The organism is Streptomyces sp. NRRL F-5122 (assembly GCF_001507435.1).
In the GTDB taxonomy this organism is placed as follows: domain Bacteria; phylum Actinomycetota; class Actinomycetes; order Streptomycetales; family Streptomycetaceae; genus Streptomyces; species Streptomyces lannensis.
The window spans coordinates 165,074-258,181 of sequence record NZ_LMWH01000048.1; the positions used below are offsets into that span (position 1 = coordinate 165,074).

General features: G+C 72.1%; 72 protein-coding genes and 8 pseudogenes (1 of these 80 running past the window's edge). 44 read left to right on the forward strand and 36 right to left on the reverse strand.

Annotation, left to right across the window (positions count from 1 at the left end):
• Together ADL25_RS08535 and ADL25_RS08540 are read right to left on the reverse strand one after the other, a co-directional pair.
• Positions 1-815, reverse strand: partial view of a DNA repair helicase XPB gene (locus tag ADL25_RS08535; protein WP_059127038.1) — the 5' end (the start) only. Its footprint begins 829 nt before the window's first position; only the first 815 of its 1,644 coding nucleotides appear in the window; its start codon is at positions 813-815; its stop codon lies off the left edge, out of view.
• Positions 816-882: 67 nt separating this feature from the next.
• A complete protein-coding gene (locus tag ADL25_RS08540) occupies positions 883-3,504 on the reverse strand; it encodes a helicase-associated domain-containing protein (RefSeq protein ID WP_059127039.1) in 2,622 nt (873 codons plus the stop codon).
• A 227-nt stretch (positions 3,505-3,731) separates the two neighbouring features.
• Between ADL25_RS08540 and ADL25_RS08545 the strand changes: the two genes are divergently transcribed.
• Complete coding sequence (locus ADL25_RS08545) at positions 3,732-4,718, forward strand: hypothetical protein (protein ID WP_059127040.1); 987 nt, start codon at positions 3,732-3,734, stop codon at positions 4,716-4,718.
• A gap of 74 nt (positions 4,719-4,792) precedes the next feature.
• Positions 4,793-5,428 carry an HAD family hydrolase gene (locus tag ADL25_RS08550; RefSeq protein ID WP_059127041.1) on the forward strand — a complete coding sequence of 212 codons (636 nt, stop codon included), beginning with the start codon at positions 4,793-4,795 and terminating at the stop codon, positions 5,426-5,428.
• Between the two features lie 3 nt (positions 5,429-5,431).
• On the opposite strand, the gene ADL25_RS08555 is transcribed toward ADL25_RS08550, so the two are convergent.
• Positions 5,432-5,683 carry a hypothetical protein gene (locus tag ADL25_RS08555; RefSeq protein ID WP_059127042.1) on the reverse strand — a complete coding sequence of 84 codons (252 nt, stop codon included), beginning with the start codon at positions 5,681-5,683 and terminating at the stop codon, positions 5,432-5,434.
• 175 nt (positions 5,684-5,858) lie between these two features.
• On the opposite strand from ADL25_RS08555, the gene ADL25_RS51815 reads away from it, so the two are divergent.
• Positions 5,859-6,242: a cold-shock protein gene (locus ADL25_RS51815; RefSeq protein ID WP_059127043.1), complete on the forward strand. Its 384-nt coding sequence runs from the start codon at positions 5,859-5,861 to the stop codon at positions 6,240-6,242.
• A 6-nt stretch (positions 6,243-6,248) separates the two neighbouring features.
• Here ADL25_RS51815 and ADL25_RS08565 read toward each other — a convergent pair whose 3' ends face one another.
• The 4 genes from ADL25_RS08565 to ADL25_RS08580 all read right to left on the reverse strand — a co-directional run bounded on the left by ADL25_RS08565 (position 6,249) and on the right by ADL25_RS08580 (position 9,798).
• The gene (locus ADL25_RS08565) at positions 6,249-7,103 is read right to left on the reverse strand and encodes a 1,4-dihydroxy-6-naphthoate synthase (protein WP_059127044.1); all 855 of its coding nucleotides are present in this window, start codon (positions 7,101-7,103) and stop codon (positions 6,249-6,251) included.
• Complete coding sequence (locus ADL25_RS08570; RefSeq protein ID WP_079050247.1) at positions 7,087-7,839, reverse strand: futalosine hydrolase; 753 nt, start codon at positions 7,837-7,839, stop codon at positions 7,087-7,089. The genes ADL25_RS08565 and ADL25_RS08570 overlap by 17 nt, the downstream gene beginning before the upstream one ends.
• On the reverse strand, positions 7,809-8,276 hold the full coding sequence (locus ADL25_RS08575) for a hypothetical protein (protein WP_059127045.1): 468 nt from the start codon (positions 8,274-8,276) through the stop codon (positions 7,809-7,811). The genes ADL25_RS08570 and ADL25_RS08575 overlap by 31 nt, the downstream gene beginning before the upstream one ends.
• A 94-nt stretch (positions 8,277-8,370) precedes the next feature.
• The gene (locus ADL25_RS08580; protein WP_059127046.1) at positions 8,371-9,798 is read right to left on the reverse strand and encodes an MFS transporter; all 1,428 of its coding nucleotides are present in this window, start codon (positions 9,796-9,798) and stop codon (positions 8,371-8,373) included.
• 451 nt (positions 9,799-10,249) lie between these two features.
• On the opposite strand from ADL25_RS08580, the gene ADL25_RS08585 reads away from it, so the two are divergent.
• The 4 genes from ADL25_RS08585 (at position 10,250) to ADL25_RS08600 (ending at position 16,560) form a co-directional block, all read left to right on the forward strand.
• Positions 10,250-11,176 carry a DUF3027 domain-containing protein gene (locus ADL25_RS08585; RefSeq protein ID WP_059127047.1) on the forward strand — a complete coding sequence of 309 codons (927 nt, stop codon included), beginning with the start codon at positions 10,250-10,252 and terminating at the stop codon, positions 11,174-11,176.
• Between the two features lie 121 nt (positions 11,177-11,297).
• Positions 11,298-14,417: a sacsin N-terminal ATP-binding-like domain-containing protein gene (locus ADL25_RS08590; protein ID WP_059127048.1), complete on the forward strand. Its 3,120-nt coding sequence runs from the start codon at positions 11,298-11,300 to the stop codon at positions 14,415-14,417.
• 232 nt (positions 14,418-14,649) lie between these two features.
• On the forward strand, positions 14,650-15,438 hold the full coding sequence (locus tag ADL25_RS08595) for a hypothetical protein (RefSeq protein WP_059127049.1): 789 nt from the start codon (positions 14,650-14,652) through the stop codon (positions 15,436-15,438).
• Positions 15,439-15,642: 204 nt separating this feature from the next.
• Positions 15,643-16,560, forward strand: a complete 918-nt coding sequence (locus ADL25_RS08600) for a hypothetical protein (RefSeq protein WP_059127050.1) — start codon at positions 15,643-15,645, stop codon at positions 16,558-16,560.
• A 42-nt stretch (positions 16,561-16,602) separates the two neighbouring features.
• Here ADL25_RS08600 and ADL25_RS08605 read toward each other — a convergent pair whose 3' ends face one another.
• Together ADL25_RS08605 and ADL25_RS08610 are read right to left on the reverse strand one after the other, a co-directional pair.
• Positions 16,603-18,996, reverse strand: a complete 2,394-nt coding sequence (locus tag ADL25_RS08605) for an HAD-IC family P-type ATPase (protein ID WP_059127051.1) — start codon at positions 18,994-18,996, stop codon at positions 16,603-16,605.
• A gap of 106 nt (positions 18,997-19,102) precedes the next feature.
• Positions 19,103-19,354, reverse strand: a complete 252-nt coding sequence (locus ADL25_RS08610; protein ID WP_059127052.1) for a DUF2530 domain-containing protein — start codon at positions 19,352-19,354, stop codon at positions 19,103-19,105.
• Positions 19,355-19,607: 253 nt separating this feature from the next.
• On the opposite strand from ADL25_RS08610, the gene ADL25_RS08615 reads away from it, so the two are divergent.
• Positions 19,608-21,059: an NCS2 family permease gene (locus ADL25_RS08615; RefSeq protein WP_059127053.1), complete on the forward strand. Its 1,452-nt coding sequence runs from the start codon at positions 19,608-19,610 to the stop codon at positions 21,057-21,059.
• A 42-nt stretch (positions 21,060-21,101) separates the two neighbouring features.
• Here ADL25_RS08615 and ADL25_RS08620 read toward each other — a convergent pair whose 3' ends face one another.
• Positions 21,102-21,284 carry a ribbon-helix-helix protein, CopG family gene (locus tag ADL25_RS08620; protein WP_059127054.1) on the reverse strand — a complete coding sequence of 61 codons (183 nt, stop codon included), beginning with the start codon at positions 21,282-21,284 and terminating at the stop codon, positions 21,102-21,104.
• Between the two features lie 193 nt (positions 21,285-21,477).
• Here ADL25_RS08620 and ADL25_RS08625 point away from each other — a divergent pair, with 193 nt between their 5' ends.
• Both ADL25_RS08625 and ADL25_RS08630 read left to right on the forward strand, forming a co-directional pair.
• Positions 21,478-21,915 (forward strand): MarR family winged helix-turn-helix transcriptional regulator, encoded by a 438-nt coding sequence (locus ADL25_RS08625; RefSeq protein WP_059127055.1) that lies wholly within the window; start codon positions 21,478-21,480, stop codon positions 21,913-21,915.
• Between the two features lie 56 nt (positions 21,916-21,971).
• A complete protein-coding gene (locus tag ADL25_RS08630) occupies positions 21,972-23,408 on the forward strand; it encodes an MFS transporter (protein WP_181923084.1) in 1,437 nt (478 codons plus the stop codon).
• A gap of 36 nt (positions 23,409-23,444) precedes the next feature.
• Here the strand turns inward: ADL25_RS08630 and ADL25_RS08635 are convergent, their stop codons facing one another.
• The gene (locus ADL25_RS08635; protein WP_059127057.1) at positions 23,445-23,951 is read right to left on the reverse strand and encodes a GNAT family N-acetyltransferase; all 507 of its coding nucleotides are present in this window, start codon (positions 23,949-23,951) and stop codon (positions 23,445-23,447) included.
• A 50-nt stretch (positions 23,952-24,001) separates the two neighbouring features.
• Between ADL25_RS08635 and thpR the strand changes: the two genes are divergently transcribed.
• Entirely contained in the window at positions 24,002-24,574 is a 573-nt protein-coding gene (thpR, locus tag ADL25_RS08640; protein WP_059127058.1) for an RNA 2',3'-cyclic phosphodiesterase, read from the forward strand.
• A 225-nt stretch (positions 24,575-24,799) separates the two neighbouring features.
• On the opposite strand, the gene ADL25_RS08645 is transcribed toward thpR, so the two are convergent.
• Both ADL25_RS08645 and ADL25_RS08650 read right to left on the reverse strand, forming a co-directional pair.
• Positions 24,800-25,792, reverse strand: coding sequence for an aldo/keto reductase (locus tag ADL25_RS08645; RefSeq protein WP_059127059.1), 993 nt, complete (start codon positions 25,790-25,792; stop codon positions 24,800-24,802).
• A 145-nt stretch (positions 25,793-25,937) separates the two neighbouring features.
• Positions 25,938-26,621: a GDSL-type esterase/lipase family protein gene (locus tag ADL25_RS08650; protein WP_059127060.1), complete on the reverse strand. Its 684-nt coding sequence runs from the start codon at positions 26,619-26,621 to the stop codon at positions 25,938-25,940.
• 140 nt (positions 26,622-26,761) lie between these two features.
• Here ADL25_RS08650 and ADL25_RS08655 point away from each other — a divergent pair, with 140 nt between their 5' ends.
• Entirely contained in the window at positions 26,762-27,745 is a 984-nt protein-coding gene (locus tag ADL25_RS08655) for a hypothetical protein (protein ID WP_059127061.1), read from the forward strand.
• A 72-nt stretch (positions 27,746-27,817) separates the two neighbouring features.
• On the opposite strand, the gene serC is transcribed toward ADL25_RS08655, so the two are convergent.
• Together serC and ADL25_RS08665 are read right to left on the reverse strand one after the other, a co-directional pair.
• Positions 27,818-28,936, reverse strand: coding sequence for a phosphoserine transaminase (gene serC, locus ADL25_RS08660; protein WP_059127062.1), 1,119 nt, complete (start codon positions 28,934-28,936; stop codon positions 27,818-27,820).
• 129 nt (positions 28,937-29,065) lie between these two features.
• Positions 29,066-30,289: a cytochrome P450 family protein gene (locus ADL25_RS08665; RefSeq protein WP_059127063.1), complete on the reverse strand. Its 1,224-nt coding sequence runs from the start codon at positions 30,287-30,289 to the stop codon at positions 29,066-29,068.
• Between the two features lie 109 nt (positions 30,290-30,398).
• On the opposite strand from ADL25_RS08665, the gene ADL25_RS08670 reads away from it, so the two are divergent.
• Positions 30,399-33,326, forward strand: a complete 2,928-nt coding sequence (locus tag ADL25_RS08670) for an FAD-binding and (Fe-S)-binding domain-containing protein (protein WP_059127064.1) — start codon at positions 30,399-30,401, stop codon at positions 33,324-33,326.
• A gap of 186 nt (positions 33,327-33,512) precedes the next feature.
• Positions 33,513-34,640: a lipid II:glycine glycyltransferase FemX gene (locus tag ADL25_RS08675; RefSeq protein WP_059127065.1), complete on the forward strand. Its 1,128-nt coding sequence runs from the start codon at positions 33,513-33,515 to the stop codon at positions 34,638-34,640.
• Between the two features lie 3 nt (positions 34,641-34,643).
• Here ADL25_RS08675 and ADL25_RS08680 read toward each other — a convergent pair whose 3' ends face one another.
• Together ADL25_RS08680 and ADL25_RS08685 are read right to left on the reverse strand one after the other, a co-directional pair.
• The gene (locus tag ADL25_RS08680; protein ID WP_059127066.1) at positions 34,644-35,597 is read right to left on the reverse strand and encodes an EamA family transporter; all 954 of its coding nucleotides are present in this window, start codon (positions 35,595-35,597) and stop codon (positions 34,644-34,646) included.
• Between the two features lie 306 nt (positions 35,598-35,903).
• Positions 35,904-36,710 (reverse strand): annotated as a pseudogene (locus ADL25_RS08685) (ATP-binding cassette domain-containing protein); the annotation flags it as partial.
• 191 nt (positions 36,711-36,901) lie between these two features.
• Here ADL25_RS08685 and ADL25_RS08690 point away from each other — a divergent pair.
• The 9 genes from ADL25_RS08690 to ADL25_RS08730 all read left to right on the forward strand — a co-directional run bounded on the left by ADL25_RS08690 (position 36,902) and on the right by ADL25_RS08730 (position 48,323).
• Positions 36,902-37,699 carry a TIGR03084 family metal-binding protein gene (locus tag ADL25_RS08690; protein ID WP_059127124.1) on the forward strand — a complete coding sequence of 266 codons (798 nt, stop codon included), beginning with the start codon at positions 36,902-36,904 and terminating at the stop codon, positions 37,697-37,699.
• The gene (locus ADL25_RS08695) at positions 37,696-39,432 is read left to right on the forward strand and encodes an acyclic terpene utilization AtuA family protein (protein WP_059127067.1); all 1,737 of its coding nucleotides are present in this window, start codon (positions 37,696-37,698) and stop codon (positions 39,430-39,432) included. The genes ADL25_RS08690 and ADL25_RS08695 overlap by 4 nt, the downstream gene beginning before the upstream one ends.
• Before the next feature lie 37 nt (positions 39,433-39,469).
• Positions 39,470-41,068 (forward strand): acyl-CoA carboxylase subunit beta, encoded by a 1,599-nt coding sequence (locus ADL25_RS08700; RefSeq protein ID WP_059127068.1) that lies wholly within the window; start codon positions 39,470-39,472, stop codon positions 41,066-41,068.
• A 5-nt stretch (positions 41,069-41,073) separates the two neighbouring features.
• Positions 41,074-42,915 (forward strand): acetyl/propionyl/methylcrotonyl-CoA carboxylase subunit alpha, encoded by a 1,842-nt coding sequence (locus ADL25_RS08705; RefSeq protein WP_059127069.1) that lies wholly within the window; start codon positions 41,074-41,076, stop codon positions 42,913-42,915.
• Positions 42,916-42,970: 55 nt separating this feature from the next.
• Positions 42,971-44,131, forward strand: coding sequence for an acyl-CoA dehydrogenase family protein (locus tag ADL25_RS08710; protein WP_059127070.1), 1,161 nt, complete (start codon positions 42,971-42,973; stop codon positions 44,129-44,131).
• A 57-nt stretch (positions 44,132-44,188) separates the two neighbouring features.
• Positions 44,189-45,754: a 4-coumarate--CoA ligase family protein gene (locus ADL25_RS08715; protein ID WP_059127071.1), complete on the forward strand. Its 1,566-nt coding sequence runs from the start codon at positions 44,189-44,191 to the stop codon at positions 45,752-45,754.
• Positions 45,751-46,488, forward strand: a complete 738-nt coding sequence (locus ADL25_RS08720) for an enoyl-CoA hydratase family protein (RefSeq protein WP_059127072.1) — start codon at positions 45,751-45,753, stop codon at positions 46,486-46,488. The genes ADL25_RS08715 and ADL25_RS08720 overlap by 4 nt, the downstream gene beginning before the upstream one ends.
• Positions 46,476-47,075, forward strand: a complete 600-nt coding sequence (locus tag ADL25_RS08725; protein WP_059127073.1) for a TetR/AcrR family transcriptional regulator — start codon at positions 46,476-46,478, stop codon at positions 47,073-47,075. The genes ADL25_RS08720 and ADL25_RS08725 overlap by 13 nt, the downstream gene beginning before the upstream one ends.
• Positions 47,076-47,306: 231 nt before the next feature.
• Entirely contained in the window at positions 47,307-48,323 is a 1,017-nt protein-coding gene (locus ADL25_RS08730) for an isopenicillin N synthase family dioxygenase (protein WP_059127074.1), read from the forward strand.
• A gap of 85 nt (positions 48,324-48,408) precedes the next feature.
• Here ADL25_RS08730 and ADL25_RS08735 read toward each other — a convergent pair whose 3' ends face one another.
• Positions 48,409-49,509 carry a citrate synthase 2 gene (locus ADL25_RS08735; RefSeq protein WP_059127075.1) on the reverse strand — a complete coding sequence of 367 codons (1,101 nt, stop codon included), beginning with the start codon at positions 49,507-49,509 and terminating at the stop codon, positions 48,409-48,411.
• 458 nt (positions 49,510-49,967) lie between these two features.
• On the opposite strand from ADL25_RS08735, the gene pdxH reads away from it, so the two are divergent.
• Entirely contained in the window at positions 49,968-50,606 is a 639-nt protein-coding gene (gene pdxH, locus ADL25_RS08740; RefSeq protein WP_059127125.1) for a pyridoxamine 5'-phosphate oxidase, read from the forward strand.
• 368 nt (positions 50,607-50,974) lie between these two features.
• On the opposite strand, the gene ADL25_RS08745 is transcribed toward pdxH, so the two are convergent.
• Positions 50,975-51,835 carry an alpha/beta fold hydrolase gene (locus ADL25_RS08745; RefSeq protein WP_059127076.1) on the reverse strand — a complete coding sequence of 287 codons (861 nt, stop codon included), beginning with the start codon at positions 51,833-51,835 and terminating at the stop codon, positions 50,975-50,977.
• Positions 51,836-52,538: 703 nt separating this feature from the next.
• A complete protein-coding gene (locus tag ADL25_RS08750) occupies positions 52,539-53,231 on the reverse strand; it encodes a metal-dependent transcriptional regulator (protein WP_059127077.1) in 693 nt (230 codons plus the stop codon).
• A gap of 283 nt (positions 53,232-53,514) precedes the next feature.
• Here ADL25_RS08750 and ADL25_RS08755 point away from each other — a divergent pair, with 283 nt between their 5' ends.
• A complete protein-coding gene (locus tag ADL25_RS08755; protein ID WP_059127078.1) occupies positions 53,515-54,303 on the forward strand; it encodes an SIS domain-containing protein in 789 nt (262 codons plus the stop codon).
• Between the two features lie 33 nt (positions 54,304-54,336).
• On the opposite strand, the gene ADL25_RS08760 is transcribed toward ADL25_RS08755, so the two are convergent.
• The 4 genes from ADL25_RS08760 to ADL25_RS08775 form a co-directional block, all read right to left on the reverse strand.
• Positions 54,337-55,728 (reverse strand): PAS domain-containing protein, encoded by a 1,392-nt coding sequence (locus ADL25_RS08760; protein ID WP_059127079.1) that lies wholly within the window; start codon positions 55,726-55,728, stop codon positions 54,337-54,339.
• Between the two features lie 171 nt (positions 55,729-55,899).
• Positions 55,900-57,492 carry a hypothetical protein gene (locus ADL25_RS08765; RefSeq protein WP_059127080.1) on the reverse strand — a complete coding sequence of 531 codons (1,593 nt, stop codon included), beginning with the start codon at positions 57,490-57,492 and terminating at the stop codon, positions 55,900-55,902.
• Positions 57,489-58,280 (reverse strand): ABC transporter ATP-binding protein, encoded by a 792-nt coding sequence (locus ADL25_RS08770; RefSeq protein ID WP_059127081.1) that lies wholly within the window; start codon positions 58,278-58,280, stop codon positions 57,489-57,491. The genes ADL25_RS08765 and ADL25_RS08770 overlap by 4 nt, the downstream gene beginning before the upstream one ends.
• A gap of 118 nt (positions 58,281-58,398) precedes the next feature.
• Positions 58,399-59,061, reverse strand: a complete 663-nt coding sequence (locus tag ADL25_RS08775) for a bifunctional DNA primase/polymerase (protein WP_107116552.1) — start codon at positions 59,059-59,061, stop codon at positions 58,399-58,401.
• A gap of 378 nt (positions 59,062-59,439) precedes the next feature.
• On the opposite strand from ADL25_RS08775, the gene ADL25_RS08780 reads away from it, so the two are divergent.
• Together ADL25_RS08780 and ADL25_RS08785 are read left to right on the forward strand one after the other, a co-directional pair.
• Positions 59,440-60,825 carry a hypothetical protein gene (locus tag ADL25_RS08780; RefSeq protein WP_059127082.1) on the forward strand — a complete coding sequence of 462 codons (1,386 nt, stop codon included), beginning with the start codon at positions 59,440-59,442 and terminating at the stop codon, positions 60,823-60,825.
• A 262-nt stretch (positions 60,826-61,087) separates the two neighbouring features.
• A complete protein-coding gene (locus tag ADL25_RS08785) occupies positions 61,088-62,716 on the forward strand; it encodes a hypothetical protein (protein WP_059127083.1) in 1,629 nt (542 codons plus the stop codon).
• An 81-nt stretch (positions 62,717-62,797) separates the two neighbouring features.
• Here ADL25_RS08785 and ADL25_RS08790 read toward each other — a convergent pair whose 3' ends face one another.
• The gene (locus tag ADL25_RS08790; RefSeq protein WP_059127084.1) at positions 62,798-64,129 is read right to left on the reverse strand and encodes an ABC transporter substrate-binding protein; all 1,332 of its coding nucleotides are present in this window, start codon (positions 64,127-64,129) and stop codon (positions 62,798-62,800) included.
• A 117-nt stretch (positions 64,130-64,246) separates the two neighbouring features.
• Here ADL25_RS08790 and ADL25_RS08795 point away from each other — a divergent pair, with 117 nt between their 5' ends.
• Both ADL25_RS08795 and purU read left to right on the forward strand, forming a co-directional pair.
• Positions 64,247-64,747 carry an SCO4402 family protein gene (locus tag ADL25_RS08795; protein ID WP_079050248.1) on the forward strand — a complete coding sequence of 167 codons (501 nt, stop codon included), beginning with the start codon at positions 64,247-64,249 and terminating at the stop codon, positions 64,745-64,747.
• 72 nt (positions 64,748-64,819) lie between these two features.
• Positions 64,820-65,701: a formyltetrahydrofolate deformylase gene (gene purU / locus ADL25_RS08800; RefSeq protein WP_059127086.1), complete on the forward strand. Its 882-nt coding sequence runs from the start codon at positions 64,820-64,822 to the stop codon at positions 65,699-65,701.
• A gap of 9 nt (positions 65,702-65,710) precedes the next feature.
• Here purU and ADL25_RS08805 read toward each other — a convergent pair whose 3' ends face one another.
• Both ADL25_RS08805 and ADL25_RS08810 read right to left on the reverse strand, forming a co-directional pair.
• The gene (locus ADL25_RS08805; protein ID WP_059127127.1) at positions 65,711-67,087 is read right to left on the reverse strand and encodes a maleylpyruvate isomerase N-terminal domain-containing protein; all 1,377 of its coding nucleotides are present in this window, start codon (positions 67,085-67,087) and stop codon (positions 65,711-65,713) included.
• A 209-nt stretch (positions 67,088-67,296) separates the two neighbouring features.
• Positions 67,297-67,878, reverse strand: a complete 582-nt coding sequence (locus ADL25_RS08810; protein WP_059127087.1) for a sigma-70 family RNA polymerase sigma factor — start codon at positions 67,876-67,878, stop codon at positions 67,297-67,299.
• Positions 67,879-68,237: 359 nt separating this feature from the next.
• Between ADL25_RS08810 and ADL25_RS08815 the strand changes: the two genes are divergently transcribed.
• The gene (locus ADL25_RS08815) at positions 68,238-68,618 is read left to right on the forward strand and encodes an STAS domain-containing protein (protein WP_059127088.1); all 381 of its coding nucleotides are present in this window, start codon (positions 68,238-68,240) and stop codon (positions 68,616-68,618) included.
• Positions 68,619-68,838: 220 nt separating this feature from the next.
• Complete coding sequence (locus ADL25_RS08820; protein WP_059127089.1) at positions 68,839-69,351, forward strand: EF-hand domain-containing protein; 513 nt, start codon at positions 68,839-68,841, stop codon at positions 69,349-69,351.
• On the opposite strand, the gene ADL25_RS08825 is transcribed toward ADL25_RS08820, so the two are convergent.
• The gene (locus tag ADL25_RS08825; RefSeq protein WP_059127090.1) at positions 69,330-70,844 is read right to left on the reverse strand and encodes a class I adenylate-forming enzyme family protein; all 1,515 of its coding nucleotides are present in this window, start codon (positions 70,842-70,844) and stop codon (positions 69,330-69,332) included. The two genes, ADL25_RS08820 and ADL25_RS08825, sit on opposite strands and share 22 nt — an antisense overlap.
• Before the next feature lie 144 nt (positions 70,845-70,988).
• On the opposite strand from ADL25_RS08825, the gene ADL25_RS08830 reads away from it, so the two are divergent.
• The 4 genes and pseudogenes from ADL25_RS08830 to ADL25_RS08845 all read left to right on the forward strand — a co-directional run bounded on the left by ADL25_RS08830 (position 70,989) and on the right by ADL25_RS08845 (position 75,205).
• The gene (locus tag ADL25_RS08830) at positions 70,989-72,182 is read left to right on the forward strand and encodes an amidohydrolase family protein (RefSeq protein WP_059127091.1); all 1,194 of its coding nucleotides are present in this window, start codon (positions 70,989-70,991) and stop codon (positions 72,180-72,182) included.
• Positions 72,182-73,332 (forward strand): annotated as a pseudogene (locus ADL25_RS45855) (acyl-CoA dehydrogenase family protein). The gene ADL25_RS08830 and the pseudogene ADL25_RS45855 overlap by 1 nt, the downstream one beginning before the upstream one ends.
• Positions 73,333-73,340: 8 nt before the next feature.
• Positions 73,341-74,231, forward strand: coding sequence for an acyl-CoA dehydrogenase family protein (locus ADL25_RS08840; protein ID WP_059127128.1), 891 nt, complete (start codon positions 73,341-73,343; stop codon positions 74,229-74,231).
• A 479-nt stretch (positions 74,232-74,710) separates the two neighbouring features.
• On the forward strand, positions 74,711-75,205 hold the full coding sequence (locus ADL25_RS08845) for an ATP-binding protein (RefSeq protein ID WP_079050249.1): 495 nt from the start codon (positions 74,711-74,713) through the stop codon (positions 75,203-75,205).
• A gap of 429 nt (positions 75,206-75,634) precedes the next feature.
• On the opposite strand, the pseudogene ADL25_RS08850 reads toward ADL25_RS08845, so the two are convergent.
• Positions 75,635-76,536: pseudogene (locus tag ADL25_RS08850) on the reverse strand (cyclase family protein).
• Positions 76,537-76,620: 84 nt separating this feature from the next.
• Here ADL25_RS08850 and ADL25_RS08855 point away from each other — a divergent pair.
• From ADL25_RS08855 to ADL25_RS45865, 4 genes and pseudogenes are all read left to right on the forward strand, one after another.
• Entirely contained in the window at positions 76,621-77,538 is a 918-nt protein-coding gene (locus ADL25_RS08855) for an SDR family NAD(P)-dependent oxidoreductase (RefSeq protein ID WP_059127094.1), read from the forward strand.
• 27 nt (positions 77,539-77,565) lie between these two features.
• Positions 77,566-78,748: pseudogene (locus ADL25_RS08860) on the forward strand (acyl-CoA dehydrogenase family protein).
• A gap of 21 nt (positions 78,749-78,769) precedes the next feature.
• The gene (locus tag ADL25_RS08865) at positions 78,770-79,819 is read left to right on the forward strand and encodes a Zn-dependent alcohol dehydrogenase (RefSeq protein WP_059127129.1); all 1,050 of its coding nucleotides are present in this window, start codon (positions 78,770-78,772) and stop codon (positions 79,817-79,819) included.
• Between the two features lie 90 nt (positions 79,820-79,909).
• Positions 79,910-81,130 (forward strand): annotated as a pseudogene (locus ADL25_RS45865) (MFS transporter); the annotation flags it as partial.
• Here ADL25_RS45865 and ADL25_RS08875 read toward each other — a convergent pair.
• A complete protein-coding gene (locus ADL25_RS08875; protein ID WP_234380736.1) occupies positions 81,074-82,135 on the reverse strand; it encodes a GlxA family transcriptional regulator in 1,062 nt (353 codons plus the stop codon). The pseudogene ADL25_RS45865 and the gene ADL25_RS08875 sit on opposite strands and share 57 nt — an antisense overlap.
• Positions 82,136-82,206: 71 nt before the next feature.
• On the opposite strand from ADL25_RS08875, the gene ADL25_RS08880 reads away from it, so the two are divergent.
• Positions 82,207-83,511 carry an MFS transporter gene (locus tag ADL25_RS08880; protein WP_059127095.1) on the forward strand — a complete coding sequence of 435 codons (1,305 nt, stop codon included), beginning with the start codon at positions 82,207-82,209 and terminating at the stop codon, positions 83,509-83,511.
• A gap of 37 nt (positions 83,512-83,548) precedes the next feature.
• On the opposite strand, the pseudogene ADL25_RS45870 reads toward ADL25_RS08880, so the two are convergent.
• The 4 genes and pseudogenes from ADL25_RS45870 to ADL25_RS08900 form a co-directional block, all read right to left on the reverse strand.
• Positions 83,549-84,158, reverse strand: a pseudogene (locus tag ADL25_RS45870) (flavin reductase family protein).
• Between the two features lie 108 nt (positions 84,159-84,266).
• Complete coding sequence (locus ADL25_RS08890) at positions 84,267-85,079, reverse strand: enoyl-CoA hydratase/isomerase family protein (RefSeq protein WP_059127097.1); 813 nt, start codon at positions 85,077-85,079, stop codon at positions 84,267-84,269.
• Positions 85,080-85,113: 34 nt separating this feature from the next.
• A pseudogene (locus tag ADL25_RS08895) lies at positions 85,114-87,325 on the reverse strand (acetate--CoA ligase family protein).
• A 168-nt stretch (positions 87,326-87,493) separates the two neighbouring features.
• Entirely contained in the window at positions 87,494-88,693 is a 1,200-nt protein-coding gene (locus ADL25_RS08900) for a flavin-containing monooxygenase (RefSeq protein WP_059127130.1), read from the reverse strand.
• Positions 88,694-88,951: 258 nt separating this feature from the next.
• Here ADL25_RS08900 and ADL25_RS08905 point away from each other — a divergent pair, with 258 nt between their 5' ends.
• The 3 genes from ADL25_RS08905 (at position 88,952) to ADL25_RS08915 (ending at position 90,505) form a co-directional block, all read left to right on the forward strand.
• Complete coding sequence (locus tag ADL25_RS08905) at positions 88,952-89,404, forward strand: hypothetical protein (protein WP_059127098.1); 453 nt, start codon at positions 88,952-88,954, stop codon at positions 89,402-89,404.
• On the forward strand, positions 89,401-89,829 hold the full coding sequence (locus ADL25_RS08910; RefSeq protein WP_059127099.1) for a Zn-ribbon domain-containing OB-fold protein: 429 nt from the start codon (positions 89,401-89,403) through the stop codon (positions 89,827-89,829). Before ADL25_RS08905 ends, ADL25_RS08910 begins: the two co-directional genes overlap by 4 nt.
• Positions 89,830-89,896: 67 nt before the next feature.
• Positions 89,897-90,505, forward strand: a complete 609-nt coding sequence (locus ADL25_RS08915) for a GNAT family N-acetyltransferase (RefSeq protein WP_059127100.1) — start codon at positions 89,897-89,899, stop codon at positions 90,503-90,505.
• A gap of 37 nt (positions 90,506-90,542) precedes the next feature.
• Here the strand turns inward: ADL25_RS08915 and ADL25_RS08920 are convergent, their stop codons facing one another.
• Entirely contained in the window at positions 90,543-91,208 is a 666-nt protein-coding gene (locus ADL25_RS08920) for a pyridoxine/pyridoxamine 5'-phosphate oxidase (RefSeq protein WP_059127101.1), read from the reverse strand.
• A gap of 106 nt (positions 91,209-91,314) precedes the next feature.
• A complete protein-coding gene (locus tag ADL25_RS08925) occupies positions 91,315-92,478 on the reverse strand; it encodes a thiolase C-terminal domain-containing protein (RefSeq protein WP_420711340.1) in 1,164 nt (387 codons plus the stop codon).
• A 107-nt stretch (positions 92,479-92,585) separates the two neighbouring features.
• Here ADL25_RS08925 and ADL25_RS08930 point away from each other — a divergent pair.
• Positions 92,586-93,003 (forward strand): annotated as a pseudogene (locus tag ADL25_RS08930) (acyl-CoA dehydrogenase family protein); the annotation flags it as partial.
• Positions 93,004-93,108: the final 105 nt, after the last annotated feature.

The window sequence follows — 93,108 nt, forward strand, 5'->3', positions numbered from 1 at the left end:
AGTACCTGGTAGGTGGCGATGGTGACCGGGCGGATCTCCTTGCGTGTGCCGGAGTACTCGCCGATCTCGTCCTCGGTGAGGGTGGTCCGCTTCACCAGCTCGTGCTTCCACTGCCGGGCGGAGACGGTGTTGGTGACCAGGATGAGGGTGGTGGACTTGGCCTCCGCCATCGAACCGGCGCCGACGAGCGTCTTGCCGGCGCCGCAGGGCAGCACGACGACACCGCTGCCGCCGTGCCAGAAGTTCTCCACGGCCTGCTTCTGGTAGGGCCGCAGGGCCCAGCCGTCCTCGCGCAGTTCGATCGGGTGCGCCTCGCCGTCCACGTAGCCCGCGAGGTCCTCGGCCGGCCAGCCCAGCTTGAGCAGCACCTGCTTGATCTGCCCGCGTTCGGAGGGATGGACGGCGACGGTGTCCGGGTCGATCCGCGCACCGACCAGCGGGGCGATCCGCTTGGACCGGAGCACCTCCTCGAGCACCGGCCGGTCGGTGCTCGTCAGGACCAGGCCGTGCGCGGGGTGCTTGCTGAGGGTCAGCCGCCCGTAGCGGTCCATGGTCTCGGCGATGTCGACGAGCAGCGCGTGCGGCACCGGATACCGGCTGTACTGCACGAGGGCGTCGACGACCTGCTCGGCGTCGTGCCCGGCGGCCCGCGCGTTCCACAGTCCGAGCGGGGTCACCCGGTAGGTGTGGATGTGCTCGGGAGCGCGCTCCAGTTCGGCGAACGGAGCGATGGCCCGACGGCAGTCGTCGGCCTGCTCGTGATCGACTTCGAGAAGCAGGGTCTTGTCGGACTGAACGATGAGCGGACCATTCACGCGCGGCACCCTTTCCATGTGGCCTGATCGTGCGGCCAAACGTCCAGTGTGCCTCATACGGGGGTGATCACAGCTGGTCGTCCGCCAGCTCGGCCACCCCGGTGACCCTGTGCAACGGATAGGTGCGCACTTCGTCGGCCGTGTGGTCGTAGGCCGTGACGAAGCCGCCCTCCACGCGGATGGGAGCGATGACCCGCTGGCTGGCGCTGCCCTCGGCGTTGACGTAGCCGATCCACAGGGACTCGCCGGTGAGGACGGCGGCCTGCATGGTGGCCAGGGTCTCGGCCGAGGTCGTGCGGGGCAGATCGCCGCCCGTGGCGGGGGCTCCCGTCGGCTTGCGCGGCGCCGTGGACGCCAGGTCGCCCGCGCGTACCGCGCGGAGGGCCGCCGTCAGCAGTGTGGTGTCGGGGGTCGGGGGGCCGTCCGGGACCGGCTCGGGCGGGGTACGGGGCGGGGTGCGGTGGGCATGGGCGCGGGTGATCAGGACGTCGCCCTCGGCGGACTCGGCCGCAGGGGCGAAGCCCATCGTGCGCAGGCCCTCCAGGAGCACCGCCGGATCGGACTGGGCGGCCAGGACCGTCGGGGCCAGCCTGCGCAGGCGCAGGCCGGCCGAGCGCCTGTCGGCGAGGATCTCGCTCAGCAGGGCGTCGTCGTCGCAGCGCAGATACGCGGAGGCGGCGCCGACCCGCAGGTGCCCGTGCCGGCGGGCCACGTCGTCGATCAGGTACGCGAGCGGCTGCGGGACCGGGGTGCGCGCGTGCGCGGCGAGAAAGGCGTGCAGATCGGAGGCCGTACGGCCCGCGTCGAGCGCGCGGCGCACGGAGGCCGGTGTGAAGCGGTAGACCGTCGCGCCGCCCTTGGACTCGACGTCCGCGAGCACGTTCAGCATGTCGGCGAGCGGTCGCTCCAGCGGGCCGGGCGCCACCGCCGTCAGGTCCGCCTGGAGCAGGACGTGGTCCAGGGGTTCGGGGAGCAGGGGCGCGAGCAGACGAGCGGCGCGGGCGGCGGCCGCCGTCTGTTCGGCGGCCGTGAGGGGCTCGTACGGGGCGGGGCGGTGGTGCTGCCGGTGGACGGGCAGCTTGTCGCCCGGACCGGTCGGCTCGGCGGGCGGGGTGTGGTCCGGGCGCTCACCGAGCAGGGCACGGCCGTGCCCGGACAGGGCGCCGCGGCCCGTGACGCCCAGCAGCTCCGCCTCGGACAGCGTCCACTGGGCGAGCCGGCTGCGCAGGTCGTCGGCCGCGGGCCGGTCGCCGCGCAACGGGCGCTCCCAGCGGAGCCGCGCGAGGACGGATTCCCGCGCGGCGGAGGCGCCCTCGGGGAGTCCGGCCAGCAGCGTCAGGACGCGGTGGCGGACCTCAGGGGCGGCCGAGCGGTCCAGGCCGGGGCCGAGCGCGGAGAGCGCACGGTCCTTCGCGTCCCGGCCGCCGACGAGGCCCGCGGTGCGGGTCGCGGTCAGCCAGGCCGTGGCCAGCCGGGTCCAGCGCCCGGCGGGGGGCAGCTCCGTCCACTCGTCGTACGCGGGGGTCGCCGCGTAGCGCTCGTCCGCCTCGCCGTCGGACGCCAACAGGCCCGCCGCATAGCAGAGTTCGACCCAGAAGGCGGCCACGGGCTCGGACACGTCGAGTGCCACGGCGGTCCGCTTCAGGTCCCGTACGCTCAGGCCCCCCGCGCGCAGTACCGAAGGGCCGCCCTCGTCCCAGTCCTTCAGGAGCTCCTCGACGGTCGCGAGCGCGGTGTAGGCCTGACCGGCCGCGGTCGCGTCCACCATGTGCGCGGAGTGGGTGGCGGCGGCCTCCACGACGGGCGGCAGCGGCTCCGTGTGGTGGTGCGCTCGGCCGGACCGCAGATGCAGGGCCGCTTCACGGGGCAGGACGACCGTGCCGGGGGCGGGGGGCCTGCCCTGTTCGAGTCCGGCCGACAGCCTGGGGGAGGGCAGCAGCAGGCCGCGGTCCAGCAACCAGCGCAGGCGCGGCGCGGGGTTGGGGGTGACCTGGCCGTAGGGCGGGCCCCACACCAGCCGGGACAGCACCTCGAGGGACTCGGCCGGAGCCTTCTCGAGGAGCGCGGCCATACGGGCGCGGTCGCCGAACAGCTCGGAGAGGGAGGTCATGGCGGACACGGCGTCGTGCGTGGCGGGCAGTCCGGCCGCGGTCAGGATCTCCTGGATCCGCCCCGGGGACATGCCGCCCGCGGCCTCGGCGACCGTGGGCCCGAGGCCGGTGGGCGAGGGGTGCTGCGGGGACGGGGCGAGCAGTTCCCGGGCCGTGCGGACGAGCCGCAGCCGGTCGTCCGCGCCCCAGACGAGGGCCTGGTCGCGCAGCGTGGTGAGGGCGCGGGGCAGGGCCTCGGCGACCAGGGGATCGGCCTGCGGTCCGTCGTCACCGGCCATCAGGCCGAGGAGTTCCTCGTACGTGGCGGGGTCGCCGGCGACGGCCAGGGCCTCCGCGGTCTGCAGGGCGAACCGGTCGAGGCGCTCGAGCGCACGGACGACGCTCGCCCGGGTGGCTGCCCGGGTGGCGAGCTGGGTGAGGTCGGTGGGGACCGGGGTGATGAGGTCCGGGCGGGCGCGGAGGAGGGCGGACAGGGAGACGTCGTCCCGCGCGCGCAGGGACTCGGCCAGTGAGCGCGGTGCGGCGGCGCCGCTTCCCGTGCCCGGCGATTCCTTGCGTGAGCGCTCCTCGGGGGTCATCCGGTCCACGGTAGCGGGTGTTGTCGCGGTGGGGCGGAGGTGCACACCGTTCAGCCCGGTCGGGACGCGACCGGGACGTCGCGGGGATCCCTCCGCCCGGGCGAAGCCGGGCGGAGGGCTCCAGGGCGGGGCCGGCCGGACCGATACAAGGTCCGGGGGCGGATCCCCCGGGGACGGTTCGCGGGGGATACGGTACGTCTCAAAGCGGCCCACCGCGGAGGGGATTCGTGGGGATCGAGAGCGACCAGCTGGTCTTCGACTATCTGAGCCGGGTCGGGGACCTGGCCCAGCAGCGTCAGCTGCCGTCGGTCGCACGTATGCGGCTCGTCTCCGAGCTGCGCAACGAGATCGACCGCCGGCGGGCGAAGTCCCCGGTGGACAGCCCGGCCGCGGTCCGCCGCATCCTCGACCGCCTCGGTACACCCGACGAGGTGGTCGCCGCCGCGTCGGGGGGCCCCGCGGACGCCGGCTCCGAGAGCCGTCCGGCCGCCGTCCCCGTGCAGCGGGCGAGCGACTTCGAGGAGCGCCCCAAGGGTCTGCGGCGGGTGGTGCCACGCCCCCGCCCCGCCGAGCCCCGTCCCGAGGACTCCTCCGGCAATGCCGCGTCCCCGCCCCACCTGGCCGGCGCGCACGAACTCGGTGACAGCGCCACCCGGCCCGACTGGTGGCGGGTGGAGGGCGGGGCCGGCGCCGGGTTCGGGCTCGGCGACAGCGTGCCCGGGTTCGTCGGCGGCGTGGAGATCCCCGAGCTGCTGAAACCGCCGCCGGGCACCCCGCCGAAGCCGGAGGCCCCGAAGGACCCCGGGCCCGTGGCGGAGGCCGCTCCCGCCGCCGAGGAGGCGACGGTCGCCCCGCCCCGCCGGCTGTTCCGGCCGACCGGGCGACGCAATCCTCTGCTGCTTCTGGCCGCCGTGCTCCTGATCGCAGGTGCCGTGCTCGGCAACTGGATCGCCCTCGGCCTCGGCTGGCTCATCGCCTGGGCGTCCCGCAGGCTGAGCCCCGCCGAGTCCAAGTGGGCGGTCATGGGCATGCCCGGCCTGGCGGCGGTCGCCGGCATCGTCTGGCTGTGGGGCCGCACGAGCGGCCGCTGGGGCGAACCCGTCGCTGCGGGCCATATGAACGACGCGGTCGCCCAGACCTGGCCCTGGGTGGCCAGGGGTGCGGCCGTCGCCTCCGCCCTGTACCTGTTCTGGCGGGCGCAGCGAGCCCGGTGAGCGAACCGGCGGTGCCGCGCGGCCCAGGGTGGCCCCCTGTCTCCCGGCCGACGCCGCCTGGGACAATCGCCCATATGACCTCTCGCGCCCTGACCGTCGGCTTCGACCTCGACATGACGCTGATCGACTCCCGGCCCGGTATCCGCGCCTGTTACCAGGCGCTCTCCGCGCGCACCGGGACGTACATCGACGCCGATCTGGCCATCACCCGGCTCGGTCCGCCGCTGGAGGACGAACTGGTCAACTGGTTCCCCGCGGAACGCATCGCCGCCACCGCCGACCTCTACCGCGGGATGTACCCCGATGTCGCGATCGCCGCGACGCCCGCCATGGCCGGGGCCCGCTCGGCGATCGAGGCCGTGCGGGCGGCCGGCGGGCGCGCGATCGTGGTGACCGCCAAGTACGAGCCCAACGCCAAGCTGCACCTGGAGCACCTGGGCATCGAGCCCGACGCGGTCATCGGCGACCTGTGGGCGGAGGGCAAGTCTCAGGCGCTGATCGAACACGGCGCCGCCGTCTACGTCGGCGACCACATCGGGGACGTCCGGGGTGCCCGCGGCGCCGACGCGTTCTCCGTCGCCGTGGCGACCGGCCCCTGCACCGCCGACGAACTGCGGGCGGCGGGCGCCGACGTGGTCCTCACCGATCTCACCGAGTTCCCCGCCTGGCTGAGCTCCTACTCCGGTGCGGGCGACGGTCTGCCGAGGTAGGTCCTAGGACCGGATCTCGCGCGCCCGCCTACGGCCCGCCGCGATCGACCGGAACACTCCCGCCCCGGCCATCAGGAAGCCCACGGCCATGAGCATGCTCATGCCGAACATGTACGTCGGGAAAGGTTTCGTCCCGAGCAGCAGCGGGGCGACGGTGACCAGTGTGGCCACAGCGCCGACGAAGAAGACGATGGCACCGGCACGGATCAGCCCGTCCCCGGCAGCGGCGGAATTCGCTTGGGTTTTGTCACGCACCGGACCAGGGTAGTTCCCAGCGCGAGGAACAACTCGGCGACGTCTTGTCACCGGCCCCCGGACCATTAGCCTTGGTCCCGGCGGGTCCACACGGCCCGCTGTAGTGCTATCCAGAGCAGTTTCCCGAAACACTTTGCAGACGCAGTTTCCGACGAGTACGAGGACGAGGACAGACGTGCCTACCGGCAAGGTCAAGTGGTTCAACAGCGAGAAGGGCTTCGGCTTTCTCTCCCGCGACGACGGCGGCGACGTCTTCGTCCATTCCTCGGTACTTCCCGCCGGAGTCGATTCCCTGAAGCCGGGACAGCGCGTGGAGTTCGGTGTCGTCGCGGGCCAGCGCGGCGACCAGGCGCTGTCGGTCAGCCTCCTGGAGCCGGCTCCGTCGGTCGCCGCCGCGCAGCGCAAGAAGCCGGACGAACTGGCCTCCATCGTCCAGGACCTGACGACCCTCCTGGAGAACATCACACCGATGCTCGAGAAGGGTCGCTACCCCGAGAAGGCCTCCGGAAAGAAGATCGCGGGTCTGCTGCGCGCGGTCGCCGACCAACTGGACGTCTGACCCCGGTCAGGGGAAGACGAGCGCGTCCGGGCCGAGGGGCGGTACGAGCCCCTCGGCCGCCGCACGTGTGAGCAGTCCGCGGACCGCCGCGTAACCGTCCTCGCCCAGGTCGGCCGTGAACTCGTTGACGTACAGGCCGATGTGCTGGTCCGCCACCGCGGGGTCCATCTCCTGCGCGTGTTCCATGACATACGCGCGCGACGCCTCGGGGTCGTCCCAGGCCGTGCGCACGGACGTACGGGCGGAGTCGGCGAGCAGCTTCAGCGTGTCCGCACCCAGCGAGCGCTTGGCGATGATCGCGCCCAGCGGGATGGGCAGGCCGGTGGTGTCCTCCCAGTGCTCGCCCATGTCGGCGAGCTTGTGCAGCCCGTAGTTCTGGAACGTGAACCGCGCCTCGTGGATGACGAGTCCCGCGTCGACCTTGCCGTCCCGCACCGCCGGCATGATCTCGTGGAACGGCATGACCACGATCTCTCCGACCCCGCCGGGCACGGTGTCCGCGGCCCAGAGCCGGAAGAGCAGATACGCCGTCGACTTCTCGCTCGGCACGGCGACCGTCCGTCCGGTGAGGTCGGTTCCCGTCTCGCGGGTCAGCACCAGCGGGCCGCAGCCGCGCCCCAGCGCGCCCCCGCACGGCAGCAGGGCGTACTCGTCGAGGACGTACGGCAGGACGGCGTACGACACCTTCAGGACGTCGAACTCGCCGCGCTCGGCCATGCCGTTGGTGATGTCGATGTCGGCGAAGGTGACGTCCAGACCGGGGGCACCCGGTACCCGGCCGTGCGCCCAGGCGTCGAAGACGAAGGTGTCGTTGGGGCAGGGCGAGTAGGCGATCCGGACGGGCTCATGGGTTGCGGTCATGCTGATTCCAACTCTCCAATACGGGCGCGAGCTTCCCGAAACCCTCGGTGAGGGCCGTGAGGGCGTCGCCGATGCGCCAGGCGGCGCGGTCGCGCGGGCCGACGGGATTGGAGACGGCGCGGATCTCCACGACGGGCGTGCCGTGCGCGGCGGCCGCCTCGGCGACGCCGAACCCCTCCATCGCCTCGGCGAGCGCATGCGGGTGACGGGCGCGCAGCTCCGTGGCGCGCGCGGCGCTCCCGGTCACGGTCGAGACCGTGAGCACGCCACCCGTGAGCGCACCGGTGGCGGCGGCGAGGTCTCGTACGAGTGATTCCGGTGGCCGGTGACCCGAGGTGCCGAAGCCGAGCTCGGTGACGGGCAGGAATCCGTCCGGGGTCTCGGCGCCGAGATCGGCGGCGACGATGTCGTCGGCGACGACGAGCGAGCCGACGGGCGCGTGTGGCGCGAAACCGCCTGCGACACCCGCGCAGACCACGAGGTCGTAGGGGGCGCCCCGCAGGGCGGCGGCGGTGAGCGCGGAGGCGGTGCAGGAGGCGGCGAGCGCGGGACCCACACCGGCCGCGACGAGGTCCAGGGTGCCGGTGCGGTGCAGGGTCACCCCGGGGAGCGGGACCTCCACGGCCGGTCCGGCGAACGCACCGGCCACCGCGTCCCGTTCGGCCGGGACCGCGGTGGCGATCAGAACGTGTGCGCGGGACGTGATCAGGAGGCCTTCTCGAGCTTGAAGGACCACAGACCCGTCACCTTGCTCTCGCCCTCCTTGATGGAGACGAGGGTGGAGTTGCCGCTCGCGCCGTACTGCGCGTTGAAGAACACGCTGCCCGGGATCGTGCGGTAGGTCTTCTTGCTGGACTCGGTCAGCGGCTGACCGTTCATCAGGATCGTCCAGCCCTGGTCCGCGATGCTCGGGTCGACACCGAAGCGGACCGTGTCGTCGGTGTCGACCTTGATCGACTTGATGTCCTTGGACTTCTGGTCGAGGCACGGCGCCGCCTGCGCGGTGGTGATCTCCTTGCCGTCGTTGTAGCAGTCGGTCTCGGTGCTCACCGAGTCCGTACCGACCGTGACGGTGGCCAGCGGCGTCGGCTTGCTACAGGCGGACAGCAGGAGGAGTCCGGCGGAGACGGCGCCGAGGGCGGCTACGGCGCGGCGGGAACGCAGTGCGGTCATGGCCGAAGGCTATCGGGCACGTCCGGCCCACTCCCCACGTGGGGTGTGCGACGTGCCGCGCACTCGTGCGATCAGGTGCCGCACGCCCCGCCGGTCAGGCCACCCGCGGTTTCGCGGCGCCGCCGCGGCGGGCCGAGGCGAGCAGGCCCCTGACGGTCGCCAGCCAGCCCAGGGCGACGATCACGGCGCCCACCACGAGCCCGAGCACCCCGTTCAGCGGCAGCGCGATGCCGATCGCCCCGCCCAGCACCCAGGCGACCTGCAGCAGGGTCTCGGAGCGCGCGAACGCGGAGGTGCGGACCAGCTCCGGCACGTCCCGCTGGATCAGCGCGTCCAGCGACAGTTTGGCCAGTGCCTGGGCGAACCCGGCGACGGCCGCGAGGGACGCGACCAGGAACGCGCCGAAGAAGATCGCCGCGGTGATCGCCGCGCCCAGCGCCATCGCGACGACCGTCACGATGATCACTTCGGGAGCGCGGGATTTCAGCCAGGCGCCGACGGCCGTGCCCAGTGCGTTCCCCGCGCCCGCCGCGACGCCGACGATGCCCAGGGACACCGCCGCGCTCTCACCCGCGAGTGGGTGCTCGCGCAGCAGGAAGGCCAGGAAGAAGATCAGGAACCCGGACAGGCAGCGCAGGGCGGCATTGGCCCCCAGGGCGTGGGTGACGGCGGGGCCGACCGTGCGCAGCCCCGGACGGCGCCCGGTGCTGCTGCGATGCGGGCCGCGCAGATGCTCGGCGTCGGCGGCGAGCAGCGCGACGTCCTCGCCCTTGGCGGAGTCGACCTTCGGCGGCAGCGAGAACGACAGGAACGTGCCGGCGATGAAGATCACAAAGGCGCCGTACAGCGGCCAGCCCGGACCTATGGTCTGCAGCCCGGCGCCGATCGGCGCCGCCACGCCGGTGGCGAGGAGGCCGCTGAGGGTGACCCGGGAGTTGGCCTTCACCAGGGAGAAACGGGGCGGCAGCAGCCGGGGCACCACCGCGCTGCGGACGACTCCGTAGGCCTTGGACGCGACGAGCACGCCGAGCGCGGCCGGATACAACTCGATTCCGCCGGCCGCGACCGCCCCCGAGATGATCAGCGCGAGCAGGGCGCGGGCGAGCATCGCGGCCGCCATCGCAGCCCTGCGCCCGTGCGGGAGCCGGTCCAGGAGCGGGCCGATCACCGGGGCCAGGAGCGTGAACGGGGCCATGGTGATGGCGAGGTAGAGCGCGACGCGTCCCCGGGCCTCGTCGGTCGGCACGGAGAAGAAGACGGTGGAGGCCAGGGCGACGGTGATCATCACGTCGCCCGCGCCGTTCACGGCATGCAGCTCGATCAGCTTGCCGAGCCCGGACTCGCCCGCGCCGTGCGCATGGGTGGCCTTGCGGATGCCGCGGGCGGCGCCGGTCACGGGCAGGTGGAGGGCACGGCCGACCGCGCGGACGGACCCGCCGAACCGGCCCGAACCGCCACTTCGCTCACGTCCCTTGACCCCGTTGACCCCGGCGGTTCCCTGGGACGACCTCGCGGCTGCCACCCCGTCATAGTGCCCCGAGAACGGCGGGGGTAGTGCGGTTACCGCGCGTATGTGACCGAGTGGCGTCCCGCGGGGGTGCGGGCGGCCCGGGGGAGGACCGGGTGGGGCGGCGCGCGCGGGCCTGACGGTCCGGGACACGGAACAGGCTCGCTGTGTTCGGGGGCCGGAAGCCGCCGCTGCGGGGCCTTCGGCCGGTGTGCGGAGTGCCGCGCTCCGGGAATGCCCAGCGACTCGGTGTGGGCGCAGCGGCCGGGAGAAGGTAGCGTGCGTAGCGCGCCGTGGCGATCGTTCTCGGCCGCGCGCCTCTCATCCATCCCGCAGAATGGGTGGTGTAGGTGTGCCCGAGCGCGATCGGGCGCGGACGTCGACGCGGCCCGCTGGTCCGCTCCGTCCGCACCCGCAGCCGAGGATGGGCGCACCCGTGAGACGGCGTAGGAGAGAAGCGATACCCGTGAGCGCAGCGACAACGCGAAGCCGCACCCCCGACCGCCTGTGCGCCGAGGCGGTCGACCTCGCCCGCGCCGCCGCCGAGGAGACGGCCGCGCCCGGCGTGGTCGGCGAGCATGTCGGGACGGTGTCCGAGGGCGACCGTGTTGTCACGCACTTCTTCGAGTGCAAGGAGCTCGGGTACCGGGGCTGGCGCTGGGCGGTGACGGTGGCCCGGGCCTCGCGCGCCAAGGTGGTCACACTCGACGAGACCGTCCTGCTGCCCGGCCCCGACGCGCTGCTCGCCCCGGAGTGGGTGCCGTGGAGCGAGCGGCTGCGCCCGGGTGACCTCGGCCCCGGCGATCTGCTGCCGACGGATGCCGAGGACCTGCGCCTGGAGCCCGGGTTCTGCGGCGAGGAGGAGCCGCCGCCCAACGCCGCGGTGTCCGGGGAGATGGCGGAGCTGGTCGAGGCGGAGGACGCGGAGGTCACCGGCGGAGCCCCGGCGAACCTGCCGATCGCGCCGACGCGTGGATCGATCGCGGCCGTGGCGGAGGAACTGGGCATGGGCCGGGCCCGGGTGCTGTCCCGCTACGGACTGCACACGGCGGCCGATCGCTGGGAGGACGCCTTCGGGCCGAAGACCCCCATGGCCCAGGCGGCGCCCGCGACCTGCGTCAGCTGCGCCTTCCTGGTGCCGGTGGGCGGTTCGCTCGGGCAGGCCTTCGGCGTGTGCGCCAACGAGTTCTCCCCGGCGGACGGCCGCATGGTCTCCCTGTCCTACGGCTGCGGAGCGCACTCGGAGGCGGCGGTCATGCCCAAGACGCCGCGGCCCGCCCCTCCGGTGGTCGACGAGACCAGGGTGGAGCCGTTCCCGCTGCGGCCGTCCCCCGACTCGGGCTCTGTGCCGGCGGTGTCGGACGAGTCCGCGGCGGAGCTGGGTCACTCCTGACGCGGTGCCCCGGGAGGGTCCGGGGCGGCGGCCACCTCGGCCGACGGCGGCATTCCGCGGTCCGCGGCACCCACGGCGCACGGTACCTTCGTCCCGCACGCGCTGAGAGGGAGAGTGAACCGTGAGCAAGTTCGTGCAGCCGGCGGCCGAGGGCGCGGACCCCTTTGGGACGGCGCGCCTGCGGCGCGGTGTGCTGGACGCCTGGGCCACCAGCCCCGCCCGGTTCCGGGAGGACGCCAACGCCGAGGAGGACCTGGTACTCGGCGGCTACCGCGACCGTCTGGTCGTCGAGCTCGCGCAGAACGCCGCCGACGCGGCGGCGCGGGCCGGTGTCCCGGGCCGGTTCCGCCTCACCCTCCGCGACGGGGTGCTCGTCGCGGCCAATACCGGCGCGCCCCTGGACGCCGCCGGTGCCGAGTCGCTGTCCACGCTGCGGGCCTCCGCCAAGCGCGACGGTGACGAGTCCACCGTCGGCCGCTTCGGCGTCGGCTTCGCGGCCGTCCTCGCCGTCAGCGACGAGCCCGCGGTCGTCGGCCGGCACGGCGGTGTCCGCTGGTCCCTGGCCGAGGCCCGGGCACTGGCCGAGGAGGCCGCCGGGCAGAGCCTGCGCCTCGGCGACGAGATCCGCCGCCGTGACGGCCATGTGCCGCTGCTCAGGCTGCCGTTCGCCGCCGAGGGCACGGCTCCCGACCCCTACGACACCGTCGTCATCCTGCCGCTGCGCGACGCGGCCGCCGCCGACCTCGCCGAACGCCTCCTCCAGGGCGTCGACGACGCGCTCCTGCTCGCCCTGCCCGGACTCGAGGAGGTCGTCGTCGAGATCGACGGCGCCGGGCCGCGCACCCTGCGTCGGCGCATCGACGGAGCCGACACGGTCGTCGAGGACTCCCGCGGGGGCGCCACCCGCTGGCGCACCGTCTCCCGGCAAGGCCCCCTCACCGCGGACCTCCTCGCCGACCGCCCGGTCGAGGAGCGGCTGCGCCCCCACTGGTCGGTCACCTGGGCCGTCCCGGTGAACGCCGACGGCACCCCCGCCGAGCCACGCACCGCACCGGTGGTGCACGCGCCCACCCCCAGCGACGAGGCGCTCGGCGTGCCCGCCCTGCTCATCGCCTCGTTCCCGCTGGACACCACCCGGCGCCATGCCGCGGCCGGTGCGCTGACCGCGTACCTGGTGGAGCGCGCGGCCGACGCGTACGCCGAACTTCTCGCCGCCTGGCGCCCGGTGACGCCCGGAGTCATCGACCTGATCCCAGGTCCGCTGGGCAAGGGGGAGCTGGACGGCGCGCTGCGCCAGGCCGTCCTCGAGCGGCTGCCGCGCACCGCGTTCCTGCCGCCCGCCAACGACGGGGGCGACGACTCCGAACTGCCCGAGGCGCTGCGTCCGCGGGACGCCGAGATCGTGGAGGGTGCCGGTGCGGCCACCGTCCGGGTGCTCGCCGAGGTCCTGCCGAGTCTGTTGCCTGCGGGTCTGGAACGCCGCGTCGAACTGCGCACGTTGGGTGTGGCCCGGGTGCCGCTGACGGAGGCCGTCGACCGGCTCGCGGGGCTCGAGAAGGAGCCCGACTGGTGGTGGCGGCTGTACGACAGCCTGGCCGGAGTCGACCCTGACCGGCTCTCCGGGCTGCCCGTCCCGCTGGCCGACGGACGCACCACCATCGGGCCCCGGCAGATCCTGCTGCCCGGCGGGGACGGGCCGCCGGTGGCCCCCGACGTACTCGCCCGGCTCGGTCTGAAGGTCGCCCACCCGGACGCGGCCCACCCCCTTCTGGAGAAGCTGGGCTCCCTTCCGGCGACCCCGCGCGCCGTGCTCACCACCCCGCAGGTCAGGGCCGCCGTCGCCGCCTCCCTCGACGACGAGGGCTCGGGCTGGGACCAGGAGGGCCTGGAGGCCGAGGAACTGGCCGACAGCGTGCTCGCCCTGGTCCGCGAAGCCGGGCTCGAACCCGGTGACGAACCCTGGCTCGGCGCTCTGGCGCTGCCCGACGAGGACGGCGAGCTCGCTCCCGCCGGTGAACTCGTGCTGCCCGGAAGCCCGTTCGCCGAAGTCATGGGCGCGGGCGAACTCGCTTTCGTGGACGCCGAAATGACCGAACGCTGGGGCGAACAGCCGCTGGCAGCCTGCGGGGTGCTCGCGAACTTCACCCTGGTCCGGGCCACCGACGTGGTGCTTGACCCGGACGAACTGGAGCCCCGCGACTCGGAGTTCGCCGAGCCCGACGACGTCGGGCTGCTCGACGCCGTCGACGTCTGGTGCGAGGACGTCCTCGACCGGCTGCCCGACACACCGGTACCCCCGGTCGCGACCGAGGTCGTCGCCGTGCGCGATCTCGACCTCGTCGACGACGACCGCTGGCCGCAGGCCCTGGCCCTGCTCTCGCAGCCCCCGCTGCGGGACGCGCTCACCCAGCCCGTGCGGATCCTGCTGCCGGACGGCACCCACGAGATCGTGCGGCCGTACACCGCCTGGTGGCTGCGCGGTCACCCGGTGCTCGGCGGGCGGCGCCCCGCGGGTCTGCGGGCCGCGGGCGGCGACCCGTTGCTGCGCGGCCTGTACGACGAGGCCGACGCGACCGGCTTCGAGGACGAGCAGGTGCTGCGCGCACTCGGCGTACGGACCTCCGTGTCCGCCCTGCTCGACGAACCCGGCGGTGCCGCGGAGCTGCTCGACCGGCTCGCCGACCCCGACCGGCATGTCTCGGCAGCCCAACTGCACGCCCTGTACGGCGCCTTGGCAGGCCTGGACCCGGAGCAGGTGACCCTGCCGGACGACCTGCGCGCGGTCGTCGACGGCCGGGTGACCGTCGTGGACGCCGCCGAGGCGGTGGTGGTCGACTCGCCGGATCTGCTGCCGTTCACCGAGGGCGTCCCGCTGCTGCCCGTGCGCCCGGAGCGGGCCGCCGATCTCGCCGAGCTGTTCCAGGTGGGGCGGCTGAGCCAGTCGGTGACGGGCGAGGTCACCTCGGAGGGCGTCGAGCACGACGTGCCGGAGTCCGTACGGGTGCTGCTCGGGTCCGCGACCCCCGCCTCGTACGTCGAGCACGAGGAACTCGTCGTCGACGGGGTGGAGATCGACTGGCGGCTGACCTCGGACGGTGCGCTCCACGCCGCCACCCTCGAGGGGGTCGCCGCGGGACTCGCCTGGGCCGCGGGGCAGTGGCCGCGCCGCTTCGAGGTCGCCGCCCTGCTGGAGGACCCCTCCCGCACCGAGGAGCTGGCGCGGGACCGCTGGTTCGACTGAGCCGTCCGGCCGCCCGGCCCCGGCGCCGCCCGTATGTGACCGGGGCATCGGGGCGGACGGCCCGGTGCGCGGGCGGGCGCTGCGGTAAAGGAGAGAAAAAGGAATCCCGCCTCGTACAACCATGCGTTTCGCCCGTTGATCTCCTCCGGCGAGTCAACAGACTCCCCAGTCACTTGGGCCCCAGGGGCGGCGCATCGCACCCCTGGGCCCCTTTCTCCTCGTGGAGAACGCAATGCGTATTCGTGCCACCGTGGCCGCCCTCACCGGCGCCCTGGCCCTCTCCGCCCTCGCCGTGCCGGCCGCCCACGCCGCCGGCACCGCGGGCCCTGCCGTCACCTTCTCGAACGTCAAGGTGAACCAGAGCAAGAACATCGCCGTCGGCGCCACCGGCAAGGTCTCCGTCGCCGCCACCTACACCGTGACGCACTCCGCGAGCCTCGACCCGAGCACCTTCGCGTCGGGCCCGGTCATCTACCGCGGCACCAAGATCACCGCGCCCAGCGCCCTCCTGGGCGGTGACAACCCGGGTACGTGCACCGCCGCGTCCTCGACCGTCCTCAACTGCAAGGCCACCGTCGACATCCGCCCCGCCGACGGCGACCTGCTCAACTCCGACGCCGGTACCTGGACGGTCGGCGCCGTCGCGGTCGACAAGGACTACCACGCGACGTGGCAGGGCGACTTCGGGCACCTCAAGGTGCTGCGCGGCGGCAAGCTCACCGTGGACGCCTCACCGGAGCCGGTGGCGAAGGGCAGGACCATCACGGTGACGGGCAAGCTGACCCGCGCCGACTGGCAGACCGGCAAGTACACGGGCTACGCGGGCCAGTCCGTCCAGCTCCAGTTCCGCAAGAAGAGCTCCACCACCTACACGACGGTGAAGACCATCAAGACGTCCTCGACGGGCAGCCTGAAGACCACGGTCAAGGCGTCGGCGGACGGGTACTTCCGCTACACCTTCGCGGGCTCCGCGACCGTCGCGGGCGTCAGCGCCGCCGGTGACTTCGTCGACGTGAAGTGATCCGACACAAGCGCCTGCCGGTCCCCGCGCCCACCAGGGCGCGTGGACCGTTGCGTCGACTGTCCGGCCACGGAACGAGGGATCAGGAGTCGTACAACCATTCGTTCCGGTTGCAGATCCGCTGACCCGAGCCAAGAGGCTCAGCACACCCGGCCCCGCATGAAGCCAATCCGCGGAGGCCCCTTTCTCCACTTGGGGAGCGCATTGCGCACACGTGCCATCGTGGCCGCCGTCTCCGGCGCCCTGGCTCTCGCCGTCCTCGTCGCGCCGGCCGCCCGGGCCGCCGACTCCGGCTCCTCCCACCGCGCGGCCCTCGGAGCGGTCCTGCAGGCCTCAGGGCACGGCAGGACGGCGTTCACCGCCGGCACCCGCACCGCGGGCGCGCCGTACGAGCTGAACGTCACCTTCTCCAACTTCAAGATCGGCAAGGCGTACAAGGTGGGCCCCACCAGCCACGTCTCCATCCCGGTCTCGTACACCCTGACCCATGGCGCCGACGTCGACGTCACCGCGCCGGACTTCGAGACGGACCCGTACCTCTACAAGGGTTCCTTCGACGACTGGAGCAACCTCGTCCTCGGCGACGCCGCGGCCACCTGCTCCGCGACCTCGTCGACCGTCGCGGCCTGCAAGGGCAGGATCGACATCTACGCGGCCTACGGAGATCTGGAGAACGCCGACGCGGGCTCCTGGACCGCCGCCGCCGAGGCCATCGACTGGAACGGCCAGCTGGACGTGACCGATCCGGACATCTCCAAGATCGGCATCGCCGACCGGGGCGGCCTCGCGAAGACGCTGATCCAGCGCACCTCCACGCTGACGGTCAACGCCTCGCCGGAGCCGGTGAAGAAGGGCAGGACCATCACGGTGACGGGCAAGCTGTCCCGCGCCAACTGGGAGACCAACAAGTACGGGAACTACACCGGCCAGTCGGTGAAGCTGCAGTTCCGCAAGAAGGGCAGCAGCACCTACACCACGGTCAAGACCATCAGGACGAGCAGCACGGGCAACCTGAGGACCACGGTCAAGGCCTCAGTCGACGGCTACTACCGCTACGCCTTCGCGGGCAACACGACGACCCCCGCGGTCAACGCCGCGGGTGACTTCGTCGACGTCAGGTAACCGGCCCGGCGACTTCGGACGCGGTGGCCCGCTGCCATCGCGTCACGCCGGAAAGCGGCGGTCGACCCACTTCCAGAGGAACTCCAGGACGACCGCCGCCACCGCCGCGATGCCGACCGCGAGCCAGGGGATCGCGATCCCGACCAGCTTCAGCGCGAAGAAGTGCTGCAGCGACGGCACGAAGAGGACGAACAGGAACGCCAGGCCCATCGCGGCCACCAGGAGCACCCGCCACCAGGTGTAGGGGCGGGCGACGATCGCCAGGACCCACATGGAGATCAGGAACAGGGTGAGGGTGGCCGCGCTGGTCTCCGCGTCCAGCGCACCCGGGCCCGTGTAGTGATGGCGGGCGACCATGTAGGTGACGAAGGTCGCGATCGCGGCCACGGCCCCGCCCGGGATCGAGTACCGCATCACCCGTCGTACGAAATGGGGCCTGGCCCGCTCCTTGTTGGGGGCCAGGGCCAGGAAGAAGGCCGGGATGCCGATCGTCAGGGTCGACAGCAGCGTCAGATGCCGGGGCAGGAACGGGTACTCCACCTGCCAGCACACCACCAGCACGGCGAGCAGCACCGAGTACACGGTCTTCACCAGGAACAGCGTGGCGACCCGGGTGATGTTCCCGATCACCCGCCGGCCTTCGCCGACCACCGAGGGCAGCGTCGCGAAGCTGTTGTCGAGCAGCACGATCTGAGCGACGGCCCGTGTCGCCTCCGAGCCCGAACCCATCGAGACACCGATGTCCGCGTCCTTGAGCGCGAGTACGTCGTTCACCCCGTCGCCGGTCATCGCCACCGTGTGCCCGCGCGACTGCAGCGCCCCCACCATGTCCCGCTTCTGCTGCGGGGTGACCCTTCCGAACACGGTGCCCTTGTCCAGTGACTTCGCCATCTCGTCCTGGTTCGTGGGCAGCCGCCGCGCGTCCACCGTCTCGCCCGCGATACCGAGCTTTCCGGCCACCGCGCCCACGGACACCGCGTTGTCGCCGGAGATCACCTTGGCGTGGACGTTCTGGTCGGCGAAGTAGCGCAGGGTGTCGGCGGCGTCGGAGCGCAGCCGTTGCTCGAGGACGACCAGGGCGGTGGGCCGGACACCGGACGTGACCCGCGGGTCGTCCAGGTCCCGGGCGGCGTGGGCCAGCAGCAGCACCCGCAGCCCCTGTTCGTTGAGCCGCTCGGTCTCGGCCAGGGCCGGGTCGTCGGGGTCCAGCAGGACGTCCGGGGCGCCCAGGAGCCATGTACTGGACTCTCCGTCGCCCTCACTGAAGGAGGCGCCGCTGTACTTGCGGGCGGAGGAGAAGGGGAGCGCCTCGATGCAGCGCCAGTCCTCGCTGTCCGGGTAGGCATCGATGATCGCCTGGAGGGAGGCGTTGGGGCGCGGGTCCGACTCGCCGAGTGCGCCGAGCACCTTGCGTACGTAGGTCTCGTCGGCGCCCTGGAGCGGCCGCAGTTCGGTGACGTCCATGCCGCCCTCGGTGAGGGTGCCCGTCTTGTCCAGGCAGACGGTGTCGACGCGGGCGAGCCCTTCGATGGCGGGCAGCTCCTGGACGAGGACCTGCCTGCGCCCGAGCCGGATCACCCCGATGGCGAAGGCGACGGAGGTCAGCAGCACGAGCCCTTCGGGGACCATGGGCACGATGCCGCCGACCGTGCGGGCTATGGAGTCCTTGAAGCCGTGCTGCTTGACGACCGACTGGCTGATGACCAGGCCGATCGCGGTCGGGACCATCATCCACGTCACGTACTTGAGGATCGTGGAGATGCCGCTGCGCAGTTCGGAGTGGACCAGGGTGAAGCGGGAGGCCTCCTCGGCGAGCTGGGCGGCGTAGGCCTCACGCCCCACCTTGGTGGCCTTGAAGGCGCCGGCCCCCGCGACGACGAAGCTGCCGGACATGACGGGATCGCCGGGCCGTTTGACGACCGGGTCGGCCTCACCGGTCAGCAGTGACTCGTCGATCTCCAGACCGTCGGCCTCGACGCAGGAGCCGTCGACCACGATCTTGTCGCCGGGGCCCACTTCGATTACGTCGTCCAGCACGATCTCGGAGGTGGCGACCTCGGCGGCCACTCCGTCCCGGCGCACCGTAGGCCTCGCCTCGCCGATCACCGCGAGCGAGTCCAGGGTCTTCTTGGCGCGCCACTCCTGGATGATGCCGATGCCCGTGTTGGCGATGATCACGTACCCGAAGAGGCTGTCCTGGAAGGGCGCCACGAACAGCATGACCAGCCAGAGCACGCCGATGATCGCGTTGAAGCGGGTGAAGACGTTCGCGCGGACGATCTCGCCCAGGGTGCGACTGCTGCGGACGGGGACGTTGTTGACGTCCCCACGGGCGACCCGCTCGGCCACCTCGGTGGCGGACAGCCCCCGCGTCTGCCCCGGCACGGGGACGGGGTGCACGGGATCGAGCTCGGCGCCCGCGTCGATGTGCGTCATGCATTCGACGGTACGTGTGGATTTGCGCGTTCACCCGCCGAGCAGCCCAAAGATCCGACCGGGGGAGGACGGCTCTCGTGCGGTGGGTGTAGGGGGAATCTCGGGGCTATTGCGGGGCCGCGGCCCGTTTGATGGCCGCGTCGCGCCTGCGGACGTACCAGATCCCGATGCAGCCGAGGCCCGCGCCGGCCAGACAGGTCCACAGCCACCAGGTGTGCCCGTGGTCGGCGAACCAGCCGTAGAACGGGAGCTGGGCCAGGAAGAGGACGAACCAGAGGATCGTGCCGCCGGTGATGGTGGCGACCACGGGGCCCTCCAGGGGCTCCGGCGCCTCGTGTCTGGGGGTCCACTTCGCCATGCCCACAGCTTACGAGGAGCCCGGCCGGCGGCGGCGGACACCCCGGGAACTGCGGGGACCCCTTGCGCACCAACGGTCTACGCGCGGAGATAGCGATCTACGCCTTATATGTTCATACTGAAACGGTTCGAGTCTGGCTGCTTCTGTTCGTATGAACCACCAAAGGAAGCGTTGAGGAAGTCCCTTGGTGATCAGGCGACAGCCCGACTCGATCGTTTTTGTCACCGGTTCGCCCGCAGCATTGAGGTCCCGTATGCCCACCTCGGCTCCCGCCAAGGTCCCCGCCCCGCAGCAGCCGGGCACCACGCCCCCGTCCGGCGCCATCGACCGCTACTTCAAGGTCTCCGAGCGGGGCAGCACGCTCCCGCGCGAGATCCGCGGCGGTTTCGCCACGTTCTTCGCGATGGCCTACATCATCGTGCTGAACCCGATCATCCTCGGCAGCGCCAAGGACATGTACGGGCACCACCTCGACCACGGTCAGCTGGTCACCGCGACCGCCGTCACGGCCGCCTTCACCACGCTGCTCATGGGGGTCATCGGCAATGTGCCGATCGCGCTCGCCGCCGGCCTCGGTGTGAACACGGTCGTCGCGCTCCAGCTCGCTCCGCGCATGTCGTGGCCGGACGCGATGGGCATGGTCGTCCTCGCCGGATTCGTGGTGATGCTGCTGGTGGCCACCGGTCTGCGCGAGCGTGTGATGAACGCGGTGCCGCTCGGCCTGCGCAAGGGCATCGCGATCGGTATCGGCCTGTTCATCATGCTGATCGGTCTCGTCGACTCCGGCTTCGTCACCCGCATCCCGGACGTCGCCCAGACGACGGTCCCCCTCCAGCTCGGCGGCGACGGCCATCTGAACGGCTGGCCCGTCCTGGTCTTCATCGTCGGCACGCTGCTCACCTTCGCGCTGATCGTGCGCAAGGTGCCGGGCGCGATCCTGATCTCGATCGTGGCGATGACGGTCCTCGCGCTCGTCCTCAACGCGGTCACGAAGATCTCGACCTGGGGCCTGACGGTCCCGGAGTGGCCCGGCAACCCCGTCGCCACCCCCGACTTCGGCCTGATCGGCAAGGTCAGCCTGTTCGGCGGCTTCGGCAAGGTCGGCGTGCTGACCGGAATCCTGTTCGTCTTCACGGTCCTGCTGTCGTGCTTCTTCGACGCGATGGGCACGATCATGGGCATCGGTGACGAGGCCAAGCTGACCGACGCCGAGGGCAACATGCCCGGCATCAACAAGGTCCTCTTCGTCGACGGCATCGCGGTCGCGGCGGGCGGTGCCAGCTCCTCATCGGCCACCACCTGCTTCGTGGAGTCCACGGCGGGCGTCGGCGAGGGCGCGCGCACGGGCTTGGCGAACGTGGTCACGGGCGCGCTGTTCGCCGTGGCCCTCTTCCTCACGCCGGTCGCCACGATGGTCCCGTCCCAGGCGGCCACCCCGGCGCTGGTCGCGGTCGGCTTCCTGATCCTGTCCAACTCCGTCAAGGAGATCGACTGGGCCGACCACACGATCGCCGTCCCGGCCTTCGTGACGATGCTGATGATGCCGTTCACCTACTCGATCACCAACGGCATCGGCATGGGCTTCATCACCTTCGTGGTGCTGCGCCTGGCCGCAGGCCGCGGTCGTGAGGTCCCGGTCCCGATGTACGCGGTGGCGGCGGTCTTCGGCTTCTACTACCTGATGCCGGCGCTGGGTCTGACCTGAGCCGCCGGGGCGAGGCCCGGCGGCTCGGACGCCTCCGCCGGGTCAGGTGACCCCGTAGAAGCGTTCCGTCTCCTCGACGGCGGCGTGGAAGCGCTCGTCGAAGTCATCCCGAGTGAGCGTCCGGACGACATAGTCCTGGACGCTCATTCCTCTTTTCGCGGCATGGTGCCGGAGCCGGTCGAGCAGCTCCCGGTCCACCCGCACACTGAGCACGTCGGTCCCCATGGCTATGAGGGTTGCCGGACCGGGGCGCGCGGTGTGTCACGTTCCGCTGCTGTATCACTCATATGGGTGATGGGTACCGCTCAGGGGTTTTATCGGCCGGCTCGAAGGTGCGGAGAGGGTGACGGCCGGTGTCGCCCGTACGGACGCGTGCTCGAGTGGTCTTTAGAGAAGGTAATGAGTTACGCTAAAGAGCATGGCTGACCTGACCCATGGCGACGACGCTGCCGCCGTGAACGCTCTCCGCTCCGCCGTGATGCGGCTGTCGCGCCGACTCAAGCACCAGCGGGTCGACGAGTCGCTGAGCCCGACCGAGATGTCGGTGCTCGGCACCCTCGCCCGCTGTGGCTCCGCCACGCCCGGCGAGCTCGCTCGCAAGGAGCATGTCCAGCCGCCCTCGATGACCCGCATCGTGGCGCTGCTGGAGAGCAAGGGTCTGGTCCAGCTGGAGCCGCACCCCGAGGACCGGCGCCAGAAGGTGGTCACGCAGACCGAACGGGCCGAGGCGATGCTCGAGGAGAGCCGCCGGAAGCGAAACGCGTTCCTTGCGGGACTGGTCGAGGGTCTGGACGAGGACGAGTGGGCGAAACTCCGCGCCGCCGCCCCCGTCCTGGAGAAGCTCGCGCATCTGTGACACGCGGCCCCCACCCGCGGCCGTACGACAACCCCATCGCAAGGAGGCGAAATCTTTTGAGTTCGGGAACCGGAGCAGCTTCCGCCCCCGCACCAGCCGCCCACGACTCCCCGTCCGCCCACGACCCCACCGGTGCTCCCCGCAGCCCCGGACGCTCGAAGCCCCCCACGTCCACCACGAACGGCCCCGGGCGGGCCGAGCCCGCCAGGTCCTCGATGTTCAGCTCGTTGCGCGTGCGGAACTACCGGCTGTTCTTCCTCGGCCAGGTGGTGTCCAACACCGGCACGTGGATGCAGCGCATCGCCCAGGACTGGCTGGTGCTGAGCCTCACCGGTTCCTCCACCGCCGTCGGTGTCACCACGGCGCTGCAGTTCCTGCCGATGCTGCTCTTCGGCCTGTACGGCGGTGTCCTCGTCGACCGCCTGCCCAAGCGCCGGACCCTGCTGGTCACGCAGTCGGCCATGGGTGCCACGGGACTTGTCCTCGCCTTCCTGACCCTCACCGGTCACGTCCAGGTCTGGCACGTCTACCTCGCGGCCTTCGCCGTGGGACTCGCCACGGTCGTCGACAACCCGGCCCGGCAGTCCTTCGTCTCCGAGATGGTCGCCCCCGGGCAGCTGCAGAACGCGGTCAGCCTGAACTCGGCGAACTTCCAGTCCGCCCGGCTGGTCGGCCCCGCTGTCGCGGGTGTCCTGATCACCGGTGTCGGCACGGGCTGGGCCTTTCTGCTCAACGGCGTGTCCTTCCTCGCGCCCATCAGCGGCCTGCTGCTGATGCGCGCCCGGGAGCTGCACGTGGTGGAGCGCGCCCCGCGCGGCAAGGGCCAGCTCCGTGAAGGACTGCGCTATGTCGCCGGGCGCCCCGAGCTGATCTGGCCGATCGTCCTCGTCGGGTTCATCGGCACCTTCGGCTTCAACTTCCCGGTCTGGCTCTCGGCCTACGCGGACCATGTCTTCCATGCAGGCGCCGGTGCCTACAGCCTCTTCAACACGCTGATGGCACTCGGTTCGCTCACCGGCGCGCTGCTCGCCGCCCGGCGCGGTACGGCCCCGCTGCGCCTGCTGATCGCGGCCGCGGCCGCCTTCGGTGTGCTGGAGGTCGTGGCCGCCGTGGCCCCGTCCCTCTGGCTGTTCGCGCTGCTCATGGTCCCGATAGGGATCTGCGGTCTGACGGTGAACGTCACGGCGAACACCACCGTCCAGATGGGCACGGACCCCGCGATGCGCGGCCGAGTCATGGCTCTGTTCATGATGGTCTTCATGGGCGGTACGCCGCTGGGTGCCCCCGTGGTCGGCTGGATCACGGACGCCTACGGCGCCCGGATCGGGTTCGCGGTGGGCGGTCTGATCTCGGCCGCGGCGGCCGTGACCATCGGCCTGATCCTGGCGCGGGTCGGCGGCCTGCGCCTGGCCGTGGGCTGGGACCGCGGGTATCCGCGGGTGCGCTTCGTACCGCGTGCCCAGCGGGAACAGCCGGCGACGGCGTCGGTGTGACCGGCCGAGGGGCGCCCCAGGGCGCCCCTCGCGGTGTCACACGCGCTGTGCCAGCACCTGCCCCGGCCACTGGTCCTCGCCGACGGTGAAGGCCTCCGTCCGGGTGAAGCCGTTGCGCTCGTAGTAGCCGACCAGCTTGCCGTCGTCCCCCGCATAGCAGTCGACCCGCAGCAGACCGACGCCCGCGCGCCGGGCCTCCTCGATCGCGTGGGCGAGAAGCGCGCTGCCGACACCGCGGCCCGAGAAGCGGTGGTCGGCCGCCAGCAGATGGACATACCGTTCGGGTTCGTCCGCGGGTGCCAGGTAGGCGCCGGGCCCGTCGGTGAGGGTGAGCGTGCCCGCGGGGACGCCGTCGATCTCCGCGATCCAGGGTTCGCCGCCCGTCACGTACTTGCGCACGGTCTCCTCGCCTCTGGGCAGCTCGGACCAGGGCCGGGTGCCCCACTGCCGGGTGCGTCCCTGTGAGACGAGCCACGCGACCGCTCCGTCGAGCAGACCGAGGATCACGGGGATGTCGTCGGTGGTGCCTTTGCGTATCAGCATCCCCCATGATGACGGTGGCCGAGTGATCCGTTCCCTGGAAGGGTGAGGTCATGAGACTCTTCGCCGCGGTGCTGCCGCCTGACGAAGCGATCCGTGAACTCGCCTCCACCGTCCATGCGTTGGATCGTCTGCCGGGGGCGGACGGGATGCGCTGGACGGCACGGCCCGGTTGGCACTTCACGCTCGCGTTCTACGGCGAGGTGGACGAGGAGGTCGTACCGGATCTGTCCGAGCGGCTGGCGCGGGCGGCCCGGCGCACCGAGCCGTTCCGGCTGTCCCTGCACAGAGGCGGACGTTTCGGCGGCCGGGCGTTGTGGGTGGGGGCGTCGGGGGACGTCGCCGCCATGGGGCTGCTCGCCGACCGTGCCGAGTCCGCGGGCCGGAAGGCGGGCGTGGAGACGGGGGAGCACCGCTCCTACCGCCCTCATCTGACGCTGGCCCGCAGCAGCCGGGGGGCCGCGGACTTCCGGCCGTACGTCGCGGCGCTCGAGGTGTTCGCGGGACGGGAGTGGACGGTCGGGGAGCTGAGCCTCGTCCGCAGCAGGCTGCCGAGGTCGGGGGTGCCGGGGGAGCAGCCGCGCTACGAGACGGTGGGCCGATGGGGGCTCGGGGCAGACGGATGACGGGGCCCGGTTAGTCTCGATACGTGGACCCGAAGACCCGTAACCGGATCATGGCCGGTGTGCTCGTGCTGATGTTCGCGGTGGTGGCGATGGCCGCGGCGATCGGAAAGTAGCCCTCCGCGACGACCCCTTCCTTGTGACGCAGGACGTCCCGGCCTGCCCGGAAGACTCTTCCGGGCAGGCCGGGACGACCTCAGGACCAGGACCGGCCGGGGCAGCGCCTGCCTACCAGGCGAAGGCCTCCGGCGAGGGGCCGGGACCGGGGAAGATCTCGTCGAGACCGTCCAGGACCTCCTGCGAGAGCTCCAGCTCGACGGCCCGCAGTGCCGACTCCAGCTGCTCGGCGGTGCGCGGGCCGACGATGGGGCCGGTGACCCCGGGGCGGGTCAGCAGCCAGGCCAGGGCGGCCTCACCGGGGTCGATCCCGTGCTTGTCGAGCAGGTCCTCGTAGGCCTGGATCTGCGCCCGGGCGCCGGGGTCGGCGAGGGTCTCGGCGGCGCGGCCGGTGGCACGGCGGCCACCCGCGATCTCCTTCTTGACGACGCCGCCCAGCAGCCCGCCCTGGAGCGGCGACCACGGGATGACACCGAGGCCGTAGTCCTGGGCTGCCGGGATGACCTCCATCTCGGCGCGACGCTCGGCGAGGTTGTAGAGGCACTGCTCGCTGACCAGGCCGATGGTGCCGTTGCGCCGGGCCGCGATCTCGTTGGCCTGGGCGATCTTGTAACCGGGGAAGTTGCTGGACCCGACGTAGAGGATCTTTCCCTGCTGCACCAGCACGTCGATGGCCTGCCAGATCTCCTCGAAGGGGGTCCGGCGGTCGATGTGGTGGAACTGGTACAGGTCGATGTAGTCGGTCTGCAGCCGTTTGAGGCTGGCGTCGACCGCCCTGCGGATGTTGAGGGCGGAGAGCTTGTCGTGATTGGGCCAGGCGTCGCCGGCCGCGGCCATGTTGCCGTACACCTTGGTGGCGAGGACGACCTTGTCGCGCCGGTCGCCGCCCTTGGCGAACCAGTTGCCGACGATCTTCTCGGTACGGCCCTTGTTATCGGGCCCGCCGTAGACGTTGGCGGTGTCGAAGAAGTTGACACCCGCGTCCAGCGCCGCGTCCATGATCGCGTGACTGTCCGCTTCGTCGGTCTGCGGGCCGAAGTTCATGGTCCCGAGGACGAGGCGGCTGACCTTGAGTCCTGTGCGTCCGAGCTGCGTGTACTTCATGACTGCCCAGCCAACGGCGTGGAGTGCGCTCTAGGCAAGGGGGATGATCGCCGCCCGGGCCGGCCGCGGGGGAACACATCCGTTCCCGGGGTGAGTCCGACGGGGTCCGGTTGCCGCGCGGTGACCGGCGCACGCCGGGATACGGTCAGGCCGATTCGGCGTCGTACTCCTCGCACAGTCCCCACCCCTGGCACATCGCGTCCGCGAACGCGGCCGCGATCTTGTGCTCGCCGCTCGCGTTCGGGTGAGTGCCGTCGTAGGTGTCGTGGTGGATGTCGTACGACGGCGGCACCGAGGTCAGCAGGAGCGGCGAGCGGGGCTCGTCCAGGTCCGCCACCGCCTTCGCCAGGAGTTCGTTGAAAAGGGCCACCTCGGTCCCGAACTCGGCGTCCTCCTGCGCCCGGATGTTGGGGATCACGGGGAGCAGAACCATGTGGATGCGCGGGTCGGCGGTCCGTGCCCGGGTGACGAACTCCTCCACGTTCTTCGCGGTTTGCTCCGCGTTCGTGTAGAAACCCAGGTCGATCAGGCCGAGCGAGACCAGAAGGACGTCCGCCCGTGACTCGCGCACGGCGTCGGCGATCAGCGGCGCCATGTGGATCCAGCCCTCGCCCCAGCCCGCCAGATGGGCGCGGGGGAAGGCGGGCTCGGCGTACTCGTACGACGTCGGCGCGTCCGCGGCCTTGTCGTACAGCGTCTCGCGCGGTCCGACCAGCGTGAACGGGCCGTCGTACGTCGCGCACAGATGGCGCCACAGCCGGTGACGCCATGTGTGTTCGCCCGCGCTGCCGATCGTCATGGAGTCGCCTACGGGCATAAGCCTGAGCATCCGCTCATCATGGACGATCGCCGCGGGACGCAGGGCGGACGTATGGGGCGGCACGGTGTGAGGATCGACACGCCCGTCCGCGGGCCGCCGTCCGGATCGACGGGCCGGTGGACCACAGGCTCGGATGGCAGGCTTGGGGCATGCGTCGATCGCTCGTGTTCCTCTCCGGGGCCCTACTCATCGGTGCGCTCGCCGCGCCCGCGTCCGCCGCCGACGACGGCGGCTTCACCATCAAGGACCCCCGGATCACCGAGTCCAGCGGGCTCGCCGCCTCCCGTCTGCACCCCGGGATCTATTGGACCCACAACGACAGCGACGACGGGCCGTATCTCTATGCCGTGGACGGCCGCACCGGGAAGACCGTCGCCACGATCACCCTGCGCGGCGTCGGCACCCCCCGTGACGTCGAGGCCGTCTCCATCGGGCCGGGGAACCAGATCTACGTCGGCGACATCGGAGACAACCTCGGCGGTTCCTGGCCGTACGTCTGGATCTACAAGCTGCCCGAACCCAAGGTGCTCCAGGACCAGACGATCCGTGCCACCCAGTACGTGGTGAAGTACTCGAACGGGGCACGGGACGCGGAGTCGCTGGTGGTGCACCCCAAGACCGGGCGGGTGTACATCATCGACAAGAAGGAGGACGGCGGGCATCTCTACGAGGGCCCGGCGCAGCTGTCCCCCACCGGGACGAACGTCTTCCGGCCCGTCGCCCCCGTCGACCTGTGGGCCACCGACGCCGCCTTCTCCCCCGACGGCGGCCAGCTCGCCGTACGCGGCTACTTCGGCGGCATCGCGTACGAGTGGAACGGCGGTCGGATCAAGCGGCAGGGCCGGCTCGATGTGCCCCTGCAACAGCAGGGCGAGTCCGTCACGTACACGGCCGACGGGTCGAAGCTCCTCTACGGCAGTGAGGGGACCGACAGCCAGGTGAAGGCCGAGAGCGTGCCCTACGGCGGGAGTGGCGACTCCAAGTCGCCGTCCGGGAAGGGGAGTCAACCCGCCGGGGCCGACGGCGGGTCGACCCCGAAGGCCGACTACAGGATCGGCGCACTGGCCCTCGCCGTGGGCCTCGCCCTCGTCTTCGGCATCAAGAGACTGCTGCGTCGCGATCCGCGCCGGTGACGGGACGCAGACACGGGCGAGGGGCGCCCGGTGTGAACCGGGCGCCCCTCGGCGACGTGGACGGCGGGAAGGTCAGAGTTTCTCGATCACGTAGTCGACGCACTTCGTCAGGGCCTCGACGTCCGCCGGGTCGATCGCCGGGAACATCGCGATGCGCAGCTGGTTGCGGCCGAGCTTGCGGTACGGCTCGGTGTCGACGACGCCGTTGGCGCGCAGGACCTTGGCGACGGCCGCCGCGTCGACCTCGTCCGAGAAGTCGATCGTGCCGATGACCTGGGAGCGCTTGGCCGGGTCGGCGACGAACGGCGTCGCGAACTTCACGTCCTCGGCCCAGCCGTACAGCGTCCGGGCCGAGGTGGCCGTGCGGCGGACGGCGAAGTCCAGGCCGCCCTGGCCGCCCAGCCAGTTCAGCTGCTCGTTGAGCAGGAACAGGGTGGCGAGGGCCGGGGTGTTGTACGTCTGGTTCTTGCGGGAGTTGTCGATCGCCGTCGGGAGGCTGAAGAACTCCGGGACATGGCGACCGGAGGCGTGGACGCGCTCGGCGCGCTCCAGCGCGGCGGGCGAGAACACGCCGATCCACAGGCCGCCGTCGGAGGCGAAGGACTTCTGCGGCGCGAAGTAGTAGACGTCCGTCTCGGAGATGTCGACCGGGAGACCGCCGGCACCGGAGGTGGCGTCCACGAGCACCAGGGAGCCGGAGTCCGCCCCGTCGACGCGCGCGATCGGCATCGCGACGCCCGTGGACGTCTCGTTGTGGGTGAAGGCGTAGACGTCGACACCCGCCTCGGCCTCCGGCTGCGGGTGCGTGCCCGGCTCGGAGGAGATGATCGTGGGCTCGGCGAGCCAGGGGGCGAGCTTCGCGGCCTTCGCGAACTTGGAGGAGAACTCGCCGAAGCTGAGGTGCTGCGACTTGTTCTCGATCAGACCGTGCGTCGCGATGTCCCAGAACGCGGTGGAGCCGCCGTTGCCGAGGACGACCTCGTAGCCGTCGGGGAGTTGGAACAGCTCGGCGATGCCCTCGCGTACGCTGCCGACCAGGTTCTTGACCGGGGCCTGGCGGTGGGACGTGCCGAGCAGGGAGCTGCCCGTGGCGGCGAGGGCGTCCAGCGCCTCCACCCGCACCTTGGAGGGACCCGCGCCGAATCGGCCGTCAGCGGGCTTGAGGTCAGCAGGAATCTGGATGTCAGCCACGAGCCGGAGAGTATCCCCTCGGCGAAACCGGGCGGAAACGTGTCCGTTCGATGAGACGACGCCCTCCGGCCCATGACCTGTAGGGAAATACGAGGATCCCTGTCCGGGGATCCTCGACGTCCCCCTGCCCTACGGGGTCAGCCGCACCGGCAGCTCGAAGAGGTCGTTCTGGGTCACCACCGGCTTGTGGCGCAGTTCGCTCACCGGGACCGCCAGGTCCAGGTCGGGGAAACGTCCGTAGAGGGCCGGCAGCGCCACCGCCGCCTCCAGCCGGGACAGGGCCGCCCCGGGGCACACATGCGGACCGTGACCGAAGGAGATGTGCCGGTTCTTTGTTTCCCGGGTGATGTCGAAGACGCCCGCGGACGGTCCGTGCGCCTTCTCGTCCCGGCCGATCGCGCCGTAGGACACGATCAGCGCGTCGCCCGCCGGGAGGATCCGGTCGCCGACCGGGACGTCCTCGGTGGCGAACCGGATCAGGACATGAGAGGTCGGGGTGGAGTGGCGCAGGGTCTCCTCGACCACCGCGGACCACTCGGCCGCACCGCTCAGCACCTGGGCGCGCTGCTCGGGGTGGGCCGACAGGTTGACCACCGCGTTGACGATCAGCGAGATCGTCGTCTCGTGGCCCGCGGCCACCATCAACTGGAGGGTGGAGACGATCTCCTGGTCGGTGAGGCGGTCGCCGTTCGCGGAGGCCTCGATGAGGGCGGAGGTCAGGTCGTCGCCGGGGACGGCACGCTTGGCCGCGACGGTGTCGGCCATGATCCCCGCGAGTCCGGTGAGGGTCGCGAGGACCTCCTCGGGCGGCGTCTGTGTCGAGAAGAACTTCTCGAACAGCTCCTTGAGGCGCGGCAGTCGGGACTCCTCGATGCCCATCAGATCGGCGACGACGTACATCGGCAGCGGATAGGCGAACTCCGCCTTGAGGTCGACCGTGCCGCCGTCCGTGGGCAGCCGGTCGAGCAGACCCTCCGTCAGTTTCGTGATGCGCTCCCGCATCTCCTCCACCCGTCGTGGCGTCAGCGCCTGCGCGACCAGTGCGCGCAGCCGCCGGTGGTCGGCTCCGTCGACGGTGAGCATGGACCGGCCCGGGTTGGCGAGGCCGATCAGTGGCCAGTCGGGCGCGATCTCACCGCGCTGCCAGGCGCCCCACACGGTGATGTCCTTGACCAGCCGCGGGTCCGTCAGCAGTTGTCTGGCCTCGGCGTGGTGCGTGACCGCCCACACGGGAACGCCGCCGGGCAGCACCACGGCGGCGAGCGGGCCCGCCTCCCGCAACCGGGCGCTCTCGGCGTCCAGATCGCGGACGAAGGGGTCCAGGTCTATGGGGGGTCTTTCGGTAGTGGTCATGCGGAGGGGCTTCCAGGCCGAGGGGTGGGCGCAAACCTCCTCGGCGTTGCCGTCCGGCCCACGCCGCCACGGGACCGTTCGGCGGGCCGTCCGGATGCATCCTGGGAGCATGACGGATCTCGAGGGGCCGCGGCCGGGGGCGGGCCACGGCGACACCGGTGGGTTGTACGCCGAGCTGCGCGCGACGGTACGGGGCGCGGTCGAGTTCGGCAGGACCGCGAGGGCGCTGCACACCATGGACGCGTCCAACTACCGGCGGGAGCCGGTCGGCGTGGTGGCGCCACGCGACGCGGACGACGTGGCCGCGGTGCTGAGCGTGTGCCGGGAGCGCGGTGTGCCGGTCGTCTCCCGCGGCGGCGGCACGTCGATCGCCGGGCAGGCGACGGGTACCGGGGTGGTGCTCGACTTCACCCGGCACATGAACGGGATCGTGTCCCTCGACCCCGGGACGCGCACGGCGGTGGTGCAGCCGGGACTGGTCCTGGACCGCCTCCAGGAGGCCGCCGCCCCGCACGGCCTGCGCTTCGGCCCGGATCCCTCCACGCACTCACGCTGCACGCTGGGCGGGATGATCGGCAACAACGCGTGCGGCTCCCACTCGGTGGCCTGGGGCACCACGGCCGACAGTGTGCGCAAGCTGTCGGTGCTGACCGCCCGGGGCGAGCCGCTGACCCTGGGCCCCGGCTGGCGGGGCGCACCCGACGGGCTGCGCCGGCTGGTGGAGGGCGAGCTGGCGCTGCTGCGTACGGGGTACCCGGCACTGCCGCGCCGCATCTCCGGGTACGCGCTGGACGCGCTGCTCCCGGAGAGGGGCGCGGACGTGGCCCGCTCCTTCTGCGGCTCCGAGGGCACCCTGGGCGTGCTGACCGAGGCGGTGGTCGGCCTCGTCCGGACACCGCCCGCCCGCGTGCTCGCCGTGCTCGCGTACCCGGACGAGAGCGCGGCCGCCGAGGCGGCGGCCGGACTTCTGCCGTACCACCCGCTGACGGTGGAGGGCATGGCCGCCGATCTCGTACCGCCGTCGGCCGGGCTGCCGCGGGGTGGTGCCTGGCTGTTCGTGGAGGTGGGCGGCGAGAGCGGGGCGCAGGCACGCGCGGCTGCGGAGGAGATCGTCCGGGCCGCGGACGTCATGGACGCGGTGGTGGTCGCGGATCCGGCCGGGCAGCGCGCCCTGTGGCGGCTGCGCGAGGACGCGAGCGGCACGGCGACGCGGACACCGGACGGGGCCGGCGAGGCCTGGCCGGGCTGGGAGGACTGCGCGGTGCCGCCGGCCCGACTCGGCGACTACCTCCGGGACTTCCGGCGCCTGCTGGCCGACCACGGTCTGCGCGGCACGCCCTACGGCCACTTCGGGGACGGCTGCATCCACGTCCGCATCGACTTCGATCTCATGTCGGCGCCAGGCATCGCCCGCTTCCGCCGCTTCTCCGAGGAGATCGCCGAACTGGTCGTCTCCCACGGCGGCTCGCTCTCCGGTGAGCACGGCGACGGCCAGGCGCGGGCGGAGCTGCTGCCGAAGATGTACGGACCGGACCTGGTCGCGCTGTTCGAGCGGGCCAAGGACGTCTGGGACCCGGACGACCTGCTCAACCCGGGGATGCTGGTGCGCCCGGCCCGCCTCGACGAGAACCTGCGATTCGCGGTGCTCCCCCGTGAGCCGGTGGACGTCGTCTTCGGCTACCCGGCGGACGGCGGCGACTTCTCGGCGGCGGTCCGCCGGTGCGTGGGTGTCGCCAAGTGTCGTACGACGGCGGTGTCCGGGGCGGGCGTGATGTGCCCTTCCTTCCGGGCGACCGGCGCGGAGGAGCACTCCACCCGCGGGCGGGCCCGGCTGCTGCACGAGATGCTGGCGGGCGAGGTGGTCACCGACGGCTGGCGTTCGACGGAGGTGCGGGACGCCCTGGACCTGTGCCTGTCCTGCAAGGGCTGCCGCACGGACTGCCCGGTCGGCGTGGACATGGCCACGTACAAGGCGGAGTTCCTGCACCACCACTACGCGGGGCGGCGCAGACCGGCCGCGCACTACGCGATGGGATGGCTGCCGGTGTGGCTCGGCGCGGTCGCCCGCACGAGGACCGCGCCGTTGGTCAACGCCCTTGCGTCCGCCCGGCTGCCGGCGGCGCTGGGCAGGCGGCTGGGCGGGATCGCCCCCGAGCGCGGGATCCCCCGGCTCGCGCGCGAGACGTTCACCCGATGGTGGCGGCGGGAGCCCGGCGGGCCGGAGCGGAGGAGGACCGGGACGGACGGCGCTTCGCGTGTCGTCCTGTGGCCCGACACCTTCACGGAGCATCTGTCGCCGTCCGTGGGCAAGGCGGCCGTACGGGTGCTGGAGGCGGCGGGTCTGGACGTGGTCCTGCCGCCCGCGGTGCGTACGGGGCAGGGGTGGCCCGTCGGCGCGGGCCCGAGGGCACGCCGCGGCCGGGTCTGCTGCGGTCTGACCTATGTCTCCACGGGGCAGCTGGACCGCGCCCGCACCGTCCTGCGCCGGACTCTGGACCTGATGGAGCCCGTGGTCGCGGCCGGTCTCCCCGTGGTCGTCCTCGAGCCCAGCTGCGCGGCGGCGCTCCGCACCGACCTGCCGGAGCTGCTGCACGACGATCCGCGGGCGGCCCGCCTCGCCTCCGCGGTGGTCACGTTCGCGCAGGTGCTGGAGCGTCTGGCCCCGGACTGGACTCCCCCCGGGGTGAACCGCCCGGTGGTCGGCCAGACCCACTGTCATCAGCACGCCGTCCTGGGCGACGCGGCAGATCGCAGGCTGCGCGAGACCGCGGGTCTGACCGGGGAGCTGAGCGGCGGTTGCTGCGGGCTGGCGGGCGACTTCGGATTCACCGAGGGCCACTTCGAGGTGTCCAAGGCGTGTGCGGAGGACCAGCTGCTCCCGGCGGTGGCGGCGGCACCCGACGGCGCCGTGGTCCTGGCGGACGGTTTCTCCTGCCGCACCCAGCTGGAACAGCTCGCGGGCCGCAAGGCACGGCATCTGGCCGAGGTGCTCGCGGAGGCGCTGGAACGAGCCCGTGGCGAGGGCACGAAGGAGTGACGGCCAACGCGGTGAACTCCCGCCGATGACGTGGCGGCACGGAAGGTCCTCGGAAGGATGGAGGTGCGGGGTCGAGCGGCCCCTGCCCCGGCCGGCGAGCCGCGACACCCCGGCGCCCGGAGCCGGTCCCGGTCCGGCGTCCGTGTCGGCGTCGGCCGTCACCCATCAGCACCCAGGAGCACCCGCATGACCCTCCGTATCCGCCCCGTCTCGCGGGAGGAACACCTGGCCTTCATCGCCTCGCGTCCCTCCGCCAGCCATCTGCAGCTGCCCTCCTGGGGCGATGTGAAGTCGGACTGGCAGGCGGAGAGCCTCGGCTGGTTCGAGGAGGACGGCGACGGGCGGCCGGTCGGTGTGGGCCTGGTCCTGCTGCGCCCGCTGCCGAAGCTCAAGCGGTATCTGGCCTATCTGCCAGAGGGCCCCGTCATCGACTGGTACGCGCCGGACCTCGACCGGTGGCTCCGGCCGCTGGTCGACCGTCTGAAGAGCCGCGGCGCCTTCTCGGTGAAGATGGGCCCGCCAGTGGTCGCGCGCCGCTGGAGCGCGGACGCCGTCAAGGCGGCGATCGCGGACCCGGGAGCACATCGGCTGAGCGACGTGCCGGCGACCGAGCACGAGCCGCGCGCGGCCGAGGTCGCGGAGCGGCTGCGCCGACTGGGCTGGCGGCAGACGGAGCCGGGCGGCTCGGAGGGCTTCGCGGCGGGGCAGCCCCGCTACGTCTTCCAGGTGCCGCTCGAAGGGCGGACGCTGGAGGACGTCCAGCACGGTCTCAACCAGCAGTGGCGCCGCAATGTGAAGAAGGCCGAGAAAGCCGGCGTGAAGGTGGTCCGCGGAGACTACGACGACCTGCCGGCCTTCTACGCCCTGTACACCGAGACCGCCGAGCGCGACCGCTTCCTCCCGCGCCCGCTGCCGTACTTCCAGCGGATGTGGACCGCGCTGACGGCCGAGGACCCGGACCGAATGCGGCTGTATCTCGCCCACCACGACGGCGAGGTCCTCGCCGCCGCGACGATGCTGACGGTCGGTACGCATGTCTGGTACTCGTACGGCGCCTCCACCGGCCGCAGGCGCGAGGTCCAGCCGAACAACGCGATCCAGTGGCGCATGCTCAGCGACGCCCACGAGGGGGGCGCCGCCGTCTACGACCTGCGCGGCATCACCGACACCCTGGAGGACTCCAACCACCTCCTGGGCCTGCTCCGCTTCAAGGTCGGCACGGGCGGGCAGGCGGTGGAGTATCTCGGCGAGTGGGACCTGCCGCTCAACCGCCTGCTGCACAAGGCGCTGAACCTGTACGTCTCCCGCCGGTGACGCTCATGCCTCCGGCTCGGCGACCGGCCCGCCCCGCCCGATCTGCGTCCGTACCGCGCCCATGCTCGCGGCGATGACCAGTGCGATCGCCGCCGCCTGACTCGCGTTCAGGGACTGGTCGAGCACCAGGAAGCCGGCGGTCGCCGCGACCGCCGGCTCCAGGCTCATCAGGATCGCGAAGGTGGAGGCGGGCAGGCGGCGCAGGGCGAGGAGTTCCAGGGTGTAGGGCAGTACCGAGGAGAGGACCGCCACCGCCGCGCCCAGGCCGATCGTGGTCGGCACGAGCAGTTTCGCGCCCGACTCGGCGACCCCGAGCGGCACGAACACCACGGCCGCGACCGCCATCGCGAGTGCGAGCCCGTCGGCCTGCGGGAAGCGCCGCCCCGTGCGGGCGCTGAAGACGATGTACGCCGCCCACATCGCTCCCGCCGAGAGTGCGAAGCCGACGCCCGCCATGTCGAGGTCGCCGAAGCCCCCGCCGCCGAGCAGGAAGACGCCGGCGAGCGCGAGGCCCGCCCAGACCAGGTTCACCGCACGCCGGGAGGCGAGGACGGAGAGGGCCAGTGGGCCGAGGACCTCGAGGGTGACCGCGGGACCCAGAGGGATGCGGTCCACTGCCTGGTAGAAGAGACCGTTCATCGCGGCCATGGTGACGCCGAAGACGACGACCGTGCCCCAGTCGGCGCGTGCGTGGCCGCGCAGCCGGGGCCGGCAGACCAGAAGCAGGACGACGGCCGCCACCACGAGTCGCAGGGTCACGACGCCGAGCGCGCCGGCCCGTGGCATCAGGCTCACCGCGAGCGCCCCGCCGAACTGCACGGAGACACCTCCGGCGAGGACCAGACCCACGGGCCCGAGGGATCCCCGGCGGCGCGGCCCGCCGGACACCGGGTGCGCGGATACCGGTCCGGTGGCGACCGGGGCCGGGGTGGAGGGGGCGGCGCTGGGCGTGTTCACGGGACCTTCCAGTGCAGTTGACTTGAGGTTCGTTCAGCATCGTGTACCTGATGGTCCAGGGTAGTGGACCGCGTCAGGTGTGTGAACCCGTGACGCGCCTGTACCGGACGGTCGGGTGCGGGGCAGGCGCCGTGCCAGGGCGTCCCGTTGTGGAACAGGGGCCCCTCGCCGCGGAGTTGGCCGCGCGGAGCGGAGGTGGGGCCGCCCGGCCAGAACGGGCCGGACGAGGGAGGGTGAGCAGTTCCACAGGCACCGATCGCCCGTGCGTACCCGCGGGGCACACCGCCGAGGGCGGCGTCCGCGTGTTCAGGCCGGGAAGACCGGGGGCGCGGCTCGAGCCGGCCGGGGGAAGAGCGGCAGCCGCGGTCCGCCCGTGTCCGGCGGCGCGTTGTTCGACCGGTGCAGACGGCTGTACGCCCCGCCCCGGGCCGGCAACTCGTCGTGGCGGCCGGTCTCGACGACGCGGCCCCGGTCGACGACGAGGATGCGGTCGGCGTCCGGCGCCAGGTTCAGATCATGAGTGATCACGATCGTCGTGCGTCCGGCCGTCAGCCGCCGCAGCGGTGCGAGGACCCGGCGCGCGGCCATCGCATCGAGGCCGGTCGTCGGCTCGTCCAGGACCAGGACGGGCGCGTCGCCCAGGACGGCCCGGGCGATGCCGAGGCGCTGGAGCCGGCCCCCGGACGGACGCGGCGTGTGCGGATCGACCTCGGTGCCGTATCCCCCGGGGAGCCGCACGATGAACTCGTGCGCGTCGGCCGCCCGCGCCGCCTCGACGATCGCCCGGTCGCTCGCGCCCGGCCGGCCGCAGGCGATGTTCGCGCGGACGGTGTCGTGCAGGACGAGCGTCTCCTGTGGCAGGAGCGTGACGTATTCGCGCAGCCGGGCCAGCGGGAGGTCGCGGATCGGGGTGGAGTCGAGCAGGACCGAGCCGGATTCGGGGTCGTAGAAGCGCAACAGCATCTTGGCGACGGCGGACTTGCCCGCGCCGCTCGGGCCGCTCGGGCCGCTCGGGCCGCTCGGGCCGGTGATGATCACCAGCTCTCCGGGGCGGACCGAGAAGGACAGACCCTCGAGGACCGCCCTGTCCGCGCCGGGGCAGCGGAAGGTGATGAGGAGTGCGAGGGCTGTGAGTACGTGGGAGATCGCCGGCGTTCCGCGGGATCGGCTGGGTGTGCCCTGTGGCCGGGGGTGCCAGGCTGCGGGATCCCTGTGACCGGAGTTCCATGCAAGCATGCTTGCTTGTTTCTTCGCCCGCTGCCATGCTCCCCACGCACATCGTCGTGCCCCGAGGGGAGCGCATCGTGTCCGACGCATCGTCCGTGATCGACGATCTGGGCCGGGAGAGTGAGGAACTCGACCGGCTCGTGGCCGGGTTGGAGGAGTCCCGCTGGGCGCTTCCCACGCCCGCCCCGGGCTGGACCCTCGCCCACCAGATCGCGCACCTCGCCTGGACGGACCGCACCGCCCTGCTGGCCGTCACCGACACCGAGGGCTTCGGCGCGGAGGTGGAGAAGGCGCTCGCATCCCCCGACACCTGGGTCGACGAGGCCGCGGGTGAGGGCGCCGCGCTGCCGCCCGCCCGGCTGCTCTCCGAGTGGCGCGAGGGCCGGGCCGCTCTCGAGCGGGCACTGCGCACGGCGCCTTCCGGCACCCGCTTCCCCTGGTACGGGCCGCCCATGTCGGCGGCGTCCATGGCCACCGGACGTCTGATGGAGACCTGGGCGCACGGGCAGGACGTCGCCGACACGCTCGGGGTGGTGCGCGCTCCCACCGACCGGCTGCGCCATGTGGTCCGCATCGGGGTGCGGGCGCGAGACTTCGCCTTCGGCGTACGGGGGTTGAGCGCGCCGGCACAGGAGTTCCGGGTGGAGCTGGTCGCGCCTTCCGGGAACGACGTGTGGACGTACGGGCCGCAGGACGCCGCCCAGCGGGTGACCGGCCCCGCACTCGACTTCTGCCTGCTGGTGACCCGGCGCGCCCACCGGGCCGACCTCGCGGTCCGGGCCGAGGGCCCGGACGCGGACCGGTGGCTGGACATCGCGCAGGCGTTCGCGGGCCCACCGGGCGCAGGACGGGAACCGAAGAGGGCGGGCCGGTGACCGCCAGGCCGCTGCGCATAGGCAACGCCTCCGGCTTCTACGGCGACCGCTTCGACGCGCTGCGCGAGATGCTCACCGGCGGCCCCCTCGACGTGGTCACCGGCGACTACCTCGCCGAGCTGACGATGCTGATCCTGGGCCGCGACCGCCTCAAGAACCCCGCCGGAGGCTATGCACGCACGTTCCTCGGCCAGTTGGAGGAGTGCCTGGGCCTCGCCCATGAGCGGAACGTGCGGATCGTGACCAACGCCGGCGGCCTCAACCCGGCGGGACTGGCCGAGGCGGTGCGGGAGTCGGCCGACCGCCTGGGGATCCCGGTACGGGTGGCCCACGTCGAGGGCGACAACCTCACCGGCTCCTTCTCCCGGGACCCCGGCACGGGTCGGCCGGCGGCGCCCCCCGCGGGCCTGCTCGCCGCCCATGCCTACCTCGGCGGCCACGGCATCGCCGCGTGCCTGCGCGAGGGCGCCGACATCGTGGTCACCGGTCGCGTCACGGACGCCGCGCTCGTCGCCGGACCCGCCCTCGCCCACTTCGGCTGGGGGCCGGCGGAGTACGACCGGCTGGCGGGCGCGGTGGTCGCCGGACACGTCCTGGAGTGCGGGGCGCAGGCCACCGGTGGCAACTACGCCTTCTTCACCGACCATTCGCCCGAGCTGCTGCGCCGGCCCGGCTTCCCGCTGGCCGAACTCCACGAGGACGGCAGCAGCGTGATCACCAAGCACAAGGGGACCGGCGGTGTCGTGGACGTCGGCACGGTCACGGCGCAGTTGCTGTACGAGACGGCGGGCGCCAGGTACGCGGGTCCCGATGTCACCGCGCGCCTCGACTCGGTCCACCTCTCCCAGGAAGGGCCCGACCGGGTGCGGATCGAGGGCGTGCGGGGAGAGGCGCCGCCCCCCGCCCTGAAGGTCGGCCTGAACCGTCTGGGCGGCTTCCGCAACGAGGTCGCCTTCGTGCTGACCGGGCTCGATATCGAGGCCAAGGCCGCGCTGGTGAGAGCGCAGATGGAGACGGCCCTGGACGCGGCCGGGTGCCGCCCGGCACACGTGCGCTGGGAGCTCGCCCGCACCGATCGCCCCGACGCCCCGACCGAGGAGACGGCGAGCGCCCTGCTCCGGCTGGTCGTGCGCGACCCGGCCGAGGAGACGGTGGGCCGGGCGCTCAGCGGCGCGGCGATCGAGCTGGCCCTCGCGAGTTACCCCGGCTTCCATGTGGTCGCCCCACCGGGGAAGGGATCCCCCTACGGGGTCTTCGAGTCGGCCTACGTGCCCCGGGACGGCGTGGACCATGCGGCGGTGCTCCACGACGGGCGGCGGATCTCCGTGGCCCCGGCCGGCGGCACCCGCGTCCTGGAGGAGGTGCCCGAGCCCCGCCTGCCGCAGCCGCCGGTCCCTGGACCGACCCGGCGAGCCCCTCTCGGCCTCGTCGCCGGGGCGCGCAGCGGTGACAAGGGCGGTGACGCCAATGTCGGGGTGTGGGTGCGCACCGAGGAGGCCTGGCGGTGGCTCGCCCACACCCTGACCGTCGACCGCTTCCGTGAACTCCTGCCCGAGACGGCCGGTCTGAACGTCGTCCGTCATGTCCTGCCGAACCTGCGCGCCCTCAACTTCGTCGTCGAGGGGATCCTCGGCGAGGGCGTCGCCGCCCAGGCCCGATTCGACCCGCAGGCCAAGGGCCTCGGCGAATGGCTGCGCGCCCGCCACCTCGATCTGCCGGAGGCCCTCCTGTGACCCCCGCCCATCCGTCCGAGATCCCGGAGGCCCGCCCGTGACGGTCCTTTCCACGGCCGTGGACGTCGACGACCCCGACCACCGGGCCCATCGCGACGCCATGCTCACCAAACTCGCCGAACTCGACGCCGAGCACGCCAAGGCGCTGGCGGGCGGCGGCGAGAAATACGTCGAGCGGCATCGCGGGCGCGGCAAACTGCTCGCCCGCGAGCGCATCGAGCTGCTCCTCGACCCGGACACGCCGTTCCTGGAGCTGTCCCCGCTCGCCGCCTGGGGAAGCGACTACACGGTCGGAGCCTCGCTGGTCACCGGCATCGGTGTCGTCGAAGGCGTCGAGTGCCTGATCACCGCCAACGACCCGACCGTGCGCGGTGGCGCCAGCAACCCGTGGAGCCTGAAGAAGGCGCTGCGCGCCAACGACATCGCGCTCGCCAACCGGCTGCCGTGCATCAGCCTGGTCGAGTCGGGCGGCGCCGACCTGCCGTCCCAGAAGGAGATCTTCATCCCCGGTGGGGCCATCTTCCGCGACCTCACGCGGCTCTCCGCAGCCGGCATCCCCACGGTCGCGGTCGTCTTCGGCAACTCGACGGCCGGCGGCGCCTACATCCCGGGCATGTCCGACCACGTGATCATGGTCAAGGAGCGCGCCAAGGTCTTCCTGGGCGGTCCCCCGCTGGTGAAGATGGCCACCGGCGAGGAGAGCGACGACGAGTCCCTCGGCGGCGCCGAGATGCACGCACGGGTCTCGGGTCTCGCCGACTACTTCGCCGTCGACGAGCAGGACGCCCTGCGCCAGGCCCGCCGGGTCGTCGCCCGCCTCAACCACCGCAAGGCGTACCCCGATCCGGGTCCGGCGCTCCCGCCCGAGTACGACGCGGAGGAGCTCCTCGGCATCGTGCCCGGCGACCTGAAGGTGCCCTTCGACCCGCGCGAGGTGATCGCCCGGATCGTCGACGCCTCGGACTTCGACGAGTTCAAGCCCCTGTACGGCAGGAGCCTGTGCACCGGGTGGGCGAGCCTGCACGGCTATCCGATCGGGGTGCTGGCGAACGCCCAGGGGGTGCTCTTCAGCGAGGAGTCCCAGAAGGCGGCCCAGTTCATCCAGCTCGCCAACCAGAGGGCCATCCCGCTGCTGTTCCTGCACAACACCACCGGATACATGGTCGGCAAGGAGTACGAGCAGGGCGGGATCATCAAGCACGGCGCGATGATGATCAACGCGGTGTCCAACAGCAGGGTGCCGCATCTGTCCGTGCTCATGGGCGCCTCCTACGGGGCGGGGCACTACGGCATGTGCGGAAGGGCGTACGACCCGCGCTTCCTGTTCGCCTGGCCGAGCGCCAAGTCGGCGGTCATGGGGCCGCAGCAGCTCGCCGGTGTGCTCTCGATCGTCGCCCGGCAGTCCGCGGCGGCCAAGGGACGGCCGTACGACGAGGACGCCGACGCCGCGCTGCGCGCCATGGTGGAGCAGCAGATCGAGTCCGAGTCCCTGCCGATGTTCCTGTCCGGGCGGCTGTACGACGACGGGGTCATCGATCCCCGCGACACCCGCACCGTCCTCGGCCTGTGCCTGTCCGCGATCCACACGGCGCCCTACGAGGGCGCGCGTGGCGGATTCGGCGTCTTCCGGATGTGAGGCCCATGATTACTTCCGTTCTGGTGGCGAACCGCGGTGAGATCGCCTGCCGCATCGCCCGAACCTGTCGTGAGCTGGGTGTCCGCACCGTCGCCGTGCACTCGGACGCCGATGCGGACGCGCTCCACACCCGGGTGGCCGACGCGACGGTCCGGCTTCCCGGTGCGGCACCCGCCGAGACGTATCTGCGTGGCGACCTGATCGTGAAGGCCGCCCTCGCGGCGGGCGCCGACGCCGTCCACCCCGGGTACGGATTCCTCTCCGAGAACGCCGACTTCGCGCGCGCGGTGCTCGACGCGGGCCTGGTGTGGATCGGTCCCCCGCCGGAGGCGATCGAGGCGATGGCCTCGAAGACCCGGGCGAAGAAGCTGATGGGCCTTGAGTCGCCGGCCACGGTCACCGCCGGCGACCTGCCCGTCCTGGTCAAGGCGGCGGCCGGCGGCGGTGGGCGCGGCATGCGGATCGTACGGGACCTGGACGACCTGGACGCCGCGCTGACGGCGGCGCGCGCCGAGGCGCTGGGCGCCTTCGGGGACGACGAGGTCTTCGTCGAGCCGTATGTCGAGGGGGGACGCCATGTCGAGGTGCAGATCCTCGCCGACACGCATGGCACGGTATGGGCGCTCGGGACCCGCGACTGCTCCCTCCAGCGACGTCACCAGAAGGTGATCGAGGAGGCCCCCGCGCCGGGTCTGGCGCAGGAACTCGCCGACCGCCTGGGCGCGATGGCCGTTCGGGCCGCCCGCGCGGTCGACTACGTGGGGGCCGGGACGGTGGAGTTCCTGGTCGCGGGCGACCGGGCACACTTCCTCGAGATGAATACCCGGCTCCAGGTGGAACACCCGGTCACCGAGGCGGTGTTCGGGATCGACCTCGTGGCGCTGCAGATCCGGGTGGCCGAGGGAGCGGCCCTGGACGCCGAACCGCCGCAGGCACAGGGACACGCGATCGAGGCCCGGCTCTACGCGGAGGATCCGGCACATCAGTGGGCCCCGCAGACCGGCACGCTGCACCGCCTCGCGGTCCCGGACGTGCGGCTGGACACCGGGTATGCGGACGGGGACACCATCGGCGTCCACTACGACCCGATGCTCGCCAAGGCCGTCGCGCACGCCCCCACGCGGGCCGAGGCGATCCGCAAGCTGGCGAGCGCCCTGGAGCGTGCGGAGGTCCACGGCCCGGTGACCAACAGGGACCTGCTCGTCCGCTCCCTGAGGCACGGGGAGTTCACCGAGGCCCGGATGGACACGGGCTTCTACGAACGGCACCTGGCCGAACTGACCGAGCCCGCGCCCGACCCGTACACCGCCCTGGCCGCCGCGCTGGCGGACGCGCAGGGCCGTTCGCGGTTCGGCGGCTGGCGCAATCTGCCGTCGCAGCCGCAGTCCAGGCGGTACCTGGTGGCGGGCGAGGAGCACGAGGTCCACTACCGACACACACGGCAGGGCCTGGCGGCGGACGGAGTGCGCGTGGTGCACGCCGACTCCGGTCTCGTCGTCCTCGAAGTGGACGGGGTGCACCGGAGGTTCCGGGTGTCCCGGTACGGCGATCAGGTGTACGTCGGCGCGACCGCCCTCACCGCCCTGCCCCGCTTCCGCGCACCCACCACCGACCACGCCCCCGGGTCCCTGCTCGCGCCGATGCCGGGCACGGTCGTGCGGGTGGCCGAGGGCGTGACCGTCGGAGCCGCTGTCGAGGCCGGACAGCCGCTGCTCTGGCTGGAGGCGATGAAGATGGAGCACAGGATCACGGCGCCGGTCAGCGGCACGCTGAGCGCTCTCCAGGCCAGTCCGGGCCGGCAGGTCGAGGTCGGGACATTGCTGGCCGTGGTGGAGTCCGCCCCGTGAGAAAACCGGGGAACCGCGCGAGCAACCACGTCAACTCCGTACCCGGGAGACCGATATGAGCCCCGCCATCGAGACCGACGAACAGCGAGCCCTCCGCTCGGCCGTGGCCGCCCTCGGCAAGCGCTACGGCCGCGACTACCTCTCCACCGTCATCGCCGAGAACCGCCACCCCACCGAACTCTGGTCCGAGGCAGCCGAACTGGGCTATCTCGGCGTCAACCTGCCGGAGGCCTACGGAGGTGGCGGCGAGGGCATAGCCGAACTCGCCATCGTGCTCGAGGAACTGGGTGCCGCGGGCTGTCCCCTGCTCATGCTCGTCGTCTCGCCGGCGATCTGCGGCACGGTCATCTCCCGGTTCGGCACGGAGGCGCAGAAGCGCCGTTGGCTGCCGGGCCTGGCGGACGGCACCCGCACCATGGCCTTCGGCATCACCGAACCCGACGCCGGCTCCAACTCGCACCGCATCACCACCACCGCGCGCCGCGACGGCGCCGACTGGCTCCTCACCGGCCGCAAGGTGTTCATCTCCGGCGTCGACATCGCCGACGAGACCCTGATCGTCGGCCGCACCCAGGACGCCCGGACCGGACGGCTCAAGCCCTGCCTGTTCGTCGTCCCGCGGGACACGCCGGGCTTCGGGCGGCGGCGGATCGACATGGAACTCTCCGGTGCGGAGAAGCAGTTCGAGCTGACCCTGGACGACGTGCGGCTGCCCGCCGACGCGCTCGTCGGCGACGAGGACGCGGGACTGCTCCAGCTGTTCGCCGGGCTCAACCCCGAACGCGTGATGACCGCAGCCTTCGCGATCGGCATGGGCCGCTACGCGCTCTCCCGTGCCGTCGAGTACGCCCGCGACCGCACTGTCTGGAAGCAGCCCATCGGCGCCCACCAGGCGATCGCCCATCCTCTCGCACAGGCGCACATCGATCTGGAACTGGCCCGCCTGATGATGCAGAAGGCGGCCTTCCTGTACGACTCCGGGGACGACGTCGGCGCGGGCGAGGCCGCGAACATGGCCAAGTACGCCGCGGGGGAGGCCTGTGTGAAGGCCGTCGACCAGGCCGTGCACACGCTCGGCGGCAACGGGCTCACACGGGAGTTCGGACTGGCCTCGCTCATCACGGCGGCGCGCGTGTCTCGTATCGCACCGGTGAGCCGGGAGATGATTCTCAACTACGTCTCCCACCAGACCCTGGGGCTGCCGAAGTCCTACTAGCCCCGCAGCCGTACCGCAGCCGTACCGCAGTCGTACAGAGTCGTACGAGGAGGAACCGTGTTCCGAAGCCAGTATGCGGACGTCCCGGCCGTCGAGATGCCCATCCACGACGCGGTGCTCGGCCGGGCCGCCGAGTTCGGTGAGCTGCCCGCCCTGATCGACGGGGTGGACGGCACCACGCTCACCTACGAGCAACTCGACCGGTTCCACCGGCGGTTGGCCGCCGCACTCACCGAGGCAGGGGTGCGCAAGGGTGACGTCCTCGCCCTGCACAGCCCCAACACCATCGCCTTCCCGACCGCCTTCTACGCCGCCACGCGCGCGGGGGCCTCGGTAACGACCGTGCACCCGCTCGCCACGGTCGAGGAACTCGCCAAGCAGCTGCGCGACTCGGGCGCCCGCTGGATCGTGACCGTGACGCCCCTCCTGGACACGGCACGCACGGCCGCCGACAAGGCCGGCGGCGTACAGGAGATCTTCGTCTGCGACAGCGCGCCCGGACACCGCTCCCTGATCGACATGCTGGCGACGGCGGCGCCCGAACCCGAGGTCGACATGGACCCGGTGCAGGACGTCGCCGTCCTCCCGTACTCGTCCGGGACCACGGGCATGCCCAAGGGCGTGATGCTCACGCACCGTCAGATAGCCACCAACCTCGCCCAGATCCGCCCGCTGATCGGGACGGGGCCGGGCGAGCGCATCCTCGCCGTACTGCCCTTCTTCCACATCTACGGCATGACGGCCCTGATGAACGCACCCCTGCGGCAGGGGGCCACCGTCGTGGTGCTGCCGCGCTTCGACCTGGACTCCTTCCTGGCGTCCATCCAGAACCACCGCATCACCGGTCTGTACGTGGCGCCGCCGATCGTGCTGGCGCTCGCCAAGCACCCGACCGTCGCGCGGTACGACCTGTCGTCCCTGAAGTACATCATCAGCGCCGCCGCGCCCCTGGACGCGAGCCTGGCGGTGGCCTGCGCCGAGCGGCTCGGCCTGCCGCCCATCGGCCAGGGCTACGGCATGACGGAGCTGTCCCCGTGCACCCATGTCGTGCCCCTGGACGCCCGCGACGCGCCCCCCGGCACGGTCGGCAAGCTCGTCGCGGGCACCGAGATGCGCATCCTCTCCCTCGACGATCCCGACAAGGACCTCGGCGTCGGCGAGAGCGGCGAGATCGCCATCCGCGGTCCCCAGGTGATGAAGGGCTACCTGGGACAGCCCGGAGCGACCGACGCGATGATCGACCCGGACGGCTGGCTGCACACCGGGGACATCGGCCATGTGGACGGTGACGGCTGGCTCTTCGTCGTGGACCGGGTCAAGGAACTCATCAAGTACAAGGGATTCCAGGTGGCGCCCGCCGAACTGGAGGCGCTCCTGCTGACCCACCCGAAGATCGGGGACGCCGCCGTCATCGGTGTCTACGACGACGACAACAACGAGGTCCCGCACGCCTTCGTCGTACGCCAGCCGGGCGCGGAGGAGCTCTCCGCGGGTGAGGTCATGATGTACGTCGCCGAACGTGTCGCCCCCTACAAGCGGGTCCGGCGGGTCACCTTCGTCGACGGAGTGCCACGGGCCGCGTCCGGGAAGATCCTCCGCCGGCAGCTCAGGGAGCGCTCGTGAGCGAGCTCGTCCACACCGCGGACGACCGCGGTGTCACCACCGTCACCCTCGACTCGCCCGGCAACCGCAACGCCCTGTCGGGCGCGCTCGTCGGCGCACTGGCGGCGGCGCTGACCCGCTGCGGCAAGGACGACGACGTACGGGCCGTCCTCCTCACCCACACCGGGAACACCTTCTGCGCCGGCGCCGATCTGCGTGACCCGCCGCACCCGGACGCCCTGGTCGGGCTGTTGCGGCAGATCGTCGAACTGCGCAAACCCGTGGTCGCCCGGGTGAGGGGGCACGTACGTGCGGGCGGCCTCGGGCTGCTGGGCGCCTGCGACATCGCGGCCGCCTCGGCGGAGGCCACCTTCGCCTTCACCGAGGTGCGCATCGGGGTCGCCCCGGCCGTCATCTCCCTGCCCCTGCTGCCGCGCACGGACCCCCGCGCCCTCGCCCGCTACTACCTCACCGGTGAACGCTTCGACGCCGCCGAGGCCGTGCGCACCGGGCTGCTCACCGCGGCGGGCGACGACGTCGACGCGGTGCTCGCGCCCGTGCTCGACGGGCTGCGCAGGGCCTCGCCCCAGGGGCTGGCCGAGACAAAACAACTGCTCACGGCTAGTGTGCGGGAGACCTTCGACCGGGACGCGGCCGAACTGACCGCGCTCTCGGCCCGGCTGTTCTCCTCGCCGCAGGCCCGCGAGGGGATGACGGCCTTCCTCGAGCGACGGGACCCCGCATGGGTGGTGTGAACGCGGTCGAACGCGTTCCCAAACAGGACCGCAGCCGGGCCACCCGGCAGCGGCTCCTGGAGGCCGCCGTGGCCTGTCTCGCCGAACACGGCTGGGCGGGCTCCACGGTCTCCGTCGTCGCCGAACGCGCCGGTGTCTCCCGGGGCGCGGCGCAGCACCACTTCCCCACCCGTGAGGACCTGTTCACGGCCGCCGTCGAGTACGTCGCCGAGGAGCGCTCCACGGCGCTACGGGCCCTGTTCCCGCAAGGGGCGGCCGACCGCCGTGCGGTGGTCGCCGCCCTGGTCGACCTGTACACCGGGCCGCTGTTCCGTGCGGCTCTGCATCTGTGGGTCGCCGCCTGCGACGAGAACCAGCTGCGGCCGCGCGTGACGGAGCTGGAGGCCCGGGTCGGCCGCGAGACCCACCGTATCGCCGTGGACCTGCTCGGCGCCGACGAATCACGTCCCGGCGTCCGTGAAACCGTCCAGGGGCTGCTCGACATGGCCCGTGGCCTCGGGCTCGCCAACCTGCTCACCGACGACGGGGCCCGCCGGGACCGGGTGGTGGCCCAGTGGGCCGTGCTCCTGGAGGAGGCGCTGGGCTGAGAGCTGCCCACCCTCCGCGGCCGTCGCGTCCGTTCCGCGCAACCCGCAGTACCCTTGTCCTCATGCCTCCGGTGCTCGTCCGACGCCGCCACGTGGACTACGTGCGCGTCACGAGCATGGGCTGTCGGCCTTCCGCCTGACCCAGCCCCTCTTCCTCCCCCGGTGGCACCCAGGGGTCCGTACCATCCTCCGCGGACGCTCCTGCCCCCGTAGACCCTGCGGACGCACCCCATGACGAACCCGCCGTACGACCAGCTCCCGATCATCGACCTCTCCGCCGCCGACCGCGGCCCCCGGGCACGGGCGCTGCTGCACGCCCAGCTGCACAGCGCCGCCCATGACGTGGGCTTCTTCCAGCTCGTCGGGCACGGTGTCACCCGGGCCGAGACCGATGCCCTGCTCGACGCCATGCACGCCTTCTTCGCGCTCCCGACGGCCGACCGCCTCGCCCTCGACAACGTGAACTCGCCGCACTTCCGCGGCTACACCCGCATCGGTGACGAACGCACCGGCGGCACCCGCGACTGGCGCGACCAGCTCGACATAGGCGCCGAACGACCCGTCCGCGCACCCGGCCCGGGCGAACCCGCCTACTGGTGGCTGCAGGGCCCCAACCAGTGGCCGGGCGCCCTCCCCGAACTGCGGACCGCCGCGCTCGCCTGGATCGACCGGCTCGGCGCGGTCGCCCGGCGGCTGCTGCACGAGCTTCTCACCGCGATCGGCGCGCCCGCCGGCTTCTACGACCCGGTCTTCGGCGACCGTGCGCATCCGCACCTCAAGCTCGTGCGCTACCCCGGGAGAGCCGGCGACGGCGCCGACCAGGGGGTCGGCGCCCACAAGGACTACGGATTCCTGACCCTGCTGCTCCAGGACCGGATCGGCGGACTCCAGGTGCAGCGCGCGGACGGACTCTTCCACGACGTTCCGCCACTGGAGGGAGCGTTCGTGGTCAACCTCGGTGAGCTGCTGGAGGTGGCGACCGACGGCTATCTGGTCGCGACCAACCACCGGGTCGTCAGCCCGCCCGGCGCCACCGAGCGGTTCTCCGTGCCGTTCTTCTTCAACCCCCGTCTGGACGCCCGCGTGGAACCGCTGCCCTTCCCGCACGCCGCCTCCGCGCCCGGCGTCACCGACGACCCGGCCAACCCGCTGTTCGCGGAGTACGGCTTCAACGAGCTGAAGGGCAAGCTGCGGGCGCATCCGGCGGCAGCGGCCCGGCATCACGCGGAACTGCTGAGCCCCGCGTGACGCCGGACGGCTCCGCGCCCCCTTCCGCCGGACGCGGGGCCGTGTCGCGTGCGGGGCGGTGAACGGGTGCCCCCGCGCGGTGCGGTCAGCGCGCGATGTCCGCGTAACCCTCGATCTCCTGGGGGCTTCGCGGGGCGGGACCGACATAGCGTGCGGACGGCCGTACCAGCCGGCCCGTGCGCTTCTGCTCCAGGATGTGCGCCGACCAACCCGCCGTACGGGCGCAGGTGAACATCGACGTGAACATGTGCGCCGGAACCTCGGCGAAGTCCAGCATGATCGCCGCCCAGAACTCCACGTTCGTGGCGAGGACACGGTCGGGTCGGCGGTTGTGCAGCTCCTCCAGGGCCGCCTTCTCCAGCGCCTCCGCGATCTCGAAGCGCGGTGCCCCGAGCTCACGGGCCGTACGGCGCAGCACACGGGCACGCGGGTCCTCGGCGCGGTACACCCGGTGTCCGAAGCCCATCAGCCGCTCGCCCTGGTCGAGGGCGCGCTTCACATAGGCCTCCGCGTCACCGGTGCGCTCGATCTCCTCGATCATGCCGAGCACACGCGAGGGCGCACCGCCGTGCAGCGGACCGGACATGGCGCCCACCGCGCCGGACAGCGCGGCGGCGACGTCCGCACCCGTGGACGCGATCACCCGGGCCGTGAAGGTGGAGGCGTTCATGCCGTGCTCGGCGGCGGACGTCCAGTAGGCGTCGACGGCCGCCACGTGCTTCGGGTCCGGCTCGCCCCGCCAGCGGATCATGAACCGCTCCACGACGGAGTGCGCCTTGTCGATCTCGCTCTGCGGCACCATCGGCAGCCCCTGTCCGCGCGCCGACTGGGCGACGTACGACAGGGCCATGACGGCGGCGCGGGCCAGGTCCTCGCGGGCCTGCTCGACGTCGATGTCCAGGAGCGGCTTCAGACCCCACACCGGGGCGAGCATCGCGAGCGCCGACTGGACGTCGACACGGATGTCACCGGAGTGCACGGGGATGGGGAAGGGCTCGGCGGGCGGCAGGCCGGGATTGAAGGCGCCGTCCACCAGCAGCCCCCAGACGTTGCCGAAGGAGACTTGGCCCACCAGTTCCTCGATGTCGACGCCCCGGTACCGCAGGGCACCGCCCTCCTTGTCCGGTTCGGCGATCTCCGTCTCGAACGCGACGACTCCCTCGAGCCCGGGTACGAAGTCGGACATCAGGCGGCTCCTCGTGATGTGTGCGGCGGATGTGGTCTGTGGGGTTCCCGTCGGCCGCGTCCACGAGCCGCTGGGACTGAGGTGGTGGACGTCGGCTGTCAGGGGGAGGTGCGCCGTCCCGGTTCCACGGTCGCTGACGAAAGACTCGCGGTCCGAAACGGTCAATCCGGTGATGCCCCGATCGGTCGGCGGTCACCCAACCCGAACGGCATCTGCACGATATCCCCGAGTGCCACCTTTGGGGAGAGGTGGCGGCACTCAGTGCCACGCAGTGATGAACCGCACCCCTTCGAAGTGCCAAGGGCATGGGGCAAGATGACCGGGTGACCGACCGCTACCCGGACGAGCCCGAAGCCGAACCGCCCGCCGCCTCCGCCGCGGAGCCGGAGATCGAACCCATTGTCGAACGTGCGGCGGCCCAGGGGCCCACCGAGGACCTGGCGCACGATCCCGCCGAGATGCGGGCGCACTACCGTGCCGAAGGACTCGACGCGTCGTCGCTGGCCGCCGTGCCGATGGAGCAGTTCGCGCGCTGGTTCGAACAGGCGGCGCAGGCCGCGGTTGCCGGGATGATCTACGAGCCGAACGCGATGGTGGTCGCCACGGCGGACGCGGACGGCGTGCTCAGTTCCCGCACGGTCCTGATGAAGGGCTACGACGCACAGGGCTTCGTCTTCTACACCAACTACGAGTCCCGCAAGGCCCGGGACCTGGCGGTCAACCCGCACATCTCGCTGCTCTTCCCGTGGCATCCGATGGCCCGCCAGGTGATCGTCACCGGCACCGCCCACCGCACCGGCCGCGAGGAGACGACGGCCTACTTCCGCACCCGCCCGCACGGCTCCCGGCTCGGTGCCTGGGCCAGCGCGCAGTCCTCGGTGATCGCCTCGCGTGCGGAGCTCGACACCGCGTACGAGCAGCTGAGCGCCCGCTATCCCGAGGGCTCCGAGGTTCCCGTTCCGCCGAACTGGGGCGGTTTTCGCGTCACGCCCCGGACGGTCGAGTTCTGGCAGGGCCGTGAGAACCGCCTCCACGACCGCCTCCGCTATGTCGCGGAACCGGACGGCACGTGGCGGGTGGAGCGGCTGAGTCCCTGAGGCCGTGTGCGGGGCCCTGCCGGCCGGCTCGTGCCGGGCGCGGGCGCCCGTGAACGCAGACGACCCGCGAGCTCAGGTCCCCCTGCCTGACGGCGGGGGAGCCGGCCGGACGTACCGGCGAGCTCGCGGGTCGGGTGACTGCGTTGGATTAGGCCGGCTGCACGCTTCGCGCACGCGCTGGTCCGGCGCCGAACCGAGTACGACGGCGGGCCACTAGCCCGCAGTCACCTCTTCCGTCCGGTATTCATACATCTGCCGAACCACCTCCTTTCCGAAGTACCAGCCACCCTAAGAACCCATCGCGCCAGGATCAACCACTTTTTTCCGTAGTCGGGCGATCGTCCTGCCGTGCGCATCATTTCCGCTGCTCAGGGGGTGAGTACGCCCTCCAGGAACGGTTCGACCGCCGCGCGCCACGCCTCCGGCTGGTCGTAGTGGACGAGGTGTCCGGCCTCCGCGACCTCCGCGTATTGGCCGTGTGGCAGGACGCGCACCATCTCCTGCGACTCGGCACGGCCGAGCTCGCCGTCGAGGCCGCGGACGACCAGGGCCGGGCACTGCACCTGCGCCAGCTCCTCCCAGTGCGCGTCGTACACCCAGGTCTGGCGGGACTTCAGCATCTGCTCCGGTTCGAAGACGGGCCGCCAGCCGTCCTCGGACTCGGCCATCACCTCGGCGTAGAACTCGCCGCGTGCCGGATTCGGGCGCTCCACCCAGGGGTCGTCCTCGCCGAACCACTTCCGTACGTCGGCGAGTGTGGCGAAGGGCAGCGGCCAGGACTTGAACCAGCTCTCCCACTCGCGCTGCGAGGCGGCGCCGAGCGCGGAGGCACGCATATCGCAGATGATCAGGCCGCGTACCAGGTCGGGGCGTTTGGCGGCGAGCTGCCAGGCGGTCAGGGCGCCCATGGCGTGGCCGATGAGGACGGCCGGGGCGAGGCCGAGCTGTTCAAGGGCGGCCTCGGCGTCGTCGATGTAGGCCTCGCGGGTGTACGCCCCCTCGGGTGGTTTGTCGCTCTGACCGTGACCGCGCTGGTCGAGTGCGACGGCGCGGTGCCGCTCGGAGAGCCAGCGGGCTGTGGGCGCCCAGTGCGAGGCGCGGCCCATCAGCCCGTGGAGTAACAGCACTCCCGGTGCCCGCTCGTTCTCCCCCGTCTTGGGCGGGTCGGCGAACGCCCAGGCCGCGAGGCGTAGGCCGCCCTCTCCGGTCACGTCGATGCGCCGCACCATGCTCGTGGCACCCCCCTGCTCCGTCCGGACCGCCTGCTTCCGCTGGCCGGTCCACGCGCTCGTCGTACTGCCGCTGTTGTCCTGCTGGTGGTGCCGGTCACCGCCGTCGCCGGGCGCCGGTGCCGGTCCTGTGTGGTGCCGTCTCTCGCCGAGTCACGGGATGCGCCGGTCGTTGTGGCGCACGATCGGGTGGGGCCATGGCCGCCACGCTATCGAATGACTATTCGAAAATGGTGCTTCTGGAGACAACACCCCTCCTTCGAGTGACCTTCCTCGAGGATTGGCCGTCGGTTCCGCGGGGAGATCTTCAGCGGGAGGCGGACCGCTCGGGGAAAAACGGTCCGAGGGGGACGACCCTGGGAGCTCGGGGCTCCGGGTCGGAACAGGGGAGGACAGGCCCCGGCGCCACAAGGTGCCGGGGCTCTTCCCTTGTCTGCGGCACATTCATCCGCCCCCTCCCTGACCAGGTGATATCGCTGTCACCCCGTGGCCACGAGCTCTCCGGTCATATGCCTCATGCGACAGCCTTGCATGCGCACGGCCCGAACGCTGCGATTCCGCGCACTGGATCTTGGATTCGGCAGGATCGCGAAGTCATCACAACAGCCCCTGGAGTCACCCGCATTGCGCGGCTCCGGTGAAGGCCCGTGCGCGCGTCGGGACCGTGCGAGGCGAAAGATCGGCCGGACGTATCCGGCTCCGCCTAGCGCTTGGCCACGAACACGTGGGAAGCGACCTCCGACTCCAGCTCGGCCGCCTCGCCGCCGCTGCCGACCAGCACCCCGCCCGCGGACTCCGTCACGCTGACCACCGAGCCGGGCTGCACGCCGGCCCGCCGCAGCGTGTACATCAGCTGGGCGTCGGTCTGGATGGGCTCGCCGATACGCCGGACGACGACGGTCTTGCCGTCGGTGCCCGGGTCCAACTCGGCCAGCGACACCATGCTCGCGTCCAGGAACGGGTCCGCCCCGTCCTTCTCGCCCAGCTCCTCCAGACCCGGGATCGGGTTGCCGTACGGCGACTCGGTGGGGTGCCGCAGCAGCTCGACGACGCGGCGCTCGACCGCCTCGCTCATCACGTGCTCCCAGCGGCACGCCTCGGCGTGCACCTGCTCCCACTCCAGGCCGATCACGTCGACCAGCAGGCACTCGGCGAGACGGTGCTTGCGCATCACACGGGTGGCCAGGCGGCGGCCCTCGTCCGTGAGCTCCAGGTGGCGGTCGGCCGCGACCGACACCAGCCCGTCGCGTTCCATGCGCGCCACGGTCTGGCTGACCGTCGGGCCGCTCTGGTCGAGCCGCTCGGCGATGCGGGCGCGCATGGGGACCACGCCTTCCTCCTCCAGCTCGAGGATGGTGCGGAGATACATCTCCGTGGTGTCGATCAGTCCGGACATACGTGCCCCTCGATGAAATCTGCCGGAGGCTCGACGGCTCACCGGCGTGTGCGCTGGCCCTGGACTCAATTCTGACGCATCGCGCTGACAACCGGGGAGAGCCGGCGAAACCCGGGCCGCCGAGCGGCCCCCCTGGGCCCGTCCGTATTGACATCCCTCTGGTCCGGACCGCAACGTGATCCGCGACACGGGCCGCCCCCGGGGCGCCGGTGCGTCGTCGTTGCGCCGTGCGGTCGCCGGCCGGTCGGGAACGGGACACCGAGACTTCGAAGGGGCGTCGCCGATGAGCGAGCAGCCGAGTGGCGGGGAGCCGCAGGGCGGAAACGAACTGGCCGGGCGGTTCTTCGACGCGGCGATCGGCATGCTTCAACGGGTGCGGGACGAGGACGCGGAGGAGATCGCTGCGGCGGGCACCCTGGTGGCGGACGTGGTCGCCGCGGGCGGCCGGCTGTTCGCGTTCGGGGCCGGGCACTCCTCGCTGGCCGCCCAGGACCTGGTCTACCGGGCGGGCGGCCTCGCCCTGATGAACCTGCTCGCGGTGCCGGGGGTCGTCGGAGTCGACGTCATGCCGGCGACGCTGGGCTCGGCGCTGGAGCGGGTGGACGGTCTGGCCGGCGCGGTCCTCGACTGCAGCCCGCTCCGGTCCGGTGACCTCCTGGTGATCATCTCCCTGTCCGGCCGCAACGCCCTCCCGGTGGAGATGGCGACGAACGCCCGTGCACGGGGGGTCAAGGTCATCGGGGTCACCTCGGTGGCGTACGCCTCCGAGACCGGCTCGCGGCACGCCTCGGGCACCTACCTCAAGGACCACTGCGACATCGTCCTCGACTCGAAGATCGCGGTGGGCGACGCGACGCTCACCCTCGACGCCATCCCCGCCCCCTTCGCCCCCGCCTCGACCGTCGTGACCACGGCCCTGCTCCAGGCGGTGATGGCGACGGCCGCCGGCGTCCTCGCGGACCGCGGCGTCGAACCGCCGCTGCTGCGGTCCGGGAACGTCGACGGGGGCCACGACTGGAACGCCCGGGTCATGCGGGAGTACGGCGACCGGATCTTCTACCGACAGGGCTAGGGCCTGTCGTTCGGATCAGGCCGGCGTCGCGGCCTACGCCTCCTCGGCGGCGCCCGACACGTCCGCCAGGTCGAGCGCCGCGGCGATCCGCACCGCGACGTCCTCCCCGTACACCGCGTCGGGCCGTTCGAACCGGCTGCGCCCCGGACCCCGCAGGAACGTCACCACGCCCAGTGTCCGGCCCCGGCTGCGCAGCACCGTGCACAGCGCGTGCACCGCGTCCGGCGGCCACTGCCGGGCCTGCGCCCACGCGCGTGCCTCCTCGGGGCCGACGTCGCCAGCGCCCGCCCGTACGGATCCGGAGCGCGCCACGCACTGCAGGGCCGGATGCCCCTCCGTGTACCGCGCGGGAAGCCCGGCCTTCCCGGAGAGCATGCTCGGCCCGGGTGTCCCGGAGGGTGTCTCGGCGGCCCGCACCAGCCGGATGCGTCCTTCTCCGTCCGCCGCCGATCCGTCCGCCACCCGGTCGATCAGCGCGTGGTCGGCGAATCCGGCGAGCGCGAAGTCCAGATGGAGGGTGGCCGCCTCGGCGGGATCCTCGCACTCGGCCGCCGCCCGGGCGGCGCGGTGCAGCTGGTTGGAGCGGAAGCGCAGCAGGGCCGCCTCCTGCTCGGCCTGCTTGGCCTCGGTGATGTCCTGGAACAGCCATCCCACGCCCAGTGGAACCGGCTCCTCCGCGAGCGGTGAGGACAACCGCAGGAACCCGCTGCGCCAGCACCGCCGCTTCTCGCCCTCGCCGGTCCGCACACTCACCCACATCTCGGCGGGAGCGGGCGGTGCCCCCTCGGCCAGCACGTGGGTCAGCGCGCTCTCCAGCTCCTCCACGCCCTGTGGGAGCAGGTCTCCGAGAGGCCGTCCGAGCACGGCGCTCCGGCCGATGCCGAGTGCCCGGGCCGCGTACGCGTTGACCACGGCGGGCCGCAGATCCGCGTCCACCAGGACCACACCCCAGCTCGCGTCCTCGAACAGGGCCTCGCTCAGTGCGATGGAACGCTCCAGGTCGATCTGCGCATGGACCTCGCTGAAGGCGCAGTAGACCCCGGCGGGCTTTCCGTCGGGCCCGCGCACCGCCGCGGACTGGGTCCGCACGAGCACCCGCCCGCCCTCCTTGGTGAGGAGCGCGAACTCGTGCACCTGCCGGCCGGGCGACTCCATGGCGGACATCAGCCGCCCCTCGACCTCCTCGGCGTCGGCGGTCCGCACGGCCCATCCGGCGAACCCCTGCCGTCCCACCGCTTCCGCCGCGGTCCACCCGAGGATCCGCTCGGCCTCCCGGTTCCAGTGGGTCACGACCCCGGCGGCGTCGAAGGCGCACAGGGCCGCGTCCATCCCGTCCAGAAGCGCGGCCAGAAGATCCGAGCCATCGCGCTCGGGCTCACCGGGCCCCAGCTCGTCAGTGGTCCCACTACGCCGGGAAGCACTCACCTGAACCCCCTGCAGGCTGCTGCGTCCGCACGTACGCCGCGCTCGTCCACTCTCCGGACATCATTCAACTCGAACGTGACGCAGCCCACATCGGCTTCCGAAAAGATTCGACGAAATCGTTGCTCCCCGGATTTCCGTCACTCCCGGCACGCCTGCCCCGGGTGAACGTGTTCAACCTTTGGAGACCGCCGTCAGGATCTCCGGCAGCCGCCCCGCCGTGCGCGGTGCGGCGAGGCGCAGGCCGAGCAGGGTGATCAGCGCACCGTAGAGGACGCCCGCCGGGAGCAGCAGCCAGGTCCACCTGTCGCCGTCCGAGGAGACGTTCAGCCAGATCGCGACGGCGATCACGGGCGCGGTCAGCAGGGCGGCGGCGATCATGCCGCCGAAGATGGAGATCCAGGCGAGGCCCGCCTGACCGGGGACCACGTTCTTGTAGCCCTCCTGCGGGATGGAGTAGGGGAAGCGGGCCGAGGACCAGGCGCCGGTGGCGAGCATCGCGCCGAGGAGCGCGAAGGACAGCCCGAGCACCTCGGGCAGCTTCGGCCAGGCGCCCAGCAGCGCGGTCGTCACCACGGTGACGAGCGTGGCGTACGGGAGCGTGATCAGCAGCAGTGCCAGCGCCCGGCCCCGCAGTTCGGCGTAGGCGTCACGGCGGGAGGAGATCGTCATGGCGACCATCCAGAACGCGGACGTGTCCTGACCGAACTGGTTGTACATCTGGATGCCCAGCATCCCCGCGGCGAAGCAGGCGAAGTAGATCGACCCGGTGCCCTGCAGGGCGTTGAAGACCGGGACGATCAGTCCGATCGCGAGCGAGGTCACCCACGCCGCCTTGGTCTTCGGGTCACGCCAGATGTAGCGCAGGCTGCGCTCCATCACCGTGCCGGTACGGCCCGCGGGCAGCAGCCGGGACAGGCCTGTCGAGGTGCGCTCCCGGGCGCCGGGATCGGCGGCCTGGAGCGTCGACTCGTCCGGTGAGGTCATCAGCGTCGTCAGGCTGCGCGACCACAGGGCCAGCAGCCCCGCGAGCGCCGCCGCGCTCAGCGCGAGTTGGGCGACCGCAAGGCCGTAGGCACCGCGGCTCACGGAGTCCACGGCGCCGATCGAGGAGGCGGGCGGCACCCACCGCAGCACGTTCTCCACCGGGTCCAGCGGGGACAGCCCGGCCGAACCCAGCCGCTGGGCGCCGAAGTTGACGAGCTGCGCGCCGACCGCGATGACGAGTCCGCTCAGGACGGCCAGGTCGCGGCCCTTGCGGCTGGTCAGCAGCCGGATGTTGGCGGCGGCGACGGCACGGGCGAGCGCCACGCAGACGAGCAGGGCCAGGACGACCGCGAGCACGCCGACGCCGTACGCGGCCGGCCCGTGCGCCACGGAGATCGCCGCGCCGGTGAACAGGCAGAGCGTGAAGAGGGGGCCGATGCCGACAAGGGAGGCCGCGAGCAGCGCCCGTACGAGGGGCTGCGGGCGCAGCGGCAGCATCACCAGGCGGGTGGGGTCCAGCGTCTCGTCGCCGCTGGGGAAGAACAGCGGCATCACCGCCCAGCCGAGCGCCAGCACCTCGACGAGCAGGACCGCGATGGTGGCGGCGTGCGCGTTGCCGCGCAGGGCGATCAGACCGAGCAGTTGCAGCGCGGCGATCAGCAGCACGACGACGATGGAGGTGATGTAGGCGGCCCGCCGCCCGGCGGACTGGCGCAGGCCGTTGCGCAGCAGGGACAGTTTGAGCCGTACGACGACGGGGGTGAGGCCCACGGCGCTCATCGGGTGCCACCGCCGAGCCAGTCAAGGTCGGTCGTGGCGGCGCGGCCGTGTGCGCCGACCAGTTCGAGGAACGCCTGCTGGAGCGTCGGGGCGCTGCCGCGTACCTCGGCGAGGGGGCCGTGCGCGCGGATGCGCCCCGCGGCCATGACCGCCACCCAGTCGCACAGCGACTCCACCAACTCCATGACGTGGGAGGAGAAGACGACGGTGGCGCCGGAGCCGGTGTAGCGCTCCAGGACTCCGCGGATGGTCTGCGCGGAGACCGGGTCGACGCCCTCGAACGGCTCGTCGAGGAAGAGGATCTCGGGGTTGTGGAGCAGGGCTGCGGCCAGTCCGATCTTCTTGCGCATGCCGGTCGAGTAGTCGACGACGAGCTTGTGCTGCGCCCCGGCCAGGTCGAGGACGTCGAGGAGCTGGGTGGCCCGCTTGTCGACCTCGGCGCCGGGCAGCCCCCGCAACCGGCCGGTGTAGGCGAGGAGTTCACGCCCGGAGAGCCTTTCGAAGAGCCGCAGCCCCTCGGGCAGGACGCCGATGCGGGCCTTCACCTCGACCGGGTCGCGCCAGACGTCGTGCCCGACCACCTCCACGGTGCCCTGGTCGGGCCTCAGCAGCCCGGTGACCATGGACAGGGTGGTGGTCTTCCCGGCCCCGTTCGGGCCGACCAGCCCGATGAACCGCCCGGCGGGCAGCTCAAGATCGATGCCGGCGACGGCGATCTGCTCCCCGAACCGCTTCCAGAGCCCCTGCACCCGTACGGCGGACATGCCTGTCGCTGCTCCCTCGGTCATAGGAGCACCCTAAGGGGCAAGGACAAGAGGGCAGAGGGGAGTGAGGCCACCGGAGCGGAAGGCGTGAACGGGGCCCGGTTGCACGGGCGGGCCGGGCGAGTTCGGCGGCGGCGCTCGCCTATCGGTCCCGGCCGCAGGCGTACGCGAGCGGCGAGATCAGCTCCTCCGCGTCCGGCAGCCAGCGGTTCGCGTCCGTCGGCCGGCGGACCCACTGCACGGCGCCGCGGGCGGCGTACCGCGTGGGCGGCGCGGCGACGTAGCACCCCTCGCCGAGGGCGGACAGGTCCAGGGAGTCGAGCGACCAGCCCCGGTTCCGCACCAGGTCCGGAACCTTCGCCGACGCGCCGGGAAGCACGAAGAACCACATGCGGCGGTCCGGTGTCAGGGTCACGGGCCCGAGGGTGAGTGCCATCCGCTCCATGCGTGCGAGTGCGAGGAATCCGGCGGTCTCCGGGACGTCGATCGCGTCGAAGGTCCGCCCGGTGGGCAGCAGGATCGAAGCCTTCGGCTGTCCGGCCCACAGACGGCGCACGACGGTCGCGCTGCCGGTCGCCTGCGTCGCCCAGTCCTGGCGCACCGGATGGGCGCCGGGCATGCGGCATGCGGCCCGACCGCAGGAGCAGCGAGGCATCCCGTCGACGGCTTCCAGCCAGGTGCCCGGGAACACGTCCCAATGGCGCTCCTGGACGTAACGTACGGCGGCTTCCAGCAGCGAACCGCCGCGCTGCTGCGGGATGGGGGCGGCTTGAGGGCCTGCGATCGTCTCTTCCACGTTGAACACAACTCTGGTCGTGACCGGGGGTTACGCCTCCCGGTCCGGCGCCGTCGGCCGCTCGGGAAGCGCCTTTTGGGAATGTCCTATTAATTCCGCATGCGCCGGGAGGAGCACCGTCTTCGAGGGTGGGGCGCACAGGTGCACGGGCGGGGGCGCGCAAGAGGAACGGCAACGAGGTCCGGGTAACCACGTGAGGGGTGCGGCATCAGCCTTTACCCCGGCAATCCGCGCATGTCTCGCATCAGAGGCATGCCTGCTGGGCATCGATCTTCAAGGCCGGATCCTTTCGGTGCCCGGGAAAGGAGTTCCCGTCAAACCCGGCCGTTGAAGAGACGTCGACTCGGTGCACGTGCAGGCATCCGAGCCGTGAAGCAGGGGGTACGCATGGCCGCCAGGCCTCTCGTCGCGCGGCAGCCGAACGAACGGCTGCAGGCGCTCATCCAGGAAGCGGGCTGCTCGAACGCGGGGCTCGCCCGCCGGGTCAACATGTGCGGCGCGGAACACGGTCTCGATCTTCGCTACGACAAGACCTCGGTGGCGCGCTGGTTGCGCGGGCAGCAGCCGAGGGGCCGGGCACCGGCGATCATCGCCGAGGCGCTCGGCCGCAAGCTGGGCCGCACGGTCACGATCGACGAGATCGGCATGGCCAACGGCAAGAACCTCGCCTCCGGCGTGGGCCTGCAGTTCTCGCCGACTGTGCTGGGCGCCATCGAGCAGGTCTGCGAGCTGTGGCGCAGCGACGTCGGGCGGCGCGACTTCCTCTCCGGCTCCTCGGTCGCCGCCTCGGCCCTCGTCGAACCGAGCCGCGACTGGCTGATCTCCGGGCCGGACCCGCAGGTCGCGCGGTCGGCCGGACCGCGGGTGGGGTCCTCGGACGTGGCCGCGGTGCGTGCGATGACCGAGGCGCTGGTCGACCTGGACCACCAGTACGGCAGCGGCCATGTGCGCCCGGTCGTCGTGCACTACCTCAACAGCGTCGTCTCGGGGCTGCTGGCCGGCTCGTACCGGGACGCCGTGGGGCGCGAACTCTTCGCGGCCGTCGCCCGGTTGACGGAACTCGCCGGGTACATGGCCGTCGACACCGGACAGCCGGGACTCGCCCAGCGGTACTACATCCAGGCGCTGCGCCTCGCACAGGCGGCGGGCGACCGCGGCTACGGCGGTTATGTGCTCGCGGCCTCCATGAGCCACCTCGCGGCGCAGCTCGGGAATCCGCGCGAGATCGCGCAGTTGGCCCGTGCGGCCCAGGAAGGGGCACGCGGGCGGGCGACACCGCGCGCGGAGGCGATGTTCCTCGCCGCCGAGGCACGCGGACACGCGCTGATGGGCGATGCGCGGGCCGCCCAGATCGCCTCGGGCCGCGCGGTCACGGCGCTGGAGGCGGCGGACACGGGGACCGGGGACGACCCGGCGTGGATCGCCCACTTCGACCACGCGTATCTGGCGGACGAGCTGGCGCACTGCCACCGGGACCTCGGACAGGCCGAGGCGGCGGCACGGTGCGCGGAGGAGTCCTTGGCCGGGCACCCCGAGTCCCGGGCGCGGCGCCGGGCCATCGGCTATGTGCTGCTCGCGACGGCCCAGGTCCAGCAGCGCGAGGTGGAGCAGGCCTGCCACACGGGCCTGAAGGCCGTGGAGATCCTCGGCAGCCTGCGGTCCAACCGCGGCGCCGAGTACCTGGAGGACCTCCAGCAGCGGCTGGAGCCGTTCCGGGACGAGGCGGTGGTGCGGGAGTTCAGGGCGCGGATGGATCTGGCGACGGCCGCATAGCCGCGTCGAACTCCGTTCGGGGCTTTCGCGCGCTCCTTCGGAGTGCCTTACGGAGCAGCCGCGCTGGTGTGAAAGTCCGGCGAACGAGAGGTGGCCGACGGGCGAAGGTGTGGAAGAGGACTTAAACAGCGCCCGGCGTGGCGGTTGTGTTACCGCTGTCACACGGGCGCGAGGTCGGGCCCTGTGCTGCGTGGCATGCGGCTCGGGGGACCCGGTAGCGTGAGCCGACGATTCCGAAAGTCCCCCATTCGTAGGAGTCCCGGTGACGCAGAGTGGACAGGGCGAGGAGCCCTCGGCGCGGCCCGCGCGCGAAGGCATCGTGCTGCCCTCCGACGGCGGCGAGCCCCTGCTGCCGGGCCAGGCGGGCGGAGCGAACGGCTCCGCCGTTCCCGCGGCCGGCCGCCATGCGGCGGCTGCGGGCGGCCCGGAGGGCCATGGCGCCCCGGCGGGCGGTCAGGCATGGGGCAGCCCGTGGGGACCGGAGCAGTCTCCCCAGGCGCCCCCGGCTGCCCAGGGCTGGGGCGGCGACGCGGGGCAGCAATGGGGTGCAGCCGGGGCGGCGCCCGCACCGGAGTGGGGCGCGCACGGCGCACAGTCCTCCTGGGAGACCCCGGATCCGCAGCAAGGCTGGGGCGGGGCTCCGGCCTCCCAGCAGCCGCACGGCGGGGCGGGACAGCCGCTGCCGCCCGAGGGTGCCCAGCCGTCGTCGTACGGCCAGGACGGACACCTGCCGCAGCAGGGTGCCTACGATCATCGGCAGGGCGCACAGCCCCTGCCGCACGCCGCGCCCCTGCCGCCCGCGGACGAGGGCGCCACGCAGTACATCCCGCCGGTGGCGCTCGGCCCCGACGAGGGCGCGACCCAGTACATCCCGCCCGTCGCGGCCGGCCCCGACGAGGGGGCGACCCAGTACATCCCGCCGGTGACCGCGGGGGCGCTGCCGCCCGAGGTGTCCGGCGACGCCGCGACGCGCTTCCTCGGCCGGGCCCAGGGCTCCGCGCCGCTGCCGCCCGCCGGCCCCGACGCCCAGGCCACGCAGTACCTTCCGCCCGTACCCGGACAGCCGGGTCCCGCGCCCTACGGAATGCCGGAGCCCCAGGACGACCGGCGGACGCCGGCGGAGTTCGACAACCTGTTCCGGCATGCCGCGGGCGGCGCCGAGCCCACCCAGCATCTGCCGAGGTTCGACGGGGCGGACACGCCGGGTGCCCCGATGGGCCGGGCGGCCGGACGACACGACGAGGGCGGCGGCGGCCGCGGCCGCTCGCGGATGCCGCTCATAGCGGCCGTCGGCGTGGGCATCGTCGTCCTCGGCATCGGCGCGGGCGCTCTGCTCGGCGGTGGCGGGGGCACCGACGACGAGGGCGGCAATAGCAAGAACGTCTCTGCGACCGGCCCGGCCGCGGACTCCTCGCCCTCGGGTTCCGACGACGCCGCCAAGCAGCAGGCGGTCGCGCTCGACAAGCTCCTCGCCGACAGCGGCAACAGCCGGGGTGCGGTGATCAAGGCGGTCGCGGAGGTCAAGGTCTGCCAGAACCTCGGCCAGGCAGCCACCGATCTGCGCAACGCCGCCCAGCAGCGAAACGGCCTGGTCACGCAGCTGTCCAAGCTCGAGGTCGACAAGCTGCCCCAGCACGGCGAGCTGACCAACTCGCTCACCGCGGCATGGAAGGCGTCCGCGTCCGCCGACACCCACTACGCCGCCTGGGCGGACCAGGTCGCGGGCAACAAGAAGACGTGCAGGAAGGGCCATGCCCGCTCCACCGGCCAGACCGACGCGGGCAACCGCGACAGCGGTACGGCCAGCGCCCAGAAGGCGAAGGCCGCGCGGCTGTGGAACGCCATCGCCCAGAAGTACGGCCTGACCCAGCGCCAGCCGACACAGCTGTGACGGCGCGGCTGCGTGTAGCCGGTCCGCGACCGTGCGGTGCACAGCTCGCGCGGGCCCGTTCGGTGCCCCCGCTCGCCGGGTCTACTGGGAGGTGCTCTCCAGCGTCTTCGAGACGTCGACGAAGCCCTTGCGGGCCGCCACCAGCTGACCCTGGTGCACGACCTGGAAGGTCACGCTCGAGTTGATCAGCCGGGGGAAGTCGACGACGGCGGTCAGGTCCTGGAACCGCCAGCGCAGGCTGGGGGTGAGGCCGCCGGTGTCGACCTTGAGGCCGTTGTCGAGGGCCGAGCGGATAGTGTTCGCGCTCACCCGGCCGCCGCCGAGCGACTCCACGACCTTCTTCAGGACCGTGTAGGCGATCCACGTGGTCTGCACGCCCGCGTCCGTCGGGTCGATCCGGTTGTCGCCGAAGGCCTCCTCGCGGATCACCTTCTTCATCGGGTCCCAGCGCTTGTCCGTCGACTCCGGGTACCAGCCGGTGACGTACGCCCCTTCGTAGGGACCCGAGCCGCCGCCGGACTGGTTGATGACCGACTGGTCGACACTGCCGAGCACGGAGGCGGTGCGCACCGCGGGGTACTCCGTGCTCAGCCGGCGGAAGGAGTCCATGAACGTGCCGGTGCGGTCGTCGAGCGAGGGCACCACGCACCCCTTCTTCGCCGTGTCCGCGGTCGCCTGTTCCAGCGCCGACTTGGCCTGGGAGTCGAACGCGGTGGCGTCCTCGGCGGCCCGCACATCGGCGACCCGGGCGTGACCCGCCGCCTTCAGCCCGGAGTCGAGCAGCAGGGGCAGCTGGTCGCCGGCCACGGTGTCGGGCCGCACCATCGCGACAGGACCGCAGCTCTTGCCCAGTTCCTCGCCGAGGCCGGCCAGCAGCGCCGGCTGGCCGCCGTTGACGGGGTAGGAGAGCACGCTCTTGAACTCGTCGTCGGTCAGGCCGTAGCCGCCTATGTACGGGATGCCCGCCGACTCCAGCGGCGAGAGGAAGGAGGAGCCGAACTGGCTGTAGGAGCCGACGACCGCGACGACCTTCTTCTTGACGGCGAGCCGGGCGCACTTGGCGGCGCCCACGTAGTCGTTGTGGTCGTTGCAGGTGAGCACGTTCAGCTTGTGTCCGTCGAGGCCGCCGTGCGCGTTGACCCAGCGGGCGTACGCACTCGCCATGGCCGGCATGCCCGGCTTGTTGGTCGCCGACGTGTTCTGGGGCGCCCACGTCATGACGGTGACGGTGTCGTCCCCGGAACCCCCCGAGATACCGGGGACGACACCGCAGGCCGCGGCCAGCGACGCACAGGCCACCAGAGTTCCCGCGGCGATCAGGGCCGTCTTGACGCGGGGAGTCGCAGTTCTGCGGACGGCACCCGGAGCACTCGGGCTGGTGGGGGAGGAGCTGGTACGTTGCCTGCCGGTCATGGACACGCACGATTCCCCCACATCACTAACCCTCGTGCGATCAGTGGTCAACTAGAAGTGACGTAGAGGTGAATTGCGGGGGTCGATGATCCGGATTTCACAGGGAACGTACGATCGATGACCGTGCAAGGTTCGGAGAGCTCTTCCCGTCGTGCCCGTCGCTCATCCACCATGGGCGTCATGCCACTGAACGACATGCCGTGGTGGCGCTGGCGCAGCAATGTGCGCTCCGCGCTGCACATGCTTTCGGACCAGGTGTTCCAACGGGACGTCTGGCTCGCCGGAGTCGACGGGTACGGGGACGTCACCGACGCCGTGTACCGCCTCGTCGAGGACACCTGGCTGGACAACTGGTCCGCCGAGAAATACGTCGGCACGATCTTCCGCGACTCGCAGGAGGCGGCGCTCGTCGACACCGCGGTGCTGCGGGTGCTGCGGATCATGCACCAGGTCGGGCCCGATGCCGAGGTGGGGGCGTACCTCAACCACCACGGGTGGCCCGAGGCGGTGCGGGCGGCACGCGATGCCCATGTGCGGCTCGCGATGAGCGACGGCGAGGACCCCGACGTCCCCCCACGGACGCTCGAGGTGCTGCGGATCGTCACCCGGAGCGCGTAACAGGCGGAACGCGGCGTCCGGGTGGCGGGACGGAGACCCGTCCCGGCCCGCCGTCATGAGACCCTGGCCTGCATGAGTGAGCAGTCCACCCGAGCCGCGGTCCCCGCCCACCAGTACGTCCTCACCCTCTCCTGCCCGGACAAGCAGGGGATCGTGCACGCCGTGTCGAGCTATCTCTTCATGACCGGCTGCAACATCGAGGACAGCCAGCAGTTCGGCGACCACGACACGGGACTGTTCTTCATGCGGGTGCACTTCTCCGCGGAGGCCCCCGTGACCGTGGACAAGCTGCGCGCGAGCTTCGCGGCGATCGGCGACTCCTTCCAGATGGACTGGCAGATCAACCGGGCCGACGAGAAGATGCGCGTCGTGCTGATGGTCAGCAGGTTCGGGCACTGCCTGAACGACCTCCTCTTCCGCGCCCGGACCGGCGCGCTGCCCGTCGAGATCGCGGCCGTGGTGTCCAACCACACCGACTTCGCCGAGCTGGTCGGGTCGTACGACATCCCGTTCCATCACGTCCCGGTGACCAAGGACACCAAGGCGGAGGCCGAGGCCCGGGTGCTGGAGCTGGTGCACGAGCTGGACGTCGAGCTGGTGGTCCTGGCCCGGTACATGCAGGTGCTCTCGGACGACCTGTGCAAGCAGCTCAGCGGGCGGATCATCAACATCCACCACTCGTTCCTGCCGAGCTTCAAGGGCGCGAAGCCGTACCACCAGGCGCACGCGCGCGGTGTGAAGCTGATCGGCGCCACCGCTCACTACGTCACGGCCGACCTCGACGAGGGCCCGATCATCGAGCAGGAGGTCGAGCGGGTGGGCCATGGCGTGACCCCCGACCAGCTCGTCGCGATCGGCCGGGACGTCGAGTGCCAGGCGCTGGCCCGCGCGGTCAAGTGGCACGCCGAGCGCCGCATCCTGCTGAACGGCCGGCGGACGGTGGTCTTCGCCTGAGACCCGGGCCTACATCCGGCTCAGCGACGCCGCCGCGAACAGCACGTCCCTGATCGCCTCGCGGTCCCCGACCTGCCCCGCAGCCGCCTCCTCGGGCGGCACATGGCCCGCGGCCAGGCGGCAGAACTCCACCCCGTCGAGTGCGACGTGCGCCACCTCGTGCTCGGCGGAGGCGACCGCGCCGGGCGAGTCCAGGGCGATCAGCCACTCGCCGCCGCCCGATCCCTCGATCTCCAGACGCAGGGTGCGCCCGGGCTCGCCCGCCGGTACGAGGTGCCGGGTGCGGCCGGGGGCTGCGAGACCGGCCTGCCGCCGGGCCGCCAGCATCGCGGGGAGCAGGCGCGCGCCCAGGTCGATCATGCTGTTCAGATGCCGGGGCGCCGGCGGTTCGTACGGGTAGTCGATGGCGTTCGCGATGTCCTCGGCGTGCACCCAGCACTCGAACGCCCGGTCCAGCATCGCGTCCCGCAGCGACAGCCCGAAGCCGCCGTAGGAGACCGTCGGCGTCCCGGTGTCCCCGCCGGTGAAGGACAGCGTCCGCACCAGGTTGTGGCTCTGCTCCCGCCACGGTCCGCGGACCGAACGGGTGGGCGGGAAGTGTGAGGCGCGCCAGTACGCCTCCGTGCGGCCCTCGGGAGTGCCCTCCTCGCCGTTCACACTCCCGAGCGGGTCGTCGAGCCCCAGCGCGACCGCCACCAGCCCGTCGACGGAGAGCAGGTGCGCGATCACCCCGGCGACGGTGGTGCGGCGGCTGGTGGGCCCCGTCCCGTCGAACCAGCGCAGCCGCACCGGGGCGTGCCACTCGGAGTCGCCGATGTCCTGCAGCAGGGCGTCGAGGCGGGCGGCCTCGGCGTCGAAGGGGGCCACCCAGTCCGGCACCGGGATGCGCGGCGGGCGCCGGTCGAGGCAGCTCTGCAGGACGCGGGTGCGCAGGGCCGGGTCGAGATCGAGACTCTCGGGACGCTGCAGCAGTCCGACGGCCTGGCGCAGCCGTCGCGCCTCGTCCGCGCACGGGCCGCAGTCCCCGAGGTGAGCCTCGACGGCGGCCGTCTCCTCGGCCGAGCAGGCGGCCAGCGCCCATGCTCCGAGCAGCGACTTCAGTACCCGGTGCTCGAGCACGAGCGCGGGGGGAGAGACCGGCGGCGCGGTCACGGGAGACGGGTCGGGCAACGGCATCCCGGAGTCCTCGACTGAACTGCGCGGCGTGGGGATCCGAGGTGCCCGCCCGGCGCCACCCGGTCCTTCGGCTCCGGTGACCGGGCCGGCAGGCCCGCGGGCGGAGCCGTCCCCACCGGTGCCCGGGTCGGCCGGCCGGCCGTCACCGGGGTCTTCGGAGCGTCCCGTGGCGCCGTTCCCAGCCGTGTCCGAGTCGCCGTGTCCGTCCATGCCGCCGTTCCGGTGCGTGCCGCCGTTCGCCGGTGGGCCCGGTTCCCCCGGTCCACGCGCGTCACTGCCGGGCTCCGCCCCCTGGGCGTCGCCGTCCGCCACCCGCCCGTGACCGGCCGCCGTGCCGCCGTCGGCGGCCGGTGTGCCCGGACCCTCGTGGGCGCCGTGCCTTTGGTGCTTCCCGTGCCCCTCGAAGCCCTCCTCCTCGGTCACCAGGCCTCCCCCGCTTCGGGAGGGACGCCCGAGGGGGCCGCCTCATGGGCCGTGGACAGCAACTGGAGGCCGAGGCGCAGGCGGCGACGGGCCTCCTCCTCCTCGATGTCGAGGTCGACCGCGGTCTGGCGGTAGTCGCGGCGCTGGAAGTAGGCCCGCTCGAGCGCCGCGCGCAGCGGTACCGGCATCGATGTCACGATGAAGTCCGCGCGCGCCGCGATGGAGGCCTGGCGCACCCTGCGCTCCAGGTCCTCCGGGGTGCCCTGCCCGCCCTGCGCCAGCGCGGCGGTCCCGGCGGCGTGCAGCCGCTGCACGGCGAGCCGGTGGGTCAGCATGGCGATCCAGGACCGGAGGGGAACCTGCTTGGGGTCGTACGACTCGGGGTGCTCCCAGACGTGGACGAACACCTCTCGCGTGATGCCGTCGGCCGCCTCCTCGTCCCCGAGCACGCGGTGGGCGAGGCCGTGCACGAGCGAGGCGAACCGGTCGTAGCACTCACCGAGCGCCGCCGCTTCGCCCCGGGCGAGCCGCTGTTGCATCCTGCGGTCCCACCGGGGCGGTGCGTCCTTCTTCGCCATACGGCCCCCTCGCCCCTGGTCGTGCCCGGTGCCCTGTCCTGATCCAGCCTCTGTCTTCCGCCATCTCGAATGTAGTCGGCACGTAGGGCGACGCATGCCCCTTTGCGGCAATGTGCGCCCCTTGACGAGCCGCAGGTGATAAGGGCTCCCGGGCGGGATTGGTGGTTCGAGCGGCGTATACCCCGATGAGGGCCGATCAGGCGTGAGCGAATGCGATCGTTACCGATTGATTTGGCTCATCTACCACGCGCTTTCGATCGAAAGTTCGGTGTTTTATGGAGAGTCATCGGGGCAGCCGCGCCTGAAGGAAGCGTAGGCACTGCTTCCGTTTTCGATCGGGCTGCGGGCAGGCGGGAGGCATGGCGGTGACAGTCGAGGTGGCCTTCGGGCAGTACGGCGAGTGGGCCGTGCTCCAAGTGGCGGGCGAACTGGACCTGGTGACGTCACCGGTGCTGCGGCAGCGGGTGCACGACGCGGTGGCGGACGGTCGCCACCATGTCGTGCTGGACCTCTCCGACGTGGTCTTCTGCGACTCCAGCGGCGTCGGCGTGCTGATCGCCACCCGCCGGCTGATCCGCTCGTGCCAGGGCCGGCTCAGACTGATACTGCCCGGACGGAGCAGCGAGGACGGCTCACACGTCGACCGGGTTCTCGCGGCTCTCGGTGTGCGTCGCCTCTTCGACGTGTACCCGGACGTCACCGCGGCCGTCGACGACGAGACCCGCCCCCTGTCCGCGTAGTCGCGAGGACACCCCGCCGACCGACGGCGTGACATGTGGTCCTGCCCACAGTTCCGGCAGGGCATCATCCATGGAAGGTCGCGGGACGGCCACGCTGTTGTCGCGGAATTCCTGCGGTCTTGGTACAAGCGTCGTTTTCCGTCTCCCCCGAAGCCCGCGACGACGTACGCTCCGTGCGAGACACACCCCCGACACGTCACGTGAGGCGGCCCGAGAAGACATGGTCAGCACCGAGTACGAGCGAAGGATCGCCGCCCGGTTCGCCACCTTCGACCAGGACGGCAACGGCTACATCGACCGCGCGGACTTCAACGCTGCGGCCAAGGCGGTCCTCAGCGAGTTCGGCACCGCGGCCCGGTCCGAGCAGGGGCAGGCCCTGTACGCCGGGGGTGAGGCCTTCTGGCAGGGCATGGCCGGGATAGCGGACCGTGACGGCGACCAGCGCATCACGCGCGAGGAATTCGTGGGGGGCGCGGTCAAGCGGCTGCGCGACAATCCCGACCGGTTCGCCGAGATCGCCCGTCCGTTCCTGCACGCGGCACTCGCCGTGGCGGACTACGACCGTGACGGTGCGGCCACGGTGGACGAGGCCGTGCGCGTCCTGAAGGCGCTCGGTGTCCACGAGGACATCGCCCGGACGGCAGCGGCGGCGCTGGACGCGGACGGCGACGGCAAGGTGGGCGAGGCCGAGATCGTGGCCGCGTTCGCGCGCTACTTCACCGTTCCCGAGTAGCGTTCGCGCAGTTTGTACTTGAGCACCTTCCGCAGCGTGTCGTTGCGCGGGAGGGCGTCCACCAGCTCCAGCTGCTCCGGCAGCTTGTGCACGGACAGTCCTTCCGCGCGCAGGTACGAGACGACTGCCGGGAGGGTCAGCCCCTCGGTGTCCGCGGCTGTTTCGACCACCGCGCAGACCCGTTCACCGCGCTCTTCGTCGGGCAGCCCGATCACCGCGACGTCCTGGACCGCGGGATGCCGGTGCAGCAGGTCCTCGATCTCCTTGGCGGAGATGTTCTCGCCCTTGCGGATGATGACGTCCTTGAGGCGTCCGGTGAGCACCAGATGACCGCTGCCGGTGAGACGGCCGAGGTCGCCCGTGATCAGGAACCCGTCCTCGTCGAATGCCCGAGCCGTCTGGGCCGGGTCCAGATACCCCCGGCAGACGGCCTCTCCCCGCAGGCGCACCTCCCCGTCCACGATCCGTACCTCCATCCCCTCGGGCGGCCGTCCCTCCGTCGTCGCCAGGTTCTCCGCGGAGTCGTCCGGCGATCCCATCGTGATCATCGGCACCTCGGTCATGCCGTACCCGTGGGTGAGCTGCACCCCCATCTCCCGTACGACGGCGTGGTAGACCTCCGGGGGCTTCGGTGCCCCGCCCCCCGCCAGCAGCCGCAAGGACGGGATCACCTTCACCCCCGGCTGCCGGCGCTGCTCGGCGAGGAACATCGAGTAGAAGGCCGTCGATCCGCCGGCCACCGTCACCCCGTGCCTGCGGTAGTCCTCCAGGGCGTCCGGCAGTGCGAAGTGCTCGAACATCACCGCGGGGAACCCGTACAGCAGCAGCATCACCGTGTAGTCGGGGCCGGCGATATGGGCGTAGGGGAAGGCCATCGAGCCCACGTCGTCCCCGGACAGATGCAGTGCGTGCGCGAGGCAGGAGCCGCCCGCGATCAGTGAACGGTCGGTGTGCAGCACGCCCTTGGGGTCGGAGGTCGTCCCCGAGGTCCAGTAGATCCACCGCACCGAGGTGCCGTCGGCCGGCGGCTTGGGCAGGACGGACGGATCGCCGTCGGGCAGGTCGTCGCCCGTGTACGCCTCGAAGACCCCCCTCGCGCCGAGGCGGCGGGCCATCGCCGTGTGATCGAAATCGCGCCAGGTGCCGGGGACGGCGAAGAACTCCGCCTTCGACTCCCAGAGCGCGAAACCGACCTCCCGGTCGCGGTAGAAGGGGATGACCGGGGTCTGCACCGCGCCCAGCCGGGCCAGCGCGAAGGTCAGCAGCGCGGTGTCGATCCGGGTGGGCAGTTGCCAGGCGACCACGGTCCCCGGACGTACGCCCATGCCGTACAGACCCGCGGCCACCCGCTCGGCCTTCCCGCACAGGTCACCGAAGCTCAGGGAGCGGTCGCCCTGGAGGAGCGCGGGCCGCCCGGGGGTGAGATCGGCGCGCCGGGCGGCCAGTTCCCAGAGTGTCCGGGACCTGCTCAGCGCATGCGCGGTGTCGTTCACGGCGACCCCCTGGAACTGACGGACAGTCAGATAGTGGGCAGAGCGTAGGCCCGGCCGCCTTGTCGGTCCAGAGGTGCGGGACTAACCTGCCGAACGGACCGACCTGACGATCCATCAGATAACCGTGTCAGGCGGAGGGGACCCATGACCGAACTGCCTCGCATCATCAGTGTCGACGACCATGTGATCGAGCCCGCGCACCTCTTCGAGACCTGGCTGCCGACGAAGTACCGGGACCGCGGCCCCAAGCCGCTGACCGCGGGGATCGGGGAACTCGCCTACGTCGGCGGCAAGTACCGGATCACGATGGACCCCCAGGGGCCGCCGACCGACTGGTGGATCTACGAGGACCTGAAGGTCCCGTACAAGCGCAACATCGCCGCCGTCGGCTTCGACCGCGACGAGATGACCCTGGAGGGCATCACCCGTCAGGAGATGCGGCGCGGCTGCTGGGACCCGGTGGAGCGGCTGAAGGACATGGACCTCAACCATGTCGAGGCCAGCCTCTGCTTCCCGACCTTCCCCCGCTTCTGCGGTCAGACCTTCGCAGAGGCGCACGACAAGGAGGTCGCCCTGGCCTGCGTGCGCGCGTACAACGACTGGATGGTCGAGGAGTGGTGCGGCGACAGCGGCGGCCGGCTGATCCCGCTGTGCCTCATCCCGTTGTGGGACGTCGACCTCGCGGTCGCCGAGAGCAGGCGCAACGCCGCACGCGGGGTGAAGGCGGTCACCTTCTCCGAGATCCCCACCCATCTCGGCCTGCCGTCCATCCACTCGGGCCACTGGGACCCCTTCTTCGCGGTGTGCGAGGAGACCGGCACGGTCGTGAACATGCACATCGGGTCGTCCTCCCAGATGCCCGCGGCCTCCCCGGACGCCCCGCCCGCCGTGCAGGCCTCGCTCTCCTTCAACAACGCGATGGCCTCGATGATGGACTTCCTGTTCAGCGGTGTGCTGGTGCGGTACCCGCGGCTCAAGCTCGCCTACTCCGAGGGGCAGATGGGCTGGATCACCTACGCCCTGGAGCGCGCCGACGACGTCTGGCAGGAGCACCGTACGTGGGGCGGTGTCCGTGACCTGATCCCCGAACCGCCGTCGACGTACTACTACCGGCAGATCTTCTGCTGCTTCTTCCGCGACAAGCACGGCGTCGCCTCCCTCGATGTGGTCGGCCGTGACAACGCCACCTTCGAGACGGACTATCCGCACGTCGACTCGACCTTCCCGCACACCAAGGAGGTTGCGCTCGACCATGTGAAGGGGCTCGACGAGGAGACCGTTCACAAGCTGATGCGCGGCAATGCGATCCGGATGCTCGCACTCGACCTGGACCGCTAGTGGATCTCGCCGACTCGCCCGAGGAGGAGGAGTTCCGGGCGCGGCTGCGCCGATGGCTGGCCGAGGTGCTGCCCACGCTCCCTCCGAGTCCGTCCCCCGACTGGCCGGCCAGGCGCGCCTTCGACCTCGGCTGGCAGCGCATGCTCTACGACGCCGGGTACGCCGGTCTGCACTGGCCCGTGGACGCGGGCGGGCGCGGGGCCACCCCCGCCCAGCACCTGATCTTCCTAGAGGAGACCGAGAAGGCGGGCGCGCCGTATGTGGGGGCCAACTTCGTGGGGCTGCTGCACGCCGGGCCGACGATCGCCGCCGAGGGCACGCCCGGGCAGCGCGAGCGTTGGCTGCCGCCCGTGCTGCGCGGCGAGGAGATCTGGTGCCAGGGGTTCAGCGAGCCGGAAGCGGGTTCCGACCTGGCGTCGCTGCGCACGCGCGCGTGGCGGGACGGTGAGGCTTATGTGGTGAGCGGGTCCAAGATCTGGACCTCGCACGCCGAAGTCGCCGACTGGTGCGAACTGCTGGTCCGCACGGACCCCGAGGCGCCGAGCCACAAGGGCATCACCTGGCTTGCGATGCCCATGGACGCGCCGGGCGTCACCGTACGGCCGCTTCGGACGCTCGCAGGGTCGACCGAGTTCGCCGAGGTGTTCCTCGACGAGGTGCGGGTCCCGGTGGGCAACCGGATCGGTGCCGAGAACGACGGATGGCGCGTGACCATGGTGACGCTGTCCTTCGAACGGGGCACGGCGTTCGCGGGCGAGGTGGTGGCCTGCCGTCGCGTCCTCGGCGAACTGGCCCACGAGGCACAGGGGAACGGCCGGTGGGACGACGCATCGCTGCGGCGGAGGCTCGGCCGGCTGAACGCGGAGTTCCGCGCGCTGAGGCGGCTCACGCAGTGGAACGTCAGCGAGGCGCGGGGATCCGGCGCAGTGCCGGGCCCTGCGGGTTCGGTCTTCAAGTTCAGGTATTCGCACGCGCGTCAGGAGCTCTTCGACACCGCCGCCGAGGTGCTGGGCGCGGACTCCCTCGACCTCGGCCGCCCCTGGACCCTCGACCGGCTGTCGTCGCTCTCGTACACGATCAGGCAGGCACCTCGCAGATCCAGCAGAACATCGTGGCCGAACGCATCCTCGGCCTGCCGAAGGGACGGTGACACACGCCGTGTACTTCCGGCCGACCGACGATCAGCGGGCGCTGAAGAAGGCGACACGTGCACTGCTCGCGGGCCGCTTCGGCCGGGACACGCTGCGGGCCGCCGTCGAGCGGCCCGGTGTGCTCGACCGCGCGCTGTGGCGGGATCTGGGCGAGGCGGGCCTCTTCGCGCTGCGGCTCCCGGAGGCGGCGGGCGGGGTCGGCCTCGGGCTGCCGGAGGCGGTGCTGGTCTTCGAGGAGGCGGGGCGGCCGCTGCTGCCCGGTCCGCTGGTGGCCACGCATCTCGCGGCCGGACGCGTGCCGGGCGCGGCGACCGGCGGGACGGTGGTGACGGCCGCCTTTGGCGGCTGCGTGGAGTGGCTGGCGGCGGACGTCGTGGACGGGGAGGCGACCGGTGCCGTACCGGTCACCTCGGTGGACCCGCTGACCCCGTTGCACCGGCTGCCGCGACCGGCGGGGACCGCCGCCGGCGACACACCGGATCCGGTCGCCGTCCTGCTGACCGCCGCCGAACAGCTCGGTGGCGCGGTCCGGGCCTGCGAGGTGGCGGTGGAACACGCGCGGACCCGGGAGCAGTTCGGGCAGCCGATCGGGGCCTTCCAGGCGGTCAAGCACATGTGCGCACAGGGCCTGGTGCGCGTGGAGACGGCCCGCGCGGCGGTGTATGCGGCCGCCGTCACGGCCGATGCCGTCGACATCGCCGCCGCCAGGCTGCTCGCCGACGACGCCGCCGTCCGCGGTGCCCGCGACTGCCTTCAGGTGCACGGCGGCATGGGGTTCACCTGGGAGTCCGATGTGCACCTGCTGCTGAAGCGGGCCTGGGTGCGGACCCAGCGCTCAGGTTTGCATACGGAGAGTGATGAACTTCTGGCCGCCGACCTACTGTCCGATGCCGGGTGAGCGGCCGTGTGCAGGCATTCCGTCAAACCGGCCCGTAGAAGATGTCGCGGATTGTGGCAATCCGGTGTCACTGAGCGTTGATACCGGGTTGTGTCCTACGCGTGACTTGTCACGGACTGGAGTCGGCGCGGTGCTCGGGTACCTTGTGTGGGATGCGAGCGGTTCCGAGTCCGAGCGAGCCCGGTGCGGCCTCTGTGGCGGCGCCGGATCCGGCGCTGCGTACCGCCCGCAGGGCAGGGCGGCCCGTCGTACCTGCCTGTTCGACTCACCACGGCGAGCGTCGCACAGTATGCCGCACGCGTACTCCTTCGCGCTGGAATATGCCCGAAGCGCTTGTTGGGGTGACTGTACGTCAACCATGCTGTCGTGCAAGGGAATCACGGTCCGTGATCCTGGTTCCTGCCATGCAGACGATGACCACGATCGTGGCCCTTGCGAGGCGCGAGGCGATGTGTCCGCCGGTTCGGATGGTGTGAGCGGTGCAGGTGCTTCAAGTGCAGCTGGAGATCCGGCCCGACCCCGCGGAAGTGGGGCGGGCCCGCCGATGGGCCCGCTCCCGCCTCGTGGGGTCGGGCATAGCGGCGGACGAGCCACTGGCTGAGACGCTGGTTCTGCTCGTCTCCGAACTCGTCACCAACGCCGTGGTGCACACCGGCTGTCCCGCCGTGCTGCGCCTGCTGCTGACGGGTGTGCGGGACGACTCCTCCTCCTGTGCCGCGGCCGGCACGGTCCGCCTCGAGGTGGCCGACGCCAGCGCCCGGCCGCCGGCTCCCCGGCATGCGATGGGTGACGAGACGGGCGGCCGCGGCCTGGAGCTCGTCGACGGCCTCGCGGACCGCTGGGGCTGGGATCCGGAGGGCGTGGGCAAGCGCATCTGGTGCGAGGTGGACCGCCGTGCGGCCGGGGCCGCGGGCAGGGCGGCGACGTACGAAGTGGGCGGGGTGCCCCAGGAGTTCGCCTACGGCGTGATGTAGCCGGAAGGGCCCCGGAGGCGGTGCGCACGCCTGTGTGTGCGGCCGTGCGGGCTGCGGAGGGCCGGAGCGGGCCGATGTCGGGTGCGCCGGGCCGTGCATCCACACGCGCCCTCATAAATGGGGCATAGGTGATGAGTTGGCTGGCTGCTGTTGACGTCGCGTATTCGTTTGATCACGCTTATGGACAGCGATTCGCCGTGAGGGGACGCCGAGGGCTCCGGTGACGGGGGTCCTCGACGAGTGCGGATCGTGATTCGGCGTCGGCCCCTCACGGGGAGGGCGGTCCGTGGGACCGCCCGGGGGCAGGGCGGGTACGCCGAGCCGGATGGCGGTGCGCGGTGCCGTGCTCGGGTGAGGTGGGGCGCCTCCCGCTCGAGCGTGGTCAGCGAGCGCGCCGCCACCCGGCCCTTCTCCGTGCGGACCCTGCTCCTAGGGGATCGCCACCGGCGCCACGGGAGTTCCTGTCGCGCCGGTGAACGGTTCCGGCATCGCCGACAGCAGGAAGGTGTAGCGGCCTTCTTGTCCACAGGCTGTGGACAATTCTTCGAGATTCCAGTTCTGGCCCTGCAGCATGCCCATCTCCACCAGGTCCAGGGCGTGGACGGGCAGCCAGAGGTCCTCGATCTCGGGAGGAAAGATCTCGAAGGTGAGGGTGTCGTTCGCAACCGCTGCGGGGTCCGCACCGACAGCCCCGGCGACGGATACCCGTACCCGTTCCTGTCGCCCCCCAGATAGGTCTGGATCTGCCCGGTCCGCACAAGCACGATGTCACCGGCCTGTACGCGTGTACCGGCGAGTTCCTCGGCGGCGTCGAGGTCTTCCGGGGTCACGGCGTGCGCGCCGTCGAGCCGTTTCCGACCGAGCGCCCGGGGCACATCGAGCAGCACCCCGCGGGAGACGATGTGCCGGGGCTTGTCGATCCCGCCGAACGCGGCGCCGCCGTGCGGCGTGATCGTGCCGGCCGGGCGCCCGTTGTAGAGCTTTCCGGAGTGCGAGACGTGGGTGAGGGCGTCCCAGTGGGTCGCCGCCTGGAGCCCCATGGTCACCGCGTCGTCGCTGCACGCCACACTGCCGGGCCCGAAGATCTCCTGGTTGATCTGCACCATCACGTGCAGCGGATTGACCCGTCCGGGGATGAGGCCGGTCTGCACCCCGTCCTGCCGGAGGGGCAGGGCGAGCGGTACACGCCGGCCGCTGCGAACGCAGGCCGCCGCCTCCTTCACCACCTCGTCGCTGATGAGGTTCAGGGTCCCGATCTCGTCGTCATCGCCCCAACGTCCCCAGTTGTTCACGCGCTTGGCCATCTCGTGGAACTCGTCCGGCAGTGACATGAGTCCTCCCCGGGGCTTGTCTCGGAGTATCCGGCGGGTCATAAAATCTAACTGTCCGTCAGAAACTGCGGGATGGGGCCGGGCGTGGGGAACTTCTTGGCAGGCAAGGTCGTCGCCGTGACGGGCGCGGGCCGCGGGATCGGACGGGCGGTGGCGCTGGCCGCGGCGACGGAGGGCGCACGGGTGGTCGTCAACGACCATGGGGTGTCGGTGGAGGGGGCCTCCCCCACGAGCGAGGTGGCCGAGGCCGTCGTGAAGGAGATCGGTGCGGCGGGCGGCGAGGCCGTCGCGGTCGCCGACGACATCTCCACGATGGCGGGCGGACGACGAGTGGTGGACGAGGCGCTCTCCTCGTACGGACACCTGGACGGGGTGGTGTGCGTGGCGGGCATCCTGCGCGAGCGGATGCTCTTCAACATGACCGAGGAGGAGTGGGACCCGGTCCTCGCGACCCACCTCAAAGGCACGTTCACGGTGTTCCGCGCGGCGTCGGCGGTGATGCGCGCACAGCGCTCCGGCACGCTGATCGGCTTCACGAGCGGCAACCACCAGGGTTCGGTCGCGCAGGCCAACTACAGCGCGGCGAAGGGCGGCATCATCTCGCTCGTCCGCAGTGCCGCGCTCGGACTGCACAAGTACGGGGTGACGGCGAACGCGGTGGCGCCGGTGGCACGCACACGGATGTCGGCGAACGTCCCCATGGAGCTGACCGAGATCGGCGAGCCGGAGGACGTGGCGGCGCTTGTGGTGTACCTCCTGTCGGACCGCGCCCGGCAGGAACGCATCACCGGCCAGGTGTACACGATCGCCGGCCCGAAGCTGGCGGTCTGGGCGCAGCCGAGGGAACTGAGGGCGGCGTACGCGGAGGGCTCCTGGACCCCGGAGCGGATCGCGCAGCACCTGCCGGGAACCGTCGGGTCGGATCCGATGCCGCTGCTGCGGCAGCTGGAGGCGATGGAGAGGGCGGCACGGGACGGGGCGCGTCCCAACGCAGAGGGCTGAGCCGCGCCGCGGCGGGCCGACCGGGAGATGTCAGGACACGGATGTGAGGCGGCGACTGTGGAGTTCGGCCCCAACCCCGAGGACCAGGCCTTCCGCGGCGAGGCGAGGGCCTGGCTGCGGGACAATCCGCCCGCAGGGACCCGGCGCGACTGGGAGCGCACCCTCGGTGAAGCCGGCTGGATCGGACTCGGCTGGCCCGAGGGCGGCCACGGCAACCGCCGCGCCACGCTCACCCAGCAGGTCGCCTGGGCGGAGGAGTACGCCGCCTCGGGCGCGCCACCGCGCTCCGGGCACATCGGCGAGAACCTGCTCGCACCCACCCTCATCACCCATGGCAGCCGGGACCAGAAGTCCCGCTTCCTGCCCCCCATAGCGCGTGGCGAGGAACTGTGGTGCCAGGGCTACAGCGAACCGGGCGCGGGCTCCGACCTCGCCGGGGTCCGCACCGCCGCCGTACGCGACACACCGGACACGTACCGGATCACGGGTCAGAAGATCTGGACCTCCCTGGCCCACGAGGCGGACTGGTGCTTCGTACTGGTCCGCACGGACCCGGACTCGCACCGCCACCACGGCCCTGACGTTCCTGCTCGTGCCGATGGACCAGCCGGGGCGCGTCGAGGTCCGCCCGATCCGCCAGCTCACCGGGACCAGCGAGTTCAACGAGGTGTTCTTCGACGGCGCGAGCGCACGCGCCGAACACGTGGTCGGCGGCGAGGGCGACGGCTGGCGGGTCGCGATGAGCCTGCTGGGCTTCGAACGGGGCGTCGCAACCCTGGCCCAGCAGATCGGTTTTGCACGGGAACTGGGCGATGTCGTACGGGCGGCGGTGGCGACGGGCGCCGCGAGCGACCCGGTCGTGCGCGACCGTCTCGTGGCGCAGTGGGCGGAACTGCGGGCCATGCGCTGGAACGCCCTGCGCACGCTGGGTGCCGCGGCGGACCCGGGCGCCCCGAGCGTCGCCAAGCTCCTGTGGGGCCGCTGGCACCAGCGGCTGGGCGAGCTGGCGATGCAGGTGCGGGGCGCCGCCGGGGCGGTGGGCCCCACCGACTGGTCGCCGGAGGCACCGTACGAACTGGACCCGTTCCAGCACCTGTTCCTCTTCAGCCGGGCCGACACCGTCTACGGCGGCTCGGACCAGATCCAGCGCACGATCATCGCCGAGCGTGTGCTCGGCCTGCCGAAGGAACCCAGGGGACCGAAGGGCTGAGGAGTTGCGATGCCAGGGGCCATACGAGGCGTGCTCTACGACGGCACACAGCCGCAGGTCGTCAGCGACCTGCAGGTGAGGGAGCCGGGACCCGGCGAGGTGCAGGTGGCGGTCTCGGCGGCGGGGCTGTGCCACAGCGACCTGTCCGTGGTGGACGGGACCATTCCGTTCCCGTGCCCCGTGGTGCTGGGCCACGAGGGCGCGGGCGTCGTCGCGGCGGTGGGCGAGGGGGTCACCCATGTCCGGCCGGGCGACCATGTGTCGCTGTCGACCCTGGCGAACTGCGGGGCGTGCGCCGAGTGCGACCGTGGCCGGCCGACGATGTGCCGGAAGGCGATCGGACGACCGGGGCAGCCGTTCACGCGGGCCGGCCGCCCGGTGTACCAGTTCGCGTCCAACTCCGCGTTCGCGGAACGCACGGTGGTCAAGGCGGTGCAGGCCGTCCGCATCCCGAAGGATATCCCGCTGCCGTCGGCGGCGCTCATCGGATGCGGCGTGCTGACCGGTGTGGGAGCCGTGCTGAACCGGGCCCGGGTGGGCCAGGGCGAGACCGTTCTTGTCATCGGGACCGGCGGGATCGGCCTCAATGTGCTCCAGGGAGCCCGGATCGCCGGGGCGTCGAGGATCGTGGCGGTGGACGCCAACCCGGACAAGGAGCCGACGGCCCGCAGGTTCGGCGCCACCGACTTCCTCGACTCCGTCGACGAGGTGAGGGACGTGCTTCCCACCGGTGCCGACCACGCCTTCGAATGCGTGGGAAGGGTCGAGTTGATCCGTGCGGCGATCGACTCCCTGGACCGCCACGGCCAGGCGATCCTCCTGGGGGTGCCCCCGGCGACGGCCGAAGCCACGTTCCTGGTCTCGTCGATGTACCTGGACAAGTCCATCCTCGGCTGCCGCTACGGCTCCTCCCGTCCCCAGCGGGACATCGCGCTCTACGCCCGGCTCTACCGTGAAGGACGTTTGCTCCTGGACGAGTTGGTGACGGCCACGTACCCGGTGGAGGACTACGGAAAGGCGGCGGCGGACGCGCACGCGGGGAGGGTCGCGAGGGCCGTGCTGACCTTCTGAGCGGCTCCGGGCAACCGCTCTCGGGGGCTTGTCCACAGGCGCGGGAAAACCCGTGGGCCGCTGTCGGTGCCGTCCCCTACCTTCAGCCCCATGACGTACCGAGACGTGGCCTCCCGAGGGGTTCTGACCTGGGCCGTGGTGGCCGTCGGTGCCCGTATGCCGGTCGCCATGGCCCCGCTCGCCCTGGTCTTCCTCGCCCGTGAGCGGCCCGGCGGCTACACCCTGGGCGCCGCCCTGGCCGCCGCGTACGTCATCGGCGAGATCGTCGGCGCCCCACTCCTCGGGATGCGCATGCCCCCGGACCGTGCCCGCTCCCATCTGGCCGTGGGCCTCGCGGTGGGGGCGGCCGGTTTCGCGGGCCTCGGCGCGTTCCCGGCCGCGCCCGTGGCGGTCCTCGCGGTGCTGGCGTTCTCGCGGGCGGCGCCCCGGCGGCGGCTCCCGGCGGCCTGCGCTCGCTGCTCACGGGCCTCGTCCCCGGGCGGGCCGTCGCCCAGGCCCTGTCCGCCGAGTCGATGCTGATGTCCGGCATCTGGGCGGTGTCGCCGGCCGCGGTCACCGGTCTCGCTCTCGCGGTGGCGCCCCGGGTGCCGCTGCTCCTGGCGGCGGCCCTGATGGCCGCCTCGGTCGTCGGACTGTGGCTGCTGCCGTCCGGCTGGGACGCGGGCACCGAGGAGCGGGGCGGCATGTCGATGACCCGACTCCTCGCCCGCGCCTGGCCGGTGTATGTGACGGGTGCGGCCAGTCTGTCCCTGCTCCCCCTCGCCGAACTGGTCCTTCCCGCCCTGCTCGAACAGCGCGGTGTGTCCGTCGGCTGGGCGGGCCCGCTGCTGACGGGGCTCGGCGGTGGGCGCGTTCGTGTACGGGCTGCGCTCGTGGCCGGGCGGGACGCGCGCCCGGAGCGTGGTCCTGATGTGCGGACTCTCGGTGTGCCTGACGCTGGCCGCGCTGGCACCGAACACGGCCTGGACGGCCGCGGCACTCGTCATGGGCGGCGCGCTCCAGGCGGCCGTGCAGGTCACCCGGAATCTCGCCCTGCGCGAGATCCTCCCGCCCGGCGCGCTGGCCGCGGGCTACTCGGTGATGTACGCGGCCGTGGGCGCCGGCTACGCGGCCACGGGCTCCCTCGCGGGCGCCCTGCTCCACTTCGTCGCGCCCTCGACCGCGATCCTGGCGGGCGTCGCCCTGACCCTCGCGCTCACGGCCCTGGGCGCCTGGGGCGAGGGTCCGCGGCGCCCTTCCGCTTCCCTCGCCGGCTCATCCCTCGCCGACGGCGAGGGGGGTGCGGTTTCCACCGCCGGTGCGGACGGCGGGAGGGTCGTCCGGCTCCGCGACACGCGTGCGGAACGTCCGCCGATACACCGTGGGGGTGACCCCGAGCGCCGCCTGTAGGTGCTGGCGCATCGACTGGGCCGTGCCGAACCCGGCGTCCCGCGCCACCAGATCGACCGAGAGATCGGTCGACTCCAGCAGTTGCCGGGCGCGTTCGATGCGCTGCCTGGTCAGCCACTGGCCGGGGCTGACGCCGACCTCCTCGCGGAAGCGGCGTGTGAAGGTGCGCACCGACATGGACTCCTGCTCCGCCATGTCGCGCAGCTGGATGGGCTCGTGGAGGCGTTCGAGCGCCCAGGCGCGGGCGGCGGTCGTGGTGGCCAGCTGCGGTTCCGGGAGCGGGCGGTGGATGTACTGCGCCTGGCCGCCGTCGCGATGGGGCGGTACGACCGTGCGGCGGGCCACCTCGTTGGCGACGGCGGTGCCGTGGTCGCGGCGCACCATGTGCAGGCACAGGTCGATACCGGCCGCGACACCGGCCGAGGTCAGGACGTCGCCGTCGTCGATGAACAGCACATCGGCGTCGACCCTGATCCGCGGGAAGAGCCGCTGGAAGTGCTCGGCTTCGGCCCAGTGCGTGGTGGCGGGGCGGCCGTCGAGGCGACCGGCGGCCGCGAGGACGTAGACGCCGGTGCAGATGGAGGCGAGCCGGGTGCCCGGGCGGATGTACGCGAGCGCCGCGGCCAGCTCCTCGGTGAGCACGCCCTTCTCGAGGACGGGGCCGAGTTCGTAGGACGCCGGGATGACGACGGTGTCGGCGGTGGCCAGCGCCTGCGGGCCGTTGCCGACGTGGATGGCGAAGTCGGCGTCGGTCTCGACCGGACCCGGTGGCCGGACGGAGCAGGTGAGGACCTCGTACAGATGCCGCCCCTCGGCGTCCTTGGGGCGTCCGAAGATCCGGTGCGGGATGCCCAGTTCGAAGGGGAGCAGTCCGTCGAGGGCGAGGACGACGACGCGGTGCGGCCGGAACGCTGGCTCACGGGTCATGGCCCGATCCTAGCGAACACTGTCCCTCGGGCCACTCGATCGGCTGGATCCGCTGTCGGATCCTGTATGTCGTGACCCAGACAACCGACGCCGCAGTCGCCGAGGACGCCCGGACCGACAAGAAGCCGTCCCGCGTCCACCGGGCATGGTTCGTCGCGGTGGTCACCTTCGTGACGATCATCGGCGCCGCCGCCTTCCGTTCACTGCCCGGACTGCTGATCGACCCGTTGCACCAGGAGTTCGGCTGGTCGCGCGGCACGATCGGCGCCGCGGTCTCCGTCAACCTGGCGCTGTACGGGCTGACCGCGCCGTTCGCGGCGGCCCTCATGGACCGCTTCGGCATCCGTCGGATCGTCGCCGTGGCCCTCGCGGTCATCGCGCTCGGCTCGGGCACGACCGTCTGGATGTCGGCGGCCTGGCAGCTGATGCTCTGCTGGGGGCTGCTGGTCGGCCTGGGCACGGGCTCGATGGCGCTTGCCTTCGCGGCGACGGTCACCAACCGGTGGTTCACCGAGCGGCGCGGTCTGGTGAGCGGGATCCTCACCGCCGCCTCCGCCTCGGGTCAGCTGATCTTCCTTCCCGTGCTGTCCTGGATGGTGGAGGGCCACGGCTGGCGCCCCGCCGCGGTGACGGTCTCCCTCGCCGCCCTGGCGGTCATCCCCTTCGTCTGGCTGCTGCTGCGCGACCACCCCGCCGACGTGGGCCTGAAGCCGTACGGCGCGAAGGAGTTCGTGCCGCGTCCCGAACCGGCGCGCGGGGCCGCCCGCCGCGCGGTCACGGTGCTTCTCTCGGCGGTGCGCACGGGTCCGTTCTGGCTGCTGGCCGGCACCTTCGCGATCTGCGGGGCCTCCACGAACGGCCTGATCCAGACCCACTTCGTCCCGGCCGCGCACGACCACGGCATGCCCATCACGGCGGCCGCTTCCCTCCTCGCGGTCATCGGCGTCTTCGACGTGCTGGGTACGGTCGCCTCGGGCTGGTTCACGGACCGCTACGAACCGCGGCGTCTGCTCGCGGTGTACTACGCCCTGCGCGGCATCTCCCTGCTCTTCCTGCCGATGCTCCTGGCCCCGACGGTCCGTCCACCGATGATCTTCTTCATCGTCTTCTACGGCCTGGACTGGGTCGCCACGGTCCCGCCCACCCTTGCGCTGTGCCGGGAGCGGTACGGCGAGGACAGTGCCATCGTCTTCGGCTGGGTCCTCGCCTCGCACCAGGTCGGCGCGGCCCTGGTCGCCTTCCTCGGCGGCGTCGCACGGGATGTGTTCGGCTCCTACGACGTGGTCTGGTACGCCTCGGGCGCGCTGTGTGCGGCGGCGGCCCTGATGGCGCTGGTGATCCGGCGGCGCCCGGCGGTGATGCCCGCACTCGCCTGAACGGGAGGGCCGGCCGGGCGGCGGAGTGCCGTGCCCGCTAGACGAACCGGCCCCGGTGGAACAGCAGCGGCCGTTCCTCGCCGTCCGTCCCCCGTCCCGAGAGCCCGTACCCGGCCCACCACGATCAGATGGTCGCCGCCGGTGTGCACGGCGTGGATCGCGCAGTCGATCCACGCCGTGGTGCCCGTCAGGCGCGGGGCACCGGAGAACGGTGCCGGCTCATGGTCGACGCCGGCGAACTTGTCCCCGCCGCTGACCGCGAAGCCGCGGCACAACGCGCCCTGGTGGCTCGCGAGTACGTTCACGCAGAAGACCCCGGCACGGGCGATCCGCGGCCAGGTGGTGGAGGCCCGGCCCACCATGAACACCACCAGCGGCGGGTCGAGCGAGAGCGAGGAGAAGGACTGGCAGGCGAAGCCCGCCGGTGCCGTCCCGCCGTCGGTCGCGGGCGCGGTGATCACCGTGACACCGGTGGCGAAGTTCCCGAGGACGCGCCGGAACTCGCCCGGGTCGACCGGCGCCCTCTCGTCCCCTGCGACGCACCGCAACTCGGGCCTGGATAAGGCTTCGACGGGCCCCACGGCCGTGCGCGTCCCGGCCGACCTGAGGTAACGGACGGCGGTCGCCGCCATCCCTGCGTGTCCCATCACGGCATCCATTAAACCTGACGGAGCGTCAGATGAAAAGGGCCGCGTGGAGCAGGAGATCCTGAGCGGCCGAGCGCCCTCCGCGGGCGTGCGACGGCCGTTCCGCCGTCACCGGCCCTCGAACGAGGCGCCGCGCCGCTCCACGAAGCTCGCGACCCCTTCCCGAGCATCCGCCGTCGTCATATTGATCTCCTGAGCGGCGGCCTCGGCGGCGAAGGCGGTGGCGCGGTCCGTCTCCAGCGAGGCGTTGACCAGCTGCTTGGTCAGTGCGAGGGCACGGGTGGGACCGGCGGCCAGGCGTTCGGCCCACTCCCGGGCGGTCTTCTCCAGGGCGTCGGCCGGTACGACCCGGTTGACCAGACCGAGACGCTCCGCCTGCGGTGCCGTCAGCGCGTCGCCGAAGAACATCAGCTCCTTCGCGCGCTGCGGCCCGACGAGCCGCGGCAGCAGATACGCTCCCGCGCCGTCCGGGACCAGGCCGCGGCGCACGAACACCTCGATGAACCGGGCGGATTCGGCGGCCAGGACAAGATCGCACGCCAGGGCGAGGTGCGCGCCGAGACCCGCGGCGGTGCCGTTAACGGCGGCGATCACCGGCTTCTCGCAGTCGAGGACCGCGGCGATCAGGCGCTGGGCGCCCCGGCGGAGGGTGCGGGCCACGTCACCGGGGATCCGCTCGCCTCCCGCCACCGCGCCGCGCAGATCGGCGCCCGCGCAGAAGCCGCGGCCCCTGCCGGTGAGGACCACGGCGCGTACGTCCGGGTCGGCGGAGGCGTCGAGAAAGCCCCGGATCAGGTCCTCGCGCAGGTCGGGGGTGATGGCGTTGAGGGCGTCGGGACGATTGAGGGTGAGCCGGCGCACGTGCGGGTCCGTGCTGCGCAGTACCCGTGACTCGACGGGATCTTCCGGGGAGGACGTCATGACGCTCCGTTTCGTGTCTCGGCCGATCCGCGTCTCAGCGGCACACCGCCAGCGCGTCCAGCGCCACGGCCCCCTGCCCTCTGGGCAGCACCATCAGGGGATTGATGTCGAGCTCCGCGAGCCCGTCACCGAGCTCGAGGGCCATGCGCTGCACACGGAGCACGACCTCGACGAGCGCGTCCAGGTCCGCCGGGGGGCGCCCGCGGACCCCGTCCAGCAGGGCACGCCCGCGCAGTTCCTCGAGCATGTCGCGTGCCTGCTCCTCACCGAAGGGCGGCACCCGCACGGCCGTGTCCCGCAGCACCTCCACGAGCACACCGCCGAGGCCGACCGTGACCGTCGGCCCGAAGAGCCGGTCGTGCCCGACGCCGACGACCATCTCGACACCGCGCTCCACCATCTGGCACACGAGGACGCCGTCGAGTTCGACCCCTTCGTAGTGCGCGATGTCGGTGAGTTCCCGGTAGGCGTCCGTGACCTGGCTCGCGGAGGTGAGTCCGATCTTCACCAGGCCGAGTTCGGTCTTGTGGGCGATCCGTGCCCCGGACGCCTTCATCACCACCGGGTAGCCGACGAGGCCCGCCGCGCGCACGACCGCCGCGGCGCTGGTCACCAGCTGCTCGCGCGGCACACGGATGCCGTAGGCCCGCAGCAGCTGCTTCGCCGCGTGCTCGCTCAGCTGCTGCCCCGGCCGCATCAGCGCCTGCGCCTTGCGGAAGGAGGGCGAGGCCGTGCGGGGCGCCGCGTCGAAGGGGGAGCGGTAGTCGCGGACGAAGCGGTGGTGGTCGAGATGCGCGCGTACGGCCGTCAGGCAGTTCGCGACGGTACGGAAGGTGGCCACGCGTGAGGACCCGAGCAGGGTCTCGCGGTAGGCGGGCTCGGTGCCGACCGGCGACCCCCAGACCACGCACACCAGTTTGTCCGTGTGCTCCGCCGCGTCCACGAGATCCTGCACGAGCCTGTCGCTCAGCGGGGGGGAAGGGCCCGGTGACGGGGCAGATGAGCACGCCGACCCGGGGATCGTCCAGGATCGCGTCGATGATCTTCCGTCCATGCCAGTCGCCCACCGGATGACCGCCGTTGTCGACGGGATTGGCGACGCTCAGGTACTCGGGGATCCACTGGTGCAGCCCCGCCTGCTTGGCCGCGGACAGGACGGGCAGCTCCAGTCCCGCCTCGGCGGCCAGATCCGCGACGTGCGCGCCCGTTCCGCCCGAGATCGAACACGGCGCGCGGTGCGTGTGCCCGGGCCAGGAGGGCGGCGGTGTCCTGGAGTTCGTCGAGCCCGTCGACGCGTATGACCCCGTACTGCCGCATCGCCGCGTCGACCACGTCGTCCGCGCCGGTCAGTTTGCCGGTGTGCGAGGCCGCAGTGCGGGCGCCGGTCCCGGTGCGGCCGACCTTGACCGCGACCACCGGTACTCCGCGCCGGGCGGCACGGTCGGCGGCGAGGAGGAAGGAGCGGCCGTCCTTCAGCCCTTCGATGTAGCAGGCGATGGCGCCGACCTCGGGCTGCTCGGCGAAGTAGGAGAGGAAGTCGGCGGTCTCCAGGTCGGCCTCGTTGCCGGTGGGGGCCCAGTGGGAGAGCCGCACACCCAGCTCCTGCAGGGCGAAGACGGGCCGCCCCTGGTGCCCGGACTGGGTGATGAGCGCGATGGCCGGGCCGTCGAGGTCGTCCCGGAACCGCTCGAAGGCGTTGAGGTTGGTGTTGGGCCCGAGCAGCCGGGTCCCGGACCGCTCCGCCGCGGCCGCGAGCCGCGCCTGCGCGTCCGCGCCCTCCCCGCCGGTCTCGGCGAACCCGGAGGCGAAGGCCACCGCGAACTTCACCTTGGCGGGCCCAGTTCCTCGAACAGCGGCAGGGGGTCGGAGACCAGCAGGACGGCCAGATCGACCTGCTCGGGCAGGTCGGAGAGAGTGGGGGAGCAGGGCACCCCGAAGACGGAGCCGCGGGTGGGGTGCACCGGATGCACCCGGGCTCCGACCCGCCCGGCCCAGTCGAGCAACTGCCGGGTGATGCCGGTGTTGGGCCGCCCCTCGGCGTCCGACGCGCCGACGACGGCGATCGACCCGGGCCGGAAGAACCGGTCCAGATCGGGGACCTCGGCGTACAGTGGACGCCCGCTGACGTCGACGTCCGCGCCTTCGGCGGGCCTGCCGTGCACCACGGGCGAGGGCTGCTCGTCGCAGGCGAGGGCCCGGGCCCGGCGGGCGTCGGTGGTGAGAGTGCCGTGGGTTGATCCAAGCATCGGTCCACCCGCTCCTGTGTGATACAGCTCGGTTAACTGACGCAATGTCAGATTAGTGAACTGATGCAGCGTCAGGAAGGGGCGGAGCGGCACCCGGTGCGGAGCGGCCGCGCCTCCCCGGTGCCCGCACCGCCGGCGACGCCTCCTGCGGCCGGCTCCGGCCCGGACTCAGAGTGCCGCACGGTCGCGCGCGGTGCGGCGGGCCACCGCCTTGGCGATTCTGCGGGCGTCGATGGCCAGTTCGCGGAACATGCCGCTGATCGGATTGGTGAAGCCGGTGAAGTACAGGCCGGGGGCGGTGCGCGGGCAACGGGCACCGTGGACGACCGGCCTGCCGTGGGCGTCCAGAACTCCGAGATGACCCACGAGGCCCTCCAGGGCGCGTACATAGCCGGTCGCGGCGATCACGGCGTCCGGCTCGATCCGGCTGCCGTCGGCCAGGACGACCTTGCCGTCCTCGAATCCCTCGACGGCCGCCACGATCTCCACCCGACCCTTGCGCACGGCGTCGATGAGTCCGACGTCCTGCACGGGGATGGCGCCCTCCTTGACACGGGAGTAGAGACCGGTGTCGGGCCGGGGCAGGCCGTGCGCCGACAGGTCCGGCACGCTGATCCTGGCCATCGGGCCGGCCAGTCGGTCGACGAGCCGCACCGGAAGCCGCCGTACGAGGATCCCGGTGAACTGGGCCGCCCATCCGGCCGTGGAGCGGCGCACCACATGGGGGGAGGTGCGCACCGACAGCCGCACGCGGGAGGCCCCGCCCTCCGCCAGGTCGACGGCTATCTCGGCACCCGTGTTGCCGACGCCGACCACGAGGACGTCCCGGCCCGCGTGCGGCGCCGGGTTGCGGTACTCGCCGGCGTGCAGGAACTCACCGCCGTAGGTGTCCCGGCCGGGCCAGTCCGGCATGCGCGGGGTGTGGTTGAAGCCGGTGGCGACGACCACGGCGCTGCCCGTCAGTTCACGGCCGCCGGTGGCGTGCAGCAGCCACCCGGTGCCGTCCGCCGCGGGCTCGATGCGCGAGACCTCGACGCCGGTGACGATCTCCAACTGGTGGTGTTCGGCGTACTTCTCGAGATAGCGCACCACGTCGTCGCGGGCCACCCACCGCCCGAAGGACCGCGGCATCGCCAGTCCGGGCAGGGCCGACAGGCGCCGCGTGGTGTGCAGGCGCAGCCGGTCGTAGTGGCGCCGCCAGGACGCCCCGACGCGGTCGGACTTCTCCAGGACGACGGCCCGAACGCCCTGGGCGCGCAGCGCGTACGCCGCGGCGAGCCCTCCCGGCCCGCCGCCGATGACGTACACCGGTCGGTCCTCGTGCGACGGCACCGCTGGGCGCGACGAAGTGGTGGTCGAGTCGGCCATGAGCGGAGCGTATCCGCGCATGTCGTTGATGGGTCTCGGTCAAGACCGGAATCGGTTGCGAATCGATCACGGCTGTAGGAGGAGTGCGCGGAGCCCGTGTCGTAGTCCGACCGGTTGTGGTGGACGGGTGTGCGTTCCTGTCGCTCGTCCGCGGAGGGCGGGAAGCGGCGGTGCGGCACGGGGCTCTTGCGCGGAGCGGGCCCGTGCGCTGAACTGACGTACCGTCAGGTATGGGCTCGGTGGGAGGCGGGGCGCCGCATGGACACGATCTGGCTCACCGGAGCGGAACGGCTCGCCGTGCTCCGCATCGGTCTCGGCCTGTGGTGGCTCGAGAGCTGGCGGCACAAGGACAGGAAGGCGTGGTTCCAGCGGGGCACCGGGATCGCGTGGGCCGCGGACGTCGCCTCCGGGCACCGGTGGACGGCGGTGCGCAGGGGGTTCGACGTCGTCGTCGCGCCCCGGCCGCGGACGACGGCCTACGTGGTCGTCCACGCCGAACTGGCCATCGGTCTCGGCCTGATCGCGGGCCTTCTCACCCCGGTCGCCCTGGCCGGCGGACTGCTCCTCAACGTCCTCTACTTCGTCCTCATGATCCATGACTGGGCCGAGCAGGGACAGAACTCGATGATGGCGCTGATCTCGGTGGTCGCCCTGTTCGGGATGTCGTGGCAGACCTGGGCGGCCGACGGTGCCCTGGGGCTGTTCCGGTGAGCGGGGCGCCGCAGGGCGGGCCCCGCTACGACGAGCCCGAGACCGACGCCTTCACGCGGACGTACTGGGACGCGGCGGCGCGGGGGCGGCTGCTGATCCGCCGCTGTGCCGCGTGCGGGCGCGCGCACCACTACCCGCGGGAGTTCTGCCCGCACTGCTGGAGCGAGGACGTGGTCTGGGAGGCGGCGAGCGGCCGGGCCACGCTCTACACCTGGTCCGTCGTCCACCGCAACGACCTGCCCCCCTTCCGGGACCGCACGCCGTATGTGGCCGCCGTGGTCGACCTCGCGGAGGGTCCGCGGATGATGACGGAGGTGGTGGAGTGCGAGGAGGCCGAACTGCGCGTGGGGATGGGACTCAGGGCGACCTTCCGGGCGGTGGGGTCCGTGGCCGTACCGGTCTTCCGGCCGTCGCACCGGGGCTGAGGGCGACCCCGTCGCGGAAGCCGGAAATCGGGAGGTGCGGAAGCGCCGTACGGGTTTCAATGGCCCGATGGCCGACTTCGAGAAGAGCTCCGCGGTGCTGGTGACCCCCTTCCCCGAACTGCGCGGCCACGGGCTGCTGCTGTCCTCGTGGGACCCCGGGTCCGAGGAACATGTCGAGGCGCATCTGCGAGGGCTGACCGATCCCGACTTCCGCCGGTGGAACACCCCCCTGAAGACCGTGGTGGACCGGCAGAGCGCACATGACTCGCTCAGGTCGAAGGCGAAGCACGCGGCCGACGGGACGAGCGCCCCGTTCCGGATCACCGACGCGGAACGCGGTACGACACTCGGGCACATCGGCGTCAATGACATCGACCGGGTCATGCGCACCGCCCGCGTCGGCTACTGGGTGCTGCCCGAGGCCCGTGGCCGGGGCGTGGCCACCCGCGCACTGGCCCTCGCCGCCGACTGGGCCCTTGCCGGCCTGGGCCTCCATCGTCTGGAGCTGGGCCATGCCCTGGGCCACGAGGCGTCCTGCCGCATAGCCGAGCGGTGCGGCTTCCGGTACGAGGGCACCTTGCGCGGAGCGATGTTCGAAGCGGGACGGCAGGACGCCTTCCGGGACGAGCATCTGCACGGCCGAATCGCCGGGGACCCGGAGCCGACGGTCCCGTAGCCGTCACGGATCGCGGGGAGCCGGGGCGGCTCCCCGCTCAGGGCCACAGCAGTTCCCTCGCCCACCCCTGTTCCGTGCGGCGGTAGACCAGGCGTACATGCCGGCGCCGTTCGTCCCCCTGGAAGAACTCCACCTCCTGCGGACGAACGCGGTAGAGCGTCCAGGACGGCACCGGGGCGTCGGGCTGCCGTTGCGCCCGCTCCCACGCCTCCTGCGAGGCACGCACCAACTCCTCTGCCGATCCGAGCACTTCGCTCTGGCGGCCGGTGAGCGCCGCGGCCAGCGCGCCGGTCGAGCGGGCGTGCAGATCCGCCTGACCCTCGGCGGCGGGCGCGGCCGAGACCGGTCCGCGCACCCGGACCTGACGGCCCTGCACAGGCCAGTAGAAGCCCAGCGCGGCATACGGTCTCGCCGCCAGTTGCCGGCCCTTGCGGCTGCCCGTGTGTGTGGCGAACGCCCATCCCTGTGCGTCCGCGCCGTGCAGCATCACGATGCGGACGTCCGGTGTTCCGTCCGGGTCCGCCGTCGCCAGCGACATCGTGTGCGGTTCGCGCTGTCCCGCGGCCACCGCCCGGGCGAACCACTGAGTGAACAGTGTCAGCGGTTCCTCCGGTGCCGTCGACGGGTCGAAGGCGGGCAGTTCGGTGGTCTCCGGGTCCCACACCTTCAGGGTCCTGAGCAGCTCGTGAAGATCCGTTCCCATGCCTCGAGTATCACCGCCGCACCCGAGGGCGAGGGACATGCCGGGCCGTCGCCCGTGCGGCGGCGGCCGGGTGCGCGACGCACTCGCGGCAGCGCCTTCGCACCGCTCACCGCCCGAGCACCAGCGTCCCCGACGAGCAGAACCAGCCCCCCGTCCCGGAGGCGACCCCCAGCCGGGGCAACACGCCGCCACGCCGGCGCACTTGACGGTCCCCGGCCTCACCGCGCAGTTGCCGCACCGCCTCCACCAGCAGGAACAGGCCCCGCATCCCGGGATGCTGGGCCGAAAGCCCGCCCCCGTCGGTGTTCACCGGCAGCTCCCCGCCCCGCACCAGCAGCCGCCCCTTCTCCACGAACGGGCCTCCCTCGCCCTTTCCGCAGAAGCCGAGGTCCTCCAGTGTCACCAGCGTCATATAGCTGAAGGCGTCGTAGATCTCCGCGAAGTCGACCTCCTGCGGGCGCACCCCCGCGCGCTCGAAGGCGAGCCTGCCGCTCACGGCCGCGGGGGACACGGTGAAGTCGGGCCACTCGGACATGGCCGCGTGCGAGACGTGCTCGCCGGCGCCGAGCACCCACACCGGTGCGGTGCGGCAGTCCCGCACCAGGTCCTCGGCCACCAGCAGCACCGCAGCGCCACCGTCGGAGCGTATGCAGCAGTGGAGCCTGGTGAAGGGATCCGCGATCATCGGGCCGGACAGCACCTCGTCGACCGTGACGGGGTCGCGGAACATCGCCTCCGGGTTGGCCGACGCGTTGGCCCGCGCCTGCACCGCCACCTCGGCCAGCTGCTCGATGGTCGTGCCGTACCGGTGCATGTGGCGGCGGGCCGCCATCGCGTACTTGGCGATGAGCGTGTGGCCGTAGGGCACCTCGAACTGGAGGGCGCCGCGGGCGCCGAAGGCCAGTGTGCCGGTACGGCGTCCCGCCCTGATGTCGGCGCGGGCGGTCGAGCCGTGGACCAGGAGCACCGCCCGTGCGCGGCCGGCCGCGATCGCGTCCACGGCGTGCGCCGCCATGACCTCCCAGGTGGAGCCGCCGACGGAGGTGGAGTCCACCCAGGTGGGTCTGAGCCCCAGGTACTCGGCGACCTCCACCGGCGCCAGTGTGCCGAGCCCCGCCGAGGCGAAGCCGTCCACCAGAGCGCGGTCGAGGCCCGCGTCGGCCAGGGCGCGGCGGGCCGCCTGGGCGTGGAGGGTGTAGGGCGTCGCCTCGTCGACCCGGCCGCAGTCGGACAGCGAAACGCCTGCGATCGCGGCTCTCCGAGCGGTCATGGGAGTCATGGATCTGACGGTACATCAGATCGTTGGCCGCCGGACCTGTGCATACGCAGCCCGCCGCTCTAATATGACGCCTCGTCAGATGAGGGAGGGGTCTGCCCATGGACGCCCGCTTCACCGCAGAACAGGACGAGATCCGCCGCACCGTGCGGGAGGTGCTCGCGGCACGCTGCGGGCCGGAGGACGTCCGGGCCGCCGTCCGTACCGACGCCGGGTACGACCCCGCTCTCTGGGCCACGCTCGCCAAGCAGCTCGGTCTGCCCGGTCTGGCGCTCCCCGAGGACTACGGCGGCGTCGGCTGCACCGTCACCGAACTGGCCCTCGCGAGCGAGGAGGTCGGCCGCGGCCCGGCCCCCTCCCCGCTGCTGTCGACGGCCGTCCTCGCCGCGCCGCTGCTGCTCGCCCTCGGCACGGAGGACCAGCGCGCGGAACTGCTGCCCCGCATCGCCTCGGGTGAGCTGACCGCCGCCCTGGCCGTGCCGGGCACGGCCCTCGCCACCGCCCTCGCTCTGGTCGGCGGCGACCGGGGGGTGCCTCTATGTCTTTCGTCAAGCGTGGCGTGGGGTTCTGGGTTCGTAGAAGGTGCCGTCGCGGAGCATGGCGAACAGCACGTTGATGCGTTGT

Coding starts and splice junctions, on each gene's coding strand:
- ADL25_RS08540 (WP_059127039.1), bottom strand. CDS start 3,504: ATGACCCCCGAGGAGCGCTCACGCAAGGAATCGCCGGGCACGGGAAGC.
- ADL25_RS08550 (WP_059127041.1), top strand. CDS start 4,793: ATGACCTCTCGCGCCCTGACCGTCGGCTTCGACCTCGACATGACGCTG.
- ADL25_RS08565 (WP_059127044.1), bottom strand. CDS start 7,103: ATGACCGCAACCCATGAGCCCGTCCGGATCGCCTACTCGCCCTGCCCC.
- ADL25_RS08575 (WP_059127045.1), bottom strand. CDS start 8,276: ATGACCGCACTGCGTTCCCGCCGCGCCGTAGCCGCCCTCGGCGCCGTC.
- ADL25_RS08595 (WP_059127049.1), top strand. CDS start 14,650: ATGCGTATTCGTGCCACCGTGGCCGCCCTCACCGGCGCCCTGGCCCTC.
- ADL25_RS08605 (WP_059127051.1), bottom strand. CDS start 18,996: ATGACGCACATCGACGCGGGCGCCGAGCTCGATCCCGTGCACCCCGTC.
- ADL25_RS08610 (WP_059127052.1), bottom strand. CDS start 19,354: ATGGCGAAGTGGACCCCCAGACACGAGGCGCCGGAGCCCCTGGAGGGC.
- ADL25_RS08615 (WP_059127053.1), top strand. CDS start 19,608: ATGCCCACCTCGGCTCCCGCCAAGGTCCCCGCCCCGCAGCAGCCGGGC.
- ADL25_RS08620 (WP_059127054.1), bottom strand. CDS start 21,284: ATGGGGACCGACGTGCTCAGTGTGCGGGTGGACCGGGAGCTGCTCGAC.
- ADL25_RS08625 (WP_059127055.1), top strand. CDS start 21,478: ATGGCTGACCTGACCCATGGCGACGACGCTGCCGCCGTGAACGCTCTC.
- ADL25_RS08635 (WP_059127057.1), bottom strand. CDS start 23,951: ATGCTGATACGCAAAGGCACCACCGACGACATCCCCGTGATCCTCGGT.
- thpR (WP_059127058.1), top strand. CDS start 24,002: ATGAGACTCTTCGCCGCGGTGCTGCCGCCTGACGAAGCGATCCGTGAA.
- ADL25_RS08645 (WP_059127059.1), bottom strand. CDS start 25,792: ATGAAGTACACGCAGCTCGGACGCACAGGACTCAAGGTCAGCCGCCTC.
- ADL25_RS08650 (WP_059127060.1), bottom strand. CDS start 26,621: ATGCTCAGGCTTATGCCCGTAGGCGACTCCATGACGATCGGCAGCGCG.
- ADL25_RS08655 (WP_059127061.1), top strand. CDS start 26,762: ATGCGTCGATCGCTCGTGTTCCTCTCCGGGGCCCTACTCATCGGTGCG.
- ADL25_RS08665 (WP_059127063.1), bottom strand. CDS start 30,289: ATGACCACTACCGAAAGACCCCCCATAGACCTGGACCCCTTCGTCCGC.
- ADL25_RS08670 (WP_059127064.1), top strand. CDS start 30,399: ATGACGGATCTCGAGGGGCCGCGGCCGGGGGCGGGCCACGGCGACACC.
- ADL25_RS08675 (WP_059127065.1), top strand. CDS start 33,513: ATGACCCTCCGTATCCGCCCCGTCTCGCGGGAGGAACACCTGGCCTTC.
- ADL25_RS08705 (WP_059127069.1), top strand. CDS start 41,074: ATGATTACTTCCGTTCTGGTGGCGAACCGCGGTGAGATCGCCTGCCGC.
- ADL25_RS08710 (WP_059127070.1), top strand. CDS start 42,971: ATGAGCCCCGCCATCGAGACCGACGAACAGCGAGCCCTCCGCTCGGCC.
- ADL25_RS08725 (WP_059127073.1), top strand. CDS start 46,476: ATGGGTGGTGTGAACGCGGTCGAACGCGTTCCCAAACAGGACCGCAGC.
- ADL25_RS08730 (WP_059127074.1), top strand. CDS start 47,307: ATGACGAACCCGCCGTACGACCAGCTCCCGATCATCGACCTCTCCGCC.
- ADL25_RS08735 (WP_059127075.1), bottom strand. CDS start 49,509: ATGTCCGACTTCGTACCCGGGCTCGAGGGAGTCGTCGCGTTCGAGACG.
- pdxH (WP_059127125.1), top strand. CDS start 49,968: ATGCGGGCGCACTACCGTGCCGAAGGACTCGACGCGTCGTCGCTGGCC.
- ADL25_RS08745 (WP_059127076.1), bottom strand. CDS start 51,835: ATGGTGCGGCGCATCGACGTGACCGGAGAGGGCGGCCTACGCCTCGCG.
- ADL25_RS08750 (WP_059127077.1), bottom strand. CDS start 53,231: ATGTCCGGACTGATCGACACCACGGAGATGTATCTCCGCACCATCCTC.
- ADL25_RS08755 (WP_059127078.1), top strand. CDS start 53,515: ATGAGCGAGCAGCCGAGTGGCGGGGAGCCGCAGGGCGGAAACGAACTG.
- ADL25_RS08765 (WP_059127080.1), bottom strand. CDS start 57,492: ATGAGCGCCGTGGGCCTCACCCCCGTCGTCGTACGGCTCAAACTGTCC.
- ADL25_RS08770 (WP_059127081.1), bottom strand. CDS start 58,280: ATGACCGAGGGAGCAGCGACAGGCATGTCCGCCGTACGGGTGCAGGGG.
- ADL25_RS08780 (WP_059127082.1), top strand. CDS start 59,440: ATGGCCGCCAGGCCTCTCGTCGCGCGGCAGCCGAACGAACGGCTGCAG.
- ADL25_RS08790 (WP_059127084.1), bottom strand. CDS start 64,129: ATGACCGGCAGGCAACGTACCAGCTCCTCCCCCACCAGCCCGAGTGCT.
- ADL25_RS08795 (WP_079050248.1), top strand. CDS start 64,247: ATGACCGTGCAAGGTTCGGAGAGCTCTTCCCGTCGTGCCCGTCGCTCA.
- purU (WP_059127086.1), top strand. CDS start 64,820: ATGAGTGAGCAGTCCACCCGAGCCGCGGTCCCCGCCCACCAGTACGTC.
- ADL25_RS08805 (WP_059127127.1), bottom strand. CDS start 67,087: ATGGACGGACACGGCGACTCGGACACGGCTGGGAACGGCGCCACGGGA.
- ADL25_RS08810 (WP_059127087.1), bottom strand. CDS start 67,878: ATGGCGAAGAAGGACGCACCGCCCCGGTGGGACCGCAGGATGCAACAG.
- ADL25_RS08815 (WP_059127088.1), top strand. CDS start 68,238: ATGGCGGTGACAGTCGAGGTGGCCTTCGGGCAGTACGGCGAGTGGGCC.
- ADL25_RS08820 (WP_059127089.1), top strand. CDS start 68,839: ATGGTCAGCACCGAGTACGAGCGAAGGATCGCCGCCCGGTTCGCCACC.
- ADL25_RS08830 (WP_059127091.1), top strand. CDS start 70,989: ATGACCGAACTGCCTCGCATCATCAGTGTCGACGACCATGTGATCGAG.
- ADL25_RS08875 (WP_234380736.1), bottom strand. CDS start 82,135: ATGACCCGTGAGCCAGCGTTCCGGCCGCACCGCGTCGTCGTCCTCGCC.
- ADL25_RS08890 (WP_059127097.1), bottom strand. CDS start 85,079: ATGACGTCCTCCCCGGAAGATCCCGTCGAGTCACGGGTACTGCGCAGC.
- ADL25_RS08900 (WP_059127130.1), bottom strand. CDS start 88,693: ATGGCCGACTCGACCACCACTTCGTCGCGCCCAGCGGTGCCGTCGCAC.
- ADL25_RS08905 (WP_059127098.1), top strand. CDS start 88,952: ATGGACACGATCTGGCTCACCGGAGCGGAACGGCTCGCCGTGCTCCGC.
- ADL25_RS08915 (WP_059127100.1), top strand. CDS start 89,897: ATGGCCGACTTCGAGAAGAGCTCCGCGGTGCTGGTGACCCCCTTCCCC.
- ADL25_RS08920 (WP_059127101.1), bottom strand. CDS start 91,208: ATGGGAACGGATCTTCACGAGCTGCTCAGGACCCTGAAGGTGTGGGAC.
- ADL25_RS08925 (WP_420711340.1), bottom strand. CDS start 92,478: ATGACCGCTCGGAGAGCCGCGATCGCAGGCGTTTCGCTGTCCGACTGC.